The organism is Rhizobium leguminosarum, assembly GCF_001679785.1.
Classification (GTDB): Bacteria; Pseudomonadota; Alphaproteobacteria; order Rhizobiales; family Rhizobiaceae; genus Rhizobium; species Rhizobium leguminosarum_R.
In genome coordinates, this window is sequence record NZ_CP016289.1 from 229045 (window position 1) to 344387 (window position 115343).

92 protein-coding genes and 18 pseudogenes (2 of these 110 only partly in view) are annotated in these 115343 nt (G+C 60.4%); 63 read left to right on the forward strand and 47 right to left on the reverse strand.

Going from position 1 to position 115343, the window contains the following annotated elements; genetic code table 11:
• A protein-coding gene (locus BA011_RS32640) for an ABC transporter transmembrane domain-containing protein (RefSeq protein ID WP_065283922.1) crosses the window boundary here: on the forward strand, positions 1-2540 show its 3' portion. The gene continues 175 nt to the left of window position 1, outside the view; the window shows 2540 of its 2715 coding nt (coding positions 176-2715); the start codon falls outside the window, past its left edge; it ends in the stop codon at positions 2538-2540.
• 101 nt (positions 2541-2641) lie between these two features.
• A complete protein-coding gene (locus tag BA011_RS32645) occupies positions 2642-3109 on the forward strand; it encodes a cyclic nucleotide-binding domain-containing protein (protein WP_065283923.1) in 468 nt (155 codons plus the stop codon).
• Positions 3110-3116: 7 nt separating this feature from the next.
• Here BA011_RS32645 and BA011_RS32650 read toward each other — a convergent pair whose 3' ends face one another.
• The 3 genes from BA011_RS32650 to BA011_RS32660 all read right to left on the reverse strand — a co-directional run bounded on the left by BA011_RS32650 (position 3117) and on the right by BA011_RS32660 (position 5324).
• Entirely contained in the window at positions 3117-3407 is a 291-nt protein-coding gene (locus BA011_RS32650) for a type II toxin-antitoxin system RelE/ParE family toxin (protein WP_065283924.1), read from the reverse strand.
• Positions 3404-3862 (reverse strand): hypothetical protein, encoded by a 459-nt coding sequence (locus tag BA011_RS32655; RefSeq protein WP_065283925.1) that lies wholly within the window; start codon positions 3860-3862, stop codon positions 3404-3406. The genes BA011_RS32650 and BA011_RS32655 overlap by 4 nt, the downstream gene beginning before the upstream one ends.
• 130 nt (positions 3863-3992) lie before the next feature.
• Complete coding sequence (locus BA011_RS32660; protein WP_065283926.1) at positions 3993-5324, reverse strand: MFS transporter; 1332 nt, start codon at positions 5322-5324, stop codon at positions 3993-3995.
• Between the two features lie 377 nt (positions 5325-5701).
• On the opposite strand from BA011_RS32660, the gene cyoA reads away from it, so the two are divergent.
• The 5 genes from cyoA to BA011_RS32685 are packed head-to-tail and all read left to right on the forward strand — an operon-like array spanning position 5702 to position 10732.
• Entirely contained in the window at positions 5702-6886 is a 1185-nt protein-coding gene (cyoA, locus tag BA011_RS32665; RefSeq protein ID WP_151343699.1) for a ubiquinol oxidase subunit II, read from the forward strand.
• A gap of 42 nt (positions 6887-6928) precedes the next feature.
• On the forward strand, positions 6929-8932 hold the full coding sequence (gene cyoB / locus BA011_RS32670; protein WP_065283927.1) for a cytochrome o ubiquinol oxidase subunit I: 2004 nt from the start codon (positions 6929-6931) through the stop codon (positions 8930-8932).
• Between the two features lie 5 nt (positions 8933-8937).
• The gene (cyoC, locus tag BA011_RS32675) at positions 8938-9558 is read left to right on the forward strand and encodes a cytochrome o ubiquinol oxidase subunit III (RefSeq protein ID WP_003548370.1); all 621 of its coding nucleotides are present in this window, start codon (positions 8938-8940) and stop codon (positions 9556-9558) included.
• The gene (gene cyoD, locus BA011_RS32680; RefSeq protein ID WP_065283928.1) at positions 9555-9956 is read left to right on the forward strand and encodes a cytochrome o ubiquinol oxidase subunit IV; all 402 of its coding nucleotides are present in this window, start codon (positions 9555-9557) and stop codon (positions 9954-9956) included. The genes cyoC and cyoD overlap by 4 nt, the downstream gene beginning before the upstream one ends.
• On the forward strand, positions 9953-10732 hold the full coding sequence (locus BA011_RS32685; RefSeq protein ID WP_065283929.1) for an SURF1 family protein: 780 nt from the start codon (positions 9953-9955) through the stop codon (positions 10730-10732). Before cyoD ends, BA011_RS32685 begins: the two co-directional genes overlap by 4 nt.
• A 16-nt stretch (positions 10733-10748) precedes the next feature.
• Here the strand turns inward: BA011_RS32685 and BA011_RS32690 are convergent, their stop codons facing one another.
• The 3 genes from BA011_RS32690 to BA011_RS32700 all read right to left on the reverse strand — a co-directional run bounded on the left by BA011_RS32690 (position 10749) and on the right by BA011_RS32700 (position 15125).
• Complete coding sequence (locus BA011_RS32690; protein ID WP_065283930.1) at positions 10749-12677, reverse strand: hybrid sensor histidine kinase/response regulator; 1929 nt, start codon at positions 12675-12677, stop codon at positions 10749-10751.
• A 72-nt stretch (positions 12678-12749) separates the two neighbouring features.
• The gene (locus BA011_RS32695) at positions 12750-14156 is read right to left on the reverse strand and encodes an FAD/NAD(P)-binding protein (protein ID WP_065283931.1); all 1407 of its coding nucleotides are present in this window, start codon (positions 14154-14156) and stop codon (positions 12750-12752) included.
• A gap of 351 nt (positions 14157-14507) precedes the next feature.
• Positions 14508-15125, reverse strand: a complete 618-nt coding sequence (locus BA011_RS32700) for a flavodoxin family protein (RefSeq protein ID WP_065283932.1) — start codon at positions 15123-15125, stop codon at positions 14508-14510.
• A 122-nt stretch (positions 15126-15247) separates the two neighbouring features.
• Between BA011_RS32700 and BA011_RS32705 the strand changes: the two genes are divergently transcribed.
• The 5 genes from BA011_RS32705 (at position 15248) to BA011_RS32725 (ending at position 21939) form a co-directional block, all read left to right on the forward strand.
• The gene (locus BA011_RS32705) at positions 15248-17209 is read left to right on the forward strand and encodes an ABC transporter ATP-binding protein (protein WP_186806619.1); all 1962 of its coding nucleotides are present in this window, start codon (positions 15248-15250) and stop codon (positions 17207-17209) included.
• Between the two features lie 92 nt (positions 17210-17301).
• On the forward strand, positions 17302-19200 hold the full coding sequence (locus tag BA011_RS32710) for an ABC transporter ATP-binding protein (RefSeq protein ID WP_065283934.1): 1899 nt from the start codon (positions 17302-17304) through the stop codon (positions 19198-19200).
• A 105-nt stretch (positions 19201-19305) separates the two neighbouring features.
• Positions 19306-19620: a hypothetical protein gene (locus BA011_RS32715; RefSeq protein WP_065283935.1), complete on the forward strand. Its 315-nt coding sequence runs from the start codon at positions 19306-19308 to the stop codon at positions 19618-19620.
• A 161-nt stretch (positions 19621-19781) separates the two neighbouring features.
• Complete coding sequence (locus tag BA011_RS32720) at positions 19782-20822, forward strand: LacI family DNA-binding transcriptional regulator (protein WP_065283936.1); 1041 nt, start codon at positions 19782-19784, stop codon at positions 20820-20822.
• Positions 20823-20901: 79 nt separating this feature from the next.
• Positions 20902-21939, forward strand: a complete 1038-nt coding sequence (locus BA011_RS32725; RefSeq protein ID WP_065283937.1) for a LacI family DNA-binding transcriptional regulator — start codon at positions 20902-20904, stop codon at positions 21937-21939.
• A 33-nt stretch (positions 21940-21972) separates the two neighbouring features.
• Here BA011_RS32725 and BA011_RS32730 read toward each other — a convergent pair.
• Together BA011_RS32730 and BA011_RS32735 are read right to left on the reverse strand one after the other, a co-directional pair.
• A pseudogene (locus BA011_RS32730) lies at positions 21973-23263 on the reverse strand (MFS transporter).
• A gap of 135 nt (positions 23264-23398) precedes the next feature.
• The gene (locus tag BA011_RS32735) at positions 23399-24598 is read right to left on the reverse strand and encodes a multidrug effflux MFS transporter (protein WP_065283938.1); all 1200 of its coding nucleotides are present in this window, start codon (positions 24596-24598) and stop codon (positions 23399-23401) included.
• A 271-nt stretch (positions 24599-24869) separates the two neighbouring features.
• Between BA011_RS32735 and BA011_RS32740 the strand changes: the two genes are divergently transcribed.
• Entirely contained in the window at positions 24870-25610 is a 741-nt protein-coding gene (locus BA011_RS32740) for a TetR/AcrR family transcriptional regulator (protein WP_065283939.1), read from the forward strand.
• A 28-nt stretch (positions 25611-25638) separates the two neighbouring features.
• On the opposite strand, the gene BA011_RS32745 is transcribed toward BA011_RS32740, so the two are convergent.
• Positions 25639-26079, reverse strand: coding sequence for a response regulator (locus BA011_RS32745; protein WP_065283940.1), 441 nt, complete (start codon positions 26077-26079; stop codon positions 25639-25641).
• 283 nt (positions 26080-26362) lie between these two features.
• On the opposite strand from BA011_RS32745, the gene BA011_RS32750 reads away from it, so the two are divergent.
• On the forward strand, positions 26363-26902 hold the full coding sequence (locus BA011_RS32750; RefSeq protein ID WP_065283941.1) for a L,D-transpeptidase family protein: 540 nt from the start codon (positions 26363-26365) through the stop codon (positions 26900-26902).
• A gap of 66 nt (positions 26903-26968) precedes the next feature.
• Here BA011_RS32750 and msrA read toward each other — a convergent pair whose 3' ends face one another.
• Positions 26969-27673, reverse strand: a complete 705-nt coding sequence (gene msrA / locus BA011_RS32755; RefSeq protein WP_065283942.1) for a peptide-methionine (S)-S-oxide reductase MsrA — start codon at positions 27671-27673, stop codon at positions 26969-26971.
• Positions 27674-27870: 197 nt separating this feature from the next.
• Here msrA and BA011_RS32760 point away from each other — a divergent pair, with 197 nt between their 5' ends.
• The 5 genes from BA011_RS32760 (at position 27871) to cueR (ending at position 41157) form a co-directional block, all read left to right on the forward strand.
• Positions 27871-33339, forward strand: a complete 5469-nt coding sequence (locus tag BA011_RS32760) for an alpha-2-macroglobulin family protein (protein WP_065283943.1) — start codon at positions 27871-27873, stop codon at positions 33337-33339.
• The gene (gene pbpC / locus BA011_RS32765) at positions 33336-35414 is read left to right on the forward strand and encodes a penicillin-binding protein 1C (protein WP_065283944.1); all 2079 of its coding nucleotides are present in this window, start codon (positions 33336-33338) and stop codon (positions 35412-35414) included. Before BA011_RS32760 ends, pbpC begins: the two co-directional genes overlap by 4 nt.
• Before the next feature lie 101 nt (positions 35415-35515).
• Positions 35516-38125, forward strand: coding sequence for a malto-oligosyltrehalose synthase (gene treY, locus BA011_RS32770; protein ID WP_065283945.1), 2610 nt, complete (start codon positions 35516-35518; stop codon positions 38123-38125).
• Positions 38126-38232: 107 nt separating this feature from the next.
• Positions 38233-40758 carry a heavy metal translocating P-type ATPase gene (locus tag BA011_RS32775; protein ID WP_065283946.1) on the forward strand — a complete coding sequence of 842 codons (2526 nt, stop codon included), beginning with the start codon at positions 38233-38235 and terminating at the stop codon, positions 40756-40758.
• 9 nt (positions 40759-40767) lie between these two features.
• Entirely contained in the window at positions 40768-41157 is a 390-nt protein-coding gene (gene cueR, locus BA011_RS32780; RefSeq protein ID WP_065283947.1) for a Cu(I)-responsive transcriptional regulator, read from the forward strand.
• Positions 41158-41200: 43 nt separating this feature from the next.
• Here the strand turns inward: cueR and BA011_RS32785 are convergent, their stop codons facing one another.
• Positions 41201-41509, reverse strand: coding sequence for a hypothetical protein (locus BA011_RS32785; protein WP_065283948.1), 309 nt, complete (start codon positions 41507-41509; stop codon positions 41201-41203).
• 186 nt (positions 41510-41695) lie between these two features.
• Here BA011_RS32785 and BA011_RS32790 point away from each other — a divergent pair, with 186 nt between their 5' ends.
• From BA011_RS32790 to BA011_RS32800, 3 genes are read left to right on the forward strand one after another with little or no spacing between them, the layout of a single operon-like run.
• Positions 41696-42235, forward strand: coding sequence for a sigma-70 family RNA polymerase sigma factor (locus BA011_RS32790; RefSeq protein WP_020052884.1), 540 nt, complete (start codon positions 41696-41698; stop codon positions 42233-42235).
• Positions 42222-42989, forward strand: coding sequence for an anti-sigma factor family protein (locus BA011_RS32795; protein ID WP_065283949.1), 768 nt, complete (start codon positions 42222-42224; stop codon positions 42987-42989). The genes BA011_RS32790 and BA011_RS32795 overlap by 14 nt, the downstream gene beginning before the upstream one ends.
• A gap of 20 nt (positions 42990-43009) precedes the next feature.
• Positions 43010-43720, forward strand: a complete 711-nt coding sequence (locus BA011_RS32800; protein ID WP_065283950.1) for a Bax inhibitor-1/YccA family protein — start codon at positions 43010-43012, stop codon at positions 43718-43720.
• A gap of 120 nt (positions 43721-43840) precedes the next feature.
• Here BA011_RS32800 and BA011_RS32805 read toward each other — a convergent pair whose 3' ends face one another.
• From BA011_RS32805 to repA, 4 genes are all read right to left on the reverse strand, one after another.
• Positions 43841-44971 carry an RHE_PE00001 family protein gene (locus tag BA011_RS32805; RefSeq protein WP_065283951.1) on the reverse strand — a complete coding sequence of 377 codons (1131 nt, stop codon included), beginning with the start codon at positions 44969-44971 and terminating at the stop codon, positions 43841-43843.
• A 180-nt stretch (positions 44972-45151) separates the two neighbouring features.
• On the reverse strand, positions 45152-46366 hold the full coding sequence (repC, locus tag BA011_RS32810) for a plasmid replication protein RepC (protein WP_065283952.1): 1215 nt from the start codon (positions 46364-46366) through the stop codon (positions 45152-45154).
• A gap of 154 nt (positions 46367-46520) precedes the next feature.
• On the reverse strand, positions 46521-47516 hold the full coding sequence (gene repB, locus BA011_RS32815) for a plasmid partitioning protein RepB (RefSeq protein WP_065283953.1): 996 nt from the start codon (positions 47514-47516) through the stop codon (positions 46521-46523).
• Positions 47513-48709 carry a plasmid partitioning protein RepA gene (repA, locus tag BA011_RS32820; RefSeq protein ID WP_065283954.1) on the reverse strand — a complete coding sequence of 399 codons (1197 nt, stop codon included), beginning with the start codon at positions 48707-48709 and terminating at the stop codon, positions 47513-47515. Before repA ends, repB begins: the two co-directional genes overlap by 4 nt.
• A gap of 204 nt (positions 48710-48913) precedes the next feature.
• On the opposite strand from repA, the gene cobF reads away from it, so the two are divergent.
• The 5 genes from cobF to BA011_RS32845 all read left to right on the forward strand — a co-directional run bounded on the left by cobF (position 48914) and on the right by BA011_RS32845 (position 53258).
• Positions 48914-49678: a precorrin-6A synthase (deacetylating) gene (cobF, locus tag BA011_RS32825; protein WP_065283955.1), complete on the forward strand. Its 765-nt coding sequence runs from the start codon at positions 48914-48916 to the stop codon at positions 49676-49678.
• A 73-nt stretch (positions 49679-49751) separates the two neighbouring features.
• A complete protein-coding gene (gene cobG / locus BA011_RS32830; RefSeq protein ID WP_065283956.1) occupies positions 49752-51134 on the forward strand; it encodes a precorrin-3B synthase in 1383 nt (460 codons plus the stop codon).
• Positions 51135-51136: 2 nt separating this feature from the next.
• Entirely contained in the window at positions 51137-51769 is a 633-nt protein-coding gene (locus BA011_RS32835) for a precorrin-8X methylmutase (protein ID WP_065283957.1), read from the forward strand.
• Positions 51766-52497 carry a precorrin-2 C(20)-methyltransferase gene (locus BA011_RS32840; RefSeq protein WP_065283958.1) on the forward strand — a complete coding sequence of 244 codons (732 nt, stop codon included), beginning with the start codon at positions 51766-51768 and terminating at the stop codon, positions 52495-52497. Before BA011_RS32835 ends, BA011_RS32840 begins: the two co-directional genes overlap by 4 nt.
• A complete protein-coding gene (locus BA011_RS32845) occupies positions 52494-53258 on the forward strand; it encodes a precorrin-3B C(17)-methyltransferase (RefSeq protein ID WP_065283959.1) in 765 nt (254 codons plus the stop codon). The genes BA011_RS32840 and BA011_RS32845 overlap by 4 nt, the downstream gene beginning before the upstream one ends.
• Here the strand turns inward: BA011_RS32845 and BA011_RS32850 are convergent.
• Positions 53222-53992 (reverse strand): cobalt-precorrin-6A reductase, encoded by a 771-nt coding sequence (locus BA011_RS32850; RefSeq protein ID WP_065283960.1) that lies wholly within the window; start codon positions 53990-53992, stop codon positions 53222-53224. The genes BA011_RS32845 and BA011_RS32850 overlap by 37 nt on opposite strands.
• Between BA011_RS32850 and BA011_RS32855 the strand changes: the two genes are divergently transcribed.
• Together BA011_RS32855 and cobM are read left to right on the forward strand one after the other, a co-directional pair.
• Positions 53991-55223 (forward strand): bifunctional cobalt-precorrin-7 (C(5))-methyltransferase/cobalt-precorrin-6B (C(15))-methyltransferase, encoded by a 1233-nt coding sequence (locus BA011_RS32855; RefSeq protein WP_065283961.1) that lies wholly within the window; start codon positions 53991-53993, stop codon positions 55221-55223. The genes BA011_RS32850 and BA011_RS32855 overlap by 2 nt on opposite strands.
• Positions 55224-55227: 4 nt before the next feature.
• A complete protein-coding gene (cobM, locus tag BA011_RS32860) occupies positions 55228-55986 on the forward strand; it encodes a precorrin-4 C(11)-methyltransferase (RefSeq protein WP_065283962.1) in 759 nt (252 codons plus the stop codon).
• Positions 55987-56007: 21 nt separating this feature from the next.
• On the opposite strand, the gene BA011_RS32865 is transcribed toward cobM, so the two are convergent.
• Together BA011_RS32865 and BA011_RS32870 are read right to left on the reverse strand one after the other, a co-directional pair.
• Positions 56008-56820, reverse strand: coding sequence for a TIM barrel protein (locus BA011_RS32865; RefSeq protein WP_065283963.1), 813 nt, complete (start codon positions 56818-56820; stop codon positions 56008-56010).
• A gap of 161 nt (positions 56821-56981) precedes the next feature.
• On the reverse strand, positions 56982-58010 hold the full coding sequence (locus BA011_RS32870) for a LacI family DNA-binding transcriptional regulator (RefSeq protein WP_065283964.1): 1029 nt from the start codon (positions 58008-58010) through the stop codon (positions 56982-56984).
• Between the two features lie 131 nt (positions 58011-58141).
• Here BA011_RS32870 and BA011_RS32875 point away from each other — a divergent pair, with 131 nt between their 5' ends.
• From BA011_RS32875 to nadC, 8 genes and pseudogenes are all read left to right on the forward strand, one after another.
• Positions 58142-59230 carry a fatty acid desaturase family protein gene (locus BA011_RS32875; RefSeq protein WP_065283965.1) on the forward strand — a complete coding sequence of 363 codons (1089 nt, stop codon included), beginning with the start codon at positions 58142-58144 and terminating at the stop codon, positions 59228-59230.
• Positions 59231-59251: 21 nt separating this feature from the next.
• On the forward strand, positions 59252-59566 hold the full coding sequence (locus BA011_RS32880; protein WP_003548266.1) for a MocE family 2Fe-2S type ferredoxin: 315 nt from the start codon (positions 59252-59254) through the stop codon (positions 59564-59566).
• Positions 59567-59576: 10 nt separating this feature from the next.
• Complete coding sequence (locus BA011_RS32885; RefSeq protein WP_065283966.1) at positions 59577-60803, forward strand: NAD(P)/FAD-dependent oxidoreductase; 1227 nt, start codon at positions 59577-59579, stop codon at positions 60801-60803.
• A gap of 26 nt (positions 60804-60829) precedes the next feature.
• Positions 60830-61644 (forward strand): annotated as a pseudogene (locus BA011_RS32890) (3-methyl-2-oxobutanoate hydroxymethyltransferase).
• A gap of 29 nt (positions 61645-61673) precedes the next feature.
• Positions 61674-62672 (forward strand): NUDIX hydrolase, encoded by a 999-nt coding sequence (locus BA011_RS32895; protein ID WP_186806620.1) that lies wholly within the window; start codon positions 61674-61676, stop codon positions 62670-62672.
• Between the two features lie 70 nt (positions 62673-62742).
• Complete coding sequence (gene nadA, locus BA011_RS32900; RefSeq protein WP_065283968.1) at positions 62743-63714, forward strand: quinolinate synthase NadA; 972 nt, start codon at positions 62743-62745, stop codon at positions 63712-63714.
• The gene (locus BA011_RS32905; protein WP_065283969.1) at positions 63711-65252 is read left to right on the forward strand and encodes an L-aspartate oxidase; all 1542 of its coding nucleotides are present in this window, start codon (positions 63711-63713) and stop codon (positions 65250-65252) included. The genes nadA and BA011_RS32905 overlap by 4 nt, the downstream gene beginning before the upstream one ends.
• On the forward strand, positions 65230-66153 hold the full coding sequence (gene nadC, locus BA011_RS32910; RefSeq protein WP_186806621.1) for a carboxylating nicotinate-nucleotide diphosphorylase: 924 nt from the start codon (positions 65230-65232) through the stop codon (positions 66151-66153). Before BA011_RS32905 ends, nadC begins: the two co-directional genes overlap by 23 nt.
• A 4-nt stretch (positions 66154-66157) precedes the next feature.
• Here the strand turns inward: nadC and BA011_RS45480 are convergent, their stop codons facing one another.
• Complete coding sequence (locus BA011_RS45480; RefSeq protein ID WP_237352805.1) at positions 66158-66523, reverse strand: VOC family protein; 366 nt, start codon at positions 66521-66523, stop codon at positions 66158-66160.
• A gap of 138 nt (positions 66524-66661) precedes the next feature.
• Between BA011_RS45480 and BA011_RS42930 the strand changes: the two are divergent.
• Positions 66662-67057, forward strand: a pseudogene (locus tag BA011_RS42930) (toxin); the annotation flags it as partial.
• Positions 67058-67107: 50 nt separating this feature from the next.
• On the opposite strand, the gene BA011_RS32925 reads toward BA011_RS42930, so the two are convergent.
• The 4 genes and pseudogenes from BA011_RS32925 to BA011_RS32930 form a co-directional block, all read right to left on the reverse strand.
• Entirely contained in the window at positions 67108-68088 is a 981-nt protein-coding gene (locus tag BA011_RS32925; RefSeq protein WP_065284169.1) for an IS5 family transposase, read from the reverse strand.
• A 72-nt stretch (positions 68089-68160) separates the two neighbouring features.
• Positions 68161-68310, reverse strand: a pseudogene (locus BA011_RS42935) (IS6 family transposase); the annotation flags it as partial.
• 135 nt (positions 68311-68445) lie between these two features.
• Positions 68446-68571 carry a hypothetical protein gene (locus BA011_RS46165; RefSeq protein ID WP_257785327.1) on the reverse strand — a complete coding sequence of 42 codons (126 nt, stop codon included), beginning with the start codon at positions 68569-68571 and terminating at the stop codon, positions 68446-68448.
• 42 nt (positions 68572-68613) lie between these two features.
• Positions 68614-68976: pseudogene (locus BA011_RS32930) on the reverse strand (DDE-type integrase/transposase/recombinase); the annotation flags it as partial.
• A 76-nt stretch (positions 68977-69052) separates the two neighbouring features.
• On the opposite strand from BA011_RS32930, the pseudogene BA011_RS32935 reads away from it, so the two are divergent.
• A pseudogene (locus BA011_RS32935) lies at positions 69053-70001 on the forward strand (IS5 family transposase).
• 18 nt (positions 70002-70019) lie between these two features.
• Here the strand turns inward: BA011_RS32935 and BA011_RS32940 are convergent.
• On the reverse strand, positions 70020-71000 hold the full coding sequence (locus BA011_RS32940) for an IS5 family transposase (RefSeq protein ID WP_065284169.1): 981 nt from the start codon (positions 70998-71000) through the stop codon (positions 70020-70022).
• 87 nt (positions 71001-71087) lie between these two features.
• On the opposite strand from BA011_RS32940, the pseudogene BA011_RS32945 reads away from it, so the two are divergent.
• A pseudogene (locus BA011_RS32945) lies at positions 71088-71743 on the forward strand (IS6 family transposase).
• A gap of 248 nt (positions 71744-71991) precedes the next feature.
• Here the strand turns inward: BA011_RS32945 and BA011_RS32950 are convergent.
• The 4 genes from BA011_RS32950 to BA011_RS44590 form a co-directional block, all read right to left on the reverse strand.
• Positions 71992-74982 (reverse strand): hypothetical protein, encoded by a 2991-nt coding sequence (locus BA011_RS32950; RefSeq protein WP_237352806.1) that lies wholly within the window; start codon positions 74980-74982, stop codon positions 71992-71994.
• Positions 74983-75045: 63 nt separating this feature from the next.
• The gene (locus BA011_RS32955; protein WP_065283972.1) at positions 75046-76980 is read right to left on the reverse strand and encodes a flagellar biosynthesis protein FlhA; all 1935 of its coding nucleotides are present in this window, start codon (positions 76978-76980) and stop codon (positions 75046-75048) included.
• A gap of 3 nt (positions 76981-76983) precedes the next feature.
• Complete coding sequence (locus tag BA011_RS32960) at positions 76984-77694, reverse strand: hypothetical protein (RefSeq protein WP_237352807.1); 711 nt, start codon at positions 77692-77694, stop codon at positions 76984-76986.
• 403 nt (positions 77695-78097) lie between these two features.
• Positions 78098-78271 carry a hypothetical protein gene (locus tag BA011_RS44590; RefSeq protein WP_167377043.1) on the reverse strand — a complete coding sequence of 58 codons (174 nt, stop codon included), beginning with the start codon at positions 78269-78271 and terminating at the stop codon, positions 78098-78100.
• 272 nt (positions 78272-78543) lie between these two features.
• Between BA011_RS44590 and BA011_RS32965 the strand changes: the two genes are divergently transcribed.
• The 3 genes and pseudogenes from BA011_RS32965 to BA011_RS32975 all read left to right on the forward strand — a co-directional run.
• Entirely contained in the window at positions 78544-79095 is a 552-nt protein-coding gene (locus tag BA011_RS32965; RefSeq protein ID WP_065284170.1) for a hypothetical protein, read from the forward strand.
• Between the two features lie 25 nt (positions 79096-79120).
• Positions 79121-79549 (forward strand): hypothetical protein, encoded by a 429-nt coding sequence (locus tag BA011_RS32970; RefSeq protein WP_065283973.1) that lies wholly within the window; start codon positions 79121-79123, stop codon positions 79547-79549.
• A gap of 230 nt (positions 79550-79779) precedes the next feature.
• Positions 79780-80170: pseudogene (locus tag BA011_RS32975) on the forward strand (IS6 family transposase); the annotation flags it as partial.
• A 120-nt stretch (positions 80171-80290) separates the two neighbouring features.
• Here BA011_RS32975 and BA011_RS45485 read toward each other — a convergent pair.
• The 12 genes and pseudogenes from BA011_RS45485 to BA011_RS33030 form a co-directional block, all read right to left on the reverse strand.
• Positions 80291-80422, reverse strand: a pseudogene (locus BA011_RS45485) (helix-turn-helix domain-containing protein); the annotation flags it as partial.
• 42 nt (positions 80423-80464) lie between these two features.
• Positions 80465-81316 carry an EscU/YscU/HrcU family type III secretion system export apparatus switch protein gene (locus tag BA011_RS32980; RefSeq protein ID WP_065283974.1) on the reverse strand — a complete coding sequence of 284 codons (852 nt, stop codon included), beginning with the start codon at positions 81314-81316 and terminating at the stop codon, positions 80465-80467.
• Positions 81303-82118, reverse strand: coding sequence for an EscT/YscT/HrcT family type III secretion system export apparatus protein (locus tag BA011_RS32985; protein ID WP_065283975.1), 816 nt, complete (start codon positions 82116-82118; stop codon positions 81303-81305). Before BA011_RS32985 ends, BA011_RS32980 begins: the two co-directional genes overlap by 14 nt.
• A gap of 5 nt (positions 82119-82123) precedes the next feature.
• Positions 82124-82393, reverse strand: a complete 270-nt coding sequence (locus tag BA011_RS32990) for a flagellar biosynthetic protein FliQ (protein WP_065283976.1) — start codon at positions 82391-82393, stop codon at positions 82124-82126.
• A gap of 3 nt (positions 82394-82396) precedes the next feature.
• Positions 82397-83050: a type III secretion system export apparatus subunit SctR gene (sctR, locus tag BA011_RS32995; protein ID WP_064245289.1), complete on the reverse strand. Its 654-nt coding sequence runs from the start codon at positions 83048-83050 to the stop codon at positions 82397-82399.
• Positions 83050-84060, reverse strand: coding sequence for a type III secretion system cytoplasmic ring protein SctQ (gene sctQ, locus BA011_RS33000; protein WP_064245288.1), 1011 nt, complete (start codon positions 84058-84060; stop codon positions 83050-83052). Before sctQ ends, sctR begins: the two co-directional genes overlap by 1 nt.
• The gene (locus tag BA011_RS33005; RefSeq protein WP_064245287.1) at positions 84057-85376 is read right to left on the reverse strand and encodes a FliI/YscN family ATPase; all 1320 of its coding nucleotides are present in this window, start codon (positions 85374-85376) and stop codon (positions 84057-84059) included. The genes sctQ and BA011_RS33005 overlap by 4 nt, the downstream gene beginning before the upstream one ends.
• Positions 85369-85932: a type III secretion system stator protein SctL gene (gene sctL, locus BA011_RS33010; protein ID WP_064245294.1), complete on the reverse strand. Its 564-nt coding sequence runs from the start codon at positions 85930-85932 to the stop codon at positions 85369-85371. Before sctL ends, BA011_RS33005 begins: the two co-directional genes overlap by 8 nt.
• A complete protein-coding gene (locus tag BA011_RS33015; RefSeq protein WP_064245286.1) occupies positions 85929-86546 on the reverse strand; it encodes a hypothetical protein in 618 nt (205 codons plus the stop codon). Before BA011_RS33015 ends, sctL begins: the two co-directional genes overlap by 4 nt.
• Positions 86546-87367: a type III secretion system inner membrane ring lipoprotein SctJ gene (sctJ, locus tag BA011_RS33020; protein ID WP_081374278.1), complete on the reverse strand. Its 822-nt coding sequence runs from the start codon at positions 87365-87367 to the stop codon at positions 86546-86548. Before sctJ ends, BA011_RS33015 begins: the two co-directional genes overlap by 1 nt.
• Positions 87364-87831: a hypothetical protein gene (locus BA011_RS33025; protein ID WP_064245285.1), complete on the reverse strand. Its 468-nt coding sequence runs from the start codon at positions 87829-87831 to the stop codon at positions 87364-87366. The genes sctJ and BA011_RS33025 overlap by 4 nt, the downstream gene beginning before the upstream one ends.
• Positions 87832-87888: 57 nt before the next feature.
• Positions 87889-88137, reverse strand: coding sequence for a hypothetical protein (locus BA011_RS33030; RefSeq protein WP_065283977.1), 249 nt, complete (start codon positions 88135-88137; stop codon positions 87889-87891).
• 575 nt (positions 88138-88712) lie between these two features.
• Here BA011_RS33030 and BA011_RS33035 point away from each other — a divergent pair.
• A complete protein-coding gene (locus BA011_RS33035) occupies positions 88713-89630 on the forward strand; it encodes a transposase DNA-binding-containing protein (protein ID WP_237352790.1) in 918 nt (305 codons plus the stop codon).
• A gap of 18 nt (positions 89631-89648) precedes the next feature.
• Here BA011_RS33035 and BA011_RS33040 read toward each other — a convergent pair whose 3' ends face one another.
• From BA011_RS33040 to BA011_RS33050, 3 genes and pseudogenes are all read right to left on the reverse strand, one after another.
• The gene (locus BA011_RS33040; RefSeq protein WP_065284172.1) at positions 89649-90629 is read right to left on the reverse strand and encodes an IS5 family transposase; all 981 of its coding nucleotides are present in this window, start codon (positions 90627-90629) and stop codon (positions 89649-89651) included.
• Positions 90630-90702: 73 nt separating this feature from the next.
• Positions 90703-91347 (reverse strand): annotated as a pseudogene (locus BA011_RS33045) (IS5 family transposase); the annotation flags it as partial.
• A 492-nt stretch (positions 91348-91839) separates the two neighbouring features.
• On the reverse strand, positions 91840-93681 hold the full coding sequence (locus tag BA011_RS33050; RefSeq protein ID WP_065283978.1) for a HipA domain-containing protein: 1842 nt from the start codon (positions 93679-93681) through the stop codon (positions 91840-91842).
• A gap of 444 nt (positions 93682-94125) precedes the next feature.
• Here BA011_RS33050 and BA011_RS42950 point away from each other — a divergent pair.
• The 3 genes and pseudogenes from BA011_RS42950 to BA011_RS46170 all read left to right on the forward strand — a co-directional run bounded on the left by BA011_RS42950 (position 94126) and on the right by BA011_RS46170 (position 96535).
• Positions 94126-95115: pseudogene (locus tag BA011_RS42950) on the forward strand (IS5 family transposase).
• A gap of 132 nt (positions 95116-95247) precedes the next feature.
• The gene (locus BA011_RS33060) at positions 95248-96009 is read left to right on the forward strand and encodes a hypothetical protein (protein WP_065283979.1); all 762 of its coding nucleotides are present in this window, start codon (positions 95248-95250) and stop codon (positions 96007-96009) included.
• 400 nt (positions 96010-96409) lie between these two features.
• Positions 96410-96535 (forward strand): hypothetical protein, encoded by a 126-nt coding sequence (locus tag BA011_RS46170; RefSeq protein WP_257785328.1) that lies wholly within the window; start codon positions 96410-96412, stop codon positions 96533-96535.
• 178 nt (positions 96536-96713) lie between these two features.
• On the opposite strand, the gene BA011_RS33070 is transcribed toward BA011_RS46170, so the two are convergent.
• Positions 96714-97430 (reverse strand): IS6 family transposase, encoded by a 717-nt coding sequence (locus BA011_RS33070; protein ID WP_151343700.1) that lies wholly within the window; start codon positions 97428-97430, stop codon positions 96714-96716.
• Between the two features lie 60 nt (positions 97431-97490).
• Here BA011_RS33070 and BA011_RS33075 point away from each other — a divergent pair.
• Positions 97491-97706: pseudogene (locus BA011_RS33075) on the forward strand (IS6 family transposase); the annotation flags it as partial.
• Position 97707: 1 nt separating this feature from the next.
• Here the strand turns inward: BA011_RS33075 and BA011_RS45490 are convergent.
• Positions 97708-97991 (reverse strand): annotated as a pseudogene (locus tag BA011_RS45490) (IS6 family transposase); the annotation flags it as partial.
• 368 nt (positions 97992-98359) lie between these two features.
• Between BA011_RS45490 and BA011_RS33080 the strand changes: the two are divergent.
• Positions 98360-99340, forward strand: a complete 981-nt coding sequence (locus BA011_RS33080; protein ID WP_065284172.1) for an IS5 family transposase — start codon at positions 98360-98362, stop codon at positions 99338-99340.
• 560 nt (positions 99341-99900) lie between these two features.
• Positions 99901-100491 carry a hypothetical protein gene (locus BA011_RS42965; protein WP_151343701.1) on the forward strand — a complete coding sequence of 197 codons (591 nt, stop codon included), beginning with the start codon at positions 99901-99903 and terminating at the stop codon, positions 100489-100491.
• An 18-nt stretch (positions 100492-100509) separates the two neighbouring features.
• On the opposite strand, the gene BA011_RS33090 is transcribed toward BA011_RS42965, so the two are convergent.
• Positions 100510-101490 (reverse strand): IS5 family transposase, encoded by a 981-nt coding sequence (locus BA011_RS33090; RefSeq protein ID WP_065284172.1) that lies wholly within the window; start codon positions 101488-101490, stop codon positions 100510-100512.
• Positions 101491-101615: 125 nt separating this feature from the next.
• Here BA011_RS33090 and BA011_RS42970 point away from each other — a divergent pair.
• The 4 genes and pseudogenes from BA011_RS42970 to BA011_RS33110 all read left to right on the forward strand — a co-directional run.
• Positions 101616-101989 (forward strand): annotated as a pseudogene (locus tag BA011_RS42970) (ISL3 family transposase); the annotation flags it as partial.
• Between the two features lie 49 nt (positions 101990-102038).
• Positions 102039-102254 (forward strand): annotated as a pseudogene (locus BA011_RS45495) (IS6 family transposase); the annotation flags it as partial.
• Positions 102255-102354: 100 nt separating this feature from the next.
• Entirely contained in the window at positions 102355-103398 is a 1044-nt protein-coding gene (locus BA011_RS33105; protein ID WP_065283984.1) for an IS110 family transposase, read from the forward strand.
• Between the two features lie 282 nt (positions 103399-103680).
• Positions 103681-104160: pseudogene (locus BA011_RS33110) on the forward strand (IS6 family transposase); the annotation flags it as partial.
• An 83-nt stretch (positions 104161-104243) separates the two neighbouring features.
• On the opposite strand, the pseudogene BA011_RS33115 reads toward BA011_RS33110, so the two are convergent.
• Positions 104244-104411: pseudogene (locus tag BA011_RS33115) on the reverse strand (helix-turn-helix domain-containing protein); the annotation flags it as partial.
• Positions 104412-105266: 855 nt separating this feature from the next.
• On the opposite strand from BA011_RS33115, the gene BA011_RS33120 reads away from it, so the two are divergent.
• The 9 genes and pseudogenes from BA011_RS33120 to BA011_RS33155 form a co-directional block, all read left to right on the forward strand.
• Positions 105267-106358, forward strand: a complete 1092-nt coding sequence (locus tag BA011_RS33120) for a 2-aminoethylphosphonate--pyruvate transaminase (protein WP_335727685.1) — start codon at positions 105267-105269, stop codon at positions 106356-106358.
• Complete coding sequence (locus tag BA011_RS33125) at positions 106351-107688, forward strand: O-acetylhomoserine aminocarboxypropyltransferase/cysteine synthase family protein (protein WP_064244959.1); 1338 nt, start codon at positions 106351-106353, stop codon at positions 107686-107688. The genes BA011_RS33120 and BA011_RS33125 overlap by 8 nt, the downstream gene beginning before the upstream one ends.
• 21 nt (positions 107689-107709) lie before the next feature.
• Positions 107710-108789 carry a fatty acid desaturase family protein gene (locus BA011_RS33130; protein WP_064244960.1) on the forward strand — a complete coding sequence of 360 codons (1080 nt, stop codon included), beginning with the start codon at positions 107710-107712 and terminating at the stop codon, positions 108787-108789.
• Positions 108790-108818: 29 nt separating this feature from the next.
• A complete protein-coding gene (locus BA011_RS42985; RefSeq protein WP_151343627.1) occupies positions 108819-109649 on the forward strand; it encodes a gamma-glutamyl-gamma-aminobutyrate hydrolase family protein in 831 nt (276 codons plus the stop codon).
• Positions 109650-109714: 65 nt separating this feature from the next.
• Entirely contained in the window at positions 109715-110320 is a 606-nt protein-coding gene (locus BA011_RS33140) for a LysE family translocator (protein ID WP_065283471.1), read from the forward strand.
• Positions 110321-110352: 32 nt separating this feature from the next.
• Positions 110353-111921 (forward strand): GMC family oxidoreductase, encoded by a 1569-nt coding sequence (locus BA011_RS33145; protein WP_065283470.1) that lies wholly within the window; start codon positions 110353-110355, stop codon positions 111919-111921.
• A pseudogene (locus BA011_RS42990) lies at positions 111918-113078 on the forward strand (cystathionine beta-lyase); the annotation flags it as partial. The gene BA011_RS33145 and the pseudogene BA011_RS42990, both read left to right, overlap by 4 nt.
• A gap of 543 nt (positions 113079-113621) precedes the next feature.
• Complete coding sequence (locus BA011_RS33150) at positions 113622-114596, forward strand: glutamine synthetase family protein (RefSeq protein WP_237352747.1); 975 nt, start codon at positions 113622-113624, stop codon at positions 114594-114596.
• Positions 114597-114604: 8 nt separating this feature from the next.
• On the forward strand, positions 114605-115343 hold the 5' portion of the coding sequence (locus BA011_RS33155) for an aldehyde dehydrogenase family protein (protein WP_064244966.1). It continues 656 nt past the right edge of the window; 739 of the gene's 1395 nt are visible here — the first part of the coding sequence; it begins with the start codon at positions 114605-114607; its stop codon lies off the right edge, out of view.

Sequence of the window (115343 nt, forward strand, 5' to 3'; positions counted from 1 at the left end):
CCTTCATGCATATTGCCTACGACCTGCCGCTGATCGGCCATGTCGAATTCTTTCAAGGGTTGCAGCTCAACCGCTTCCAGATGCTGATGGCCCTCAGCCTGGTGTTTCTGGCGCTGGTGGTGCTGAACGGCCTCTTCAAGTTCTACATCAACACCTATAAGGGCCGGCTCGGCGAGCGCATGCTGCGTCGTATCCGCTTCGAGCTGATCGACCGGGTGCTGCGCTTCCCGCCCATTCACTTCAAGCGGGTGAAATCGGCCGAAATCGCCACCATGATCAAGGACGAGGTGGAGCCGATGGGCGGCTTCACCGGCGACGCCTTCGTCTCCCCTGCCCTTCTCGGCGGCCAGGCGATCACGGCGCTCGTCTTCATCATCGTCCAGAATTTCTGGCTTGGCATGATCGCTGCCGGCATCGTCGGCGTTCAGGCGGTCGTCATTCCCCGCATGCGCAAGCGCCTGCTGGAACTCGGCCGCCAGCGGCAGCTGACGGCGCGCGAACTCTCCGGCCGCGTCGGCGAAATCGTCGAGGGCATCGGCACGATCCACGGCAACGACACGTCGAACCTCGAACGCGCCGACATCGCCTCGCGGCTCGGCCGGATTTTCTCGATCCGCTACGACCTTTACCAGTGGAAATTCCTGGTGAAGTTCATCAACAACTTCCTCGCTCAGGTCACGCCGTTCCTGTTTTACGCGATCGGCGGCTACCTGGCGCTGCAGGGCCGGCTCGACATCGGCCAGCTCGTCGCCGTCATATCAGCCTACAAGGACTTGCCCGGCCCGCTGAAGGAACTGATCGACTGGGACCAGATGCGCCAGGACGTGCAGGTGAAATACCAGCAGGTCTATGAGCAGTTCAACGTCGAGCCGCTGATCGACAGCCGCATCCAGGAACTCGCAACCGCCCCGGTCGGCGCGCTGACGGGCGCGTTCGTCGTCACCAACCTGTCGCTCTCCGACGACAGCGGCGCCCGCCTCGTCGACCATGTCTCCGTCGAGATCAAGCCGAACGAGACGGTGGCGATCGTCGGGCCGAACGGCAGCGGCGCGGAAGCCTTCGCCGAAGCGCTCGGCCGCATGGTCTGGCCAGACTCCGGCCGCATCACCATCGACGGCCGCGATCTCCTCGACATGCCGGAATCGATCACCGGCCGGCGGATCTCCTATGCCTCGTCCGACACCTTCTTCTTCCACGGCACGCTCGCCAGCAATCTGCTCTACGGCCTGAAACATGCGCCGATGACCGATCCGGTTTACGACGAGCGCGAAGCGCTGGAGTATAAATGGCATTCCGCCGAGGCGGAGAAGGCCGGCAATCCGACGCTCGACCTCAACAGCGACTGGGTGGACTACAAGGCCGCCGGCGCCAGCGGGCCCGAGGACATTCTGAAAGCGATCCGCCCAGTGCTCGACGCCGTCCTGATCTCGCAGGACATCCTCGATCTGGCGCTGCGCTCGACCGTCAACACCGACGTGCATGTGGCGCTCGGCGACCACGTCGTGGCGCTACGCGCCTCGCTCAGGGACCGGCTGCGTGACGAGGGGCTCGACACGATCGTCGTGCCTTTCGATTTCGATGCCTATAACGCCCAGGCGACGGTCGGCGAGAACCTGCTCTTCGGCACGATGAAGCGGCCGTTGATGACCAACCGCAGGCTTGCCGCGCATCCCTATTTCCAGCAGCTCTTCCGTGAGACCGGCCTCAGCAGCGATCTCTACGCCATGGGCCTCGAGATCGCCGAAAACGCGGTGGAACTCTTCCACGACCTGCCGCCGGACCATCCATTCTTCCAGCAGCTGACCTTCATGACGGCCGACGACATTCCGACCTACCAGGCGCTGCTGCAGAAGCTGCAAAGCCGCCGCTTCGAGGACGCCACGCCGGAAGAACGTTCGGCCATCATCCGGCTGAGTTTTGCCTATATCGAGCCGCGCCATCGCTTCGGCCTGCTGCCGAACGAGCTCATGGACAAGATCGTCAGCGCCCGCAAGCAGTTCCACGAGCATATTCCAGCCGATCTCGCCGAGCTGATCGAGCGCTACGACGCCGAGCGTTTCACTCCGTCGGCAAGCCTGATGGACAATGTGCTCTTCGGCCGTATCGCCTATCAGCAGGCCGACGCTTCCGACCGCATCCGCGGCATCATGGGCGAACTCTTCGATGCGCTCGACCTTTATGACGACGTGCTGTCGATCGGCCTCGAATTCGATGTCGGCTCCGGTGGCAAGCGCCTGACCATGGTGCAGCGCCAGAAGCTGAACCTGGCCCGCGCGCTGTTGAAGCGCTCGGACTATTTCATCTTCAACCGGCCGCTGTCGGCGCTCGACCAGCGCGTTCAAGATCAAATCACCCGCAACATCATCGAGGGCCTGCACGAAGAAGGCCATCGGCCGGCGATCATCTGGGTGCTCTCCAACGCCCGGCAGGCCGAGATGTTCGACCGCATCCTGCTCTTTGACCGCGGCGGATTGGCGGAAGCCGGGAACTATCCGGAACTTTCCGAGAAAAACGGGATGTTCAAGGAACTGTTATCGTAATATTCTATAGGGGCGGCGATAATGGGCGTTCCCGACGGGGCGCCTCAGAGTTTTGAAGACGCTTGGTCCCGCGGACCCTGCGTCAGGGGATTGAAACGCTCATGCTGTTGAGAGACGAAGTTGAAATGCTGCGAAGGGTGCCGATCTTTTCAAGGATCGCGCCAGCAAAGCTCAAGCTTTTGGCCTTTACCTCCGATCGTATGACCTACAAGGCAGGACAGGACCTCTTCCATCAGGGCGACGTCGGTGATGCTGCCTATGTCATCCTCTCTGGCACCGCCGATATCGTCGTCGCTTCGCCGGCCGGCGAGATCAAGGTCGCCGACGTCGAACCCAATTCCATCGTCGGCGAAATCGCCATCCTCTGCGATGTCTCGCGCACGGCAACGGTGCGCGCCACCTCGCCGCTCGAAGTGCTACGCATCAGCAAGGAGCACTTCCTGAAGCTGCTCAGCGATTTCCCCGAAATGGCCGTGGAAATCATGCGGGTGCTGGCCGACCGCCTGAACCACACCACGGCGGAGCTGACCGCGGCCCGCGCGGCGAAGCAGCCGCAAATGGCGCAGTAAAACGCATTCAGCGTTTCGGCGGCCATTGCTGGGCACCATGTAGGAAATGCAGTATTTCGATCGTCTCGCTCTTCGGCAGATAGCGATAGACGACAAGGAACGGCGTTCGAGAGATGATGAATTCGCGCGTTCCCTGCCTTCGCCCTTTTCGTCCCATTTCCGGATGATCCCGCAACAGGATCGTTTGTCGCGAAACTTCGTCCAGAACATCCAGGGCAGCCACACGGTTTTGCGCTGCAATATATGCGGTCGCCTGCTGCCTGGCCCTACGGGCCGTCTCAGTCCAGATGATCCTCACTTGCCCTCATTCTTAAGCAAGGCAAGCAATTCGGCACGCTCGCGCGCCATCTCCTCCTCAACGACCTCGTGAGGAATCCAGACGGTATTGGGATCATCGGCCTCCCGGATCGCTTCCTCGACCTGTTCGCGGAACCACTTGTCGTATCCCGCCGCCTCATGGGTACGACGCAGAGCTGCGGCTCGATCCGGCCGCGATGCCGTCTCGGAAACGTAATCGGCCGCATCGACATCGAACTGCGAGATGCCGACATCCTTGAGATAAGAAACCAAGGTATCCATGCGCTTGAACACACGCACCTGCCGGCTGCGTTGGGCCACAAGCGGGCGCTCGGCCTTGCCGTATCGGATGACGACGGACCAGCCGCCGGTCTTGCCGACGACGAGGGCACCATGTACGGCGCCCGCCTCGACCAGACGGGAAAGGGTCGCGTGATCGATGGTTTCTGCGGTCATGGCGTATCCTCGTTCAGGCCGACCAGGATATGCATTTAATTATAGATTGCAACGCATTCAATAATTGGAACTGCGCAGCTACAAACGAAAGCCTGCATGGTTCCCATGCAGGCCATTTGTTCGACTGCGTCTATTCGCGCTGCTCCAGCGCCCTGCTGAAGGCGAGTGCTGCAAGGGTGCAGATGGCGCCGGAAAGCAGGTAGTAACCGACGAAGGTCAGGCCGAAGCGGCTGGAGAGGCTGAGCGCCACCAGCGGCGCAAAACCCGCGCCGATCAACCAGGCCAGATCCGAGGTGAAGGCCGCACCCGTGTAGCGGTAGCCGCGGCCGAAGCGGGACGAGATCGATCCCGTCGCCTGGCCGAAGGAAAGGCCGAGCACGCCGAAGCCGATGATGACGAAAGCGTCATGGCCGCTGTTGCCGGATGCGATCAGGCTCGGCCCGATGAAGCTGAAGACGGCGATGATGACGGCGCAGATGGCAAGCTGGGCGCGCCGGCCGATGCGGTCGGCAATCAGGCCCGACGCGATGATGGTGATGATGCCGACCATGGCGCCGACCACCTGCACCACCATGAAGGTGCCGATCGGCTGGTTGCCGTAAAGGCTCATCCAGCCGAGCGGGAAAATGGTGACGAGGTGGAACATGGCGAAGCTTGCGAGCGGCACGAAAGCGCCGATCAGAATGTCGCGGCCGTGAACGCGCAGCACGTCGAGAATGGGAGCTGCTTCCAGCTCATGCTGCTCCAGCAGCGTGCCGAATTCCTTGGTCATCACGAGCCGCAAACGCGCAAACAGCGCTACGACGTTGATCGCGAAGGCGACGAAGAAGGGATAACGCCAACCCCAGGAGAGGAAATCCTCACTGGAAAGATTGGCGACAAAATAACCGAACAGGGTGCTGGCCAGCGCAAAACCGATTGGCGCACCGAGCTGCGGGATCATCGCATACCAGCCGCGGTGCTTGGCCGGCGCGTTGAGCGCGAGCAGCGAGGCAAGGCCGTCCCAGGCGCCGCCGAGCGCGAAGCCCTGGCCGAGGCGGAAGAGCGCCAGCAACGCGATCGACCAGACGCCGATCTCGTTGTAACCCGGCAGGAAGGCGATCGAGGCCGTGGAGCCGCCAAGCAGGAAGAGCGCGATCGTCAGCTTGGTGCCACGGCCGTACAGCCGATCGATCGTCATGAAGACGACGGAGCCGACGGGGCGAGCCAGGAAGGCAAGCGAGAAGATGGCGAAGGAATAGAGCGTGCCCGTCAGCCTGTCCGGAGCGAAAGGAAAAATCAGCTGTGGAAAGACCAGAACCGAGGCGAGGCCATAGACGAAGAAATCGAAAAATTCCGACATGCGGCCGATCACCACGCCGATGGCGATGCTGCCCGGCGAAACCGGCTTGTCGTCGTGAATGCGCCGCGCGTCGCGTTCCAGCGACGACGATGACGGCCCGTAATGCGATGTTGTAGCCATGAAACGCCTCCCTCGTTGAGGCGCTTTCGGCAAGGCGCCTCAACCTGATCTTGATCAAACCTGCAGGCTTATCAAGTCCGTAAGACGTAAATAGTTCATCATGGCGGCTCAAAATGAGGCGTGGACGAAAAAACAGCGCGACCGGACCGCGATTTTTCCCGGGGACGCTGGCTTGGCCGGCTCTTGCGGATATATTGATTTGAAACATGCGCTGGCGAAAGAATCCTTCTTGATTGCATCAGGATTCCAAAGCTGTAGTGCACCATGATTTGTGCCGCAGTGCGGCATCATTGCTGCACTGCGACCAAACACCTCATGTCGCTATCAGGTTCAGTGCGTTAGTCGCGGAACGAACGAAACAACAAGAGCTTAGAGACGTGCTAAAACTCGTGAAGTTTTCCCGCCTTCTATCCGTCTTGCCGCTGCTTTTCCTGGCAGGATGCAACATGGTGGTCATGGCGCCCTCCGGCGACATCGCCGCGCAACAGCGCGATCTCATCGTCATCTCGACGGTGCTGATGCTTTTGATCATCATCCCGGTGATCTTCCTGACGCTGTTCTTCGCCTGGCGCTACCGCCGCTCCAATACGGCTGCAACTTACGCGCCGGAATGGCACCATTCGACCCGCCTCGAAATCGTGATCTGGGCAGCGCCGCTTGCGATCATCATCGCGCTCGGCGCCGTGACCTGGATTTCCACCCATAAGCTCGATCCCTACCGCCCGCTCGACCGCCTCGATGCGGAGCGCGCCATTCCGGCCGATACCAAGCCGCTGATCGTTGAGGTCGTGGCGCTCGACTGGAAGTGGCTGTTCTTCTATCCCGAACTCGGCATTGCCACCGTCAACGAACTCGCTGCCCCGGTCGACATGCCGATCAATTTCAAGATCACTGCCTCTTCGGTGATGAACTCGTTCTACATCCCCGCCCTGGCCGGCCAGATCTATGCGATGCCCGGCATGGAGACGAAGCTGCACGCCGTCATCAACAGGCAAGGCGAATATGAGGGCTTCTCCGCCAATTACAGCGGAAGCGGCTTCTCGCACATGCGCTTCAAGTTCCACGGCCTCGACCAAGTGGGCTTTGACGCCTGGGTGGCGCAGGTCAAGCAGCAGGGCACGATGCTCAGCCGCGACGCCTATCTGAAGCTCGAGAAGCCGAGCGAGAAGGAACCGGTGCGTTATTATGCCGGAGCCGATGCTGACCTTTACAACGCCATCCTCAACATGTGCGCCGCTCCGGGCAAGATGTGCATGAACGAGATGATGCACATCGACATGATGGGCGGCGGCGGCAAGGAAAGTGCCGAGAACCGCGAGAAGCTGCAATACGACAACCGTCATGCCGACGAAGGCATCGTGGCGCCCGCCGCCACCGTGCCGGCGACCGGGGCTCCGGCACGCAGCGAGCCTGCCGAGCGGACCGACGGCAACAACATGCAGCACGACATGCCCGGCATGCCTAGCACGCCCGGAATGGACATGCAGCATGAGGGTCATTCCATGCCCGGCACGGACAACGGCGCCGATCCGGCGCCGGCGCAGCTCAACAACAACAATTAACCTGGCGCTTTGCGTCGCAAGACATAATGAACGGGTTGTTCCATGTTTTCCAATCCTGACCTCCTGAAGTTCGTCTTCGGCCGGTTGACCCTCGATGCCATCCCCTATCACGAGCCGATCCTGGTCGTGACCTTCATCGGCGTCGTCATCGGCGGTCTCGCTGTGCTCGGCATCATCACCTATTTCAAATTCTGGGGTCCGCTCTGGCGCGACTGGATCTGCAGCGTCGATCACAAGAAGATCGGCATCATGTATGTGATCCTCGCCGTCATCATGCTGCTGCGCGGCTTCTCCGACGCGATCATGATGCGCGTCCAGCAGGCGATCGCCTTCAACGGCTCGGAGGGCTATCTGCCGCCGCACCATTACGACCAGGTCTTCACCGCCCACGGCGTCATCATGATCTTCTTCGTGGCGATGCCCTTCGTCACCGGTCTGATGAACTTCGTGGTGCCGCTGCAGATCGGCGCGCGTGACGTCTCCTTCCCCTTCCTCAACAATTTCTCTTTCTGGATGACCACCGCCGGCGCGATCATCATCATGCTGTCGCTGTTCATCGGCGAATTCGCCCAGACCGGCTGGCTCGCCTACCCGCCGCTGTCGGGCGCAGCCTACAGTCCGGGCGTCGGCGTCGATTATTATATCTGGGGCCTGCAGGTGGCCGGTGTCGGAACGACGCTTTCGGGCATCAACCTGATCGCCACCATCGTCAAGATGCGTGCGCCGGGCATGACCTTCATGAAGATGCCGGTCTTCACCTGGACGGCGCTTTGCACCAACGTGCTAATCGTCGCCTCCTTCCCGATCCTGACGGCAACGCTCGCCCTATTGTCGCTCGACCGCTATGCGGGCACGAACTTCTTTACCAACGACCTCGGCGGCAATCCGATGATGTACATCAACCTCATCTGGATCTGGGGTCATCCGGAGGTCTACATCCTCGTGCTGCCGGCCTTCGGCATCTTCTCGGAAGTCGTCGCCACCTTCTCCGGCAAACGCCTCTTCGGCTACGCCTCCATGGTCTACGCGACCTGCGTGATCATGATTCTCTCCTACATCGTCTGGCTGCACCACTTCTTCACGATGGGCTCGGGCGCCAGCGTCAATTCCTTCTTCGGCATCACCACGATGATCATCTCGATCCCGACCGGGGCAAAGATTTTCAACTGGCTCTTCACCATGTATCGCGGCCGCATCCGCTTTGAGGTGCCGATGCTGTGGACGGTTGGCTTCATGGTGACCTTCGTCATCGGCGGCATGACCGGCGTCATGCTTGCCGTGCCGCCGGCCGACTTCGTGCTGCATAATTCGCTGTTCCTCATCGCCCACTTCCACAACGTCATCATCGGCGGCGTTCTCTTCGGCATGTTCGCCGGCGTGAACTACTGGTTCCCGAAAGCCTTCGGCTTCAAGCTCGATGCCTTCTGGGGCAAGATGAGCTTCTGGTTCTGGCAAATCGGCTTCTGGTTCGCCTTCATGCCGCTCTACGTGCTCGGCCTGATGGGTGTCACCCGCCGTATGAGCCAGTTCGAGGATCCGTCACTGCAGATCTGGTTCATCATCGCCGCCTTTGGCGTCGGCCTGATCGCGCTTGGCATTGCCGCCTTCCTGATCCAGATCGTCGTCAGCTTCATGAAACGCGAGGAATTGCGCGACGATAGCGGCGATCCCTGGGACGGCCGCACGCTGGAATGGTCGACCTCTTCGCCGCCGCCGGAGTACAACTTCGCCTTCACGCCGGTGGTGCACGATCATGACAGCTGGTACGACATGAAGAACCGCGGTTATGCACGTCCGCTGGAAGGTTTCCGGCCGATTCATATGCCGAAGAACACCGGCACCGGCGCAATCCTGTCGGCCATCAGCGTCGCCCTCGCCTTCGGCCTGATCTGGTACATGTGGTGGCTGGTGGTCGTCTCCTTCGTCGCCATGCTGGTCGTCGCGATCGGCCATACCTTCAACTACAGACGTGATTTCCACATCCCCGCCGAAGAGGTGACCGAAACGGAAGGCAAGCGCACCGCGTTGCTTGCCGAGCAGGTGTGATGACCATGAGCGATCAGACTATCGATACGGCCGAAAAGCCTGAATTCTACCTGACGGAAGACCATCATCCTGAGAACAGCACCAATCTCGGCTTCTGGCTCTACCTGATGAGCGACTGCCTGATCTTCGCGGTGCTGTTTGCGACGCACGGCGTGCTCGGCCGCAATTATGCCGCAGGCCCCTCGCCCGCCGATCTCTTCGATCTGCCGATCGTTGCCCTCAACACCTCGATGCTGCTGTTCTCCTCGATCACCTACGGCTTCGCGATGCTGCAGATGGAGCGGAACGCAAAGGCGGAAACGCTGTTCTGGCTTGGTGTGACCGGCTTGTTCGGCGCAGCCTTCATCGGGCTCGAACTCTACGAGTTCGTCCACCTGATCCACGAAGGCGCCGGGCCGACGCGCAGCGCCTTCCTCTCCTCCTTCTTCACCCTGGTCGGCACCCACGGCCTGCACGTCACCTTCGGCATCATCTGGCTGATCACCCTGATGGTGCAGGTGTCGATGCACGGGCTGATCGAGGCCAACCGCCGCCGCCTGATGTGCCTTTCGATGTTCTGGCACTTCCTCGACGTCGTCTGGATCGGCGTCTTTTCCTTCGTCTATCTGTTGGGAGTTCTCGGATGAGTTCGCAAGCACCTGCCCATGAGGATGCCCACGAGGCTCATCACGGCCACAGCCACGGCCATCAGGCCGGCCATGGCACGTTCCGCAGCTACATGACGGGCTTCGTGCTTTCCGTCATCCTGACTGCCATTCCCTTCTGGCTTGTCATGGCCGGCGTCTTCGCCAGCCCGGCGCTGACGGCGGTGCTGGTGATGGGCCTCGGGGCGATCCAGATCGTCGTCCATATGGTGTTCTTCCTGCACATGAATACCAGGAGCGAGGGCGGCTGGACGATCATGGCGCTGATCTTCACCCTCATCATCGTCGCCATCGCGCTCTCCGGTTCGCTCTGGGTCATGCATCATCTCAACACCAACATGATGCCGATGAGCCCCGAGATGATGAAGAACATGCCGTGACGGTCACGAAGAGGCGGCGGCAGCGTCACCCGCAGGCTCCCTCGGAAAAATCGGAAAGACGGCGTCATCGGGTAAAACGCGCGATCTTCGCCATTTGCCTGATGCTGCTTGCCGCGGCACTCGCGGCACTCGGCACCTGGCAGGTGCAGCGTCTGACCTGGAAACGCGACCTCATTGCCCGCGTCGACCAGCGTGTGCACGCGGCACCCATGCCGGCCCCGACACTCGCCGACTGGAACAAGGTCAATGCCACCGATGACGAATATCGGCGGGTAACCGCAGTGGGGGTGCTGGCGAACGACAAGGAAACGCTGGTCTATGCCTCGACCGCACTCGGTCCGGGTTACTGGGTGATGGCGCCGCTGACTCTTGCCGACGGTACATCAATCCTCATCAATCGCGGCTTCGTGCCGACCGACAGGCGCGATCCGGCCTCGCGCCGCGAGGAGCAACGATCCGGCCCGGTCGCGATCACCGGGCTGATGCGGATGACGGAGCCGAAGGGATCGCTGCTGCAATCCAATGACGTCGCGGCCGACCGCTGGTATTCGCGCGATGTCGCAGCAATCACGCAAAAGCGCGGCGTCAGTGCGGCCGCGCCCTATTTCATCGATGCCGATGCCACTGCCAACCCCGGAGGCCTGCCTGTCGGCGGCCTGACCGTCATCGATTTCCCCAACAACCATCTCCTCTACGCAATCACCTGGTACGGGCTGGCGGCGATGGTGCTGGCATTGCTGGTCTTCGTTCTTCGCGGTGAGAAGGCTGCTGCATAATGCAGCAGTGATCCGCTTATGACGCGACGCGGCTGATCGCCTCGGCGAGCTGCGCCTGCGAGAACGGCTTGCCGAGACGGGGCAGATTGGCGATGCCGGTGCCTTCGGGGATCTCGGCGTAACCGGTTGCGAGGATGATCGGCATCTCAGGCCATTCGCTGCGGATCGCCTCGGCGAGCTGCGCGCCCGTCATGCGCGGCATGGCATGGTCGCAGATTACCAGGTCGACCTGTTGTTTGCGCAGGATGTCGAGCGCCTCGGGACCCGCCATCGCCTCGAACACGGTATGGCCGAGATCCTCCAGCATCAGCGTCGTATTCATCAGGACCAGACCATCGTCATCGACAGCGACGATGCGCAGCCGGCGCGGCGCATTTTCCTCCTGCTGCGGTCGGTCGGCAGTCGCGCCGGTCACCTGTTCCATCATCGCGACCGGAAACCACAATTCGGCCGTCGTGCCTTCGCCGAGGCTGCTCTTCATCATAAGGCGGCCGCCGGACTGGGACGCAAGGCCCTGCACCATGGAAAGGCCGAGACCGGTGCCCTTGCCGACACCCTTGGTGGTGAAGAACGGCGTGACTGCCTGCTCCAGCGTCTTGGCATCCATGCCCTCGCCTTCGTCGATCACCGCGATGCGGACATAGCGGCCGGGCGACAGCGGACCCTTGCCTGATGGCAGCGACTCTTCGGATGCGCGAAGCATGATCCGGCCGCCTGATGGCATGGCGTCGCGGGCGTTGACGACGAGGTTCAGGATTGCCATCTCCAGCTGGTTCGGATCGGTCAGGATCGTCGGCAGCCTGATGGGGAAAGAGGTCTCGATCACGGTGAGCGGGCCGAGCGAACGGCTCAGCATATCCATCATGCCGCGGACCAGGCCGGAGACGTCGATCGGCTCCATATGCAGTTCTTGCCGGCGGGAAAACGCTAGCATGCGCTGCGTCAAGGCGGCGCCACGCTGGGCGCCCTGCATGGCATTATCGACCAGTGATGTCAGCGAGAGATCCTGCGGCATGCGTTTCTTGAGAATTTCGAGACTGCCGAGCACAGCCATCAGCAGATTGTTGAAATCATGGGCGATGCCACCGGTCAATTGACCGATCGCCTCCATCTTCTGCGACTGGAAGAGTTCTTCGCGAGCCTGCTCCAGTGCCCGCTGGGTCTCCATCTTCTCGGTGATATCGCGGGTGATCTTCGCGAAACCGAGCACATCGCCTTCGTCGTCGCGGATGACGTCGATGACGACGCTGGCCCAGAAACGGGTGCCGTCCTTGCGGACGCGCCAGCCTTCCCTCTCGAACCGGCCCTCGGCGCGCGCAATGCCGAGCGCCATCTGCGGCACGCCGGCTTCGCGGTCCTCGGGGGTATAGAAGGTCGAGAAATGCCTGCCGATGATTTCTTGCGGCCGATAGCCCTTGATACGCTCGGCGCCAAAATTCCAACTGCTGACATTGCCTTCGGGATCGAGCATGTAGATCGCATAATCCGAGACGCCCTGGACGAGCCGGCGGAACTGTTCCTCGCTCTGGCGGATCGCCTTTTCGGCCGCCCTGCGTTCGGTCAGGTCGCGGGTGATCTTGGCATAGCCGATAAGCTCGCCGGAGGGTCGGCGGATCGGATCGATGATCACATGCGCCCAGAAGCGGCTGCCATCCTTGCGGCGGCGCCAGCCTTCTCCCTCAAACCGGCCATGCTTCTCCGCCGTGGCCAGCGCGCGCACCGGCACTCCCGCGGCGCGATCCTCTTCCAGATAGAAACGGGAAAAATGCTCGCCAAGAATTTCGGAAGGCTTGTAACCCTTGAAGCGCTGGGCGCCGGTATTCCAGCTGGTGACGATGCCTTCGGGGCTCAGCATATAGATGGCGTAGTCGGTGATGGCATCGACCAGAAGGCGAAAGCGTCCCTCTTCGTCAAGAGACGTATCATGTCGATTCAACGCTTCCATCGGCCCCTCTGAGTCACCAGCGCTTTATAACGCCGCGGCGGATGGATGGTTCCGAGAAACAGCCTCAAATTTTCAGACGGCCTTGACCTGCGGGTAGAACCTCTCGCCGACACGCTCAGCAGCGGCATAGGCCTGCGAGACGATCTCCGGCACGAGATCGATATCGGGCAGGCTGCCGAGGCCGAGCGGGCCAACGGCAAAGAGCCCGGCGACCGTCGAACCGTCCTCTAGGAAGGGCTCGCCGCGCGCATTGACCGCCAGGCCAAGCGAGAGCTCGTCCGGCATGGCAAGCCCGGCGGAAAGCAGGCTCTGCATCAGCGGCGCTGAAAGATCAGGCGCCTGACAGCGGCAATCGATGATGCGCTCGGCATGGATGATCTCCTCGGCAGCGGAACCGGCCGGCGTGAAGAACAGGCCGCTCAAGCCCCGGCGGCCAGCCCGACCACGGCGCAGCACCGTACGGCCTTCGGCGAGCTCGCGTTTCAGCCGCAGGTGCATGGCCTCCGGCAGGCGGTTGCGATGGCTGTCGTAGATTGCTCTGAGGTGGCGGTTGAACTGATGCTTGTCGCGGGCCGGCAGCGAGCGCCAAAGCGAGCGGGCATGTTTTCTGAGGCCGTTCATCACCGATTGCCAGCTTCGCCCTGCTTCCTCCGCCTCGCGGCAGGCTTCACGGATAAAGCGCACGATCTCCGGCAGGCTCTGCGGCAGCGTTTCGGCCGGGAACACCGGATCGGCGGAATTCGGCGTATGACTCTGGGGCAGGAAGCCGCGCCTTGAAATGATCGTCACCTGGCCCGCGTAACCGGAATCGCGTAGCTGCAGCAGCTGGTCGACGACGCGGATGCCGCTGCCGAGCAGCACCGCATGCGGCCGCGCGACGAGGCGCTGGGCCCTGACCGGGGAAGCCTCCTCACCGCCGGCATCCGGCACCGTCAGGCCGTAGCCAGTGGCGAGGATGACGGTATCGAACAGCGGATTGGCGGGATTGGCGCTTTCGAGCAGGAAGCGGTTGCCGTGGCTCCTGCGGATCGCCACAACAGGATCGTTGCAGACCTGGACCGTGATGTCCCTGCGCGCGGCGAGTGCTTCCGAAAAGCGCTGGTAGACATAATCGCTGAAGATCTCCTTCGGCACGAAGATCTGCCGGAATCCGGGAATGGCGGCCGGTACGGCGGCGCGGAAGGCGGCGTTGCTGCAGAGCCAATCGTTGAAATCGTCGTTGTCGCCGACCGAGACCGAGAGATCGCGGACGCGGGTGTTGAGGATCGTCGAGGAGTGGGCCGAGGCCAGCGCCTGCCCGCCACTGACCGACGAATTCGGATCGAACAGCTGCAGGTGGAAGGGCGTGCGCACCGTCTTCATCAGCGCGATGGCCGTCATCATGCCGGAAAAACCGCGCCCGACGATCGCAATGCGCGGCACGGCTGATATCTGCGCCGCGGCATTGGCTCTCGCGGAAAAAAGTCCCTGAACCGTCATCGCAACTCCTTTGCGGCTTCATCCGCACCATGGGTCGATCGAGGTTTCAACGCATAAAACAGCGGTTCACGCGTTGATGAGGGTCATGCGGCCATTCAAAACACCTGCCGCGGCATCGGGTCCGAACCAGCGGTCCCGCAAGAGAACTAAGGGAGCAATCACGCTCGTCCATAGTCTATCAAACTGGTAGTGTATGAAAGCGCTAAATGGCGCAGGTGGCAAGAGGTTTGTTGCCACATCTTTTCAAGTTATTGAAATATAATACAATTTAGAAGTGTTCTCTGGAAATGTGGCCGGGTTTTGGATCCCGAACTGCGAATTGATCTCAAAAATGTCAGGTCGGCAGCGACCTCAGCTGCCCTCGCCCGGATATTGTTTTGCCTTCAGCAGACCTGCCAGATGCACCGTGTTGCGCGCCAGCATGTCGACGGCTTTGGTCACAATCTTCGGCACCTTGTCGAGATCGACGAAATTGGTGGAACCCATTGCCTCGCCGACCCAATAGGCGACCGCATTGGCCGGAATGGTGAAGCCGACGTCGTTCAGTGCCTGGAAGAGCTCGGCCGACACATGGTGGGCGCCGTCCTCATTGCCGACGACGGCAACGGCAGCGACCCTGCCATAGGAGACCATGCGGCCCTCATCGTCGGTCTCCTCAAGGAAGGCGTCCATGCGCTCCAGCGCCCGCTTGCAGACACTGGATGGCTGACCGAGCCAGATCGGCGTCGCCATCAGCAGGATATCGGCGTCCAGCACCTTGGCGCGAATATCGGGCCAGTCATCGTCGGCGCCTTCGTCGGAGGTGACGCCGGGCTTGACGTTGAAATCGGCCAGCCGGACCACCTCGGTCACGACGCCGTGTGCGGACATCGCCTTGTCGATCAGTCCGATCATCCGGTCGGTTGAGGACGCGTCCTTGGCGTCGCTGGTCTTCAGCGTGGCGTTGAGGGCGAGAGCTTTCAGAGGCATGGGTCTCTCCGGCACCGGTCGGCAGTTGGCATTTGCCTGCTGCAACCTGTTCGCGCCCAGATTGTTCCCGCCCGGACGCGAGGAGACCTCACGTAAAAATAACCAACTGGTGAATTCTTTACTTGAACCCCCAAATGGAATCGGCAAAAGTGAAGGTGCTATCAATCCCTTCATGGATTTGCCGTCTTTTCGGGCCAGCGTCCGACCACACATCTATTGGAAAAAATACCGTGAGCAGCGATGCGTTAATACGCGGGACGAAGCCTTCGGCTTCGATGGCGCTTGCAACTGCGGCAGGCTGGGGCCGAGGTCTCTTCACCTTGGTGCGTATCACCATGATGGCCTTCCGCCACCCCTGGCAATCCGGCTTTGCGATGGGCGCCACGCTTGTGGCCTCCACCTTCCAGCTGATGATCCCGCGCCTTCTCGGCCAGGCGGTCGACCACACGCAAATGGCGATGAGCGGCGGTGCGGCGGGACAGGCGGCGCAGAACGCGCTTCTGACCACAGCGTTGCTGCTGCTCGGCGCCAGCGTGCTGCGCGGCCTCTTTACCATGGTTCAGAACTATTACAGCGAAGCCGTCGGCCATCACATCGGCTACGAATTGCGGCTGGCCTGCTACGAAAAGATCCAGCGGCTCTCTTTCAGCTTTCATGACACCGTGCATTCCGGCGACCTGATCACCGTCGGCCTGCTCGATCTCGAAGGCGTGCGCATGTATTTTTCCACAGCACTGGTCCGGATGATCCTGCTGTCGATCCTGATCGGCATCGGCGCCTATATGCTGCTGTCGACCGATATCGTGCTCGGTCTCCTGGCGCTGAGTTTCGTGCCCTTCGTCGGCTGGCGCTCGTCGGTGACGCAGCTCAGGCTGCGCGCCACCTGGCTCGACCTGCAGGAGCGGCTTTCGGTGCTGACCCGCATCATGGAGGAAAATCTCGGCGGTATCCGCGTCGTGCGCGCCTTTGCCGCCCACGAACACGAGATTTCGAAATTCGAGGCGGCGTCGAAGAGCGCGCTCGCGCTCGCCCATCAGCGCGTCGGCATCCGTGTTACCAACACCAGCGCCATGACCTTCTCCTTCTTCGCGGCGATGGGCCTGGTGCTCTGGGTCGGCGGCGGCAAGGTGATGTCGGGCGAAATCACCGTCGGCACGCTGGCCTCGTTCCTGACCTTCATGACCATCCTGCAGATGCCGGTGCGCCAGCTCGGCCTCATGGTCAATGCCTTTGCCCGCGCCTCCACCTGCGGCTCGCGCCTCTTCGCCCTTCTCGACCTCGACATCGCGATCAAGGATGCGCCGGATGCCAAGCAATTGGCGGTGACGGACGGCGTGCTGCGCTTCGAAAATGTCAGCTTCGCCTATCCGGGTTCCGAAAAGCGCACCGTGCTCGACAATGTATCCTTCGAAGCCAGGCGCGGCCAGACGATCGGCATCGTCGGGCCTCCCGGCAGCGGCAAGTCGACGATTGCCCACCTCATTCCGCGCTTCTACGACGTCAGCGGCGGCAAGATCACGATCGACGGCCAGGACATCCGCAAGGCGACGCTGCAATCGCTGCGCCGGGCGGTTGCCGTCGTGCAGCAGGATTCGTTCCTGTTCACGACGACGATCGAGAACAATATCGCCTATGGCGACCCGTGGGCGAAGGAAGGCCGGATCGAACGCGCCAGCGAAAGCGCCCAGCTGCACAATTACGTGCTCGGCCTGCCCACAGGTTACGGCACCGTCGTCGGCGAGCGCGGCGTTTCGCTGTCCGGCGGCCAGCGCCAGCGTCTTTCGATCGCCCGTGCGCTGATGCTGAAACCGGCGGTGATGGTGTTCGACGATTCGACGGCGGCAATCGACGCCGCCACCGAACAGCGCATCCGCGGCGCCATGCGCCGCTATGCCGCCGACCGCGTGACGATCATCGTCGCCCACCGCCTGAGCTCGCTGATGCATGCCGACCAGATCCTGTTCGTCGAAGACGGCCGGATCGTCGAGCGCGGAACGCATGAGGCGCTGCTATCGCTCGGCGGGCGCTACAAGGCGCTCTACGACCTGCAGGTGCGACCGGGCGACGAGGTCTTGAGCGCCTAGCAATGAATTCCCTTCTTCTGCCCACCGGGGAGGAGAGCGGACAAGCAATGACTATGCAGGCCACCGGACGTGATGGCCGCGGGAGGAATGGCATGGCCGAGGAACTGGAAACCGAGCGTCCCGACGTTCGCGAGGATGGACGCCGCCCGCCGCGGGCGGTGGTCGGTTCGCACCGCGTCGAGGAGGAGATGTTCGGCAAGGCCTTCGACGGCAACATTGTCAAGCGCATCTGGGTTTTCGTTCACCCCTATCGCCGCCAGGTCCTGTGGTCCGTCGTCGCCGTTTTGACCTTCACGATGATGCAGCTCACCATCCCGCTGATCATCCGCTATGCCATCGACCACGGTATGTCGCCGGGTGGCAACCATTCGGCCCTGGTCTGGTCGATCGTCGCCTTCACCATCGCCATATCAATCAACTATGCGGCCAGCTATGCGCAGGAGACGCTGGTCGGCGGCGTGGCGGAAGACGTGCTCTTCGATATCCGCAAGGCGATGTTTTCGCATCTCCAGCGCGTCTCGCTCTCCTTCATGGACAAGACCGAAGTCGGCCGGCTGATGTCGCGCCTGCAGGGCGACGTCAACTCGATGCAGGAATTCCTCGAAACCTCGGTGCTGTCAGTCGGCGACATCGTGCTGCTCTTCGGCATCGTCTTCGTGATGCTCTATCTCGATTTCAAATTGGGGCTGCTGACGCTCTCGGTGCTGCCGGTGCTGTTCATCGTCCGGCTGTTCTGGCTGCCGCTGGCACGCAAATCCTTCATGGCCGCGCACGAGACCAATTCGGTTGCGAATGGTGCGCTTGCCGAAGCGATCCACGGGGTGCGTGCCGTCCAGAGCATGGATAGGCAGGGCGTCAACTTCACGCTTTACGACGACAAGGCGCATGCCAACCTCAAGACGCATCTGACGGCGGCGCGCTACGCGCAGGTGATGGTGCCGATCGTCGACAGCCTGACCGGCGTGGCGATGGCGCTCGTCATCGTCGTCGGCGGCGCCCGCGTTCTCAATCAGGCGCTCGATGTCGGCGTGCTCGTCGCCTTCCTGTTCTACATCCAGCGCTTCTTCGACCCCATCCGTTCGCTGACCCTGCAATATTCGGTGATGCAGCGCGCCATGGCGTCGGGCCAGCGGCTGACCGAAGTGCTCGATGTGCCTGTCGACATCAAGGACGCGCCCAATGCCAAGGCCTTGTCGCGCGACATGGACGGATCGGTGGAATTCAAGGATGTCGTCTTCGGCTACAATCCGAAACATCCGGTGCTGAAGCACGTCAGCTTCAAGGTCAATCCCGGCGAGACGGTGGCGCTGGTCGGGCCGACGGGGTCCGGCAAATCGAGCTGCATGTCGCTGATCCATCGCTTCTACGACGTGCAGCAGGGCCAGGTGCTGGTCGGCGGCGACGATGTGCGTGATCTAACGCAGGATTCGCTCGGAGCGCAGATCGCCATGGTGCTGCAGGAACCCTTCCTCTTTACCGGCACCGTCTTCGAAAACATTCGCTACCACAAGCTGGAGGCGACGCGCGAACAGGTGATCGAGGCCGCCAAAGCGGTCGGCGCGCATGACTTCGTGATGCGCCTGCCCGATGGTTACGACAGCGTTCTCGGCGAGCGCGGCGGCAACCTTTCGCTTGGCCAGCGCCAGCTTTTGAGCTTTGCCCGCGCATTGGTGGCGGACGCGAAGATTCTCGTGCTCGACGAGGCGACGGCCAATATCGACAGCTATACCGAGATGCTGATCCAGAAAGCGCTGGTAAAGCTGCTCGAAAACCGCACCGGCCTTGTCATCGCCCATCGCCTCGCAACGATCCGCGAGGCGGATCGCATCATCGTGCTGCAGAACGGCGAAATCATCGAAAGCGGCGACCACCGCCAGCTGATGAAGAACGGCAAGCTCTATTCCAAGCTCTACAATCTGAACTACTCCTCCTTCGATGATATTCCCGAAGACGTGCTGGAAGAGACGACGGCAGCGGAGTCGGCGACGTGATCTCAGGCGACATGCATTAATGCCTGTCGCAAAGTTTGAACGAACAAACGCCTTGCTGCCGCATTTATTTCCTATCGGGTGACGAGTGCCACTGAGGAGAATGTTATGAAGAGAGTTATTAGCAGCTTGTTGATCGCAACGGCCCTTGTTGGATCGGCCATTCAGCCCGCTGCGGCGCGTGATCGCCATCACGACAATACTGGCCGAATCATCGCCGGCGGCGTTGCCGCAGGCGTCGTCGGCGGCCTGATCGGCGGCGCAATCGCCAATGGCGGCCCCCGCTACGTTGATGAAGGCCCTCGTTATGTGGAGAGCCCCCGCTATGTCGAACCCGAGCCGAGATGCTGGTATGAGGACCGCGACGTCCGCAACCGCTATGACGGCGGCTACCACGCCGAAACCGTGCGGGTCTGCGAGTAAACACTGAACCTTTCGCAGCGGCGTTGATCCCATCGCCGCTGCTTTTGTCTCTCGGCCGAGGTTGCCTCCCGTGCAGCCTCGGCTTTTCTCTGCAAAAAATTACGGTTGCCATGCGGCCGGCTGTCATCCTGATGTCAGAGACAAGCAATAGCTGAGAGCCGATGAATGATGGTCCAGTGAACGGCGGCAAGACGCCAAAGAAAGAACGCATGCGCTTCGTCAGCGCCGAGCAGGTGGCGCAATTGGCGGGCGTTTCGCGCTCAGCCGTGTCGCGTACCTTCACGCCGGGCACCAGCGTGGCGCCTGCAACGCGCGAAAAGGTGCTGCGGGCGGCGCAAGAACTCGGCTACCATGTCAACGACCTGGCGCGCGGCGTGCTTGCCAATCAGAGCCGCCTGGTCGGCATCGTCGCGACCCGGCCGGAAGTGGGTTTTCGCGCACATCTGGCCGCAGCGCTTGCCAAATGCCTGATCAAACGCGGCAGCATCCCGATTCTCATCAATACCGGCCAGACGGAAGACGAGCTGCTTGCCGCCCAGAAGATGCTGATCGGCCACCGTGCCGAGGCAATCATCATCCTGTCCGGCTCGCCGCCGGCGAGTTTCTTCGAACTCGCACAGCGAAATGGCCAGCCGCTCGTGGTGATCGGCCGTTCGGAACCCGACGCCGACCATGTGCGCGCAGGCAACTCCGAGGCCTCCCGCAAGGCGGCGACGGCCTTTTACGAAAGCGGCAGACGGCGGCTGGCGGTCATCGGCTCCAACACCGGAACGCCTTCCATCATCGAGCGCGAAAGCGCCTTCCTGTCGACAGCCGAATCGCTCGGTGTATCCGTCGTCATCGGACGCGGCGGCGATTCCGACTATGACGGCGGCGTCACCGCTGCACGCGCGCTCTTCTCGCAGACAATAAAGCCCGACGCCGTTTTCTGCGCCAACGACCAGATCGCTTTCGGACTGATGGATGTCGTGCGACTGGAAATGCGGCTGCGCATCCCCGAGGATGTCGCCGTCATCGGCTTCGACGATGTGCCGGAATCCTCCTGGCTGAGCTACCGGCTGACCACCTTCCGCCAGGATCCGTTGACCATGGCGCAGCGCGCCGTCGAGCTGATGGAGCGGCGGCTTGAAAACCCGGGCTTGCCCGCGGGTTACGAACGCGTCATTCCGGAGCTCGTCATCCGCCAGAGCTTCAGACCCTGACCCTCTCCCACGGCTTTTCGCAGGCGCCATCCTGTGGCAAGAAGGGCTGACGCGTGACCTGGGAGGAAGATCGACGCAGATGAGGGGAATCCGCCAGCTCGCCGAGCATCTCGACATTTCGATCGGAACGGTGTCCCGTGCTCTGAACGGCAAGCCCGACGTCAACGACGAAACGCGCCGGCGCGTGCTCGCCGCCGCCGAAGAGCTCGGTTACGTCGCCAATCAATCGGGCCGCAGCCTTCGCCAGGGTATGACCAACGTCATCGGGCTGATGCTCGAGGTGAGCCGCGAGACGGTCGAAAACAGCGACGACTTCTTTCTTGGCGTCACCGACGGGCTGCAGAGCGTCTTTTCCCGCCACAAGCTCGATCTCGTCATGCTGCCCTGCCCCGATGACGAGGACCCGCATGAATATCTGAAGCGCATGGTGGCGCGCCGGCTTGTCGACGCGCTGATCATCTCGGCGACACGGCGCACCGATAGGCGCATCGAGCTTCTGGAAAAGGCCCGCATCCCCTTCGTGGCGCTAGGCCGTAGCGCGTCGGGCGGCAGCTACACCTGGATGGACCTCGATTTCGAGGGCGTGGCGGCGCGCGGCGTCGACCGGCTGGTCGCCAAAGGCCACCGGCGGATCGCGGTGGCCGCCCCCTCCTCCGACATCAATCTCGGCTATCTCTTTCTCGACGCCTACCGCCAGGCGCTGCAACGGCACGGTATTGCCTTCGACCCGGCCCTCGTCATCCGGGTCAAGTCGAGCGAACAGGGCGGTTATCAGGCCGGCCACGAATTGTTGATGATTGAAGAGCGGCCGACGGCGATCATCCTGATCCACGAGCTGATGGCGATCGGGCTTTACCGCCGGCTTGCCGAGGCCGGCATCGTGCCAGGCCGCGACCTCGCCGTTGTCGGTTTCCGCGAGGAGCCGCGCACGCATTTCCTGCAGCCGACGCTGACCTCCTTCCGCATGTCGCTGCGCGATCTCGGCGCCCAGCTCGGCGAAACCCTGCTCGCCACCATGCCGGCCTATGCCGATCACTATCCGCAGGGCGCCCGCAACAGGATATGGCCGCTGGAACTCGTTCCCGGCGAAAGCGACGCCTTCACGCTGACGGGCTGAAGCCCGCCGCGTAGATAGTCTTGGCGGCTTTGATCAGACCCGGCTCGGAGCCGCTGAATGCTCCCTGTGCGACAGCTGACGCGTGACGACGAAGACCAACAGGGCTCCGGCAGCAAGGCAGGCGGCCAGGAAGAACATCGGCGCGATCGTGCTGCCGCTCGCTTCCTTGATCCAGGGCACGACGTTCTGGGCGACGAAGCCGCCGAGATTTCCGACCGAATTGATGGCGGCAAGGCCCGCCGCAGCCCCCGCGCCCTTGAGGAAACGGGAGGGCAGGCTCCAGAACACCGGCTGGGGGGCGAAGATCCCGGCAGCGGCGACGCAGAGGAAGGCGAATTGCAAAGTGTGGTTCGGGATCAGCGCCGAGAGCAGCAGGCAGGCGGCGCCGATGAAAGCCGGAATGACGATATAGGGCGTCTTCGATTGCGCCTTGTCAGCCATGGCGGGAACGGCATAGAGCGCGATCGCGACCAGCACCCAGGGAATGATGTTGAGGAAACCGTTCACCGTGTTGCTGACGCCGAAAGCCTTGACGATGGTCGGCAGCCAATAGCTGAGGCCGTAGGCCGAAAGCGGAAAGGCGATATAGCAGACCGCCATCAACAGGACACGCGGGTCGATGAGCGCCTTGAAGCCGTTTCCGGCATGCTCGCCCATGCCGGCATTTTCGGAAGTGAGCCTCCGTTCCAGCCACTGCTTCTCCCCGTCATTCAGGAAGCTTGCCTTTTCAGGCCGGCCGGGGAGATAGAAGAAGGTGACGATGCCGGCGATCACAGCCGGAACGCCCGTCGCCAGGAACACCCACTCCCAGCCTGCAAAGCCGTAGAGACGTCGAGATCGAGCAGCACACCGCCGAGTGGCGCCCCGACGGCATTGGCGATCGCGCTGAAGATCATGAACAGCCCGACCATCCTGCCGCGATAGGTCGAGGGAAACCACAGCGTCAGCAGATAGAGCACGCCGGGAAAGAAGCCGGCTTCGCAGACACCGAGCAGAAAGCGCAGGATATAGAACATCGTCGCGTTCTGCGTGAAGGCGAGCGCGACGGTGACGATGCCCCAGGAGACCAGGATGCGCGCGAACCAGACACGGGCGCCGAGCTTGTCGAGGAAGAGTTGCTCGGCACCTCGAAGAGAAAATAGCCGATGAAGAAGAGCGATGCGCCGAGACCATAGGCATATTCGCTCATTCCAAGGGCATCGACCATCTGCAGCTTGGCGAAACTGACGTTCTGCCGATCGATATAGGCGATGAGATAGAGGATGCCGAGAAACGGCATCAGCTTCCAGGTGATTTTCGAGATCAGCCGCTTCTCGTCGACCATAAGTATTCTCCGGTATGACCATGCTTGGGGATCGGGTAAATAGCGCGGCCAGCCGATATTCAATCGGGCGCGGCATTTTCTCGCAGCCGCAACCCTGATGATGTGACCGTACCCGAAGACGGGTACGGTCTTTAATCATTCAGCGGCGGCGACGGCGGCGCGGCGGCCGATCGTTGCCTGAGTCAGCACGAAGGCCAAGAAGGCGCAAAGTGCGATGCCGGCGGCCATTGGAACGGCCGTGCCGTCGAAGAAGACGCTCGATATGACCATGGCGACGGCGGCGATCACGAAATGCAGCGTGCCCATCAGCGACGAGGCGGTGCCGGCGATCTCGCCGTGATCCTCGAGCGCGAGCACCGCGCTCGTCGGGATGACGAGGCCGAGGAAGCCGTAGCCGATGAACAGGAAAGTCGCCAGGACAGGCAGCTGGTTGAAGCCGGCGGCCATCACCACCGCCATGACGACCATGGCAAGGGCAAAAGCGCTGACCGCAATCCGCATGACGCGCACGAGGCCGAAACGCGCGCCAAGCCAACCCGTCGCCTGCGATACCGCGAAGAAGGACACGGCATTGATCGAGAAGGCGAAACTGTATTGCGTCGGCGTCAGCCCGTAATGCTGGATCAGCACGAAGGGCGAGTTGGCGAGATAGACGAGGAAGCTGGAAATGCCGAGGCCGCCGATGAAGGTCAGCGTGAGGAAGTTGCGGTCGGCAAGCAGCAGGCGGTAGGCTGCCATGGCGCTCTTCAGACCGCTGCCGCTGCGTTCGGCCGGTGAACGGGTTTCGTCAAGCTGGGTGGCGAGCAGGACGAGGCCGATGAAGGCTGCGATCGTCACGGCCCAGAATACGCCGCGCCAGCCGTAGAACTCGATGACGGCGCTGCCCGTCAGCGGCGCCAGGATCGGCGAGATCGAGAAGACCAGCATCAGCAGCGACATCAGGCGGGCGGCCTGCACGCCGGTATGCATGTCGCGGACGATGGCGCGCGGAATGACCATGCCGGCGGCACCGCCGATACCCTGAACGAAACGGAAGGCGATCAGCGTTTCGATATCGGTCGCCAGCGCACAGCCGATCGAGGCAACGGAAAAGAGGCCGATGCCGAGATAGAGCGGCAGCTTGCGGCCCCACATATCCGACAGCGGACCATAGACCAGCTGGGCGAGTGCAAAGGAGATGAAGAAGGCGAGAAGGGTGAGCTGGGTGACATTGTTATCGGCATGCAGGTCCTGGCCGATGGACGGCAGCGCAGGCAGATACATGTCGATGGCAAAGGGCCCGATGGCCGACAGAAGGCCGAGAATGAGGGCAATGCGAAAGAAGGGAGCCGTCATAATGGTGATCTTTCATAAAAGCGCAGCGGAAATACCGGATCGTCGCTCCGCGGCATTGCTCTGAGAGCGCCGTGCGTCCTCTCGGACGCACAAAAGACGCTCTAACTTTAAATCTACGCATCGTGCTTTCCGAAAAGCGGTTCCGATTTTCGGGCCGATGCGCGGGTTCAATGATGACCGTTCGCGCGAAGACGAAGTTGGGAGCTCATTATCTCAGCGGCGGAACCAGGAGTGTCAACAAATTTGGACACGGATGTAAAAATAGACGCCATTGTCTAAAACGTCAAGACGTCTTATCTTCGCTCTCATGAAAGATCGCATGACACCGGCAGTCCGGATGACGGGGCATACGCAGCGCGGACAATGCGCCAAGCGCATGTCGATCCTCGATGCCGCGGCCGACGTATTCTGCCGCCAGGGTTTTGCCGGCGCCAGCATCGACGAGATCGCCGCCGTCGCCTGTGTCTCCCGCCAGACGATCTACAATCACTACCGCGAGAAGGAAACGCTGTTCGTCGCCGTCGTCGAAGACGTCATGAACCGCGCCAACGCCATGCTCTTCTCGGTGCTGTCGACCTTCCCGGATCGTGCCGACAATCTGGAAGACGAGCTGACGGCCTTCGCCGTGCGCCTCAACAAGAACTGCATCTGCAACCACGACGGAAAATTCCTGCGCAAGCTGGTGCAGACCGAGGGCGAGCGATATCCGCACCTCTTCGAAAGCTGGCGCCAACAGGGGCCGGGCAAGCTGACCACTGCACTGTCAGCTCTTTTCGCGCGGCTTGCTCATAAGCAAGCACTCGTCATCGACGATTTCGACGTCGCCGCCCGGCAGTTCGTGGCGCTCGGCAATGCTGACCTGCAGATGATGATCCTGCTCGGCGGCACGCCCACCGACGAAGAATTGGACAAGGCGGCGCGCAACGCCGTCCGTACCTTCCTCAAGGCCTATGGCAGGCCGGCGGCGGAAAAGGCCGGCCATCCGCCGCAGCTCGCAGCCATATCCGGCTGATCAGGCGCTTCCGGTCAGGCCCATCCGATCAGGCAAAGACCGTCATTTGTGAGGGTACGACCGCGAACATGCCGACACGGCGCGCGGCAAGATATTTCACCAGCTGCTCGACAACCGAAGGCATGACCGGCTTCTGGACCACGCCGACCGCGCCCTTGACGCCGTCAGCCACCACTTCGGGATTGCCGGTCATGAACACGACCGCAATGCCATGCTCCTGCGCCAGCCGCCGGCCGATCTCAGGCCCGGTCGCGCCGTCGGCGAGATTGACGTCGACGAAAGCGATATCGGCAAGCGGCGCCAGCCGCAGCGCCTGTTCGCAGTCATTGGCAAGGCCGGCAACCTGCATGCCCATGCCTTCCACTGTCGCCTCGAGATCCAAGGCGATCAGGAATTCATCCTCGACAATCAGCACTCTCTGTTTCATGAGATCATCTCGTTGCCAGCGCCGCACGACATTGGTGGCCATGATACGTCCCCTTGGTTACGCCTGTACTTCTAAAGAGGGATCCGCTCCGCCAGCCTGTCCTCAAGCGAAACTCATGGCGGTAACGGGCAACTCGACGATATGTTCCGCGGTGGAACGCGATTTTCCGTATTTAAGATATTGTTAACGTTGACAAATTCTTAATAACAAGGAGAGTGGAGAAAAAGACGGCGCCGGATCGTGCTCAATATCGAGGGTACATCTTATGGCTGAGGGCGCGATAAGACGGTATAACCCTTCCGTTACCTAAAGACGAGAAATCATATTGAGAAACACATTTATCGTTTTGGCCGCCGTGATCATCAGCTTGTTCGTCTATACGAAATTGATGGGCAGGGTCGGCTCAGGCTCGCCGCCTCCGGATGTGCCTTTGGAGCAACAGGCTGACCTCATTCGCGTTTATAAAGCCGAACGCCGCATGGTCCTTCTCAAAGGGGATACCCCCATCTCGACATACCGGATTTCTCTTGGGCGAGCTGCCGATGAGGGTCCCAAGCAGCGAGAAGGTGACGAGAAAACACCTGAAGGGCGTTATGAAATAGACTGGCGCAATCCGAAGTCCATGGCGCATCTGAGCTTGCACATTTCCTATCCAAATCCTGATGACCAGCGTAACGCTGAAGCCGGTGGCTTTCCTCCCGGTGGCGCTATCATGATCCACGGGCTTCCCAATGGCTGGGGCCTATTCGGAAACGCCCATCAACTGTGGGATTGGACGGATGGGTGTATTGCGGTCACCAACGCGGAGATGCGCGATATTTGGGCCCGCGTCCCCAACCATACGCCCATAGACATCATGCCCTGAACTGTTGCGACGAACGCATTGCATCCCTGCGTTCAAAGCCGATAATCCCGGGACCGACAGGATCGATCAGCCCTTGACCTTCATCACTAGGACCGGTTTGCCGCGGTAGTCGGCGGGAAACAGCGACTTCAGGTTCTCGATTTTCGGCAGGTCGTTGTAGACGATATAGGGATAGGTCGGATTGAGCGTCAGGAAATCCTGGTGATAGGCTTCGGCCGGATAGAAGCCCGTGGTTTCAGACACTTTGGTGACGATCGGCTGCGGGAAGACATGCGCCTTGTCGAGCTGGCTGATATAATTCTCGGCGACCTTGCGCTGCTCGGGATCGGCAACAAACAGCGCCGACCGGTACTGCGTTCCCCGGTCCGGACCCTGAAAATTCAGCTGCGTCGGGTTGTGCGCCACCGAGAAGAAGATCTGCAGCAACTTGCCGTAGGTCACCTGTTTCGGATCGAACCTCACCTGGACGGCTTCGGCATGACCCGTCGAGCCGGTGCTGACGGTTTCATACTGCGCCGTTTTGGCGTCGCCGCCGGCATAACCGGAGACGGCGCTCTCGACACCCTTCACGTGCTGAAAGACGCCCTGGACACCCCAGAAACAGCCGCCGGCGAAAATGGCCGTCTCGGTGCCCGGGCCGGCCGCCTCGTCGACGGCTGGCGGCGGGATGACGACAGCATCCTCGGCCGCGCCTGCGCCACTCGCACCGAGCGAGAAAACAACGGCAGCAAAGAGCCCGGCAAGGCTCCTGCGGTGGAACGACGTGGACATCGCGTTACCTCCTGTGATCGCCCAAATCCTTGCTCATCCTTGCAAAACTCGCAAATCACAAGCCGGTCACTCACGTCGATGTGACAGCCAGACGAAAGCGCCTATGTGAAGATGAAACAGCGCTCAACTTGAGTTGACAATCTCGCGAGGAGTGAGGACAGTGCCCGCCGGTCAGAGCCAGCATTCCGGGGGAACCTATGTCCGTGCGCTCGTTCTTTGCTTTCGCGACAATCGCATTTTCCATGATCGCCGTCAGTTTTCCTGCAGCCGCTGCGGATACGAAGCGCGACATCCAGACGATCAAGGACGCCGATTTCTTCGGATTCGATCTTCGCACCGAACAGAACGTCTCGCTCGATCAGTGCAAGACCTCCTGCATCGGCGACAAGAGCTGCAAGGCCTTCACCTACAATCCCAAGGTGAAGTGGTGCTTCCTCAAATCCGATTTCAAGACAATGAACGCCTTCCCCGGCGCCATCGCCGGCAAGATTGTCGAAACGGCCGGCCAGCAGGAGCGGGATATAGGTGCTGCGCCGCGCCTGACCTTCCTGAGCAACGATCTCATCCAGCAGGCCCACGACTTCAAGGACAATCTTACCCTCGCCGACGGCCAGCAGGGGCAGGGCGTCGACAGCCTAACGGCCAACGCCCGCCTCGACCTCACCGCCAACAACCTGGCCGACGCGCTGAAGTCCTTCCATGGGGCGCTGTCGATCACACCTGACGACGCCGATCTCTGGCTCGAAACCGCCCGCGCAGCAGCCTCGCTCGGCAGCGCCGAGAGCAGCACGGCGGGACAAGCGGTGGTCGACGCGCTGAACGGTTACGAGCTGACACGCACCACCGCCAAGCGTGCCGAGGCGCTCGCCGTACTCGCCAATGCACTGGAACGAAACGCCAATTACCGCCCGGCGCTCGACGCCTACAAGGCGAGCCTGGCGCTTGTCGGTGCCAAGGATGTGCAGGCGGCCTACCTGCAGCTGAAATCGACGCAGGGCTTCCGCGTCACCGAACACACGGTCGATGCCGACAGCGCCACGCCGCGTGCCTGCGTCACCTTCTCCGAGGCGCTCGTCAAGACCACCGACTACGCGCCCTTCGTGACGCTGAACGGTGAAGCGCCGAAGGCGCTGGAAACCAAGAACAAGCAGATCTGCGTCGAGGGGCTGACGCATGGCCAGACCTACAAGATCGCCTTCCGCACCGGCCTGCCGTCATCAGTCGACGAGGTGCTCGAAGCACCTGTCAGCATCGACGTCTATATCAAAGACCGCAGCCAGATGGTGCGTTTCACCGGCGACAGCTTCGTGCTGCCCTCGACGGCGCGCCGCGGCATCCCGATCGTTTCGGTCAACATAACCTCGGCCAACTTGAAACTCTACCGCATCGGCGATCGCGCCATTGCACCACTGCTGACCAATTCGCAGTTCCTGAGCCAGCTCGACGGCTACAGCGCCCAGAACATCCAGGATCAGAGCGGCGAACTCGTCTGGCAGGGCTCGATCGATATCGCCAACGAACTCAACAAGGACATCGTCACCGGCTTCCCGGTCGACGAGGCGCTGCCCGAGCGCAAGCCCGGCATCTATGTGATGACCGCAACGGCGGCAAACGGCCCGGCGCAGGAGTGGAATTCGCAGGCGACGCAATGGTTCCTGGTCTCCGATATCGGCGTCACCACCTATGCCGGCACGGATGGGCTCAACGTCTTTACCCGCTCGCTCGCCTCGGCCAAGCCGATATCAGGCGTCGAGCTGCAGCTGCTTGCCAAGAACAACGAAGTGCTCGGCACCGCGACGACCGACGAAAACGGCCGCGCCACCTTCACCGCCGGCCTGATCCGCGGCACGGCGGCGCTGACGCCCGCCGTCATTGCCGCCAGGAACGGGACCTCGGACTACGTCTTCCTCGACATGACGCGGGCCGGCTTCGACCTTTCCGACCGCGGCGTGACGGGTCGCGCGGCACCCGGCGCGATCGACGTGCTGACGTTTACCGAACGCGGCATCTACCGCGCCGGCGAGACGGTGCATGCGCAGTCGCTCGCCCGCGACACCGATGGCAACGCCATCGAGAACCTGCCGCTCACCTTCATCTTCAGCCGCCCCGACGGTGTCGAAGACCGGCGCATCGTCAGTCAGACCAGCAATCTCGGCGGCTATACCGTCGATTTCCCGACCCAGGAAAACGCCATGCGCGGCACCTGGACGATGAACATCTATACCGATCCCAAGGGCAGCGCGATCGCCACAAAGAGTTTCCTCGTCGACGATTTCGTGCCCGATCGCACCGAGATGGAGATCAAGACCGAGGCCAAGGAAGTCGGTCCGGATACACCGGCGACGATCACCGTCTCGGGCAAATATCTCTACGGCGCCCCGGCCGCCGGCCTGACGCTCGAAGGCGACGTCGTCGTCAAGCCGACGCGCGAGAGTGCGGCCTATAAGGGCTTCCTCTTCGGGCTTGCCGACGAAGAGGCGAGCGAGGATTCGCGTCAGCCGATCGACGGCCTGCCGGAACTCGACGAGAACGGCGAAGCCTCGACGGATCTCACCATCAGCGAACTGCCGGCAACGACGCAACTGCTCAACGCCACGGTCTACATGCGCATGCAGGAGGCGGGCGGGCGCGCCATCGAGCGCACTCTGACCATTCCGGTGAAGAACGAGCGCGCGTCGATCGGCATTAAGCCGGAATTTTCCGATGATCTGCCGGAGAACTCGATCGCCAACTTCACGGTGATCGGCGTGAATGCCGATGGACAGAAGCAGGAGGCGAAGGGCCTGCGTTGGAAATTCTACAGCCTCAACCGTGAGTACCAATGGTATCGCGAGGGAACGGCATGGAAATACGAGCCGGTCTACACCGCCGAGCAGGTCTCCAATGGCAGCGTCGACGCGACCATGGACGGCGGCAAGATCTCCGTGCCGGTGGGCTGGGGCCGCTATCGCCTCGAAGTGGAAAGCCCCGATGCCGACGGTCCGACCTCCAGCGTCGAATTCGACGCCGGCTGGTTCGTGAGCTCGACCTCGACCGAAACGCCCGACGGGCTGGAAATAGCCCTCGACAAGGACAGTTACAAGATCGGTGAAACGGCCAAGCTGAAAGTCACCTCGCGTTATGGCGGCGAGCTGATGGTGACGGCGGGAACCGAAAAGCTGGTTGCCGTACAGAACGCCACGATCGGCGAGACCGGCGGCGAGATCGACATCCCCGTCACGGCTGATTGGGGTGCCGGCGCTTATGTCACAGCCACCCTCTTCCGCCCCGGCGACGCCCAGGACAGCCATATGCCGATGCGCTCGATCGGCATCAAATGGCTGAAAGTCGACCCCGAACAGCGCGCCCTGCAGGTAACGCTCGACACGCCCGAAAAGATGTTGCCGCGCGGTCCACTGAATATTGGCCTGCAGGTGGCGGGCGCCGGCGCCAACGAGGATGCCTATGTGACGGTTGCCGCCGTCGATGTCGGCATTCTCAACCTGACGCGCTACGAACCGCCGAACCCGGAGGACTGGTATTTCGGCCAGCGCCAGCTCGGCCTTGAAATCCGCGACCTCTATGGCCGCCTGATCGACGGCTCGCTGGGTACGACCGGCAAGCTCCGGACCGGCGGCGATGGCGGTGCCATCGCGCTGCAGGCCAGCCCGCCGACGCAGAAACTCGTCGCCTTCTTCTCCGGGCCGGTGAAGCTCGACGCTGAAGGCAAGGCCAATGTCTCCTTCGATATCCCGCAGTTCAACGGCACGGCGCGCGTCATGGCGGTCGCCTGGTCGAAATCAGGCGTCGGCCACGGCGTCAAGGATGTCATCATCCGCGATCCTGTCGTGGTGACCGCAAGCCTGCCGAAGTTCCTCTCCCCCGGCGACAAGGCCAATCTGCGCCTCGACATCGCCAACACCGATGCACCGGCTGGCGATTACAAGCTGCAGCTGACCGGCAATGGCGCGGTCGGCATTGAGCAGGCATCCGCCTCGCAGACGATCCGCCTTGAGGCCGGCGCGAAATCCGAGCTGACGCTTTCGCTCATCGGCAAACAGCCGGGCGCCGGCAGCGTCTCGATCAACCTCTCCGACGCCTCCGGCCTTTCGCTCGACCAGACTGTCGACCTGCCGGTGCGCCCGGCCTCCTTGCCGATCACCGAACGGCGGGTGCTGGCGCTGAAGCCGGGGGCAAAGCTCACCGTCGACAAGAACCTGCTTGCCGACAGCGTGCTGCCCGGCGCCTCGATCAGCGTCAATGTCACCCGTTCGGCCGCCTTCGACATCCCGGCCCTGCTGATGACGCTCGACCGCTATCCCCTCGGCTGCGCCGAGCAGACCACCAGTCGGGCGCTGCCGCTGCTCTACCTCGCCGAGGTGGCGAAGCAGGCCGGCATGGCAAACGATGATGATGTGAAGAAGCGCGTGCAGGATGCGATCTACCGCGTGCTCTCCTATCAGGCCTCAGCCGGCAGCTTCGGCCTCTGGGGGCCGGATTCAGGCGATGTCTGGCTCGATTCCTACGTCACCGATTTCCTGACGCGGGCCCGCGAAATGAAATATGAGGTGCCGGAAAGGGCTTTCGTGCAGGCGCTCGAAAACCTTCAGAACACCCTGTCCTACACCACCGACATCAAGGGCCAGGGCGACCAGATCGCCTATGCCATCTACGTCCTTGCCCGCAACAAGAAGGCCGCGATCAGCGATCTGCGCTATTATGCCGATACGATGATCAACGACTTCCCGACACCGCTCGCCAAGGCGCATATCGCCGCCGCACTGGCGCTCTACGGCGACGCGCAGCGTTCGAAGACCATTTTCCTCGACGCGCTGCAGATGTCGGAGCAGTCGATGGTGTCACGCGTGAACCTGTCGCGCACCGACTACGGCACGATCCTGCGCGACGGCGCGGCGATCCTGGCGCTCGCCGCCGAAAGCCGGCCGGTGCCGCCCGTCATCCCGGAACTCGCCAGGGCGGTCGGCAAGGAATGGCAGCGCAGCAAATACAAGAGCACGCAGGAAGAAACCTGGATGCTGCTTGCCGCGCGCGCCATCCAGGGCGGTGACGATGGCCTGAAGGTCGATGTCAATGGCGCCGCGCACACCGGTGCCTACATGGCACGCATGACCGGCGATGCCCTGGCTGACCATCCGTTGACGCTGACCAACCAGACCAACGACACGGTCTCGGCTGTGGTCACCACCGTTGCCTCCCCGACAGTGCCGCTGCCGGCCGGCGGCGACGGCTTCATCATCGAGCGGACCTATTACACGCTCGACGGCGAGCAGGCGAATGTCAGCGAGGCGAAGCAGAACGAACGCTACGTCGTCGTCATCCATGTGCGCGAAACCAATGACTGGCCGTCGCGCATCGTCATCACCGACCTTCTGCCCGCCGGCTTCGAGATCGACAATCCTAACCTCGTCGACAGCGCCCAGATGACGAATTTCGACTGGATCGGCGAGATTTCCGCTGCCCATACCGAATTCCGCTACGATCGCTTCGTCGCCGCCTTCAACCGCGCGGCAGGCGACAACCGCGAATTCAACGTCGCCTATGTCGTGCGCGCCGTCACCCCCGGCACCTACGACCATCCGGCCGCAAACGTCGAGGATATGTACCGGCCGGAGCTTTCGGCCCGCACGGCAACCGGCAAGATGGAGGTCCTGACGGCTCAACCATGAGGCGGCGGCACAAGTTCGCGATCGGGTCCGCAGCCGGCATCATTCTTGCCGGCGCGGCTCTCTTTGCGCTCGATGCCGCCGACAGGGCCTTTCCGCCGCCTCTGGACAGGGCAAATGCCGTCTCCGCCGAGGTGCTGGATGCCGATGGGCAATTGTTGCGCGCCTTTGCGACGTCGGAAGGCCGCTGGCGGCTGAAGACGACGGTCTCCGACGTCGACCCGCAATTCCTGCGCATGCTGATCGCCTATGAGGACCGGCGTTTCTACGATCACGGCGGCATCGACCCCTGGGCGCTCGGGCGCGCTGCCGTGCAATTAGTCAGCAACGGCCGCATCGTCTCCGGCGCCTCGACGCTATCGATGCAGGTGGCGCGGTTGATCGAGCCGCGCGAAGGGCGCTCCCTTTCGGCGAAGCTCTTGCAATTGGTGCGCGCCGTGCAGATCGAGCGGCGGCTGTCGAAGGAAGAGATCCTCGACCTTTATCTGACGCATGCGCCCTATGGCGGCAATCTGGAAGGCGTGCGCGCCGCAAGCCTTGCCTATTTCGGCAAGGAACCGCGGCGCCTGACGGTCGCCGAGGCGGCGCTGCTCGTCGCCCTGCCGCAATTGCCTGAACGGCGCCGGCCGGACCGCAATCTTAAGGCAGCCGAGGCCGCACGCAAGCGTGTGCTCGACCGCGTCGCGGTCGCCGAAGCCATTGGCGACGGCGAAGCCGAGCGGGCTGAAGGTGTTGCGGCCCCACCGCGGCGCATGCAATTGCCTGCACTTGCCGCCCATGTGGCCGAAGCCGCACTTCGCAACGAGCCGACGGTTCTCAAGCATCAGACGACGCTGAAGAAACAGGTGCAGCAGGGGCTGGAGGCGGTTGCGAGGGCAGCGGCCATGAAACTCGGGCCGAAGCTTTCGCTCGCCATGATAATGGCGGATGCGCAAACCGGCGCGATCGTCGGCGAGGTCGGCTCGGCCGATTATTTCGATGCCAGCCGTTCCGGCTGGATCGACATGACGCGCGTCAACCGCTCGCCGGGCTCGACCCTGAAGCCCTTCATCTACGGGCTCGCCTTCGAGCAGGGGCTGGTGTCCCAGGAGACGATGATCGAAGACCGGCCCGCCGATTTCTTCGGCTATCGGCCGCGCAATTTCGACATGAGCTATCAGGGCGACGTCACCGTGCGCGAGGCGCTGCAGCTTTCGCTGAACGTGCCGGCCGTCAAGCTGCTCGATGCCGTCGGCCCTTCGCGTCTGATGGTGCGCTTCCGCCGCGCCGAGGTCCGTCCAGTGTTGCCGCCGAACGAGACGCCGGGGCTTGCGATCGGTCTTGGCGGCGTCGGCATAACCCTGAAGGATCTGGTGCAGCTCTATACGGCGCTCGCCAATCGGGGTCAGCCGGTTAGGCTCGGCGACGGCGTCACCGGCGAACCGGCCAAGCTCGACGGTGAACCGCTGCTCGAACCTGTTGCGGTCTGGAACGTCGCCGATATTCTGTCCGGCGTCATTCCGCCTGCCGGCGCGCCGCAGCGAGGTATCGCCTATAAAACCGGCACGAGCTACGGCTATCGCGATGCCTGGTCGGTCGGCTATGACGGGCGTTATGTGCTCGGCGTCTGGGTTGGACGGCCTGACAATAGCGCCGTGCCGGGGCTGACCGGCTATGGCACTGCCGCGCCGATCCTGTTCGAAGGTTTCGCTAAATCCGGCATCGCTACGACGCCGCTGCCACGCCCGCCTGCGGGCGCCGTGCGCATCGCCCAGTCCGAGCTGCCGATCAGCCAGCGGCGTTTCGCCCTCAATGCCAGCGGCCTGCTCGCCTCCGGCCGCGAGGCCGCGCCCCAGATCATCTATCCGCCCGAGGGGGCGCATGTCGATCTCGGCGCCGGAGAAGGCGAGCTGTCGCCGCTGATGCTGAAGCTGCAGGGCGGCCGTGCGCCGTTCCGCTGGCTTGCCAACGGCAAGCCGCTGCCCGATCTCTCCCGCCGGCGCACCCAGCAATGGCTGCCGGATGGCGGCGGCTACTCGAAACTGACCGTCATCGACTCGGCCGGACGCGCCGCAAGCGTCGGCGTTTTCATCGACTGAAGCATCGTTCTTTGCGCGTCTGAAAAGACACCCGCGCGGTAAGGAACAAAAGCCGCGCTGCAACCGTTGGGGACAATCTCCTTCCAACGTCAGACGGCCCCATGACACTTCCGACAGCGACCTACCGGATACAATTCCGCAACGGCATGACCTTTGATCGCGCCTGCGACCTCGTCCCCTACCTCAAGACGCTCGGCATCAGCCACCTCTACGCCTCGCCGATCTTCACCGCCGTCAGCGGCTCGACCCACGGCTATGACGTCACCGACGCCAACGAGATCGATCCGGCGCTTGGCGGCCGGGCAGGATTCGAACGGCTGACGGAACGCCTGGCCTCGGCAGGCATGGGGCTGGTCCTCGACATCGTCCCGAACCACATGGCGGCCTCGCCGGAAAACGGCTGGTGGCGCGACGTGCTGACATTTGGCCGGCAAAGCGCCTATTTCAACCACTTCGACATCGACTGGAGCGAGCCGCTCACCCTGTCGCAGCTCGGCCAGGATTTCGATGGGGCGCTCGCCGGCGGCGAACTGCGCATAACGCTCGACGAAACGCATGGCAACTTCGCCTTCGGTTATTTCGAGACGCTGTTGCCGCTGAACCCCGGGAGTTACGGGGCGATCGCAAACCGGCTCGACGATCCGGTCGCCATCAGAATGGCGGAGGCCGCGGCCGCCACCTCCGGCGAGGACTTCAACCGCGCGATACGTGACATCCTCTTCGAAGGCGGCGATCGGGCAGTCCTCCGGCAAAAACTCGAAGAGGTCTCCTCGGATCGCGAATTCGTGAGAAACCTGCATGAGGCACAGCATTGGCGGCTGACCCACTGGAAGGACGCGGCACGACATCTGAGCTATCGCCGCTTTTTCGAGGTGACCGGACTGGTCGGCACCCGCGTCGAAGATCCCGTCGTGTTCCAGGACATGCACCGGCTGGTGCTCGAGCTGGTGCGCCATGGCAAGGTCCAGGGCCTGCGCATCGATCATGTCGACGGGCTCGCCGAACCCACCGCCTATCTCGAAAGGTTGCGGGAGGCGGTGGGACCGGACACCTATGTCGTCGTGGAAAAGATCCTGGGAACCGGTGAGGTCCTGCCGGAGAGCTGGCCGGTCGCCGGCACCACGGGATATGAATTCATCGCCGCGCTGAGCGAGCTGTTCATCGACGGCGGCGGTCTGCGCATATTGGACGATGCCTACCGCGGCGTCGCCGGTGAGACGGGCGATCTCGAGGAGGGTCGGCGAATTGCCAAGCGACTGATGGTCGAACGCAATTTCGCCGGCGAGACCGGCAGGCTGGTGTCGATCGCGGCCGGCATCTTTCCCGAGCTAAAAAGAGACGAGATCGCCACCGCCCTCAGCGAGTTGCTGATCGCCTTTCCCGTCTACCGCACTTATGGCGACGGCGGCCCTCTTTCCTGGCAGGATTCAGCGGTGCTTGCGGCGACCGCCTCGCAAGCCATGGCGCAGCTCGACGACCGGCGTGCATGCGACCATGTGCTGAAGCTTCTCGAAGGCAAGGTGGAAGGTGACGCGGCCCACGAATTCCGTATCCGCTTCCAGCAATTGAGCGGGCCGGTGATGGCGAAGGCGACGGAAGATACGCTGTTCTACCGCTATAACAGGCTGCTTGCCGCAAACGAAGTCGGCGGCGAACCGGGTAAGGCGCCTGGCGGCCCGGAGGAATTCCACCGCCGCATGGCCGAACGGGCGCGGCTGCAGCCGCATGGGCTTTCGGCAAGCGCCACCCACGACACCAAACGCGGCGAGGATGCGCGCGCAAGGCTTTATGCGTTGAGCGAGGGCGCCGATGTTTTTGCACAGGCGGTCGAGCGTTGGCGCGACATGAACCGGCCGTGGCTGAATGACCTGCCGGAGGGTGCCGCGCCGGAACCAAATGTCGAATGGATGCTCTATCAGGCTCTCGCCGGCATTTGGCCGGAGGATTTCGACCGGGGACAGACCGAAGAGCTCCACGAACGCTTCACCGATTACGCGGTCAAGGCGGTGCGCGAGGCGAAACTGCGCAGCGGCTGGACGGAACAGGATGCCGCCTACGAGGAAGCGGTCACCACCTATGTCGCGGCACTGGTCTCGCCTGACAATGACGTCTTCCTCGAGGATTTCGAAAGGGCGCTGCAGCCTTTCATCGCGGCGGGTTACCTCAACAGCCTGTCGCAGACGCTGCTCAAGCTGACGGCCCCCGGCATTCCCGATATCTACCAGGGTGCGGAGGGCTTCGATTTCAGCCTCGTCGATCCCGACAACCGCCGGCCGGTCGATCATCAGCGGCTGACGGCCTGGCTTGATGAATCCAGACCGATCGCCAAACTGCAGGCCGCAGCGTTGAAGCAGCGCCTCGTCGGGATCGGCCTGCAGCTGCGCCAGCGGCACGTGGACCTCTTTACTGGAGGCGACTATCTGCCGCTGAAGGTGACGGGCAACCGGCGCGACCATGTGCTTGCTTTTGCCCGGGTGCATAAGGGTGATTTCGCCATCATCGCGGCGCCGCGGCTGATGTTCGGCTGGCTCGACCCCGGCGTGCTCTTCGCCGGCCCGGAATTCTGGGAGGATACGGCGATCGCCATCCCCTCCCCGCTTCACGGACTGAAGGCCGATCTGGTGACCGCAAAGACGATCGAGCCCGGTGGCAGCATTTCGGTCGCCACCCTGCTCGGGAGCCAGCCGGTCGGGCTGATCACCCCGATCTGAGGATCAGCCGCCGCAAAAATCGAGCCCATGAAAATAGTGCTTGACCTTCCAGTCGCTGGAAGGTTGATAAGCCTATCCAAGTGCCCCTCCGGGCACAGGAGATAGTCATGCATATCAAGCACGAACACGATCACCATCACAGTCACACCGATGGCGACGATCATTGCCATTGCGGCCATGAACAGGAGAAGGCTGTAAGCGCCGTGACCCGTGATCCTGTCTGCGGCATGACCGTCGATCCACAGGCCGGCAAGCCCTCGCTCGACCGTGACGGCCGCATCTATCATTTCTGCTCCGACGGCTGCCGGACGAAATTTGCGGCTGCGCCTGAGGATTACATGACCGCGAAGGACCCCGTCTGCGGCATGACCGTCGATCGCTCGACGGCGAAACACTTTCTGAAAGCCGACGGCGAGAAATTCTATTTCTGCTCGGCCGCCTGCCAAGCGAAGTTCGAAGCCGACCCCGCAGCCTATCGCAACGGCAACCGCCCAGCGGCACAGCCGGCACCCAAGGGTACGCTTTATACCTGCCCGATGCATCCTGAAGTCGTCAGTGATCGTCCCGGCGACTGCCCGAAATGCGGCATGGCGCTGGAGCCGATGGGCATTCCGCCTGAGGACGAAGGCCCGAACCCGGAACTCGTCGATTTCATCAGGCGGCTTTGGGTGAGCGCCATTCTTGCCATACCTTTGTTGGCGCTCGGCATGGGGCCGATGCTCGGCCTGCCGCTCCGGGAAACGATCGGCGAGCCGCAGGCGACCATCATCGAACTCTTACTGGCAACGCCGGTGGTGCTCTGGGCGGCCCTGCCCTTCTTCCGCCGCGCATTGGCGTCCCTTGCCAACCGCAGCCCGAATATGTGGACACTGATCGGTCTCGGCGTCGGCACCGCCTATGTCTACAGCGTCGTCGCCACGCTTGCGCCCGGCATCTTCCCGATGAGCTTTCATGGCCATGGCGCGGCCGTGCCTGTCTATTTCGAGGCGGCCGCCGTCATCGTCGCGCTCGTCTTCGTCGGCCAGGTGCTGGAATTGAAAGCACGCGAACGCACCGGCTCGGCAATTCGCGCCTTGCTCGACCTTGCGCCGAAGACGGCGCGGCGCCTCGATGACGAGGGTAGCGAGAGTGACGTGCCGGTGGACAATATCCAGACTGGTGACCGGCTGCGTGTGCGCCCTGGCGAGCGGGTGCCGGTGGATGGCTCCGTCCTCGAAGGCCAGTCGACCGTCGACGAATCGATGATATCAGGTGAGCCCCTGCCCCTGGAAAAGTCGAAGGGCGACTCGCTGACCGGCGGCACGATCAACAAGAACGGCACCTTCGTCATGACCGCCGAGAAGGTCGGCGCCGACATGGTGCTGTCGCGCATCGTCGACATGGTCGCCAAGGCACAACGCTCGCGGGCTCCGATCCAGGGCGCGGTCGACCGGGTGTCGGCCGTCTTCGTGCCGGCGGTGGTCGCCGCCGCCGTGCTTGCCTTCCTCGTCTGGGCCGCGATCGGCCCGGAGCCGAGCATGGCCAATGGGCTGCTTGCCGCCGTTGCCGTTCTCATCATCGCCTGCCCCTGTGCGCTTGGCCTTGCGACGCCGATGTCAATCATGATCGCGACCGGGCGGGGCGCGCAGGAAGGCGTGCTGATCAAGGACGCCGAAGCACTGGAGCGTTTTTCCAAGGTCGACACGCTGATCGTCGACAAGACCGGCACGCTGACTGAAGGCAAGCCGAAGCTTACCGATATCGTCGCCTTCGGCGGGGTTAGCGAAAACAGGCTGCTGTCGCTGGCGGCAAGCCTGGAGCGCGGCTCGGAACATCCGCTGGCCGAAGCGATCGTTTCCGGTGCCGAGGAGCGTGGTGTCACCTTCGTCGAGGTCACCGGTTTCGAAGCCAAGACCGGCAAGGGCGTTCAGGGCCGTGCCGACGGCACGTCGGTGGCGCTTGGCAATGCGGCGATGCTTACCGATCTCGGCATTGATCCGGCGGTACTCGCCGAGAAAACCGAAGCCCTGCGCGGTGACGGCAAGACAGTGATGTTCGTGGTGTTCGACGGTGCGCTTGCCGGTCTTGTCGCCGTCGCCGACCGAATCAAGCCGACGACAGCAGCCGCCATCAAGGCGCTGCACGACAGCGGGTTGAAGATCATCATGGCGACAGGCGACAACGAGCGCACGGCACGCGCGGTGGCAAAGAGCCTCGGCATCGACGAGGTGCGCGCCGATGTGCTTCCGGAAGGCAAGAAGGCGCTGATCGACGAGTTGCGGGCCAACGGCGCCATCATCGCCATGGCCGGTGACGGCGTCAACGACGCGCCGGCGCTTGCCGCCGCCGATGTCGGCATCGCCATGGGTACCGGCGCCGACGTCGCGATGGAAAGCGCCGGCATCACATTGGTAAAGGGCGATCTGAACGGCATCGTCAGGGCGCGGCGGCTGGCGGAGGCGACGATGCGAAACATCCGCCAGAACCTCGGCTTCGCCTTCGGCTACAACGCGCTCGGCGTACCGGTCGCGGCCGGCATGCTCTATCCGATCTTCGGGCTGCTGCTTTCGCCGATGATCGCCGCCGCGGCGATGAGCCTGTCGTCCGTTTCGGTCATATCAAATGCGCTGAGACTGCGCTTTGCAAAACTATAGGAGATGGCGATGAATATCGGCGAAGCATCGGAACGGTCCGGCCTGCCTTCCAAGACCATCCGCTACTACGAGGATATCGGCCTCATCCGCCCCGAAAAGGGCGGAAACGGCTATCGCGACTATGCCGCGACCGACATCCACAAGCTGCGCTTCCTGCAGCGCGCGCGCGGCCTCGGCTTTTCCGTCGAGGAATGCCGGCAATTGCTGGCGCTCTACGAGGACAAGGACCGGGCGAGCGCCGACGTCAAGGATATTGCTGAGACCAAACTTGCCGAGATCGACCGCAAGATCCGCGAACTGACGGAACTGCGCCGGACGCTGGAGCATCTCGTGCATGCCTGCCACGGCAACGACAGGCCGGACTGTCCGATCCTCGAAGAGCTTTCGGACGGCAGCTGACTATTCCGGGAGAGCAGGCGTCGCGTTTCAGGCGAGACCTGCCTCAGGAAAGCTGAGGCATGTTCTGGTTGGCGGCCTTCGAGGATTGAGGTTGCTCGTCAGGCCCCTCATCTTCGCTGTCGTCCAGTACGCCGTCATCCAACCGATGCTTGATCGCGAGCGCATAGATCACGTCGAGAATATTGCGGTCCTTCAGGTGAGAATCGGTCAGGGCGAGAAGCGAGGCCCGAACGATCTTCCTGCTGGTGGCCTTCGGACAACGCGCCTTGACGAAATCGTAGAGCGCCTGATCGGTCAGCCCTTCCATGGCGCCGTCCACGAGAGCTTCGTAGACCCGCTTCTTTTCCTTCATTCTTTCTATTCCCCTCCAAATCAGCGGCGCCATGATCTGTCATGTAATTGTCATAAACAATCGCGGATTTAAGGCGCCCGTCCGCTGGAGAGGGATATTTGAGATGATCCGGCGACGGTTTGGGCCCGGCATGATTTTTTTACGCCCGCTGGGAATAATATCCGCCGGATTTTCGTATACTCAATCATGGAACGCAAAGATCGCCCCTTTGATGTCATTGGACAGCTTGCAGCGCTGCGGCGCTACGCTCGCTCGCTGGTGCGCAATTCGGACGAGGCGGAGGATCTGGTGCATGATGCGCTGGTGCGCGCCTTCGAGAAGCGGAAAAGCTTCCGCAGCGGCGGCAACCTGCGCACCTGGCTGCTCTCCATCCTGCACAATGCCCATATCGATCGTCTTCGCCAGAACCGGTCGCTGACGCGCCGCCACGACGAGGCGGCTGTCGAAGCCGAGCAGTCGCTGCCGGCCGGCCAGGAGCATGCCGTGCGCCTTCAGCAGGTGCGCGACGCCTTCTTCGACCTGCCGGAGGAACAGCGCGAAGCGCTGCACCTCGTCGCGATCGAAGACCTTTCCTACCAGGAGGCCGCCCAGGCGCTTGGCATTCCTGTGGGGACGCTGATGTCGCGCATCTCCCGCGCCCGCGCTCAACTGCGCGAATTCGAGGAGAAGACGCCGCGGGTTTCGCATCTAAGAATAATCGGAGGGAACGGCAATGAAAGCAGTTGATCCGATCATCGATGCCGATCTCGACGCCTATGTGGATGGCGAGTTGGATGTCGCCCGTCGCATCCAGGTGGAATCCTATCTTTCCGAGAATCCGGCGATCGCCGCCAAGGTCATGGCCGACCTCAGCATCAAGGGTGAACTGCGTCTGGCGCTTGCCGGCGAAAGTGCCTTCGGCCGCCCCGAGACCCGCGATGCCGCTCGCCGGCTGGAACGTGGCCTTTCCTATGGCCGCATCTTCCATTCCTTGCAGCGCGTTGCCGCCGTCGGCATTCTGATCGCCGCCGGCTGGGTCGCGCACAACTCCTTCGGCGCCTTCTCGGCGACCGAGGTGGTGGCATCGGTTCCGGCACCCGCCTATGTCGAGGATGCCGTCCGCGCCTATCAGACCGCGGCCTTGCGCCAATCGATGCCTCCGCAGACGCCGGCCACCTATAGCCCCGACGATATTCGCGCCGCCACGGCGATCGTGATGCCCGAACTGCCCAGGGATTGGAAGGTCGCCGACGTGCAGATCTTCCCGTCCGAATTCGGCCCCAGCGTCGAGATGGCGATCGAACAACCGGATGGAAAGCAACTGTCGCTTTTCGCCGTCCGTCCGGGCGCCTTCGAGGTCAAGCCGGTCAGTCATCTCACGCTGGAAAAAGCGGAAGCCGCCTATTGGCAGATCGGCGAGGTCGCTTATGCGCTGATCGCCGACGATAGCGGTCTCAATCTCGACCAGGCGGCCGAAAGGCTCGCCCGCTCGCTCTATTAATTCAAACCGAGGAGATCAGCATGAACCCGATCAATTCCCGCTACGGCGCCGTCGCCGGCTCCCAAGCCCTCTTCGACGAGGGCCTGCGCCAGCACATGCTGCGCGTCTACAACTATATGGCTCTCGGCCTCGTCATCACGGGCCTAGTGGCCTTTGTCGTCGGCTCGACGCCGGCACTTTACGTCCCGATCTTCGGCTCGCCGCTGAAGTGGGTGGTGATGCTTGCCCCGCTCGCCTTCGTCTTCTTCTTCTCGTTCAAGATCCAGACGATGTCGGCCGGCACCGCTCAGATCACCTTCTGGGCCTTCTGCGCTGTGATGGGCCTGTCGCTCGCTTCCGTCTTCCTGGTCTTCACCGGGGCGAGCATCGCGCGGACCTTCTTCATCACCGCGACGATGTTCGGCGCTACCAGCCTCTACGGCTATGCGACGAAGCGTGATCTCTCGCGCATGGGCTCGTTCCTGATGATGGGCCTCTTCGGCGTCATCATCGCCGCTGTCGTCAACATCTTCCTGGGTTCGAGCGCCCTGCAGTTCGCGATCTCGGTGATCGGCATCGTCGTCTTCGTCGGTCTCACCGCCTACGACACGCAGAACATCAAGGAACAGTATTCGGAAAACTACGATCAGGAATCGAACCAGAAGCTCGCCGTCTTCGGTGCGCTCTCGCTCTACCTGAACTTCGTCAACATCTTCCAGCTTCTGCTCAACTTCACCGGCGAGCGGGAATAGGACTGCGCTTCTGGGGGCAAAGGAAGCGCAAGAGCGCCTGGTCTGCAGTCTGTGACAGGATGGCGGACTGGGTGCTCACCTAAAAGGAAACGGCCGGGCCAACGCCCGGCCGTTTTCGTTTCAGATGATACCCCAGGCGCGGTAGCGACCCCGGCCGGTGATCTCACGAATGCCGATCTCATTGACGAGGTTCAGCGCACCGCGCGGTGTGATGCGCAGATGACGGGCGATCATCGCCGCCGAGACCATTGGCCGCGACAGGACGAAATCGGCAAGTTCCGGCAGGCTGCTGTTCGAACGGCGGCCACGGAAGCGCAGCTCCATTTGCGTGCGCGCCAAGGTCAAGCGGTCGATTTCCTTGAGGCCGGCCACAGCGCCCAGGTGCATCGCCTCCAGAAAGGCTTGTAGCCGCGTGACGCGATCGCGTGCTCGACGACGCTCATGGCGCACCAGCTTCAGCCCGCCGTAAAAAGAAAACAGATGCGAGGCGACCTTGCCGCGGGCGCGTAGATGGCTTGCGACCAGAAGACCGCCCAGCCAGTGCTGCCGCCGCAACGGCTCGATCCTTTCCCAGGCTTCGAAGAGGATGATGGCGCCGAGAACCGGCGGCAAGCTATCGGCCAATGGCTGGACGCTTCGCCACTCCGCAAGCCGCTGTTCCTCGTCCCACTCGTCGTCACCGAGCAATCCGAGAGGATCCTCGTTGCGCCTTGCCAGGCTAAGGGCAGCCGTCTCGCTTGGCGGCGTTTTCCCCGTATGGATATCGAGCAGCTTCTGCGAGCGGGCAAGAAGCGCATCGATCTCCGCCATCTCGGCAGCGAGCGGGCCGCTCTCATCCTCGCCTTCCTCGTCGGTCTCGACCGGAACTGCGGGGCTCTTCGCGTCCGGCACCCCCTCCCCTTCCCCGGTGGTCGCAGTCAGCGTCGCAAGACCCGAGACGCCGAGTGCCCAGGAGGGTTCGCCTGTCCAGATGCGCCGACGTGCCCGCAGCACCGAATGGGCGATCGTCAGTTCGTGGGTGGGAGCGCGGCTATCCATATGCGCATCATGCAAAACGAGATCCTCGACATGCACGAGTTCGCCGGCCACCCAGAGCGCGCCGGCGGCGTCGAAGAAATGGCTGCGTTCGGCAAATCCCTCGCCGACCGGCGAGCGCAATACCCGCTCGTCCAGCCGCGCCACCGCATCCTCCGCCGCGGCAAGGGCTGGAAGCAGGGTTTGAAGCATCGTGCCGTCAATATCGTAGCGCATTGTTAAGCTTTACGGTTTTCCACAAATGGAAGCAAAAGACGTGTTTCCTTCCGCCATGTATGACATGGTTAACAGCGTTTTTCAACAAAACTAGGGAAATGGAAGCCGTTAACCTGGCTGATCGATCGGCCGCATATGCTTCTACCCGTCGCAGCTGGCGCGAAGCTTTTTCATAGCCGCTCATCCGGTTTTCCTCGCCGTCGGACCATTTGCCCGCATCAGCGCCATCAGCATCGGTCCGAGCGAGAATTCGCCGCGCTCCGCCCGCCGCGTCAGGTCACGCAGGTAGCCGCCGGCCGAGTTGATATGTCCGCCCCTTTCCAGGATACAGGCGATCACCGTGGCGGCGTTTTCCGGCCCCATGACATCGCAGGCCAGCTGATAGGCGCTGGGGCTGACGCCAAGAGTGGAACGGACGATGACGGCCGCGGCCATCAGATCGCGCCAGCTGCCAATGCCGCCACCCGGGCCGTAAGCGATGATCTCAGGGCAGGCCTGCAGCACCATGGCGAGCGGGAAGGATTTCGGCGGCTCGCGCCAAGGCCGCGGCTCTTCGTCCGGCTTTGCGCCCTGCTTCGTTTCGAAGCTTGGTTCAAATTCAGATATAGGGTGTGGGTTTGAATTATGTATGTGCCGACCGTTTTGGTTATCATTGGCGTCTGTTTTTTCTGTTTTCGACTTCGATTCCAGCGTTTTGACGATCAATTCCCGGAACGCTTCGAGATCGCCCAGCAGGCTTTCCATCTCCGCGGCCGACGGGCGGCGCGGCAGGCTTGTGGAAAGCAGATTGAAATGCTTCTGCATCTCGATCCATTCGCCGGCAATTTCCTCTTCCAGCGCGATCTCGATGAGCTTGGTGATGTCACGCCGGCAAAGTGTCAGGCGCTCTCTCAGGCGCTTCCATTCGAGCTTGGCGGCCATCACCTGAGCCGCCTGCGCCTCGATCTCGTGGGCGCGCACCAGGAGCGGCGCCAGGCTGAAGCCAAATGCCTCTCCAAGCCCGCCCTCGCCGTTGCGCCGGGCAAAACGCTTCCCGTTCGGGCTATCCCGGCGGATGATCAGACCGGCTTCCACCAGCATCGCCAGGTTCCGCCGCAACGTCGTGCCGGCCATGCCATGCGTGCGCAACGACAGCTGCTCGTTCGAGGGAAAGACGACGAAACCGTTGGCCTCGGCAATCTCGTTCTTCGGATAGAAGGTCAACAGCGCGTTGAGAACAGCCAGGGCACGGTCGGATACGCCGACCATGTCCTTTGCCTCGCAGAGCGCGCGAAATATCTTCCACTTATCGACCGATGCGTCCGGATCGACCTTGCTGGCGCTTTCCTGGCTTGCCAGCATGCCAAGCGTCATCGATCGCCGCCCAAAGGGCGTCGATACATATTGAGGCTCCATGTCCCTCACCTTTTCTCAAGGCAAAAGAAAGCTACCACCCAAAAGGATGCCGAAGACGCTTGACAGTGATTCGAGGAAGTGCGATTCTCAGATTGTCCAGATATGAGAAAGGCTTCCGCGACGGCAACGTTCGGAGGCTTTTTTCTTTTGCGGCCTACTCTCCTGCTTGCAACTTGCCGGCCCGATAGGCTTCGTAAAGCTCATCGAGACGGCGTGAAATATAAGCGCCGAAGTCCGGCGCATCGCCGGTCTTCAACGCGATCGTGAAGGAATTGCCGGCGCTCTTGATTCGGCCGGCAATCTTACCGCCGCTCTTCGGCTTCCAGTCAAATTCCGTGGTTTCGGGCTTTGCCTCTTTCTTGGCGAGCTCAGCGACCAAAAGCTCGAAACGGCGGTCGCTCTCTTCCGCCATGAAACTTCCCGAGGCAATGAGCTTCGCAAGCCGGGCGGCCGTCATCCCATTCCAGTCCTGGGCAAGCGCCATCCAACGGCGCCGCCCGATGCCGGGTGCGGCTCCGACCGAGCTGACGATCTCGGCGGGAATAGCTTTTGCGACGGATATCAGCTTCGATAGCTCCGTCTTATCCGTCGAAAGCGCCTTCATGATGACCGGGCGCTCAAAACCCTTGAGCTCAAGATTAAGGGCAAAGACCGCGCGCTCTATATAGGAAAGGTTGCGGCGCGCCGAATTCTCGATGCCCTGCGCGATAACGACATCGGTATCGTCGAGCTTACGGACGATCGCCTGCACTTTGAGGCCGAGCAGCTTGACCGCCTGCAGGCGGCGATGGCCGTAGGCGATCTGGTAGCGGTTCTCATCATTCGGATGGCGGCGAACGAGGATCGGCACTTCCTGGCCGTTCTCGGCGATCGACCGCACCAGCTCGTCTTCGATATCGAGGGGCTGGTCGGCAAGGCGGTCGCGGACGAAGGAGGAATCGACCAGATCAGGATCGAGCTCGACGATGCGTTCGCCGGAGAGCAAGGCCTCCTGCATCGCCCTGCTCTCTTCCTCCATACGGCCAAGGGTCAGCGCCATCGTGCGAACCGGCCCGGCCGATCCGCGCGATGATGACTCCTCGTAGTTGGCCGCGGCCAACTCCTGGGCCGTATCGTCGAAAAGACCTTTCAGGCGATCGCGTCTGCTCATGCTCGACCCCAGGCTTTGTGAATACCGGCGAGAACCTCGCTGTTGGCGGCATTGACCGATTCCAGCGCCCGGTCATAGGTCGAGCGGCGCACCTGCCCCTTCTCGATCTCGTAGAGCGTCTGTTTGGTCAGGCCGACATCGGCGATCGCCGTCGATTTGAGAATGGTCGCCGTCAACACGTCATCACTGAAGAGGCCGCGCAGCAGCGCGACGATCTGCGACTGCGGCGCATCGAAGGGTTCGTGACGGGTGACGACATATTTGATGAAGTCATGCTGCAGATCGCCGCCGGCCTTGCGCACGACAGAAAGCAGATCCGAAGTCATCAGCAGGAACTGCGACATGGAAGCGACGTCGACCATTTGCGGATGGATGGTGATGAGCAGCGATGTTGCCGCGCAGACGGCGCCAAGCGTGAGGTAACCAAGCTGCGGCGGGCAGTCGATCACCACGATGTCGTAATCCGCCTCGACCTCGGCAATGGCGATGCCAACGCGACGGAAGAACAGCTCGCCGGGTCGCTGCCGGTCGTTCAGTGCCCGTGGCGTCTCATGCTCGAACTCCATCAGTTCGAGATTGCCCGGCACCAGATCCAGCCCATCGAAATAGGTCTTGCGGACGATCTCCTTCAGCGGCTTGCGGCCCTCATCATAGCGAATTGCGCCATAGAGCGTATCGCCCTCGGAAAGATCGAATTCGGGCTGAACGCCGAGCATGGAGGAGAGCGAAGCCTGCGGATCGAGATCGATCGCAAGCACCCGGTAGCCCGCCAGCGCCAGATACTGCGCCAGATAGAGCGTCGTCGTTGTTTTGGCCGAGCCGCCCTTGAAATTGGTGACGGCAACCGTCTGCAGCTTTTCGCCAGGGCGACGCCACGGCTGATAGGAAAGCGCGTCCTTCGGCTTAAGCTTCGCCATATACTGGCGCAATTCGTTGATCTGGCCGAGTGTGTAGGAACGCCGGCCATTCTGGGCAAGATCCGGCTGCGGTCCCTTGCCGTCCAGTGAAAGCTGGCGAAGATAGCCGTCAGAGACGCCGATCATCTGGGCCGCCTCGCCGGAGGAGAATGTTCGTAGCGTCTTTTGCGAGAGCGGCGGAAACAACTTGTCGCGGAGGAGCTTCAGTTGCCGCGAAAGCTGGTTCGCATGCCGCTCGATCCGTACATCTGTCGTCGATACGCTAATGTTGTCCAAAACACCCAATCCTTTTCGATGCGCTTTTCTGTCAACATAGCGTCAAAAAGCGTATCGAAAGTGACACGATTCGGGATTTGCAGCAACAACAGGGCTTAGATGCCACCCACAGGCCCGGTTGGCCGCGGCCAACTCCCTCTTCGGCCCTTGCGACGACCGGGCTTTTTCGGCAAGACCGCCGGGACTCAACGGGGGAGTATCCGCTTGAAGCATATCAATATCATCGGCATCGGCACGGGCAACCCGGAGCACCTGACCATACAGGCAATCAACGCGATGAACGCGGCCGACGTGGTCTTCCTGCCGGTCAAGGGCGCCGGCAAGGAAGAGCTCGCCGAAATCCGGCGGGATATCTGCCAACGCTACATCACACGGCCGGCCGGCAGGATTTCAGAATTCGCCGTGCCGCAAAGGCAGACGGCTGACAAGACCTATGCGCAGAGCGTCGACGCTTGGCACGGCGAGATCGCCCGCATCTATGGAGAGCTGATCACCGGTCTCCCGGATGATGGCAGCGGCGCCTTTCTCGTCTGGGGTGATCCCAGTCTCTACGACAGCACGATCCGCATCATCGAACGCGTCCGCCAGGAAACTAGCCTGGATTTCGATTACAGCGTCATTCCCGGCATCACCAGCATCCAGGCGCTGGCGGCCAGCCACAAAATCCCGGTCAACCTCGTCGGCAAACCGATCGAGATCACCACAGGGCGCCGACTGGCGCAGGCGGGGCTTCTGACCGACAGCACCATCGTCATGCTTGACGGCGAACAGGCTTTTGCGAAGATCGACGATCCCGATGCCGAGATCTTCTGGGGCGCCTATCTCGGCACCAAGGACGAGATCGTCAGATCAGGACGACTTGGCGATATCGCCACCGACATTCTAAGGCTCAGGGCCGAAGCCAGGCAACGGCACGGCTGGATCATGGACATCTATCTCCTGCGCAAGGGACGGGATTTCGAGGAATAGCCGGTCCAAGGCCTTTCCATCATGCTTTGCCGGGTCGGCTGCGATCATGTAAGAAATGGTCAGAGGATCGAGAATGAGCATGCAGACAGCAAAGGCGAGCGACAGGACAGGCGAGGCGGATCTGCACGGTCGCTCGGCGGCGGAGATACGTAGGCGCGGCGCCTGCCCCGCCCTTGCCGCGCCCATGCCGACCGGCGACGGTTTGCTGGTCCGGCTGCGGCCGGCCGGCGGCGCTTTGACGCCGTCGCAATTCGCAAGCCTTGCTCGCTCAGCCGCGGCCCAAGGAAACGGCATTCTGGAAATCACCGCGCGCGGCAATCTGCAGATCCGCGGGCTGCGCGCCGAGACCGTCGGACAGCTCGCTGCCGACGTCGATGCGGCCGGGATCACCGTGTCGGACGGGCCGGCGATCGAAACATCACCGCTGCACGGCATCGACCCGGAAGAGATAAGCGATCCGGCCGCAATGGAAATGGCCTTGCGCAGCACGCTCCGCGATCAACTTGCCTCACCGCAGCTCGCGCCAAAACTCTCGCTCGTCGTCGACGGTGGCGGATCCTTCGGCTTGTCAGCACTGTCCGCCGATATTCGTGTCGTCGCGCAATCCCACACAGATTGGCTTGTCGCGATCAATGGCGACGGTGAAACTGCAATGCCGATCGCGATCGGTCCTGCGGAGGTGGCGATATCGGCCGTCGGCGAAATTCTGAGCCTGATGGCGATCCTCGGGCAGGGCAGGCGGGCGAGAGATATCGATCCGGCGCTTCTGCGGGCGCGTTTTCCCGCGATGGATGGTATGCAGTTCATTCCGTCACGCGCGGCAGCGATGCCGCTTGCCGGCTCGCACAGGCTTGAGGACGGCAAAACCATAATCGGCGTCAGTCCGGAATTCGGGCAGATGAGAGCCTCCGATCTCATCGCTTTGCTCGATCTGGCAAAGGCCCGTGGCGCAACAGCCATCCGGCTCGCGCCCGGTCGCGGTTTTTTCCTCATCGGGCTTTCCGCCGATACAGTGCCGGCTATGCAGATCGCCGCAGCCAGACATGGCTTCAGCATCCAGCCTGGCGACAATACCGAGCATATCGCCGCCTGCGCCGGCGCCGGCGCCTGCGGCTCCGCTTTCTACGAGACGCGAACTCTGGCGCGCCAGCTCATTGCCGCAGCACCTGCCCTTTTCGACGGTTCGCTGACGCTGCATCTATCCGGCTGTGCAAAGGGCTGCGCTCATGCGCGGCCGGCGCTGACCCTGACGGGCTCGGCGGAGGGTTATGGCCTCATCCTCAATGGGCTTGCTGCGGATCTGCCGGACGAACGGGTCTCTGGCGGTCGGATCGATTTCGCTATAGAGAGGCTCGCCCGGGCCATCGAAGATAACAAAGACGCTGGCGAATCGACCGCCGCCTGCCTTAAACGGCTTGGCGCAACCGGCGTTTCGAAGGCGCTGCGACAGGAATAGGAATGCCAGACTACGATTATATCCGCAGCGGCGATGCGATCTACGAGCGTTCCTTTGCGATCATCCGTGCCGAGGCCGATCTTTCGCGCTTCACCGACGATCAAGCCGAAATTGCCGTGCGCATGATCCATGCCTGCGGGCTGGTCGAGGCGGCGGCGCATTTCCTGTTCTCGGCCGATTTCGTCAGTGCAGCGCGCGATGCACTGAACGGCGGCGCGCCGATCTTCTGCGACGCGGAAATGGTATCCCAGGGCGTCACTCGGGCGCGGCTGCCGGCGCTGAACGAGGTAATCTGCACGCTGCGCGATCCGGCAACACCGGAGCTTGCGCGCGAGACCGGCAATACGCGCTCGGCGGCCGCCATGCATCTCTGGCTCGATCGGCTCGGCGGAAGCGTTGTCGCGATCGGCAATGCACCGACCGCCCTCTTCCATCTGCTCGAACTCCTGCGCGACGGCGCCCCGAAACCCGCGGCGATCCTCGGCATGCCCGTGGGCTTCGTCGGCGCGGCGGAATCGAAGGATGCATTGGCGGAAAATTCCTACGGCGTACCCTTTGCCATTGTCCGCGGCCGGCTCGGCGGCAGCGCCATGACGGCAGCCGCCATCAATGCATTGGCGAGGCCAGGCCTATGACCAGAAGCGGCCGTCTCATCGGCGTCGGCACGGGTCCCGGCGATCCGGAGCTCCTGACCCTCAAGGCCGTCCGCGCCATCGAAGGCGCTGATGTGATCGCCTATTTCGCCAAAGAGGGCAGGGGCGGCAACGGCAAGGCGATCGTTGAGCCGCTGCTGAAATCCGGGGTGACGCTGCTGCCGCTCTATTATCCTGTGACAACCGAGATCGACAAGAACGACGAACGCTATCAGAGGCTGATCACCCAATTCTACGATCTGTCTGCCAAAGCGGTCGCCGGGCATCTCGATGCCGGCCTGACCGTCGCCGTTCTCAGCGAAGGCGATCCGCTCTTCTACGGCTCCTATATGCACCTGCATGTCAGGCTTTCCACGCGCTACCCGACGGAAGTGATCCCAGGCATCAGCGCCATGTCGGGCTGCTGGTCGCTGGCGGGCATGCCGATCGTCCAGGGCGACGACGTGCTTTCCGTACTGCCCGGTACGATGGCCGAGACCGAGCTGACGCGCCGCCTTGCCGATACGCAAGCCGCCGTCATCATGAAGGTCGGCCGCAATCTGCCGAAGATCCGCCGGGCGCTGGCGGCAGCCGGCCGGCTTACGGAAGCCGTCTATGTCGAGCGCGGCACCATGGCGAATGCGGCGATGGAAAAGCTTGCCGACAGGACCGACGGCGACGCACCGTATTTTTCGCTCGTGCTGGTGCCGGGCTGGGAGGGCAGCCGATGAGCGGCAGGCTTTTCGTGATCGGCACCGGTCCAGGCAACCCCGAGCAGATGACGCCGGAAGCTTTGGCTGCTGTCGATGCGGCGACGGATTTCTTCGGCTACGGACCTTATCTCGACAGGCTGCAGCTCCGCCACGATCAGCTGCGGCATGCCTCGGACAATCGCGAGGAGCTCGGCAGGGCAGGGGCCGCACTCGCCATGGCGGCCGATGGCGCGAAGGCCTGCGTCGTCTCCGGCGGCGACCCCGGCGTCTTCGCCATGGCCGCCGCGGTCTGCGAAGCGATCGAGAACGGGCCGGCCGCATGGCGCGCGGTCGATCTCATCATCCTGCCTGGCATCACGGCGATGCTGGCGGTGGCGGCAAGAGCAGGCGCTCCGCTTGGCCATGATTTCTGCGCCATATCGCTGTCTGACAATCTAAAGCCTTGGAATATAATAGAAAACCGTCTTGTATTGGCGGCAAAGGCGGGCTTTGTCATCGCGCTCTATAATCCGATCAGCCGGGCGCGGCCCTGGCAGCTCGGCGAAGCCTTTAAGCTGTTGCGTGACCATCTGCCTGCAGCAACACCGGTTATTTTCGGGCGGGCGGCCGGGCGGCCGGACGAACGCATCGCCGTCCAGCAGCTGTCGCAGGCAGATGCGTCGATTGCCGATATGGCGACCTGCATCATCATCGGCTCCGCTGAGACACGCATCGTCACGCGGCCAGGCCGGCTGGACCTCGTCTATACGCCGCGCTTCATGGCGGGGGGGAACAGGTGATCGATCGCCGCCAGCGCCGCCTCGACAGTTTCGACCGCCTTGACGATCGAGTCCGGCGCGCGCGCGACCATCATCACCTCGATACCGAGCAGTCGGGCTGCCTCGATCTTCGCATAGGTAGCGGCACCACCGCTGTTCTTGGCGACGATGGCGTCGATGTGGTGCTGTCTCAGAAGATCGCTTTCGCCTTCCAGCGTGAACGGACCCCGATCGAGGACATAGTCTACATTATCAAGCGCAAGCGGTGGTTCGACGGGATCGACGCTGCGGACGAGATAGTGATGTTGTGGTGCCGCTTCCGTATGATGCGCACCTTGCCGGCCCGTCGCCAGAAAGACATGGCGGGGGGAGGGGCCGAGCGCTTCAATGGCAGCCGGAATGCTCCGCACGTCCCGCCAGCGATCGCCGGCCACGCGTTGCCATTCGGGACGGCGCAGAGCGATGGCAGCGATGCCGGTGGTCTCGGCCGCAAAAGCGGCATTGGCCGAAATGCGCTCGGCGAATGGGTGCGTGGCGTCGATCAACAGGTCATATCCGCCGGCCTTCAGGAAATCGGCAAGTGCGGCGCCGCCGCCGAAACCGCCGATGCGAACCGGAACAGGCTGCGCGGCCGGTTTTTCGGTACGGCCGGCAAGCGACAGCAGAACATCGCATTCATCCCGCGCCGCGAGTCCCTCGGCCAGCAGCCGCGCCTCGCTGGTACCGCCAAGGATCAGGATGCGGAGTCTTCCCATGTCTGATGTCTCTCCTGCGTCCGGCCAGCGCTGGCTGACTATTATCGGCATCGGCGAAGATGGTCCAGAAGGGCTGGGCGATGAGGCGAAGAGGCTGATCGCGACCGCACCTGCCGTCTTCGGCGGCGTGCGGCACCACGCGCTTGCTGCATCGCTGATCACAGGCGAAAGGCTTTCCTGGCAGAGCCCTTTCGAGCGCTCGGTCGGGGCTATCCTCGAAAGGCGCGGCACGCCTATTGTCGTGCTCGCCTCCGGCGACCCGTTTCTCTATGGCGTCGGCGCAACACTTTCCCGCCATGTGGCGGGCGAAGAAATGCGCACCATCCCCGCACCCTCGGCCTTCAGCCTTGCTGCCTCCCGCCTTGGCTGGCCGCTGCAGGACGTCGCGACGATCTCTCTGCATGGAAGGCCGATCGATCTGGTCCGGCCGCATCTGCACCCCGGACGGCGCATCGTCGCGCTGACCTCGGACGAAAAGGGGCCCCGCGATCTGGCTGCGCTGCTGACCGCTGCTGGCTTCGGTCAGTCGCGACTTACTGTGCTCGAGGCACTGGGCGGCATTCGGGAGCGGCAGCGAAGTGTTGTGGCGGTGGATTTCGACCTTCTGGACATCGATCCGCTGAATGTCTGCGCACTCGATGTTGCGGCAGGGGAGGGGGCTCGCATTCTGCCTTTTGCCGCCGGGCTCGAGGACGAGCTGTTCGAGCATGATGGGCAGATCACCAAACGCGAAATCCGGGCGATGACGCTTTCGGCACTCGCGCCGCGCCATGGCGAACTGCTCTGGGATATCGGCGCGGGATCGGGATCGATCGGCATCGAATGGATGCTGGCCGATCCCAGCCTGAAGGCAATCGCCGTCGAACAATCGCCGGAGCGGGCCGCACGTGTCGCCCGCAATGCATCCGACTTCGGGGTGCCGCATCTCGCCGTCGTAGAAGGTGCAGCACCCCTCGCGCTGAAGGGCCTGCCGGAACCGGATGTGATCTTCCTCGGCGGCGGCGGCAGCGAACCGGGTGTTGTCGACACGGCGATTGCCGCGCTGAAGCCGGGAGGGCGGCTCGTTGCCAACGCCGTGACGCTGGAGATGGAAGCGGTGCTGCTCGCCGAACATGGCAAACACGGCGGCTTCCTCACGCGGATCGAAATATCGCGCGCAAAGCCCGTCGGCGGCATGAGCGGCTGGCGGCCGGCCATGCCGGTAACGCAGTGGCGCTGGACGAAAGGATGACGAGATGACGGTGCATTTCATCGGCGCGGGGCCAGGTGCTGCGGATCTGATCACGGTGCGTGGCCGCGATCTCATCGCCCGATGCCCGGTCTGCCTTTATGCCGGCTCGATCGTCTCGCCCGAACTGCTGCAATATTGTCCGCCGGGTGCGCGCATCGTCGATACGGCGCCGATGTCGCTCGACGAGATCGAGGCAGAATATCTTCGCGCCGCCGCGGCCGGCCAGGATGTCGCCCGGCTGCATTCCGGCGATCTCTCGGTCTGGAGTGCGGTCGCCGAGCAGGTGCGCCGGCTTCAAAGGCATGGCATCGACTTTACGATGACACCTGGTGTTCCGGCCTTTGCCGCCGCAGCCGCAGCGCTCGGCCGAGAGCTGACGATCCCGGCCGTGGCGCAAAGCCTGGTGCTGACCCGCGTTTCCGGCCGCGCGTCACCGATGCCGAACGACGAAACACTGGCGAAGTTCGGCGCGACGGGCGCCACGCTGGCGATCCATCTGGCAATCCACGCGCTGAAGCAAGTGGTCGAAGAGTTGACGCCGCTTTACGGCGTCGACTGCCCTGTCGCGATCGTCGTGAAGGCCTCCTGGCCGGACGAGCGCATCCTGCGCGGCACGCTCGCCGATATCGAAGCAAAGGTTGCGGCCGAACCGATCGAACGCACAGCGATCATCTTCGTTGGCCCATCGCTGGCAGTGGAGGATTTCCGCGAAAGCTCGCTCTACGATCCGGCCTATCAGCGCCGGTTCAGAGGTAGAGAATAGCGTCAAGCGACCGCGCGGCCTTTAGACCCGCGCGCTGAGATACTCCATGCTGGCGCGCAGCGCGCCGGCCGGATCCTTCAGCGCATGCACCTCCGCCGCGAAGGGCTCGAAGGAGAAGGGGCCGGTATAGCCCGCCTGCAGCAGCGCCCTGACCTGCCCGGCATTGTCGAGCAGGTCGTCGGCATTGACCAGAACACGGTGGGAATCGCGCATATCGGCAACGGGAACAGCCGGATCTTCGACGCCGGAAATGTGTACGAGGCCGGTCAGCTGCGGAAAGGTTAGCGCTTCGCCGGCAAGATGATGGTGGAAGGTATCGTGGACAAGCCTGAAGGTCGACTGCGTGCCGAGTTCCTCGATCGCGTCGGCCGCCTCTGTCTTCGAGCGCAGCGAGCAGATCTCGAAGCCCAGCGGCTCGACGAGACCGATAATGCCGGCTTCCTCGAGTATCGGCTTCAGCGCGGCCAGAGACTGACGCAGATTGGCCTGCCGTTCGCCATCGGCGCAGCCGGTGCCGTCGTTCTTCGGAACGAGGACGAGCGCCTTGGCGCCTGACGCGCCGGCATAATCGATCAGCTCCTGCGCTTCGGCGGCCCGGGTCGCGTTCCACTCATTGAAGCGCTGCAGGGCGTTGATCGAGATGATCGTCACGCCATGGCGGGCAGCCGCTTGCCTGATCGTTTCGGGTTTGGTGCCGTCAAGGATGGCATTGCCGGAAAGGTCGTTGCGGATCTCGACGGCATCGATACCGAGCGATCTGGCCAGCGCGAAAAAATCATCGATGGCAAGCGATGGTGCGGCCATATGGTTGAGCGCAAAACGGATCGAAGTCATGACTGCTATCTCCTCCTCATCTCCGCGACAGGGCGGAGCGGTCCTCGTGAATGGGTCCGCGAATCTCTATCGGAATTCGCGTCGCAATCCATCCGCCATCGCCGGTGCTCGCTTTCATTGCTGAGAGAATTTCGAGCGGAATGATGGAATTCCATCATTGCTTAGATGTTCTCCGAAATATGGATATCGAAAGGCAGGAAGAGTTGCCCGGGAACAGCCGTTTCGCCGTTTTCGATGGCGCCCGTCATCAGCACCATCAACTCCTTGCAGAGGGCGGGCAGCGGGGTTCCGATCGCCATGGCGACGATATCGTCGGCAAGGCCGGCTTTGCTGTCGGGCGTCAGCTCGTTAACCACGAGGACGATCTTGCCGCCGACGCCTTCTTCGCGGAATGCCGAGATCGCCCCCTCCATGCCGCCACCGCAGACATAGAGGCCGACGAGATCGGGATGTTTCTGCAGAAGTGTCAACGTCGCCTCATGGGTGATTTCGGCAGTCTCGAGATTGATCAGCGTGTCGACGACATCGAATTCCGGCGCATTCTCGCGAAAATAGGAGCGGAAGCCGATTTCTCTGAGCTCATGGCCGTGAAAACGGTGGCTGCCGACGAAGCAGGCGACCTTGCCGGGCCTGCCTGCCGTGCGCGCAATCGTCCAGGCTGCAGTGCGCCCGACCTTGCGGTTGTTGACGCCGACATAGGCGTCGCGCACGCCCGTTGCGAGGTCGGAGAGCAGCGAGAACACCGGAATGCCGCGCTCCTTCAGCTCCTCGACCGCCGTCGTCACCGCCGGATAATCCGGTCCAACCAGAGCAACGGCCTGGTTGCGGGCGCCGAGCGTCTTGATCTTTTCGACGATCGCAGCCGGTGTCGCGGCTGACGGAAAGTCGATCTGCGTCTGGATGCGCGCGGACGTCAGCGCCCGCGCTGCGGTTTCGATCTCACGCACGAAGCTCTGATAGAAGGGCTGCATCGGCTTCTGCAGCAGGAAGGCGAGCTTGTATTGCGGCAGATCTTCGAAGACGCGCTGCTTGATCAGCCCGACAGCGTGATAGCCGATCGACTGCGCCGCATCATAGACCTGTCGCGCTGTTTCCTCGCGCACCCGGTGGCGCGCGTTGAGAACGCGGTCGACGGTGGCGACGCTAACGCCAGAGGCGCGGGCAAGATCGGATATGGTGGGACGGCGCATGGGCGTTCCTGATGGATTCAATCATGAATGCAAGTCATTCGTGATGGCTTTTGATAGATTATATCAAGCCTGCATTGAGCGCTTTCCAAAGTCAACCTATTCTCCCGGGCAAGGGCAACGGGAGGCGGATAATGGCGACCCAGACGAAGAAACGTGACTACGACCTTCTCGGCGAAAGCGGCCGCACCGCCGTCGAGACGGGGCTGGCGGCAGCCGAATGGTATCACACCGACATTCCCCGCAAGGAGATGAAGGCGCTGATGCAGCGCTCCGATGCGCCGGCGATCCGCGACACGGCCCTCTGGCTCGGCAGCATGGTGGTCCTTGCCGGGCTCGGCTTCTATTTCTGGGGCTCGTGGGCCGCGCTGCCCTTCTTCCTCGCTTATGGCGTGCTCTACGGCTCTGCCTCCGACAGCCGCTGGCACGAATGCGGCCATGGCACCGCCTTCAAGACGCGTTGGATGAATGACGTCGTCTATCAGATTGCCTGCTTCATGATCATGCGCAATCCGGTGACCTGGCGCTGGAGCCATGCCCGCCATCACACCGATACGGTGATCGTCGGCCGCGATCCCGAGATCGCCGTGATGCGGCCGCCCGATCTGTTGCGGCTGGTGCTTAATTTCTTCGGCATCCTCGACGTCTGGTATGCGGTCGTCGACATGCTGCGCAATGCCTTTGGCGGCGTCAGCGCGGCGGAAAAGACTTTCATCCCGGAGATGGAGCAGCCGAAGGCGATCCGCATCGCCCGCATCTGGTTGGCAATCTATCTGGCCACGATCGCAGCCGCGATCGCCATGGGTTCGATCCTGCCGCTGATGCTGATCGGCCTGCCGCGGCTCTACGGCGCCTGGCACCATGTGCTGACCGGCCTGCTGCAGCATGGCGGCCTTGCCGACAACGTCATCGATCACCGGCTGAACAGCCGCACGGTCTATATGAATCCGATCAGCCGCTTCATCTACTGGAACATGAACTACCACGTCGAACATCACATGTTTCCGATGGTGCCCTACCACGCGCTGCCCCAACTGCACGCGATGATCAAGCACGACCTGCCGGCGCCGAACCCGTCGATCTGGTCCGGCTATCGCGAGATGATACCGGCCTTCCTGCGCCAGCTGCGCAACGAGGATTATTTCCTGAAGCGCGAACTGCCGGCCACCGCGCGGCCCTATCGCGAGGAATTCCACAACGAGCTGGCCCCGGCCGCGCAATAAAGACAATCAAGGGAGGACAAGATGAGCGGAAATTGGATCCAGGTCTGCGACAAGGACGAGATCGACGAAGAGGATGTCATCCGCTTCGATCACGACGGGCGCACCTTCGCGGTCTATCGCAGCCCGGATGACGAATTCTTCGCGACTGACGGGCTCTGCACCCATGAGCATATCCATCTCGCCGATGGGCTTGTCATGGATGAGATCATCGAATGTCCGAAGCATAACGGCCGCTTCAACTACAAGACGGGCGAAGCCAAGGGCGCACCGGTCTGCGTCAATCTCAAGACCTATCCGGTCAAAATCGAAGACGGTGCCGTCTTCATCTCACTCTGAGGGGGCCGGCATGGTTCATTTCGTCATCCTGGGAGCCGGCGAATGCGGTGCGCGCGCTGCCTTCGCCTTGCGGGAAAAGGGCTTTGCCGGCGAGATAACGCTGGTTGGAGCCGAGCCCCTTGCCCCTTACGAGCGGCCGCCGCTTTCGAAGGCCGGTTCCGTCGATGCACGCGATCCGAAATTCATTGCGGCCTTGGAAAAATACGCCGAAAACGGCATCCGGCTGCTCACCGGCCTGGCGGCCAGGGAGTTCGATCCCGTATCCAGGATCGTCACGCTTTCGGACGGCACGGCGCTGTCCTACGACAAGCTTCTGCTTGCGACGGGTGCGGCCGCGCGTTCATTCCCCGGTGGACCGGAAGGCAGCCGACATATTCGTTCGCTGAGGACGCATCACGATGCGGCGGCATTGCGTGACGCAATGAAGCCGGGCCGGCATATCGCCATCATCGGCGGTGGCTTCATCGGCCTGGAACTTGCGGCAACGGCGCGGCTGCTCGGTGCCGACGTCACCGTCATCGAGGGGCTGGAACGCGTTTTGAAGCGTGGCGTGCCGGAGGAGATCGCCCATCTGCTCACCGAGCGCCATCGCGCCGAGGGCGTCGACATCCGCTGCGGCGTCTCCATCGAGGCGCTGACCGAGGAAAGTGAAAAAGCCTTGATCCAATTGTCGTCCGGCGAGGTGATCGCAGCCGATCTCGTTCTCGTCGGCATCGGCGCCCGGCCGAATGTCGAGATCGCCGAAAGGGCCGGGCTGGCGATCGACAATGGCATTGCCGTCGACACTTATCTCCAGACCTCCGCACCTGATGTCTTTGCGGCCGGAGACTGCTGCTCCTTTCCGCTGTCGATCTATGGCGGCCGCCGGGTGCGGCTCGAATCCTGGCGCAATGCCCAGGAGCAGGGCACATTGGCCGCGGCCAACATGCTCGGCCTCAACCAAGCCGTTTCAGCGGTGCCGTGGTTCTGGTCGGATCAATACGACATGACGCTGCAGATATCAGGCCTTGCCGAAGGGGCCGCCACGCATCAGCGCCGCGATCTCGGCCCAAGCGCCTTCATTCTCTTCCATCTCGACGCCGACGGTCGATTGATCGCCGCAAGCGGCATCGGACCGGGCAATGCGGTGGCGCGTGACATCAGGCTCGCCGAAATGCTGATCGCAGCACGCGCCCATCCGAACCCGGCAGCACTCGCAGCCAGTGACATCAAGCTGAAATCCCTGCTGGCTGCCTGAGCCGCCCGTTATTTTCAAAGGAATTGATGATGAAGAAACATAGACGCGCAACCGTCGCCGATCTGCTTGCGGAAAAGGCAAGCGCCAGCTCACCATGCTGCGCGTCACCTCGCTGGAGGAGGCGGACGCCGCGGAAAAGGCGGGGATCGATATCGTCTCCGTACCGCCCTCGCTGCTCGGGCCGGTCTTTCGCGAAGCCGCGCCCACTCCCTTTGCCATTCCGGGGCTCGAATATGGCGACCATGTCTCGGCTGAGGACTATCTGCGTGCGGCCTTCGCGGCACTGAAGGCCGGCGGCGACGCCGTCTATTGCGCCGCAAGCCTGCAGACGATCCGGCGCATGCGCGATGAGGGCATCCCTGTCTGCGGCCATCTCGGGCTGATCCCTTCGAAGGCGACCTGGACCGGCGGTTTCCGCGCGGTCGGCAAAACGGCGGCAAGTGCCGTCGAGATCTGGCGGCAAACCAAGGCGCTGGAAGAGGCCGGCGCCTTCGCCGCCGAAATCGAAGTCGTGCCGGGAGATGTGGCTGCCGCGATCAGCAGCAACACCTCGATGCTGATGATCTCCATGGGAGCGGGCAGCGGCTGCGACGCCCAATATCTCTTCGCCGACGACGTGCTCGGCGCCAATCGCGGCCACTATCCGCGCCACGCCAAGATCTATCGCAACTTTGCCGCCGAACACGATCGACTGCAGCGCGAGCGCATCGCCGCCTTCACGGAATTTGCCGAGGATGTCAGGACCGGCACCTATCCGGAGAAGCGCCATCTCGTCGGTATCGACGACGCCGAACTCGAGATCTTCCTGCAGCGGCTGAAAAGCGAGACGGGCAATAGCTGAGCGCAAACGAGTTCTCTTGCCTCGATGATGTGGGAAGCGCCGCAAAGGCGCTTCCTCTCCATTGGCTTCCGTCCCGGCCTGTGTCAGGAATTATCCGTTCGATTCATTCGGAACGGAGTATTCGGTCCCCTGTGACGATCGGCTTTGCGCATGCGGAATTGATTGCGGTGCTCGTCGCGGTGACGGGGGACGAACCGCGCGTCATGACCATCCGCTCCGGCAATGCGCTGCCGTCAGGCCCCTTCGAGATGGGGCATCGCACCCTGCAATCGGGCCTGCGCGAATGGGTTCAAGAGCAGACGGAACATCCTGTCGGCTATCTCGAACAGCTCTATACCTTCGCCGACCGCGACCGGAACAACGACATCCCAGGCGGACGGACGATCTCGATCAGCTATCTCGGCCTCGTCAACGAGCAGTCGGGCGCCGGCCGGCCGGGATGGCACGGCTGGTACGAATATTTCCCCTGGGAAGACCATCGACAGGGCCGGCCGGCCGTGCTTGACGAGATCATGGCGCGTCTGAGGAGTTGGGCCGATGCCGATCCGGCAAGGCGTGACCATCGCCATCGCCGGGCGGATTTCACCTTCGGCCTCGACGGCGGCGGCTGGAACGAGGATCTGGCCCTGCAGCGCTACGAACTGCTTTACGAAGCAAGGCTCGTCTCGGAAGCCGGATGCGGGGCGGAGGCCAATCTCGGCCGCGCAATGTTTGCCGATCACCGCCGTATTCTCGCAACCGGAATCGCCCGGCTGCGCGCCAAGATCAAATACCGCCCCGTCGTCTTTGAGCTGATGCCGGAGAGTTTTACCCTGTTGAGGCTCCAGCGCACCATCGAAGCCTTGGCGGGGCTGACGCTGCACAAGCAGAACTTCCGCCGCCTCATCGAACAGCAGGAACTGGTCGAGGAAACCGGCGGCACCGAAAGCGAAACCGGCGGCCGGCCGGCCAAGCTTTTCCGCTTTCGCCACACCGTGCTCGAAGAACGGGCGCTGGCAGGAACGAAATTACCGCTCTCCCGCAATTGACATATGCTCATCGTGAGAATATCTCTCTTGCCTATGATATGCTCACAATGAGCATAATTAGGAGCCGGTCATGAATTATCCTGTTTCCGCATCCTCGCTCTACGAGCGCGTCAGTCGCGTCATTCCCAAAGCCGAATGGATGACGTTCGAAAATGACGTCGACGCGATCCTCGAGCTCAAGCGCCGCCGCAACGCCGTCATTCTCGCGCATAACTATCAGACACCGGAGATCTTCCACGGCGTGGCCGATATTGTCGGCGACAGCCTGGCGCTCGCCCGCAAGGCGATCGAGGTCGACGCCGATGTCATCGTGCTTGCCGGCGTGCATTTCATGGCCGAGACCGCCAAGCTGCTGAATCCCGAGAAAACCGTGCTGATCCCGGATCTTGGCGCCGGCTGTTCGCTGGCGGATTCGATCACGCCTGAGGATATCGCGCTGCTACGCCAGGCCCATCCCGGCGTGCCCATCGTCACCTATGTCAATACCTCGGCCGCGGTGAAGGCTGCCTCCGACATCTGCTGCACCTCGGGCAATGCCAAGCAGGTCGTGGAATCGCTCGGCGTGCCGAAGGTGCTGATGATTCCGGACGAATATCTGGCGCGCAACGTCGCCCGCGAGACTGATGTCGAGATCATCGCCTGGCATGGCCATTGCGAGGTGCACGAACTCTTCACCGCCGAGGACGTGCGCCAGCTGCGCGAAAACCATCCCGGCGTAACCGTGCTCGCCCATCCGGAATGCCCGCCAGAGGTGGTGGCCGAAGCCGATTTCGCCGGCTCCACCGCTGTCATGTCGGACTATGTCGGCAGGCAGAAGCCGGCGCGCGTCGTGTTGCTCACCGAATGCTCGATGAGCGACAATGTCGCCGTGCACCATCCCGATGTCGAATTCATTCGCCCCTGCAATCTCTGCCAGCATATGAAGCGGATCACGCTGGCCAATATCCGCGCGGCACTCGAGGAAAACCGCCATGAGGTCACCATCGATCCTGCAATTGCGGTGGCCGCGCGCCGCGCCGTCGAGAGGATGCTGGCGATATGACCGAAATTCTCGAGCAGCTATCAGGACGCACGGTGATCGTCGGCAGCGGGCTAGCCGGATTGATGACCGCGCTGACACTGGCGCCTGAACCTTCCGTGATCGTCACTCGCGCGGCCCTTGGCGCGGAGACGTCAAGCGCCTGGGCGCAGGGCGGCATCGCCGCCAGCATGGGCGCCGACGATAGCGTAGCGCTGCATCTTGCCGATACGCTTGAGGCCGGCGACGGTCTTTGCGATCCGGCTATTGCCGCCGGCATCATCGTCGAGGCGCCGGCAGCGATCGCCGCGCTGGAGCGGGCCGGCGTGCGTTTCGACCGGAATGCCGCCGGCGAATTCTCGCTCGGGCTGGAGGCGGCCCATAACCGCCGCCGCATCGTCCACGCCGAAGGCGACGGCTCGGGTGCTGCGATCATCGCCGCGCTGATCGAGGCGGTAATGAAGACCCCAGCTATATCCGTGTTCGAAGGCTTCGAGGCGCGACGAATTCTTATGGACGGCGAGCAGGTCGCCGGCCTGCTCTGCGCTACCGCGAGAGGGGCCGTCATCCTGCCGACATCGAAGGTGGTGCTCGCCACCGGCGGCATTGGCGGACTTTACGACGCGACCACCAATCCGATGGGCAATTTCGGCCAGGGGATCGCGCTGGCTGCAAGGGCCGGTGCCGCGCTCGCCGATATGGAATTCGTCCAGTTCCATCCGACCGCACTCGATTCACGCCGCAAGCCGCTGGCGCTCATCAGCGAGGCGGTGCGCGGGGAGGGGGCTTTGCTCGTCAACGAACGAGGCGAACGGTTCATGGCCCGCATATCCGGCGCCGAACTTGCACCGCGCGACGTGGTGGCGCGTGCCATCAGCGCCGAAATCGCCCGCGGCGGACGAGTCTTCCTCGATGCCCGCGACGCTCTCGGCAGCCGCTTTGTCGCCCGTTTTCCTGTCATTTCCGCTCTTTGCGGCGAGGCCGGCATCGATCCGGCGAAAGACCTCATTCCTGTTCGCCCGGCCGTTCACTATCACATGGGCGGCGTGGCCACGGAGGCAAATGGCCGCAGTTCGGTTCCCGGTCTCTGGGTTGCCGGTGAGGCGGCCTCGACCGGTCTGCACGGCGCAAACCGGCTTGCCAGCAATTCGCTGCTGGAGGCTGCTGTCATGGGCATGCGGGCGGCGCGCGACATTTCAGGCATGCCGGCGAGTGGTGCCGGCACCATCTCCGCCGGGAGTCTCCCGGCGCCGGCCGATGCGTCATTCGTCCGGCCGATCGTCTCGCGCCATCTCGGCGTGTTGCGCAATGCCGGCGCCATTCATGGCGCGATCGCCGCACTGCTGCCGCTTGCCGAAGGCAACGGCCCTGCCGCCGATCCGGCTATCGTCGCGCTGCTGATCGCCGTCTTTGCCAGCCTGCGGATGGAATCGCGCGGCGCCCATGCCCGCACCGACTTTCCGCTGAAGCTCGCCAACGCCAACCGGCGCCATATGTGCCTTTCGGATGCTCTGGAGATCGCCCGCGCGACGCCGCCCTATGCCCTTGCAAGGAGTGCCTGAGATGAGCCTCGTTCCCCTTCCGCGCCTGATCGTCGAGCCGCTGGTGCGGGCGGCCCTTCTCGAAGATCTGGGTCTTGCCGGTGATATCACCTCGGCCTCCGTCATCCCTCGCGATCACCGTTCGACGGTGGTGATGGCGGCCCGTCAGTCGGGCGTGATCGCCGGTCTCGATGCCGCCGAACTCGCTTTCTCTCTCGTCGATCCTGAGATCGTCTTGCGCCGCCATCTTCAGGATGGCGACGCGGTCAAGCCTGGCGACGTGATCGCCACCATCGAAGGCCGGTCGCGCGGCCTGCTGAGCGCCGAGCGCACCGCGCTGAATTTCCTCGGCCATCTCTCAGGTATTGCGACTGTGACGGCTCAGATCGCCGCCGCCATTCGCGGCACCAAGGCATCAGTTGCCTGCACGCGCAAGACGACGCCGGGGCTGAGGGCGCTGGAGAAATATGCCGTGCGGGCCGGCGGCGGCATGAACCACCGTTTCGCGCTTTATGACGCGGTGCTGATCAAGGATAATCACGTCGCCATCGCCGGCGGCGTCGCTGAAGCGATCCGCCGGGCAAGGGCCGGCGTCGGCCATATGGTGAAGATCGAGGTCGAGGTGGATACCCTCGATCAGCTGCGCGAAGCGATGGAGACCGGCGTCGACGCCATTCTGCTCGACAATATGACACCGGATCAGCTGCGCGAGGCCGTCGCCATCGTCGCCGGCCGAGCGATCACCGAGGCATCCGGCCGCGTCACGCCGATAACAGCTGCCGAAATCGCGGCTTCCGGTGTCGACCTCATTTCCGTCGGCTGGTTGACGCACAGCGCGCCGGTGCTCGATATCGGGCTCGATTTCGTCGAGGCCGTGACCGCGACGGAGGTTAGCCCGAAACGGATTGCACAGGTGCTGTAATCCCTCATGCCTGCTTCGGCTGAACTTCCTTGTCGCTGTCGAATTCGCCACGCTGGAGCAGGCGGTGGCCCTTGTCTTCCAGATAGCGGGTTCGCTCGGTGAGATTCTTCGTCCTGAAGGCGATGTGGTGGCAGCCGGGGCCTTTCTCCTCCAGCAGATCGCGCCAGGCGCTCTTTTCCGGGCCGGGCTGCAGGAACTCGACGTCGATATTGCCGGACGTGAACATGACAATCCGGACGACTGGCGCCGCTTTGCCCAGCGTTCGATCGAGCCCATCAAGGTACTCGGACTGTAACGCGATCACGATCGGACCCATCAGCCGGCGAGGAAGGGCGGCCAATAACCTGCCGCCGCAGAAGGCAACCCGCATCCTCACGAAAGTGTTGGCAAAGCATTGCCTCCCCGTGTGGCGCGAGAATATGCAAATATTCGATGAAACTTCTTCTTTTTAAAGCAAAACCGCTATGCGCCGGCCTCTTATGGCTCTAACATGTTTCTTGATTGGCCGGTGCGCTTGCGCGCCTTGGCTTTCAGGGGTGAGAACCGAGATGCAACGGACATCCGGCAGATGCTGACGAACAGGCTGTGCCTGCTCGGAAGACCGCGATTGCTGGCGGCGGGGAAGGAACTCCCCTTGCCGGAGAAGTCGTATTTTCTCCTCGCCATGCTCGCCGCCGAACCCAATTTCGAACTCGACCGCGAAACCGTCAGGCGGCAGCTCTGGCAATCGGAGCTGCCGGAAAAGCGGGCTGGCAGCCTGCGCCAGCTGCTGGCACGCATCGAACAGAGCATTCCCGCCGGCCTTCCACCGCTGCTTGCCGCGACCCGAACCCATATCGGCCTTGCCGATGGCTGGGAGGTCGACGTTCATATCCTGAAACAGAAAGGGCCGCTCGTACCGGACGTGTTGCAGGGATCAGATTCTGTACGAGATAACCCCACCCTTGGGATTTTTCATACAACACGCCGCAATTCTGGACGGCCAAGTTCAGTCATCCGGTTGAGAACGTGGACGCCGATCTTGGCTTCTGTTTTCTGATTGTCGAAGTTCCTCGCTTTGAGTTTTGGCCCAATGACCGTCTTCCATCTACCCATCTGGGTCTCCACCCGGCTGCGCTGGTTATAGCCGGTGGATTTCTGCCAAGCCATCCGGCCCTTGTTTTCGATTTCGGCGATATGGCGGTCCCGTACCGTTGGATTGAACGCCGATTGCGGACTTTCAACTGCTGTCTTGGGAGGCGGGATAATGATCTCCACGATCTCGCCGAAGCGTGTCTCCAGAAGATCACGGGTCGGCGCTCCGTCATAGGCGCCATCAGCGATAAACTTGGCAACTGGGCCATCAATCTGATCCAGAAGACCTGGCAAAGCGGTCGGATCGCCAACATCATCCGTGGTTAGATCCGCGCAGACAATCTCACCACTAGCAAGATCAAGACCAATGTGAAGCTTGCGCCATCTTTTACGTTTCACCTTGATTGTGTGCTTGTTTTCCAGCCACTCGCCCTCACCGAAGACTTTTAACCCCGTGCTATCGACCACCAGATAAACAGGACCGGACGCTCTGGCTCCGGACTTTGTCGACGGCAACGCCAGCCCTTTGCTCCGGCGCGACAGGGTGGAGAAGTCAGGCACGGCAATATCGAACTCCATCAGCGCCGCAACGCTGCGCATCAGACCTTGGGTCTGGCGTAGCGCCAGCCCGTAGACGACGCGTAGGGTCAAGCACAATGTGATCGCCAGATCCGAGTATTTCGGCTGACCGCCCCGCGATCTCCGCCTCGGCGCCGTCCATAAAGCAAGGGCCTCATCACTCACCCACACGGTCAAATCACCACGTTGACGCAGGCTTTCATTATAGGCCGCCCAATTCGTCACCTTAAACTTCTGCTTGGCTATCTTGTCCCGTCGGTCGGCATTGAACTTATGCGGCATCATCAAAACCCCGATCAGGAGACTGAAAACCAAAGCCCAATATCAGTCGCCGGGTGATCCGCGCAACAACGCCGTCTCGTATGACACGTCGATTCCACGCTCGAGCAGCATTTCCTCAACTTCACGCAGACTAAGGTTGAACCGCAAATAAAGCCAGACCGCGTGAGAAACGATCCGTGGCGGAAAACGGTGACGTTTGAAGCTGATGTCTCGTGTCTGCATCGCCGAAATCTACGCCCAACCCGTCAGACAGGCAACCGCAGCCCAGTTAACGTGACAATACCTTGCAGTTACCATCTGCGGCACAGCCGAGAACGCGCAAGGCATGAGAGCGGCATAGTTCGTCAGCCGCGCCATCTACTTCTTTTCCGATTTGCCCATGCCGACCTCATCGGCATTGGTCGCGTGTTGCACGACGCGATGGAGGTCGAGCAGCATTTGCCGGAAAATTACGGCGATGAATAAGAGCAGCGGTGTTGTCACGTTAAGTTTCTCTGGCTGGAAAGGTCAGCGGCTCGTGGATATTCAGGCGACACAGGCCGCAATTTTCCATGCATCGAAAGCTTCGAGCCGATGGTAGCGAATTGTTTGCGCGGCGCGGCGACGGGACGGAACTGAAAAGCAATTGCGGGTCGCTGAGTGCATGGAGACGAACCGTTGCAACGTGCCTGGGGATCGGTGGCCTTGCATGGTTCGTTCCCGTTTTCGAAACGGCAGATGGCTGTTCTCGGCCCGATTATTGAGGCCCTTGTGCGACCAATGGGCAAGGCCGGGTGCCACTTCCGCCTTTGCTGCACCGTAGGAGCGGAGCTTATCGGTGATGATCCGTTTGGGAGCAAAGCCATAGCGCTTCATTAACGCCACCAGCACGCGCTTCGCTGCCCTTTTAGCGTTGGTGCATGGATCCTTTGTCAACGGTTTGGCGATAGGCAGGCAGGATCGAAATCAGTTTGATCCGAGTGCCATGCCGTACAAACACAACGCCGATCGTCGTCATCACGTCGGAAAGATGAAATTCAGGGTGACGAAGTGACTACGAAGCAGGTCTGCGCCGGCGTGGTAGCCTGACCTTATGGGTAACGCCGGAGGCACTGGCAGGATGGCGCTCTCCGCGACGCAAGACCCGCGGCGGCCAAGCCCAGTATTCCGATCTCGCCATTGAGACTGCGCTGACGCTGGGTTGCGTCTTCGCAATGCGGCTGCGCCAGACCGAGGGATTGCTCCACTCGCTGCTGGATCTCATGGGGCTGAAAGTCCCAGTTCCAGATCATACGACGCTGAGCCGTCGGGCACAGAAGTGGGAGCCATCAGCCCGACGAAACCCGCCGCTGCCGGACGGCCCGCTGCATGTGCTTGTCGATAGCACGGGATTGAAAGTCTACGGCGCCGGGCAGTGGCTGGAGCAAAAACATGGCGCCAGATCACGTCGCACCTGGCGCAAGCTGCATCTGGCAGTGGATGCCAAAAGTGGCGCGATCATTGCCCATGGGCTGACAGACCAGAAAACGGATGATCCTTCCCAGGTGGCACCGCTGCTCGATCAGATCGACGGCGAGATCGACCAGTTCACGGCCGACGGAGCCTATGACGGCAAACCAACCTATCGGTCTATCCTGCAGCACAGCGCAACCGCGAACATCGTCATTCCACCGCGTTCCACGGCGGTGGAAAGCGGTGATACCGGACCGCCTGGTCAAAGGGACAAGCACATTGCCGCAATCGCAAGCGACGGTCGGCTGAAATGGCAGGCAGCCGCCGGCTACGGCAAGCGTGCGCTGATCGAAACCGCCATCGGACGATACAAGGGGCTGATCGGATTGCGCCTGCGGGCCCGCTCCTTTCCGGCTCAACAGACCGAGGTTGCCATCGGTTGCATCGGACGTGTTGCAGGGATCAGATTCTGTACGAGATAACCCCACCCTTGGGATTTTTCATACAACACGCCGCAATTCTGGACGGCCAAGTTCAGTCATCCGGTTGAGAACGTGGACGCCGATCTTGGCTTCTGTTTTCTGATTGTCGAAGTTCCTCGCTTTGAGTTTTGGCCCAATGACCGTCTTCCATCTACCCATCTGGGTCTCCACCCGGCTGCGCTGGTTATAGCCGGTGGATTTCTGCCAAGCCATCCGGCCCTTGTTTTCGATTTCGGCGATATGGCGGTCCCGTACCGTTGGATTGAACGCCGATTGCGGACTTTCAACTGCTGTCTTGGGAGGCGGGATAATGATCTCCACGATCTCGCCGAAGCGTGTCTCCAGAAGATCACGGGTCGGCGCTCCGTCATAGGCGCCATCAGCGATAAACTTGGCAACTGGGCCATCAATCTGATCCAGAAGACCTGGCAAAGCGGTCGGATCGCCAACATCATCCGTGGTTAGATCCGCGCAGACAATCTCACCACTAGCAAGATCAAGACCAATGTGAAGCTTGCGCCATCTTTTACGTTTCACCTTGATTGTGTGCTTGTTTTCCAGCCACTCGCCCTCACCGAAGACTTTTAACCCCGTGCTATCGACCACCAGATAAACAGGACCGGACGCTCTGGCTCCGGACTTTGTCGACGGCAACGCCAGCCCTTTGCTCCGGCGCGACAGGGTGGAGAAGTCAGGCACGGCAATATCGAACTCCATCAGCGCCGCAACGCTGCGCATCAGACCTTGGGTCTGGCGTAGCGCCAGCCCGTAGACGACGCGTAGGGTCAAGCACAATGTGATCGCCAGATCCGAGTATTTCGGCTGACCGCCCCGCGATCTCCGCCTCGGCGCCGTCCATAAAGCAAGGGCCTCATCACTCACCCACACGGTCAAATCACCACGTTGACGCAGGCTTTCATTATAGGCCGCCCAATTCGTCACCTTAAACTTCTGCTTGGCTATCTTGTCCCGTCGGTCGGCATTGAACTTATGCGGCATCATCAAAACCCCGATCAGGAGACTGAAAACCAAAGCCCAATATCAGTCGCCGGGTGATCCGCGCAACAACGCCGCTTTCCACCACAGATTATCGCCCGTGCGGTGTGGCTGTATTTCCGGTTCCCGTTGAGCCTGCGGCTGGTCGAGGAAATGTTGCTGGAGCGCGGTATCGTCGTCTCTTACGAAACGATACGGCGATGGGGCCGCAAATTCGGGGCAGCCTACGTCAAGCAGCTGCCTAGAAAGAAGCCGTCGCGGAAAATATCTGGCATCTGGACGAGGTCGTGATTTCCATAGGCGGCCGAAAACATTGGCTGTGGCGTGCTGTCGACCAAGACGGCTACGTTCTCGACGAGATCGTCCAGACCCGCCGCGATACCAAGGCTGCCAAGCGATTGCTGGTCAGGCTGCTGAAGAAGCAAGGTCTGTCGCCGAAGCGCATCGTCACCGACAAACTGCGCTCATACGGCGCGGCAAAACGGGATGTAATGCCCGGCGTCGAACATCGATCGCACAAGGGCCTTAACAATCGCGCAGAGAATTCTCACGTGCCGCTTCGAAAACGAGAGCGGATGATGCAGGGCTTTCGATCCGTCGGAGGTTTGCAACGTTTCATCTCGGTCTTTTCAGCAGTCCGAAATCTTTTCGTCGCGCCGCACCAGAGACACTCAGCCCTAGCCACCCATATTCATCGGATCCGCGCCATGGCGCAGTGGAAAGCCGTGACCGCTGCAATTGCCTGAGTTTACCGACAAGCGACTTTTCGGCCGTTGATCAAACAACGTGACATCGCCTGAGGGAGAGCTTCAGCCGTCATGTCCTCGATAATGCGGCAGGTCTCCTCACCAGGGAGACCAGTCCGGCCAACCGCCCACCGGAATACGCGGGCCGTTGAAGAGGATCGGATCGTCGAGAAGCTTTTCCGTTTCGTCGTTCATGTGGTTTGTCAGCTTGTCGAATTCACGGGATTCCTTGATGTCGGCATAGGCGGTTATCGCGAGCCAGATCGCGTTGGAAATGAAGCCGGCCCCCCCATGACAGTGCTGAACGTCCTCGTGAAGGACAGAGCGCTGGCAAGTTCGGGAATACCGTATTGAAGCCCCTTGGACACCGCGCCGATGACCGAGCCGAAACCGACAATGCTGTCGGCGATGGTCGCGATCGAATACATCGAGGGTTCGAGCGCGTCGGGATCGCTTCTTTTGGCGCCAGTCGTCCAAAATATGTCGAGGCCGATCCAGCTCAGGCCAATCAAGGCGCCCAAGGCGCTGGACGCCATCTTGAGCGTATCGGCGGCGAACATGGTGGACGCCTTTGCGTTCCAGGAGGCTCCATTGCCGAACAGTTTGCCGACGTCTCCCACCGTGGACAGGAAGTGGCCGGTTCCACTGAGAATCTTTGAGGCGAAGGAGGTGCCATAGAGAACCGTCGCGGCGATCGCATCCGGCGTGGTATTGCGCCCGGTTGTCGAGCGATAGGCGACCACGGTACCGTTGATGAGGGCGTTGGCGCCGTCCATCAGGGCGTTGAAGTATTTATTCTTCTCCACGCCCGGCGGAGGCGTGACATCGACCTCCAGCTTTTCCCGCAACTCCTTCATGAGTGTGGAGACGTCTCCCCCCGGCTTGGCCATGCCCCAGACAGAGGTGACGATCGACATGATGTTGATGGAGAACTGTTGCTGCGCCGGCAGATTGTTCGCAAACAACTCCTGGGCCATCGTCGAAATGGTCGGCTGTAGCACGGTGGCGAGGTTTTCGGCCCGCTGTGTCGAATCCAGGGCGGTCACCACCTTCGGCCGCGTCACTTCATACTCTCCCGAATAATTCTCGACGAAATCGGAGAGTTTTGTCGATGCCGTTTCCACATCCTTGGTCGCGAAAGCTCCCAGCATGGCCTTGTCCCAGGCCTTATCCTTACTGCCGAACATATTGTTGTCGATCGTAGCCGTATTGGCCCGATCGGCGCGCGATCGGCCAGCGAGGCCGGTCGCGGCCGCGATCATCGCCGAAATCTCGTCCTTGCTATAGGTGTTGAGGCCGGACTGGCGGATGAAATTACCATCGGCATCCCGAACCACCAGCGGCTGTGCGATGTCTGTCGGCTGGGCCTGGGAGACGAGCGCGCCGCCCTGAATAAGGGCACCAACCGCTTCCCGGATGCCGGTCTTGTAGTCCGTTGCATTGACGCCGGCGGGAACCTCGATTTTCTGGAGAAGCCGGTCAGAAAGTCCATAAAAACCGAGCGTCGACATGCCGTTGGCCATTTGGTCCCATCCTGCGGGGAGAAGCTCCATCACCTTTGCGGTGAAGGCGTCCGCTGCCACCTTGTTGTCGCCGTACATCTGATTGGCGAGCAGCTCTACCGTTGGTCTGAACAGCTCGGTTTGGCCCGATAATGCCTGCATCAAGTTCTTGTCATAAAGGCCGTCGCCGAAGACTGTGGTGGCAAGCCCGTTATCGGCCATGGTCGGCAAAACGCTGTCGAAACCATAGCCACTTCTGACCGGCGTCGGGGCGGTGACGGTCAGATCCGGGGCGCGGGCGTTGACAAGGTCCGTCAACTTGGAGGCGGCGGTCTCGACGTCCTTGAAGGCAAAAGCACCGCTCACCGCGCTATCCCACGCGTGGTTTTCCGTGCCGAACATATTGTTGTCGATCGTAGCCGTATTGGCCGGATCGGAATCATATCGGCTCTCGTCGCTACGAGAGCTGGTATCGGCGCGCGATCGGCCAGCGAGGCCGGTCGCGGCCGCGATCATCGCCGAAATCTCGTCCTTGCTATAGGTGTTGAGGCCGGACTGGCGGATGAAATTACCATCGGCATCCCGAACCACCAGCGGCTGTGCGATGTCTGTCGGCTGGGCCTGGGAGACGAGCGCGCCGCCCTGAATAAGGGCACCAACCGCTTCCCGGATGCCGGTCTTGTAGTCCGTTGCATTGACGCCGGCGGGAACCTCGATTTTCTGGAGAAGCCGGTCAGAAAGTCCATAAAAACCGAGCGTCGACATGCCGTTGGCCATTTGGTCCCATCCTGCGGGGAGAAGCTCCATCACCTTTGCGGTGAAGGCGTCCGCTGCCACCTTGTTGTCGCCGTACATCTGATTGGCGAGCAGCTCTACCGTTGGTCTGAACAGCTCGGTTTGGCCCGATAATGCCTGCATCAAGTTCTTGTCATAAAGGCCGTCGCCGAAGACTGTGGTGGCAAGCCCGCTATCGGCAACCACCGGGAGGATGCTGCCGAAGCCGGGGAGCTTATCAAGCGCGCCGGTATTCCCTCCGGTGTTTGCCGCCAGGCCATCAAGCGCGCCCGTCGGGTCGGAACCGTCCAGGAGATTTGTTTGAAGGAAATCAGAGTAGTTCTTGTCGGCTTCAGAAGCCATGCTCTTGAAGTCCGCATCGGACAGAACCTGGGTATAGAAATAGAGGGCTGACGAGTAGTTGTTGAGGACCTCCTGCAGCGGTTCGCCAGCAGCCAGCCCAACCGTCAGCATTTTTCCGCTGACGACATTCGCCGCGAAATGATCCTTGAAGGCGGCATAGGCCTCGGGATTCTTGCCTTCCGCGAACATCTCCCTGATTTCCTGGAACAAGCGCTTGTTGAGAAGCGCTTGAACATCGGTATCGGCTTCCAGCGAGGAAATCGCCCGGTCGTAATCGGCTTTAATTTCCTTGTGCGTGCGAAGCATGACGCCGGCCGTCGTGTTGGCATCGGCTCCATACCAGGAATAGTACTGGCCGACCGCATCGGTGTAACCGTTGTAGTTGGCCTTCGACTGCAGGAGATCGAGGAACATGATCAGCTTCTGCTCGGCCGTATATTTCGATGGGTTCTTCGCTACATCGATGCTTTCGAAGCTGCGGTCCGCATTCTTGTATTCGTCGACAAGGCGCTTCGTTGCGTCGTTCTGGAGCTCGCCGGTTTTCGACATGTCGTGTTGCAGGAAGTCCGGATAGGTCGAGTTATTGACGGAATCCACCATATGTCTGTTCCCCTCTGGTACATGTCGCGACTGTGTTCAGTTTCAGCCTGATTGGGCTTGTTACTACGCAGCGTTTTCTTGCTGCACTCCGACCATGCCCACGACATCGGAGGTGATGTCGTGGTCTATTTCTTCGATTGCGACGACCGGCACGCGGCAATTGTGCCGGATCATCAATGCTTGCGTCAGGAAGCGCAGTTCGCCCGGCATGACGACGACCGGATCGAAGCCGCGCTCATTGGCATCCACCAGGGCGTCCTTGGTTTCGTTCGCCAATCGGCGCAGCTTTTCGCTGATCTCTTCCTTTTCCGTCTTGTCCGAGGCGTCGCCGTAAGATCGGACGAAGCGTTCCCATTCCGGTGAAAGCGACAGCACGGGCAGCAGTCCCCGCTGATCGAGAAGACCGAAGGCGATCTGCCGCGACAGAGCCCATCGCGCCTTCTCGGCCAATTTGTCCGGATCCTGCTCGTGCGGCTCGATCTTGAGCATTGTCTCCAGAAGGCCGCGCGGCTGCGATAACGTGACGCCGGAATCGAGCAGGCGCCGAATGACCGCAACCAGCAGCATCGGTGAAACCTGGGTACGAACGTCGATGGCGAGCTTGCCCAGTCTTGGCTCAAGGCCCGCAAGCCACTGCGTTGCATCATCGACGCTGAAAATCGAGCCGGTATGGCGCCGGACAATGCGAACGATATCCTGGGCGATCAGCTCCGCCGGACGATCAGCCTTGCAGGATATGAGCCCAGCCGGCACATTCTCGACCTGGATATGGATCATGTCCTCCCCTATGCGGGGGTCGGCGTTGAAGGTCGGCACGGTGATGGCGACGCCCACCGCGCGGGCCGCAACGCGGATGCGCGCATCGAGATGGCCGCCGAGATTATCGGTCTCGAGCCGGGACATCGTGGCCGCCGAGAGCGTCGCGACGATGGGGTCGCCATATTTGGCGCGATCGAGGGCGGCTGTCGCTGTGCCGTTCTGCTGATGAGCCAAACCATTTGCGGCGTCGATTGCGGGGGATTGGGGTCTGCGCTTGCGGACGAGGACAAGCGCCAGTGTCGCCAGACCGATGCCGATCGGCCAGAGGATGGTGGTCGGAAAGCCAGGGATGAGGCCGGCTGCCAGCGTGATTGCAGCGGCAATGCCGAGGGCGCGGGGCTCCTTCACCAACTGGCGGCCAATTTCGCTGCCGAGATTGCTGCTTTCGTCGGCGCTGACGCGGGTGACCACCGTGCCGGCGGCAACCGCCATCAGCATTGACGGGATCTGGGACACGAGACCGTCGCCGATGGACAGCAGCGAATAGAGGTGGGCGGCCTCGGAAAAGCTCAATCCACGCTGGAAGATACCGATCGTCAGGCCGCCGAGGAGATTGACGGCGACGATCACCAGTCCGGCAATGGCGTCGCCCTTGACGAACCGCATGGCGCCGTCCATGGCGCCGAAGAACTGGCTTTCCCGTTCCAGCTGCGAGCGCCGCTTCTGGGCGGCTTCGCCGGTGATATGGCCGCTGCGCAGGTCGCTGTCGATGGCAAGCTGCTTGCCGGGCATGGCGTCGAGCGTGAAGCGGGCGCCGACTTCGGCAATTCTTTCAGCGCCCTTGGTCACGACGATGAACTGAACCAAGGCGATGATTAGAAACATGATGAGGCCGACGACGACATTGCCGGCAACGACGAAGGAACCGAATGCGGAAATGATCTCGCCGGCATCGCCCTCGGCAAGCACCAGCCGGGTTGTGGAAATCGTTAAGGCGAGACGAACCAGGGTTCCGATCAGGATGACGGCCGGAAAGGTCGAAATGTCGAGCACGGTGCGCAGGTAGATGGTCGTTACCAGGACAACGAAGGCAAAGGCGAGATTCAAGGCAATCATCGCATCGATCAGCGCCGTCGGCATCGGCAGCACCATCATGGCGACGATGACGGCGAAAAATCCCGCAAACAGGATGTCGGTCCGTTTGGCGATGGCTGCGAATGGCGGCAGGAGGCGGATCATGGATTACGCTCCTCCGTCGCCTGCTGTGCGCGCCAGCCGCAATTTCTTGTCCGGCGCGGGATCGAAGCTGATCGTGTCCGTTTCCTTGCCACGGGCGACCACCATTTCCCCAGGACGTATCTCCTTGATACGCCAGTCGCCGGATACCGTTTCCCCCTCACGGTAACGTCGACCGTCATTGCCAACGACGAATTTGACAGGTGCATAGCCGGCGGCGGCGACGAAGCCGGCCAGGCCAGACGAGAGCGTCGTCATGTCGACGACAGGAACGGGGCTGCGGCGCGAGATGGCGGCGAGAATGCCGTCCAATTGTGTCTTGCTGGCAATGTCGAGCGGCTTGGAGCCTTCGCCGATACGGATCTCATTCCCGTTGTTCGCGAGTTTCGCACCGAGCTTTAGGCCGGCCAGTCGCATAGCCTCGCCCAGCTCTTCCGTGATCGAACTGGCGGTTGGCTGCGGGGCAACCGTTTTGATTTGTGCCGTCTGGATGTCGCGCGCCGGCTCCCGGTCCGGACCGAAGCCGATGTACAGGAGGGGAGCGGCGAGTATCAGAAGGCAGGCGGCCGCCATTCTGCGGAAGGTCAAGGGCTGTCGGACAGGCGGATACGCAGAGAGGTTCTCGATGTGGCACTCGACGTCCGCAAAGTGGATGGTTTCGCTGGAGCCGATGGAAACGCGCTCGCCGCGATGCAGGATAGAATCGCCGATGGCCACGCCGTCGCGTAGTGCTTCGATAGTTGCAGCCATCCGCTTTGCCTCATCGGAAACATGCAGGCGAAGCGCCGGTTCCGGATCGCAGCCCAGAATGACGAAGTCACAGGTCGGGCCACCGCCGACGGTGTATGTCCCCGGGCCAAGGTTATGGACGGATGCTCGCCCGGCACGCGCAATGCGCAAGGTCGGCGGGTTGTTGCCGCCCGTTGTCTGGCGTGAAGTGACGGATGATGGAGATGGAACCGTGCGCATGATCTTCAACGGCGGTTTCTGTTTCCGACGCCTTTCCGGCCAATCCGAGCCGTCAGACTATCACTGTGATGAGGGAAAGGCGTGGTGCCGTGAACTGCCCGGCAACCAGAAAGAGAGGCGAAGCCGACAATGGCCGGCTTCGCCGAAAGCATCAGGCCGGGCCGATTTTCTTGATGGCGTTGGCAACGCCGTTGATCTTGGTGATCTCGGTCGCGACCTGCAAGCTCTGAGCCGTTGCTTCGTTCTGAGCGGACTTGAAGCTCGCGATAGCGGAGTTGATGCCAGCACCCAGAGTGGAGCTGCTGCTGGTAGTGGTAGTAGCCATTGCTGGTCTCCTTTGCGGTTAAGCGAGTGCAGAATTGCCGAAAATAATGTAATAATCAAGATATAGTTGTTAAAATTCCGTTAGATCGCATTGTGGATATGATTATCGTAATACGGATATTCAGATATTGTTGAATAAACTGAGTATTATTTGGATATGTCGATTATGCCGCAGAATTATGCCAACTGTATATTAAAAATAGGCAATCGCGAGCTGTGATGTTATGGAGAGGATGCTAGGGGATAAGCCGAAAAAGATTGGAGATTATGGAGATGAAGTTGCGCGTGTCATCGATTACCCTTCTCATCCTGCTGGCGCCTTTGACTGTGCAGGCAGCCGCCAGCGGGAAAGACGTCCGCCTTAATGTCGTGTCCCAGCCGGTGGCTGACGTTGTGGATACCTTGTCCTTCATGTCCGGAATACCGGTTACGACTACAGGCAAATTAACCGGCCAGGTAGAAAACTGGTCGGTGAAGGAAGAGGGCGTGGCCGCATTTGAGGCGCTCGGCCGTGTCAGCAATCTGTTCGTCGCTTTTGATGGGATCCGGGTCATCATCGCCCCCAAGAACGACATCACGACTGTGATCCTGGAGCAGAAAAGGCGAGGCTGGAGAGTGACACGGAGCGCCATAGACGCGCTCTTTCCGCTCTACCCCGAAGACGCCATCCGATATGATCCGGCCAGCGACCTTGTCATCGTGCGCGGCCCCACCGCTTTCGTCTCCGCGGTGGAAATGGTGGTGAACCGATCAACCGTCGAAACGGTGGAGGTGATCAAAAGCGGCCATGTGGAAATGATCACGCCTCCTGCCGCGGCGAACTGATCTAACTTGGCCAATGGTAACCCGAATGGACGACGCGAGCTTATTTGAGAAGCTCTTGCAGATCAGAAATATCCGCGCTGATGGTCTTGCCCGACAGCTTGCGGCGTTGCGTCATCGATTGGTTGATATGGAAGCGGAGGCAGAGGCCCTTGCGCTGGATCTTCACTCCACAGGCGAGCGAGCGGATGCTGCCTCGCCGACGCGGTTGCTGCAGCTAGGCCAGCGGGTCAACGGGCAGGATCTGCACAAATCACTACGGCAAGCAGCTATGGTGAAAGCGGAGCTCGAGCAGCTTCGTCACCGTTCCGTGGAGGGGGAGCGCCTCAATGTGAAGGAGGCTGCCGCCCAATATGCGGTAGGACTTGCGCGCGCTGTTCGCATCGTTCGCCGCACGGAATGCGTCTTGGAAAGCCTCAAGGAAGACGCGCCTGGCGCCGATGATGGCTCAGGATAGGCGGCGCTTGAACCCACCCCCGCGCCAGGGCATCTCAACGCTAACCGAGCATCGCGAACATGCTGCGGGCGAGAACACGCGCTCAATATCAGCAATGCAGTATTCGTGCAACAACGCGAGCTGACGCCACCCACGCGAACGACAACTGGCTTGTCGCAAATTTTTGGCGCTTAACGGTATGTTGACCATGGGAAGAGAGATTGCCGCTCCGAAAATTGTGGAACGAGCCGATGATTCTGAATGCTATTGCCGAAAAGCTGAAGCGGCAATCGAAGGATGATTTCAAGGGCCGGCATTTCGAGGCATGGCTGATCGTGCAGGCGGTTGCCTGGTATTTGGGTTATCCACTCAGCTATCGGGATCTTGAGGAGATGTTCCGGGAACGTGGCTTCGAGGTCGATCATAGCACCGTCAACCGTAGGGTTCTGGCCTACGCGCGGATGATCGAAAAGCGGCTTCGCCAGTTCCGGCGCCGCATTACGGCTCTGTCCGGATTGACGAGACCTACGTCAAGATTCGCGGCAACTGGCGATATTTGTCTCGAGCCGTCGACAAACACGGAAATCCGGTAGATTTCCTGCTGACAGCGAACGGGATCTCGATGCCGCTAACGGCGGTTTTGTCGGGGAAGATATCGGTAAAGGCGATGCGGGAGGCATCGTCGATGCAGATGTGGACGTATGGCCGGGACGATCGGTCCGCCATCCCGGCGCGTCCTTGTGCCCTGAACCGTTCGACTCAGCGCGAAACGATCTTTGACGAGACACCATAAAGGCGGGCAGCCTGGGCTTTGGACACTTGGCCTTTGGCAACGGCCAAAGGCATTTCCTCTCGCCGCAACGGTGTCAGTCGGGCATTCTTATGGATGTTCATTCGGAGTGATCCTGGAAAACTGAGGTGTGGTACTCCAGTCTCCTAAATCCGCTCCGAATGGACAACCTCCGGAAAGCTCACATCTAGCCTCTTTTCCGGCTTTTCCTTGCGTGGCGGAGCGTTTCGCATTTCAGCGCCGACGCGGCGGCGTGCCGATTTCAGATGCGGATCCCCTTGCGTGTCCTTGTGTTCCCGCCGGGCTTCTGTCTTGGTCATGCGATGTTCGCGGCGGAACAACAGGCGCGAGATGGAAAGGTCGAAGAATGCTGCGGCAAGCATGATCGCGGCCGCTATGACGACAACGGTGCCGATCAGGTAGGCCGCGACGGATAGCGAGCAGGCCTCGCCGCAAAGCGGTGCCCAGAAAATGCCGTTCAGAAAATAAAGGATGGCACCACCGCCCGCGAAGGAAAGGATAATGACCTTGACGATGCCTTTGAGGAACTCCACCAGGTTCGTCACGGAAAAGAGCTTCTTAATCCCACTTACCGGATTGAGCCGGTTGAGATCGAAATTCATATGCTTCGTCGTCACCGGAAAACCTTGGCCGTCGAGGATCGAAACGGCAATGACGATCGCAAGACCGAGCAGCATGGGCATCCACAATATGCCGAACAGTATCTCGGCCATGTCCTTGACAGCCGTCAAAGGAAAACCCGGTTGGGTTCGCTGGCTTCCGGTAAGGCCCGCGGCATCAAAGCCTATGCCGAATATCCTGGCAAAATCCCGCAGGATATTGCCGAGCGCCCAGGCGAGATAGGCGGCGATCGCCAGCAACGACATGGCGACCGGAATTTCCTTGGAGCGGGCAACCTGCCCCTCCCGTCGCAACCGGTCGAGCTTGACGCGGCTGGGCGGCAAGCTTTTTTCCTCTGTATCGTCATTTTTGGACATCGGCAGCCTCGAAGATCGATTTCACCTCGGCAAAACCCCGCGTCCAGATCTCGTTGAAATAACTGCCGGCGAACATGGCGTAGAGCACCAGCACGCCGGCCACCGCCAGGTTCTTGAACGTCGCCACGCTGTCGTTCAGCGGAAACTGCTTGGCCGAACGGCCGACAAAGCCGAGCGATAGTTCGATCGCCCCGATGACGATGACGAAGGGCGCCGCCAGCAGCGTACCCATCCGGAAAAGCTCTGTGAAAATATCCAGAATGATCCTGAACGCGTCCCCGTCGAAGGCGGGTTTCAACGCGAACAGCGGCCAGAATTCGAAAGACTTGTAGAAGATAGCGACGAGGTCGGTAATGCCGCCGGTTGCGACAAAGATAGCCAGCGCGATCGACATCAGCACTGAGCCGAGCGTCGTCGTCTCAAGCGCATTGACCTGATCGAAGAGATTGGCCGCATTGGCCCCACGATAGACGTCCGTCATGTCGCCCGCCGATTGCGCTGCCCAGAAGGGAATGCCGAGCCCCATGCCGATCACTCCGCCGAAGACGAATTCCTTCAGGAACAGGACACCGAGGATGAGATAGCTCGTGTGGCCCTCCGCTAGCACCGTATGAGCAAAGGCGACGGCCGGCGCGGAGAGACCGATGGCAAGACCGATCCGCAGCAGCCCGGTGATGCTGAACAACGAGAACAGCGGAAAGATGGAGAGAATGCCGAGCGCCCTCGCCGCCCCGAGCGCCATCGCCGCCGGGATCGCGGTCTGCAAATTGACGACGGGGAACTGGGCAAGGCTCGTGTCCATCCGGCCTATTGCACGATGGTCGGAAAATCGTTGAAGATGTGGATCGAGTGCTCCAGCAAGGGCGTTGCCAGCGCACGCCCGAAAACAAGCAGCACGAAGGACAGGACGAATATCTTGACGATCTGCGCGATTGTCTGCTCTTGGATCTGCGTTGCTGCCTGGAATATGGCGATCACCAGCCCAAGGATCGCCGCAAGGCCGAGCACTGGGCCGGCGAGCGCGAATGTCGCGAGGATTGATGCGCCGATTTCGGCCGAGATCTGCTCCTGTCCCATCACTCAGCTCGCATAGGAAAGCACGAGCCCTTCGAGCAGCCGGCGCCAGCCGTCGACGCCGACGAAGAGAAGCAGCTTGAAAGGTGTGGAAACGACGGTCGGCGACATCATCTGCATGCCCAAGGCCACGAGAATGGCCGAGACCGCAAAATCGATCATCAGGAAGGGCAGATACAGCAAAAAGCCGATTTCGAAAGCGCGGGTCAGCTCAGAGACGAGAAAGCTCGGCGTCAAGACGGTGATATCGTCGGGGCTGGCAGGCAGGGTTGCGGTATCGCCCCAGATGCGTTGCGACGAGTTGACGAAAAACTGACGAACCTCCTCATCGGAGAATTTCATCATGAAGGCCTTCAACGGCGCGCCGACCTCCGAAAGACCGGCCGCCAGGCCATTGATCGTGTCAAAGTGGACATCGGCGCGCAGAAGGACCTGCCAGCACTGCTGAAGGATGGGGTTCATCACAAAGGCCGACAGCACGATCGCGATGGCGAAGACCAGCAGGTTCGGCGGCGTCTGCTGGATGCCTATAGCATTGCGGACGATCAGAAGCACGACGGCGATCTTGGTAAAGGAGGTGGCCACGACCGCGATGACGGGCAAGATCGAGATGGCGGCCATCGCCGCCAGCCCCTGGGTCAAGGGAAAGGCACTTTCCATCAGGCGTGCAACGCGGTTACACGGACGGCCGTGAGGCCGTCGAGTGTGACGATCTCGCCCCGGCCGATGATCCGTCCCTGGGCGACGATCTCGACAGCATCCTGTTTCGGGCGGTCGAGCGGGAAGACATGGCCTTCGGCAATGCTCTCCAGTTCCGATAGCGGCAGCTCGATCCGGGCTATATCGAAGACAAGCTTGACGGGAATATCGCCGATAGACGCGATTGTCGGCGCCTCCCGCAAATCCTGGTCGATTGTTTCATTGCTCATGAAATGCCTCATTGGTCCATTTGGCCGTGTCAGCAACGGTCCGGAAAGCGTCGCGCCCTCGTTCGACAGCGTGCAGGCCGCCAGAAAATGCTCGCCGGTGACGGCTATTGCGTTCTCGTCCGCCATAGGGTCGATCAGGATCCCGTCGCCGACCGAAAGCTGCTTGAGCTCGCTCGCGGAAAGAACCGCATAGCCGCGCCGGATGGCAATCTCAGCGGTCAGCGCGGCAAGCTGGCGGCGCGGAAGGCGATTGGCCCATCGCCTCAGACCCATCAGCATCGGCTCGGGAAAATGACCGTATAGCGGCAAGGAAAGCCCTTGCCATGTGAGTTCAAAACCGAAATTGCCAGGCAGTTCGCGGGGTGCCGCTGGGCCGACGTCCGTCAAGGCAATCTGCCCGCCGATCTGTGTTTCGACCCTCTCCAGAACATCCGACAGCAGATATTCCAGCACCGCTGCGCAGGCCGGCGGCGAAAGACGGTCCCATTGCGCCAGCGGCTCCAGCCGGTCGACGATCAATTTGAGGGTGGCGCCAGGCGCCAGGAGTTCGACCGGCTCTCCGGCCATGGTCAGACCGAGACGCGCCGGATTCTCCATCCTGTCCGTCGCGATATCAGGAGCAAGCGGCCGGATCGCCAACATGCCGCCGCCGAAGGGGATCCGCCAGGCTTCGAGCGCCTGCGGGATTCCATGTCCAGAATGCAGGCCCATTGGCGAGAGGTGATCAAAAGCTGCGTTCATCGGGCCAGTTCCAGCAGCCTGGCGACGGTTTCTTCGAAGGACAGCGCTTTCGCGTGCCCGCCGAAAAGAAAATTCCCGATCTGAGCTCGCTTGCGTACAGCTTCATCGATCACCGCATCGCGCCCCTCCTGATATTCGCCGACACGAATGAGAAGCTCGACCTCCTTGTAGAGCGCCAGCATCGAGCGCAACCGGTCGGACGCCCGCCGATGTGTTTCCGTCACCACGGCATTCATCGTCCGGCTTCTGCTTGCCAATATGTCGATTGCCGGAAATTGCCCCGCCTGGGCGATCCTGTCGGAAAGAACGATATGGCCGTCGAGAAGGGCACGGGTTTCCTCGGCGATAGGATCCGTCCTCTCCTCGCCCTCGACGAGAACCGTGTAGAAAGCCGTCATCGTACCCTCGGTGCTATTGCCGGCGCGCTCGAAGATCTGCGGCAGGAGCGCAAAGACCGAGGGTGGAAAACCGCGCCGCACCGGTGGCTCGCCCGCCGCCAGTCCAATCTCACGCAGTGCCCGCGCCAGGCGTGTGACACTATCGACCACGAGGACGACGCGCTTGCCCCGGTCCCGAAAATGCTCGGCAATCGCCGTGGCGGTCAGCACGGCTTTGAAGCGTTCAAGCGCCGGTCGCTCGGACGTCGCCGTGACCAGCACGGCGTTTGATCGCGCCCCGGCAGGCATGACGAGCTCGACGAACTCCCCGATTTCGCGGCCACGCTCGCCGACCAGCGCACAGACGACGACATCGGCGTCCACATTCTTGACGATGTCGGAAACCAGCGTCGATTTTCCGGCGCCCGGCGGGCCGAAAATGCCGATCCGCTGGCCCTCGCCGCAGGTCAGAAGCCCATCTATGGCCGGGATCCCGACGGGCAGATGCCGAGCGACCGGGCGGCGCGTGAGAGGCGCTGGCGGTGGCGCGTAGAGTGGTTGGTTGGTTTTATCCGCCCGGCCCGCCACGCCCTCGGCCTTGCGGATGATATTGCCATGGGCGTCGATGACGGCACCGAGCAGGAAGTCTCCGACCACGATCACCGGTTCGCGCCCTGTCGGGATGACTTCGGTGCGGACCGATATGCCGCGTGTCGTCCCATGCAGCGACAACAGCGCCGTTTCCCCCTCAATACCGACGACATCGGCAAAGCGGACTTCATCCGTTCCCGGCTCGCGGAGCTCGCAGAGTTCGCCGATACGCACGGCTGGAACATTCGCGCGCACCAGCAGACCGGAGACGCCTGTGACCCGGCCACTCGCGCGTCGCGTCCGCGTCTGGTCGATCGCCTTTTCCAGTCTCGCCAGCGCTTCAACCACGGCCCGCGGCCTCCACGAGCGCGGCGATCTGTTCGCGCATGCCAATATGGGCACGGCTTGTCGATGTCTCCATCACCATCTCCTGTCCGGACAACAGGGGGTCGACGAGGATATCGAACGAATGGTTCAGCCCTTCGGCGGCACGGCGCACCAACCCTTCGTCTTCCGGCGGCACGTAAAGACTGACCGTCTGCGTCGCGGCCGTGTCGGCAATCGCCCGGGTGATGATCCGGCGAATGCGATCATCCATATCCATGGAGCCGACGATCTGCGCTACAGCCTTCAGCACGACCTGGCCAATCCAGTGGTTCAGGTCACCCAGCTCCCTCTCGGCCTTGCCGGTAGCTTCGGTAAGAGCCTCGGAAGCCTTGCGCAAACCGTCTGCAAATCCGTCCTGATAGCCGGATCGCCGCGCTTCCTGCCGCTCGTCTTCCGCCTTTACATGCATGTCCGCCGCGGACTGAAGGGCGGCAGCGACGAGATCGGCGGCATCGCTGATCTGCCCGAACTCGGCCGCTGGTATGATCCGCCGTTGACTAAAGGGGGCTGATGTCACCGCCGGCTCTCCCATTGAGCAATCGCAACGGCCTTGCCGATGGCAAGTGCGGCGGAGCGGATCAGCGATATCGAGCCACCGTCCCGCCGGCTTTCCCATTCACTAAGCCAGATCGGCGCCAACCCGTTGTCGGCGAGCCAGAAACCGAGAATGGCCCAGCCATCCGCTTCGGCAAGCCGCCGGACCTCCTCGTCCTCGAAACCGGGCAAGGTGGGTGCCGACGGGGACAGATGAGCGTGGCCGCAGGCGAATACCAGAGCATCCTCCCCGAAGATGGCGGTCAGCGCCGCCACTTTGTCCTTGCTCAGCACAGGACCGGCGGCGGCGAGGTGATAGGTCAGGCCTACTGACAACGCTGCCTCTCGCTGCATTCGCGGCGAAAGCGTCAGTAGATGACCGGCTTCGACCGGCAGACAGGCGGGATCGCCACCGGTCTCGGCGCGTGCATGAAATAGGCGTGACTGCAGCCGCGGTGTCGCATCCAGATGGCGCAGAAGGTCGGCATCGATTTCGCTCAACCACCCTGCTCCACAGCCAGCTCCGGCGAGTGCGGCCCGGCGAACCGCCACATCCTCAAGCGCTGCCTGTTCGCCATGGCTGCCCGCCCGCGTCATCAGCTTTCCTTCCGTCGCGGGAGGAGAAGAATGAGACTGGCGGCAATCGCCAGCAAGGCTGAGCCTGCGATCGAAAGAGTGCGATAATCCAGAAAGGAGGCCAGCCCGTGCGTTGCAGTTGCGATCGCGACCTGCGCGGCGGGCAGTTGCTTGGGTTCGGCTGCGCCGGCGGGCGCGGCTCCAGCGAGAGAGCCGATCTCCGACCAGGGGCTGACCACCACCGATACATCTTCGTAGGCGAGACCCGGAACGCTGTTGAGCAGCAAGGACCGGCTCTTCATCTCGATATCAACCAGATTGGCACCCGGACGATATTGTAGCAGCGCCGAGGCACGCGCCTTTTCCTTGATGAGACCCCGCCCATTGTCTTCCGGAAGCACGATATGCACGCGGGCGGCGGCGACACCATCCAATGCCGATAGCGTCTCGCCAAGCTGCTGCTCGACCGCATAGGTCATCCTGGCCTTCTGCTCGAGCGGCGTGACCAGAAATCCGTCCCCGGGAAACAGGTCCGCCATCGTGCGATGCGGCAGGCGCGGCAAACCGGCGTCGGAGAGCAGCTCGATTGCCCGAGCGTGATCGGTTTCATCAACGGCGATCTTGAAGACGTCACCCTTCTCGCCCGTTACCGTGGCGCGGATGCCGTCACGCTCCAGGAGCACTTGCGCATCGCGCGCGTCCCGCTGATCAAGGCCGCTCAGGACATCCTCACTGCAGGCCGACAGGAAGGCAGCACAGACGAGAACGGAGAGGATTCCCGCCGCGCGACGCAGCAATAACGATGAAAGCGAAAAGGGCATCACCACGGTCAAATCACTCATTGGCCTTGCGTCAGCCGCTTGGACGACGACATGACAGATTGCGTGAGAGAGGAGATGAGCGTCGTACCAGTAGCGAATTGCTGAGACTTTTCCAGCCTGTCGATGGCGCTCTCCAGCTTCTCCGTCTTCGCCGGGTGGTCACTGGTCTGGCCCGGTTTCTCGACAAACCGCACCAATGGCGTTTCGGGCGCTGTACCCTTCGGCATGATGAAAGAGGTAATGCGATCGAGGAAACTCGAAGTCTTCGTCTCGATCGGCGCGGGATCGAATGCCGGGGCGGCCTCGCTGCCCGGCATGATCTTGCGCAACTGTATACCAGGCGAGACCGGCTGCTCGACTTGAAGGCTCTCCCGATCCGTACCGATCCGGAGGGAAACGGTCTCCACCGTCTGCAAGGGCGCTCCGGACCCGACCACATCGGTAGGAGGAACAAAGGCACCTCTGGGAAGGGCATCACCACTCATCGGAAATTCCTTGTACGCGACACAATCCGCTTGGTCAGTGAAAGCGAGGCCCGAGGACTATTCCTGATCGCCCTCGTCGATGGCGTCCTTCGCAAAGTTGAAAAGCGTGTTGTTGAGCATCAGCGTGTTGGAAACCATGCTCGGCAAGAACGCTTCGACCGCAGCATTCAGGACCTCTTTCTCGCTATTGGGATCAACCTTCTTCGTCGCGTCGCTGGCGCTGGTGTTTGACGACGTGGAGCTGGGCGCATCCGCAGGTGCGGTTGGAACCGTGGCCGGATTTGGTGTTACCGCTTCAATCGCCATGCACATTCTCCGTCTGGAAGAGCTGATCAATGCTGATCCAGGTAATATTTCGCCAAAATCATGGTGTCAATTCACTAATTATAACAGATAACTGAAACACACGGAAAATCACGCAGTACTTATGAGGAATCTTCTCATTCTATCTGTATAAAAAAATGGATTCCTGCTTGAAGATTACAGCAATAAGATACTTTTAATCCAAAAAGCGAAACTTATATCCGCAAAGCGCGCCAAGATTGTCTTTGCGGTTGCTTTCAGAAGACATCAATTTCTTGTTTCGGAGTTCCGGGCGCGCTTCGCCAGCCTGAGCGAGGGCTTTCCCGTCAAGAACGACGGAGGCATCCGCCTTTTCAAGAGTGAAGCGCCGGACTGGCGCTTTCGAACAATCCGTTTACCCATATTCGAATGAATATGAGTCCGCAGGCGCCATTTACGCACTTGCAATTACCCATAAGTAGCTGACTCGTTTACGAAAAGCTTTCGCTGAAATCTTGAATCGAAAGAATCACTTGTGATTCTGTGTCGAGCACCTGATTCTCTTAAGGTGGTGCTTTATGTCGGTTCGAGACGATGTGATGGCTGATAATGACGGCCATTGGAGCAAGCAGGAAATAGACGCGGGGTCTTTCAAGGATGCTCGCCTTGGCCGACGCTGCACAGAACTTTTACGACAGCTTGGAGAGCATATGGGCGGCTCCATTCCTTTCGCCTGCCAGGACTGGGCCAACACAAAAGCCGCTTATCGGTTTTTCTCCAACCCGAATGTTGAGGAAGGCGATATCCTTAACGGCCATTTCGCCGCGACCGCTCAACGCTACGATGCTTCCAATGGTCCGATCTTGGTGCTGCAGGACACGACCGAGTTTACCTATCAGCGCCGCAATCCGCATGCCGTTGGCTTTACGAAGAGCGTCAACAGTGGCCGTGACAAACAGGAGCGGCTGCGCCACCATACGGTCTGCGGGATATTGATGCATTCGAGCCTTGCGGTGACCTTGGATGGGCTACCCTTAGGGTTGGCAGCCGTCAAGTTCTGGAGCCGCGACAAGTTCAAGGGCACGGCTCAGCTCAAACGCAAGATCAATCCGACACGTGTTCCGATCGAAACCAAGGAAAGCATCCGTTGGCTTGAAAATCTGTGCCAATCCGTCGCGCTTCTCGGTCAGCCAGACCGATGCATTCATGTAGGCGATCGCGAAAGTGATATCTACGAACTCTACTGCCTGACCAAGGAGCTTGGCACGCACTTCGTCGTGCGCACCGTCGTCGACCGGCTGGCTGGCAACGGGGATCACACGATATCGGCTGAAATGCGCGATGTTGAAACTGTCGGCCGGCATCTCATCGAAGTTCGCGCCGACACCGATGAGGTCACCAAAGTCCACCTGGACATCCGATTCAAACGGATCCGGGTGCTGCCGCCCATCGGCAAGAAGAAGCGATACCCTGCTTTGGACGGACGTGTTGCAGGGATCAGATTCTGTACGAGATAACCCCACCCTTGGGATTTTTCATACAACACGCCGGAATTCTGGACGGCCAAGTTCAGTCATCCGGTTGAGAACGTGGACGCCGATCTTGGCTTCTGTTTTCTGATTGTCGAAGTTCCTCGCTTTGAGTTTTGGCCCAATGACCGTCTTCCATCTACCCATCTGGGTCTCCACCCGGCTGCGCTGGTTATAGCCGGTGGATTTCTGCCAAGCCATCCGGCCCTTGTTTTCGATTTCGGCGATATGGCGGTCCCGTACCGTTGGATTGAACGCCGATTGCGGACTTTCAACTGCTGTCTTGGGAGGCGGGATAATGATCTCCACGATCTCGCCGAAGCGTGTCTCCAGAAGATCACGGGTCGGCGCTCCGTCATAGGCGCCATCAGCGATAAACTTGGCAACTGGGCCATCAATCTGATCCAGAAGACCTGGCAAAGCGGTCGGATCGCCAACATCATCCGTGGTTAGATCCGCGCAGACAATCTCACCACTAGCAAGATCAAGACCAATGTGAAGCTTGCGCCATCTTTTACGTTTCACCTTGATTGTGTGCTTGTTTTCCAGCCACTCGCCCTCACCGAAGACTTTTAACCCCGTGCTATCGACCACCAGATAAACAGGACCGGACGCTCTGGCTCCGGACTTTGTCGACGGCAACGCCAGCCCTTTGCTCCGGCGCGACAGGGTGGAGAAGTCAGGCACGGCAATATCGAACTCCATCAGCGCCGCAACGCTGCGCATCAGACCTTGGGTCTGGCGTAGCGCCAGCCCGTAGACGACGCGTAGGGTCAAGCACAATGTGATCGCCAGATCCGAGTATTTCGGCTGACCGCCCCGCGATCTCCGCCTCGGCGCCGTCCATAAAGCAAGGGCCTCATCACTCACCCACACGGTCAAATCACCACGTTGACGCAGGCTTTCATTATAGGCCGCCCAATTCGTCACCTTAAACTTCTGCTTGGCTATCTTGTCCCGTCGGTCGGCATTGAACTTATGCGGCATCATCAAAACCCCGATCAGGAGACTGAAAACCAAAGCCCAATATCAGTCGCCGGGTGATCCGCGCAACAACGCCGGTCGGCGCTCCGTCATAGGCGCCATCAGCGATAAACTTGGCAACTGGGCCATCAATCTGATCCAGAAGACCTGGCAAAGCGGTCGGATCGCCAACATCATCCGTGGTTAGATCCGCGCAGACAATCTCACCGCTAGCAAGATCAAGACCAATGTGAAGCTTGCGCCATCTTTTACGTTTCACCTTGATTGTGTGCTTGTTTTCCAGCCACTCGCCCTCACCGAAGACTTTTAACCCCGTGCTATCGACCACCAGATAAACAGGACCGGACGCTCTGGCTCCGGACTTTGTCGACGGCAACGCCAGCCCTTTGCTCCGGCGAGACAGGGTGGAGAAGTCAGGCACGGCAATATCGAACCCCATCAGCGCCGCGACACTGCGCATCAAGCCTTGGGTCTGGCGTAGCGCCAGCCCGTAGACGACGCGTAGGGTCAAGCACAATGTGATCGCCAGATCCGAGTATTTCGGCTGACCGCCCCGCGATCTCCGCCTCGGCGCCGTCCATAAAGACAGGGCCTCATCCTTCACCCAGATGGTCAAATCACCACGTTGACGTAGGCTTTCATTATATGCCGCCCAATTCGTCACCTTAAACTTCTGCTTGGCTATCTTGTCCCGTCGGTCGGCATTGAACTTATGCGACATCATCAAAACCCCGATCAGGAGACTGAAAACCAAAGCCCAATATCAGTCGCCGGGTGATCCGCGCAACAACGCCGGCCAGGAAGGCCTTTCGCTGCAGTTCGGCGCACCGTGCTTCGTGCGTGCGCTTCATTTCCCTGAGGTCATCCGCCGTGAACGTCACACCGTCCCGATCAATCAGCGTTGCATGAGTGCCTCAGATGGCATTCGCAATATCTATGCGCTCCTCGGGTGTCATCGAAGATGAGGTAGCGTCTGCTACCTGGTCCTGGTGCCGCCCCGTGTATGTGCGCGGCCTGACGGACCATGGCTACAGCATCCGGAGACTCGTCGCTCGGACCCGCCGTGATCTGGGGGCAACCGAGAAACGAGCAGCGATGACTGGCCCGCAGCGCGACGGCCATTTTGGTCTTCGGTGAGAATTCGTCTCGTTTGTTCATAGGTCGCCATGGCAAGGTACAATGCAAATTATAGCCGAGTCGCAATAGATCGAGGCTATGCAAAAGTTTCCAGCCGCTCGCGGACAATCGCACGCATCTGGGCCGCCCGATCGGCAGCTGCGGAACCATCGGTCAGCGGCGGCGGCAGGGCGAGATCGTCCAGGCCGCGCGCAAGTGCTGCGACCAGTTCATCCATGGCCGTATCCGCCGCCGTCACCGAAATGCCCACCGTCGCCGCGAAACGCTTGAAATCCGCTCTCTTCAGCCGTTCGTCCTTGCCGGTGATTTTGAGCGCCAGGTGATCGTGCTGCATGTTCGGAAACACCCGTGTTGTCACCGCATCGTAGAGCGGCGCCATACGCACTGAGTTGAAATGTCTGCTGCCGGGTTCTGCGATTTTCAGCACCGCCATGTTCTTCAGGTGCATGTCGCCATCGGCGATCAGCCAGGCGAACAGCGCCCGCTTCAAGAGCAGCAGCAGATCCGCGTCGGCGTCGGTCGAAAGTGGACGCAGAGCGCCCGCGATCCGCTCCATGGTGCCTGTGTATTTATCTTCGGCCCGCACGCCGAGAAGGGACGCCATATCCTCAAGCGCCAGCCGTCGCATGTCGTCATGACTGGTGCGGATATCGAACCGCTCGACCGCAAGGGCCGCCGGCATGCTATCCGGCATGACAACAAGCGCAATCGCCGGAACCGTGAATCCGGCCGCGCGGCCCAGCTCCATGGATTGCCATTCGATCGCGGGTAGCGCCTCGAATCCCGACGTGCCGGCAGGCTTCAGAATATGCGTGAACGGCTTGTCCGTGCTCGGCATCAGGGTGCCGCCCGCATCAAGGAACATCGGCGCCTTGATCTGGACGCCCGACAGGCGCGGCGTCGCGCCGGTCGCAAAGATCCGCGCCAGATTCTGTTCGAATGTATCCTGGATGCTGCCGCGGCCGGGACCGGCATAGGTTCCCGTGAACATACGATCCGCCGTATAATGGCTCAACCTCGTCAGCAGAATATCGGCCGGCAGGGTATCCAGCTCATTCGCCCGTTCCACGATCGTGATATTCGACATATAGCGCTTGCCCGTGCGCAGCTCTGCCCGTTCGTCAGGATTGTTGAGCACTTTGCCAAGCCAGCCCTCCGGCAGCAGCGATTCAATGAAAGGCGGCAGTTTGCCAGGCGTGGTCGGACGGACGAGCGGCGGGCCTTTCGGATCGGACCCATGCCATCGCCATTCAAAGCCGTCATGCACCAGGTTGCCGATCGGCGCGCCGTGCCACGCGACAACCAGATCCAGAGCGGCCTGATTGGCGACGGCGGCGACGGCGCCGGGTTTGCGTTTCAGGAAGCGCTCGGCCTGGCTGCCTTCATCAAGCCAGTCATTGTCACGGGCGAGCTTGAACACCGCATCGGCGGCATTGTCCGGGCTGCCATATTCTTCGATCAGGCGGGCGGCTATTGCCTCTCTCATCGCTTCGTCGAAGGATGCGGCATGTTCGCTGCGAATGCGGAAGGCTTCAAGAAAACGCTGCCGCAGCGAGGACACATCGACGCGGAATTCGCCCATATCGTCGCCAACTGTGGCTTGCGCGACGGACGGGTGGTCCGGCGCTTTGTTCTGGATGATTTCGAGCGCCCTGATGCGCTGTCGCTGCACGCGGCGGCCGGTCAGGAACAGGCGGCCATCGCGCATCGGACCGAGGAGTACAGCGCTGGCGGCCGACAAGTAGGCGTTCGGATAGAGATATTTGGCGATGCGTACCGCGTGGGTCAGCAGTGTCTGGTCTATATCGTCGTCAGCATTTACATAGATGCCGCGCATTAACTGGATGAGCTTGCCTGCCTCCGCCTGCCGATGGGCGCGGGTTTTATCGATGTTTTCGCCGACGAGATGAAGGGGCATAGATGTAACTTTCGTGCATTTCAGATACGCGGAAGCTACATCACCTTCTCTCAGATTTCAAGATTATTGTCACTATTACGTATGCCAAACACGCGATAGTTACAGCTTTCGGTATTCCAAGCGTCGGCGTCTAGTGGCTAAACCACTGATTTATAAATGGACTCCCTACTCTAATTCCATAATTAGTCTCACGCTACTTTCGTTATCATGTTGAAAATTAACGGTTAAAAGGAATATTTCCCGATGTGGCGTGTTGCCGCGTTTGGGTCTCTTGGCCCGCGGAAAAAAGCTTCCGCCCGGTCGCCGATCGTCATGTGCCTAGCCTCTGCGACAACGAAAGCAACCAATCCCGCTCTCTTGTGATGGCGTCCGGCGTTGGTGCACGGACCGTTTAGCGTTCTGAGTTAGGCAGGAGGGAACCGCAACAGCTCTTGTCGTTTAGTCATGCCTTTCAAACACAATGCCAGCCGTCGTCATCACATTGAGAAGACGAAGTTCAGGGTGACGAACTGGCCGGAGTATGAAGCAGGACTTCGTCGGCGTGGCAGCCTGACCTTGTGGCTGACACCGGAAGCCCTGTCCAAATGGTATGCTCCAAGACGCAAGACCCGCGGCGGCCAGCACCGTTATTCAGATCTGGCAATCGAGACCACCTTGACGCTGGGCCTGGTGTTTGGCTTGCGGCATCGCCAGGCAGAAGGCTTGTTGGAATCGGTGCTGCAATTGATGGGCTTAGCGCTTGCCGTCCCCGATCACACCACGCTGAGCCGTCGGGCGCGCGCATGGCGATCTGCCGGGAAGCGGCCCGAAAATCAGGTTCCACCTGCCGGACCGTTGCATGTTCTGGTGGACAGCACCGGCCGACAGGTTTACGGCGCGGGCCAGTGGCTGGAGGAGAAGCATGGCGCCAGATCCCGCCGAGGTTGGCGAAAGCTGCATCTGGCACTGGATGCCGATAGCGGCGAGATCGTTGCCCATACCCTGACGGATCAGGATGCTGGCGATGTCTCTCAAGTTGCGCCACTCCTCGACCAGATTGGCGGTCCGATCGTACAGTTCACAGCCGACGGTGCCTATGATGGAAAACCTACATAGGACGCAGTCATCGATCATAGCGCGGCGGCGGCTGTCGTCATTCCGCCTCGCGCCAACGCGGTCGAGCCAAGCGACGATAGACCTCCCGGCCAACGGAACCGGCATATCGCCGCAATCAACAGTGACGGCCGGATGAAATGGCAGGTCTCTACCGGCTACGGCAAACGCTCGCTGGTTGAGACGGCAATCGGGCGATACAAGTCCATCATCGGGCGGCGTCTGCGGGCCAGGTCGCTGCCTGGTCAGCAGACCGAAGTCGCCATCGGCTGCGCCGTCCTCAACCGCATGCTTGCTTGCGCACGCCCGAAAGCCGTCCGCCGCAAGGCAGCCACCCCATAGTCAGCCGTTTCAAAGATCCACATCCGTGCACCAACGCCATGCAACAGTGCTCCAATTTGTTAACAAAAATTAGACATTGACCAATGACTAATATCCGATATTTGCCCGCCAAGAAAAGGCAATGGAGTTTGCATGGCCCCGATCTTCCTCGTCGACCTCGACGACACGCTGTTCCGTTCGCGTCGCAAGCTTCCCGGCTTCACCGACGGACAACTTACTCTGGGCGCGCGCGTCCTCGACCCCGACGCTCCTGCTAGCAAGCACTCGTATATGACGCCGACGCAAAAGGCGCTGGTGGACTGGTTGCTACGCACGACACAAGTCATCCCGGTGACTGCACGCGGGACGGACTCCTACGCCAATGTGCAGATACCCTTCTCCAGCTATGCTATCGTCGCTAACGGTGCGGTCATCCTCGATCCCGACGGCAAGCCCGACGCCGAATGGCGCGACATGGTCGAGGCGCAGCTTCTTCCCTTTGCGGACTATTTTTCGGAGCTTCTCGACGCGGCCAGAGCAAAAAGCGCCGACCTCGGAGTTTCCATGCGCTGCTGGCCCGTGCTCGAGGATGGCGTGGCGACCTACCTTGTTTTCAAGGAGAACGACAGCGGCGACGGATCGCGTCTCCAGGAAATCGTGCCTGTCGTCGACAGGGAAGGCTGGATCCGCCACCACAACGGCAACAACCTGGCGCTCATTCCACCAGTCATCTCAAAGCGTCTCGCGACAAACTTCCTGCTTGACAGATTTCGTGCTGACGAACCCGATCGCCCGGTCTTCGGCCTCGGCGACAGCACCAGCGACATGTCATACATGTCTGTATGCGACTGGTGGGGGGCTCCGCGCGAATCGCAGCTGACAGATCTCGTCACAGCGGCACTATCGGCTCGTTGAGCAGTAGACATCGTCGCCTCGAAAGGTCCCGCGATCCACGGGAACACAGGGCTTTCCACGGTTGGACCGTTTACGGAATTTCAGATGCGCGTTTTTTTGAAGATAGCGGCTATGAGCTTCTTCAATCTTTGGCACCATCTTCCCGCGCGATGGTAACCGGCGTTGTTGCGCGGATCACCCGTCGACTGATATTGAGCGGTGGTTTTCAGTCTCAAGTTTTCAGTCTCCTGATCCGGATTTCGACGATGCCGCACAAGTTCAATGCCGAGGTTCTGTCGCAAAACTTTTCACCGGGTTTTGCAACCAGTATGTTAGGCGTAGATCCGGGTTGAAGATGAGCAGGCAGATTGAGTTTCCCGATGATCGGGGCCGGAACCGCTTCGGCTCGAAAGGAAGAGATATGACCAAGCCCACAACCAATCCTCGCCAGACCGCCCGGGTCGTTCAGCTCCGCAAGGGCGCTACCGTCGAAATGGTCCGCCTCACCTGTGATCTGAACCCTTCAAACTGGACCAGTTTTGGTTAGAGTTTTCCGGTGCATTTTCCTGGCTGGGAAAGGAACGGAAGACGATGAAGGCATCGCAATTTTCGGACGCGCAGAAGGCGTTCATTCTGAAGCAAGGTGATGAAGGTGTCTCGCTTGCTGAGATGGCACTGTAAAGTTATCAGCGGATTGATGCAGCGATAGCTGGCCGGGACGGCTGTCAGGCTGCGGCGACACACGCGATTTTGTTCCAGATTTGCATGGCGGCGTTACGCAGGTCTCGATGTTGAGCCGATGACAGCGTATTGCGGGGAAAGTGGAACAGGTTGGCAATCGGATCATGGATGGAAACGAACCGCTGGAGCTGGCGTGCCGACTTGAAGCGTTTCATGGTCCTTTCGCGTCGTCGGGTCGGCTGGTGCGAATTTTCCGCTCGATTATTGAGGCCTTTGTGCGACCGGTGTTCGACACCGGGCATGAGGTCGCGCCTGGCGGCATCATAGGACCGGAGCTTGTCGGTGATCATGACCCGTGGTGTCCGCCCTTGAGCCTTCAGCAACTTACGCATCAGACGCTTTGCCGCCTTGCCATTTCGGCGGCTTTGCACCAGTACTTCGAGGACGAAGCCGTCCTGATCGACCGCACGCCAGAGCCACTGCTTCTTGCCATTGATGGCCACCACACATTCGTCGAGATGCCATTTGTCGCCCAGGCAGCCGGCCGACCGTCGCTTGATCTCCCGGGCGAAATGCCGTCCGAATTTCTCCGCCCAGCTTCGAACGGTCTGATGCGTGACGATGATGCCGCGGGACGCCAGCATGTCCTCAACCATGCGCAGGCTGAGCGGAAAGCGAAGGTAGAGCCATACCGCGTGCGCAATGATCTCAGCGGGATAGCGGTGGCGACGATAAAGCGGATCACGAGCAACTTCTGACATGGCCCATGTACGCACATCTTCATCAGCCGTCGGTTAACTTTACGGTGCCAGCTCGGCGCCATGAACCTGAATCCTGTCAGCTACAAACGGCATCGCTTTCCGCCCACTTTGATCGCCCATGCGGTCTGGCTCTACACCAGATTTCCGCTGAGCCTGCGACTGGTCGAAGAAATGCTGCTGGAGCGCGGCATCGTGGTTTCCTATGAGACGATCCGGTGTTGGGCGAGGAAGTTCGGCCCGGATTATGCGCGCCGCTTGCGGCGGAAGGCGCCAAGCCCAGATGCCAGATATCCTTCCGCGACGGCTTCTTTCTAGGCAACTGCTTGGCGTAGGCTGCCCCGAATTTGCGGCCCCATCGCCGTATCGTTTCGTAAGAGACGACGATACCGCGCTCCAGCAACATTTCCTCGACCAGCCGCAGGCTCAACGGGAACCGGAAATACAGCCAGACCGCACGGGCGATAATCTGCGGTGGAAATCGGTGGTTCTTGTAGCTGATGGTCGATGAGGTCATCTCAACCGTATTATCCGCCACCCGTTAAGTTGCCGACAACGTGACATCGCCGGTAAGTGCCTTCATGCTCAAGCACGGGCGCGTCTACTGGCGGTAGATGCGAACGTCGTAAAGCTCCTCCCTTCCTCCATTGTATATAGCCGTGCAGCGCTGCCCTCCGACAGTGAAAGTTGTCATTTCCCGGGAAATGCTCGGGAGTACATTATTCCAGTGCATTTGGCGCAACATGGTTACGTCCGCCCGGATGCCGTCGACCCAATTTGGAGGGAGGTATTGACCGAGTTCGACGGGAAGTGGCTGACTATATGTCGGGCCGAATAGCGATGACCCGAGGCCTTGATCGGCGTTGTTGCGCGGATCACCCGGCGACTGATATTGGGCTTTGGTTTTCAGTCTCCTGATCGGGGTTTTGATGATGCCGCATAAGTTCAATGCCGACCGACGGGACAAGATAGCCAAGCAGAAGTTTAAGGTGACGAATTGGGCGGCCTATAATGAAAGCCTGCGTCAACGTGGTGATTTGACCGTGTGGGTGAGTGATGAGGCCCTTGCTTTATGGACGGCGCCGAGGCGGAGATCGCGGGGCGGTCAGCCGAAATACTCGGATCTGGCGATCACATTGTGCTTGACCCTACGCGTCGTCTACGGGCTGGCGCTACGCCAGACCCAAGGTCTGATGCGCAGCGTTGCGGCGCTGATGGAGTTCGATATTGCCGTGCCTGACTTCTCCACCCTGTCGCGCCGGAGCAAAGGGCTGGCGTTGCCGTCGACAAAGTCCGGAGCCAGAGCGTCCGGTCCTGTTTATCTGGTGGTCGATAGCACGGGGTTAAAAGTCTTCGGTGAGGGCGAGTGGCTGGAAAACAAGCACACAATCAAGGTGAAACGTAAAAGATGGCGCAAGCTTCACATTGGTCTTGATCTTGCTAGTGGTGAGATTGTCTGCGCGGATCTAACCACGGATGATGTTGGCGATCCGACCGCTTTGCCAGGTCTTCTGGATCAGATTGATGGCCCAGTTGCCAAGTTTATCGCTGATGGCGCCTATGACGGAGCGCCGACCCGTGATCTTCTGGAGACACGCTTCGGCGAGATCGTGGAGATCATTATCCCGCCTCCCAAGACAGCAGTTGAAAGTCCGCAATCGGCGTTCAATCCAACGGTACGGGACCGCCATATCGCCGAAATCGAAAACAAGGGCCGGATGGCTTGGCAGAAATCCACCGGCTATAACCAGCGCAGCCGGGTGGAGACCCAGATGGGTAGATGGAAGACGGTCATTGGGCCAAAACTCAAAGCGAGGAACTTCGACAATCAGAAAACAGAAGCCAAGATCGGCGTCCACGTTCTCAACCGGATGACTGAACTTGGCCGTCCAGAATTCCGGCGTGTTGTATGAAAAATCCCAAGGGTGGGGTTATCTCGTACAGAATCTGATCCCTGCAACACGTCCCCGTACAAGTGGGTCAAATCCGCCGACCAAATCCTCGCGTCGGTCAAGCGCTTCTGCCAGAAGACAATGAACCGAACTTCAGATTCAGGTGACTAGGTGATCCGCGCAACAACGCCCTGCTCCAGCAGCAGCAAGCGGGGCAGCAGCAGCAAGCGGGGCAGCCACAGCAAGCCGCAGACGAAAGACCGTGGACCGGCCGGGGCCGTTCACAACCAGGAAGAATTCCTGTCAATGAAGACGACGAGAAGGAGATCCAGGGGGCGGCGGCGGCGGCGTGGGCTAGCGGGAGGCTAACCGAAGGCAGCATCAACCGTTATATTTCGCTCATTCGTAGGTTGGCGCATCTGCTAGAAGCTACCGGGAGGAGACTCGTCGACCTTGATGATCGGTCTTTGCGTGAAGCTGCTCGACAGCTAATCCCGAACGCACCAGAGGCGGTTAGCATGATGTTGAGGTATCCCCAATCGAGGAATCGGGGCGCTGGGGAAAGCAGCTCTCAGGCGCCAATGGATCGTCGCAAAAAGTATATTGCCTCCCGTGAAGATGAGGCGTTGATTAGCAGGGCGGAGGATACGGCTCGGCGCCAAGGAACGGGGACTTCGAACGCCGGAAGCCGTTCTTCTCTTCTCCGCCAGTTGGCGGAAGCGCTCGGGCACTATGGGCAGACTCTGGGTGCACTTGACGATAAATCGCTGCGAAGATGGTCCGGTGAGTTGCTGCCGGAAAACAATAAGGTCCTTGCCGCATTGCGTCAGCTTGAAGAACACCGGGAGGTGGAGCGTGCCAAGAACAATCGTCAGGCTGGAGAAGGCAGCTCTCATCAAGCTGCGCCGTTTTCAATGGAAGGTTTCGATCAAGGCGACGTTTGGGCAGGAGTGGATCAAGGCGGCCAGGCGCCCACCGGGAGTTTCAATCAAGACGAGTTTTGGGCAGGAGTGGATCAAGCCGGCCAGGCGCCCGCCGGGAGTGTCAATTCGGCAAACTTTTGGCAGGGGGCTCCTCTGCCCCCTTCGCCGGCACAAAGTGTAAATCAATCAAGCCCGCCAATGTCGGATCAAGGCGGACGTGTTGCAGGGATCAGATTCTGTACGAGATAACCCCACCCTTGGGATTTTTCATACAACACGCCGGAATTCTGGACGGCCAAGTTCAGTCATCCGGTTGAGAACGTGGACGCCGATCTTGGCTTCTGTTTTCTGATTGTCGAAGTTCCTCGCTTTGAGTTTTGGCCCAATGACCGTCTTCCATCTACCCATCTGGGTCTCCACCCGGCTGCGCTGGTTATAGCCGGTGGATTTCTGCCAAGCCATCCGGCCCTTGTTTTCGATTTCGGCGATATGGCGGTCCCGTACCGTTGGATTGAACGCCGATTGCGGACTTTCAACTGCTGTCTTGGGAGGCGGGATAATGATCTCCACGATCTCGCCGAAGCGTGTCTCCAGAAGATCACGGGTCGGCGCTCCGTCATAGGCGCCATCAGCGATAAACTTGGCAACTGGGCCATCAATCTGATCCAGAAGACCTGGCAAAGCGGTCGGATCGCCAACATCATCCGTGGTTAGATCCGCGCAGACAATCTCACCACTAGCAAGATCAAGACCAATGTGAAGCTTGCGCCATCTTTTACGTTTCACCTTGATTGTGTGCTTGTTTTCCAGCCACTCGCCCTCACCGAAGACTTTTAACCCCGTGCTATCGACCACCAGATAAACAGGACCGGACGCTCTGGCTCCGGACTTTGTCGACGGCAACGCCAGCCCTTTGCTCCGGCGCGACAGGGTGGAGAAGTCAGGCACGGCAATATCGAACTCCATCAGCGCCGCAACGCTGCGCATCAGACCTTGGGTCTGGCGTAGCGCCAGCCCGTAGACGACGCGTAGGGTCAAGCACAATGTGATCGCCAGATCCGAGTATTTCGGCTGACCGCCCCGCGATCTCCGCCTCGGCGCCGTCCATAAAGCAAGGGCCTCATCACTCACCCACACGGTCAAATCACCACGTTGACGCAGGCTTTCATTATAGGCCGCCCAATTCGTCACCTTAAACTTCTGCTTGGCTATCTTGTCCCGTCGGTCGGCATTGAACTTATGCGGCATCATCAAAACCCCGATCAGGAGACTGAAAACCAAAGCCCAATATCAGTCGCCGGGTGATCCGCGCAACAACGCCCGCTTGGAGGACGCCCGGCGGCGCGTTTTGCACAGCGGCTCATGCTTCCCACGGTCATAGCCGCGGCTTAGTCCGCCAGGTCCTCAGAGGGCACCGCAACGATGTCTTTCGGTCAAGAGAAAGTTCGTTGGAGCCCTATCTCGAATGGCTCGACGCGCAATGGGCTGCTGGCAAGCGGAACGGCACCGAGCTATGGCGGCGATTGAGAAGACAGGGCTTTCGTGGCTCGCGTCGGGTCGTGAGTGAATGGGTTACTCGGTGCGGAAGCGGGCCGAAAAGGCCGATGCTGAATCGTTGACCCGCATCCCCTCTGCCCGAACGATTGCCCGCCTTTTGACAACCAGCAGAGACAACCTGACGAAACCCGAGACCGTCACCATCGCTGCAATAGAAGACGGTGTACCCTTGCTGGTTAAAGCTCGCGACGGCACCGTAAAGTTAACCGACGGCTGATGAAGATGTGCGTACATGGGCCATGTCAGAAGTTGCTCGTGATCCGCTTTATCGTCGCCACCGCTTTCCCGCTGAGATCATTGCGCACGCGGTATGGCTCTACTTTCGCTTTCCGCTCAGCCTGCGCATGGTTGAGGACATGCTGGCGGCCCGCGGCATCATCGTCACACATCAGACCATTCGAAGCTGGGCGGAGAAATTCGGACGGCATTTCGCCCGGGAGATCAAGCGACGGTCAGCCGGCTGCCTGGGCGACAAATGTTGGGGTGGACGGCCCCCGAACGGCATCGAAATGTGCCAGAGTGAGCTGTTAACGATCTCAAACGAAGGAGCCGTCCGTGGATCAGATTATCCGTATTGGCATGGATACGTCAAAGCACGTCTTTCAATTGCATGGTGTGAACGCCGCCGAGCGGCCGATCCTGCGCAAGAAGATGCGCCGCAAGGAGATGGTGGATTTCTTTGCGACATGCCCACCGACCGTGATTGCGATCGAAGCCTGTGCCGCTTCGCATCACTGGGCGCGGTTGCTGACAGGGTTCGGACATGAGGTAAAGCTGATCGCGCCACAACTGGCGAAGCCCTACGTCAAGCGCGGCAAGAATGATGCGGCCGATGCCGAAGCGCTATGCGAGGCGATGAGCCGCCCGACGATGCGGTTCGTTCCGGTAAAGAGTGCGGATCAGCAAGCCGCGCTGATGCTGGTGGGCATGCGCGAGCGCGCTGTCGCCGCACAGACGCAGCTTGCCAATACGATTCGTGGCTATGCAGCTGAGTTCGGGCTGACCGCGGCCAAAGGCATGTCTCATCTTCCGCTCCTTCTGGAACGCATCATGATTGATGAAAGCATTCCGGCTGTGGCGCGTGAGCTGTTCGCGTCTCTCGTTGAGGAATTTGCGCAGTTGGGTGAGCGCCTGAAAGAGGTGGAGGCAAAACTGATGGCTTGGTATCGCAACAATGAATGTTGTCGCCGTCTTGCAAAGATCCCTGGTGTCGGACCAATCGGCGCGGTCTTGCTGGTGATGAAAGCGCCGGCACCGGAACAGTTCAGATCTGGAAGGCAGTTTGCCGCCTGGATGGGCCTGACGCCCAAGGATCATTCGACTGCTGGCAAAGTCAGGCTCGGTATCATTACGAGGGCCGGCGATGAGGCATTGCGCAAAACATTGGTCGTGGGTGCGACCTCGTTGCTTCGACAGGTGAGAGCGGGAAGAGGCAGGAACGCTTCGCTCTGGCTCATCGAGTTGCTCAAGCGCAAGGCCCCAAAACTCGCGGCTGTCGCGTTGGCCAACAAGATCGCCAGGATCGCCTGGAAAATGATGGTGACCGGCGAGGCTTACAAGGGCAATGCTGCGCGCCCGGCTCTGGCCTGCGCGGCGTGAAGAGATCAGTCGGTCACGGTGAGCAGGATACAGACGCTACCGTGCTGAGCTGATGCGTGAACTTGCAGGAAACGATTAGATGGTGTGATCGATCGATCCGAGACGCGGTACACTCCGTAGATGCCAGTGGCCCAACGAGGCCGATCAAGTGTTTGGAACCCACGTCGCGGAACCCATCTTGGCCAGCGTTCATGTGTGAACGCAACAAAAGGCCGGACATATGAACGCAAGAGATCCGATCAAATCATCAAAGAGTTCTTGCAAGGAGGGGCCGTCCACATATGGCATCTCGACGAATGCGTGGTGGCCATCAATGGCAAGAAGCAGTGGCTCTGGCGTGCGGTCGATCAGGACGGCTTCGTCCTCGAAGTACTGGTGCAAAGCCGCCGAAATGGCAAGGCGGCAAAGCGTCTGATGCGTAAGTTGCTGAAGGCTCAAGGGCGGACACCACGGGTCATGATCACCGACAAGCTCCGGTCCTATGATGCCGCCAGGCGCGACCTCATGCCCGGTGTCGAACACCGGTCGCACAAAGGCCTCAATAATCGAGCGGAAAATTCGCACCAGCCGACCCGACGACGCGAAAGGACCATGAAACGCTTCAAGTCGGCACGCCAGCTTCAGCGGTTCGTTTCCATCCATGATCCGATTGCCAACCTGTTCCACTTTCCCCGCAATACGCTGTCATCGGCTCAACATCGAGACCTGCGTAACGCCGCCATGCAAATCTGGAACAAAATCGCGTGTGTCGCCGCAGCCTGACAGCCGTCCCGGCCAGCTATCGCTGCATCAATCCGCTGATAACTTTACAGTGCCCTCTGACGCAACACAAAGCCGATCTGAGGGACGCGGCGGCTGGTCCGGTTGAGCAGCCGGGTGCCCAGCCTGTTCTCAAGCTGCATCACATGTTTGCTCGCCATTGCCGGCGAAATGCCGAGGTGGTCGGCGGCAGCAGTGAAGCTCGTCAGTTCTGACACGGTGCAGAACAGCCGCAGGCTCATCAGTGTATCCATGGATCATCAACATTGGAGAAATGGTTCTTCAATATCGAATGTATTGATTAATGAATGAGAAAAGTCAAACTCCTCTCCAGGTGCCCGTCGTGGCAAACTTGCGAAGGACAGACCCGATGACAGATTCTCGACTCCGGACCTACTTGCCATGGCGGCGGGCCCTGGCCTTACATGACCGGGGAGTTACGCCGATTGAACCTACTCTGTACATTATAGACGCCAACAAGGAGACGCACAATGATGACGAGACCATGCGCCGTTCGCAATCTCTTCGTTCCAGATCACACAGAACCTTCTGCCAACCAAATTCGCAATCACCGACTGCCGCAGAAGCCATTCAGAAGACGAGATCACCAGCGTGTATTGTCCGACAGATGGAACACGCGCCGCGTTTTGAAATCGAAGCAACTCGAGCTGATCCTTAACACGCTCATTCCTGGCGCACGAAGCGGGGGAAAACACTGTGGAGAAGAAGAGCATGACCTCTAGTTTGAAGAGCGGCTCTCCAGCCCCGGTGATCGACGTGCGGGACTGGCTGCGTGACCCTAGCGAAAATCAGCTCCGCTTAGCGCTGTGACCAAAGCTATAAATACATCTTAGAATAGCATTAGCTTATGCTGACTAAAGATTGTTTTTATAAAAAGATAGGAGACAAGGTCGCTACGCAAGTCGAATGCCCACGAAAGAAGCAAGCGACGGATCAACGACACAAAGTGTCGCTTTGGTCAGTGTTTTGCCAGTTCTCCAGGGCTGCGCGCCTTATGTTCATTCCTGATCGGAGGATTTTGATTGCAAAATCAAGTACGTCTATTCACACCCGGACCGCTTTGCCTGTCGCCCTTCGTCAAGGAGGGAATGCTGTTCGATATCGGGTCGAGAGATGCGGCCTTCAAGCGTATTACTCAGGAGATTCGCGATCAGATCCTCACCATCGCGCAGGCTCACGGCAGTCATACGGTTATTCCGATACAGGGGAGTGGTACCTTTGCCGTTGAGGCGGCGCTCACCACATTCATCGGTCGCGGGGACAAAGCCCTCGTCTGCATCAACGGCCAGTATGGTGAGCGTATACTCACCATGCTGCGGCGTAATGGTCTGGCCTTCGAAACGCTGGTGACGCCTGTAACGGAGGTGCCTGACGTCGCACTGGTGGCGGATCGGCTGGCAACCGATCCAGAAATTACCCACTTGTGCTTCGTGCATTGTGAAACGACCACGGGCATTCTGAACCCATTCAGCGCCTTGATCAATGTTGCCAGAGCAAATGGCGTCGTCACGATCGTCGATTCCATGAGTGCATTCGGCGGTATCGCGGTAAATGCGCAAACAGACAGGTTCGACGTCCTGATTTCCTCAGGAAACAAGTGTCTGGAGGCGCCGCCGGGACTGGCATTTGCAATCGTTGCAAACACGCTTCTCAACCGTAAGTCGACTCACGCAACCACCTACTCCCTGGATCTCTATGATCAGTGGTTGTCGTTCGAGAGATCGGGGGAGTGGCGTACCACTCCTCCGACGCACATAGCGCAAGCGCTCCACCGTGCGCTTTCGGAGCATTCGATGGAAGGCACAGAGGCTCGATGGGCACGCTATGATCGCGTCAGAGAGCGCCTAACAAAAGGCCTTAGGCCATTCGGCATCACGCCCATTCTCAGACAAGAGCTCCAATCGCCGATTTGCCTCGCTCTTCAAGCCAAGCATTGGATATCCGATCAAGAAAGCTTTGAATATTTCTATAACTTTCTCGCCGCAGATCAGATCTACATCTATGCGAAACTGCACGCGCCATCCCAGACCTTTCGTATTGGCTGCATCGGGCAGATCCAAGATGACTGGCCAGATCGTCTGATCGACCGAGTTGAGCGTTTTGCGCCGACGGTCGCCCGCCGGGATTTTTCCAGAAAATTCGCGTGTAGCAGCCTCTCCAGGGAGCAAATCAATGCTTGATTTCATACCAAATCCCCAAGCGTCCAAATGGGAAAATCCGGAAACTGCAGTTCTCCATGCTGGCTTCAGGCACGATCCGGCGACAAGGGCGGTAAGCGTTCCCATTTACCAGAATACAGCATATGAGCTCGACGGAAATCTCTCCAAGATCGCTGACATCTACAACGTCAAGGCAGATGGATATACGTACACGCGGATTATTAACCCGACGACGCGTGCCTTGGAACGACGTTTCGCGGCGGTTGATAGGGGCCTCGATTCTCTTGCTGTCGCATCTGGGCAGGCAGCCACGTTTCTCGCCCTAGTGAATTTGTGCAGCGGTTACCCTGGCGGAAATATTGTGGCTTCAAAGTTTCTCTATGGCAACTCTTGGAACCTATTGCACAATACTTTTCGACGTTTGGGTATCGAGGCGCGGAGCGCCGATCCCAACGACCCTTCAAGCTTCGAAGCTCAAATCGACGACCGGACGCTTGGTCTTTTCGGCGAGTGCGTCTCGAACCCGAGTCTGGTGCCGCTTCCAATACGCGAGCTGGCGGAAATTGGCCGCCGGCACGGAATTCCGTTAATCGTGGACAATACAACGACACCTCTCGTTTGCAGTCCGGCAAGGTTGGGCGCAGCATTCTCCACCTATTCCGCAACGAAATATATTTGCGGCCACGGGACGACTCTTGGAGGATTGATCGTCGATCATGGCAATTTCGCTTTCGACGAATTTCCTGATCGATTCCCCCTGATGAACGGGCCCGACGATGCGCATGGCGACATCTTGTGGCATGAGGCGATTACAAATCTGGACGATCTGGGTAGCAGCCCGTTTCTTCTTAAGGCCCGCATGACTTGGTTGCGCGATACCGGCGCATGCTCGAGCCCCTTCAATAGCTTTCAGCTCATTCAGGGACTCGAAACTCTTCCCTTGCGTATGCGTCGCCATAGCGAAAATGCTTTGGCCGTAGCCTACATGCTGCGCAGTCACCCCAAGGTCAGGGCAGTCATCTACCCGGCTTTTTTCGAAGGGCGTCAAAGAGAGGTCGCCGCCGAGCTTTTCGATCCCCAGTACGGCCATGGCGCGATGCTGACCTTTGACGTTGGCGATGCCGCAGCCGGACGCAAACTCATCGAAAGCGTCAGCCTCGCCTATCATGTTTCCAATGTCGGGGACGCCAGAACACTTATCACCCATCCCGTTTCCACCACCCATACGACCGTGCCGCGCGAGAAGCGCTTGGCAGCTGGAATCGATGACGGCACCATCCGCCTCTGCGTTGGTATCGAGCATTCTGACGATATCATCCGTGACCTGGCGGGTGCATTGGCCGCGCTGTAAATGAGCTAAAAGGGAAAACACATGGTATCTGATCAGACTTGGCAACTCACGAATGCCCGCTACGAAAGCTTCCGCTTTTCGGCGGAGGTGAAAAAAGCGTTGGCTGAATTGCGTCCAGACAACATCACCGGTGCTCTCTACATCGCAAAAGATTATGCGGTCATTGTTCTTTTCGCCCTTCTTTGCGTCAAGCTTTCCTGGTGGTTCTATCCCCTAGCTTTGCTTTTCATCGGCGCGCACCAGCGGGGCCTGACCACGATAGCCCATGATGCAGCCCATCGAACGCTGGCAAGGAACGGCACGCTTAACTACGCGCTCGGAATTCTATTCGCCGCTTATCCATTGTTTCAGAAGCACTGGGCCTACAGGGTATCTCACGTCTATCTCCACCATCCGCACCTCGGCGATCCAGACAAGGATCCGGACCTGAAATTCTTTCTTGAAAGCGGTGTCTACAAAGTCCGCCATCCCGTTCGATACATAACGGATATCATCCTATTGCCGCTCTTTGGGGCCGCCACGATTGGATACTTGCGATATCTGTTCACTCACCGTTTCAAGGTCACCGGAGTTGAGAAATCCAAGTTGGATAGCAAGGCTCTCTTTATAGACAAGGTCGGCTTCTACGCATTTTGGACCACTATCCTCGTCGGTTCCTATTGGTTGAATTTACTGGATGACGTCGCACTGTTCTGGATCGTGCCGTATCTCACGACATTTCAGGCGCTTGGCTGGTTCATCGAGATCGCGGAACACTCGCCCATGTGTGAGACGGAAAAGACCAATCTTTTCCTGACGCGTAACAGAAAGGGTAATTGCATCGAGCGACTTCTGCTTGGCGTCAATCTCGATGAATACCATCTCGAACATCATCTTTCTCCCGGCATCCCTTTCTGGCTTCTTAAAAAAGCCCAGAAAATACGCATGCGGGACCCGAATTACGCCGAAGTTGCAGCGACCTGGGGAGGCTTGTTCGTTCGAGGACCTCAAGGGCAGCGAAGCGTCATGAGCCAGCTGATGGAGCGAAATGAAAGGCTCTATTGGCAGCATAAATATGGAACCGATGCAGCCAAGATTCCGCTATCCGTGGGCCTAGCCTGATGGACGCACCTTGCCTGAAGGAGTGAACGATGCCCACCGTTGGAATCACGGCAAACCGCATTATCGACGACAATGTCCACCGGGACTGGATACGTCGCCGCTATATTGATGCACTGGTTGGATATGCGGATGTTGAAGTCGTCGTTCTGCCTACCTTAGCGCGAGGTCACAATAGTGACGAATTCGCGTTGGCTCGACTGGACGGACTTGTACTGACCGGGGATGAATCCAATGTGGATTCGTGTGTGCTGCGTAATGGAAGCGAGCCGGCCGATGTGACCGATTTTGTTTTTGCGCAAAGGGATCGCTACCGGGACCGGCTGTCTGGAGCATCCATTGCCACGGCATTGTCGCTGGGGATGCCCATTCTGGCAATATGCCGAGGGTTACAAGAATTAAATGTCTATTTCGACGGCACGTTATACGACAACCTCCGGACCATACCCTCCAACATCAGACACCAGGAAGATCTACGTCTGGAACGGGACCGTCAATACGACCCTGTTCATCGCTTGAACCTGTGGCGAGATGGTGTGCTTCACCGATTGGCGGATCGGACGGAGGTCTGGGTCAATTCTCTCCATGGGCAGGGTATAGATCGGCTCGGCAACAATCTGGTTATCGAAGGCGTCGCCGATGACGGACTTATCGAGGCTATACGGATCAAGGATTCGCCGACCTTCCAGATAGGCGTTCAGTGGCATCCCGAATGGCATATTGCGACCGATACCTTCAGCCAGTCGCTTTTCTCTTCATTTGGCGAGTCTTGTCGCTCTTACCGCAAAAGATCCTGCAGAGGAAGAGCATGCCCCGCATTGTCGGTCCCGCGACGTTCCGACACACTCTTGGACACAGAGTGAGCCAACACTTTTGGTCACGGGATTCTTATCCGGTACCAGGAATGGTTTCAGAAAAAGGGAAGATTATGGATACGGCACTCTGGACGATGTTCTGCATCATGTTTTTCACGACCTTGGCGGTGCCTGGACCGAATGTCGCATTCTCCGTCGCGCAATCGCTACATTATGGCTCCCGCAAAGCTAGCGCCGCTGCAATCGGATTTGCATTGGGAACTGGTCTACATGCGGTCATCGTCTTATCCGGGGTGGGTCTGCTAGCCCAGAAGTATGAGATCATTCTGCATATCATTAAGTGGGGAGGCATTACGCTTATCCTTTATCAGGCGCTCAAGGCTTTCAGCGTCAAGCCAACTGAACTCGTCACAAAACGTGTCACTGCTGCAACCACCAAAGAGCTTATTCTTGGGGCCATTGCTGTATCCTGTACGAATCCCAAGGGTATTATTGCCAGTCTGCTGATCTATCCGGCATTTGTGAGCCCCAAACTGCCTTATCTCCCGCAAGCGATCCTGCTCGGCATCACCGCCATGACAATCTCGCTGCTTGTGTATGGGAGCTATATTCAGATCGCCGGTCAGGCAAAGCGACTCTTCAACAATCAGGTTGCTATCAGTCGAATTGTAGGGGTGGTCTACGTCTGCGTCGCCATCGCCCTAGCCATTTCCATCTGATCGCAAAACCGTTTTCCAAAGGAGACAGGGGCGTGCCGAACTTTAATGACGACCTCACGTTCGATTATGTTATCGTCGGTGGCGGCAGTGCGGGAGCCGTTATAGCCAGACGTCTTGCGGACGCTGGTATTGGCACCATCGCTCTCATAGAGGCTGGTCCGCTGGACGAAGGTGTGCCTTGCTTGATGGATGTTTCGCGTCTATCCGAGCAACCCACAAGTTTGGATTGGGGCTTCCTCGCATCGACCACTGATGCCAAGCCAGCTCGGCTAAACTATTCACGCGCCAAGGTCCTCGGTGGATGTGGTACGCATAATGATTGCGCATGGCTCATTCCGCCGGAATCTGATTTTGCGGAATGGGAGAGGCTTGGTGCGAAAGGATGGGGCCCTCAGGAGATTCGTTCCCATATCAATCGTCTACTCTCCCAGGTAGGAGTCGAAACCCGGCCAGATACTAATCCTGTATCGGCGGCTCTCTTGCGGGCGGGCCAGGAGCTTGGCCTTCGTCGCACAGAATTCCGTCAGGAGATCTCGCCAGGAATTGGCATGTTGCCGCTCAATGCCATTGGCAAGCATCGACAATCTTCCTCCGTGTCGTATCTTCATCCTTTGTCGAAACTGCCCGAGATGCTGGAAGTCTTCAGTGAAACATTCGTGACGCGTGTCATTATTCAGGATGGCCGCGCCATCGGTGTCGAAACCTCGCTTGGCCCTGTTCATGCCCGAAACGAGGTAATCATTACTGCGGGCAGCATCCAATCGCCGCAGCTCTTGATGGTGTCAGGCATTGGCGAGGCCCAGCACCTAGGAGCAATGGGTATACCCGTCGTGGCCGATGTCCCGGGAGTCGGTCGCAACCTAGCGGATCATTATTCCTCCGCAGTGGTTTTCGAACTGAAAGAGTCGGTACCTGCATGGGATGTGACGCCCTACGAATCCATTATGCTACTCAAAGTCGATGCTGATGCTCCGGCACCTGATTGCTTGTGCCAATTTGGGTTGAGGCCAGGCAACCCCAGCGGTCGGCACGGCGAGAAATCGACCTCGTCGTTCAATTCCGAGGGAAGGCTTATCGACATAGCCTCGAACGCGACTCGTCCCCGCAGTCGGGGCGATATCCGCTTGGTCACGTCCGACATGCGCGACAAACCTAGGATCCGCCTCAATTATCTCTCGGATCCGGAGGATTATGATCTGCGCATTATCGGCGAAGGTATGCGATTTGCTCGGCGCTTCATCGAGACCCATTCCTTCGGCGAGATCGCGGTTCGCGAAGTCGCTCCTGGGCCAAGCGTCGTGAAGGATGACGACATTACCGACTATATCCGGTCAAACCTGGAAACCGTCTATCATGCCGCAGGAACATGCCGCATGGGGTCCGACGACGATCCCACCGCAGTCGTCGATACTGCGCTGAGGGTGAGAAACATCGCCAGCTTGCGCGTATGCGATGCTTCGATTTTTCCGTCAATGGTGACCGTGAATATAAACTGTGCCGTCATGACAGTTGCCGAAAAAGCGGCTGCGACAATTATAGCCGCGGCCAAGACGCCCGGGAGCCGTGCGGCGAACGAAGCTTTACTGGCGATTGGATCATGAACGATACTTCCAACACCGTCGCGAAGCACGGCATCAACACCCGGCTGGCCCATTGTGGAAACAATCCGCGGGAATATTTTGGCTTTATAGACCCGCCCCTCGTACGTGCGTCAACAGTGCTTTTCCCTGATGCCGATACCATGGTGATGCATAATCAGCCATACACCTATGGTACACGTGGAACCCCCACGACGAAGGCGCTTTGCGACGCAATCAATGAGCTCGAAGGGTCGTTCGGGACGCTTCTTCTTCCATCCGGCCTGACGGCCGTCACGGTCCCCCTCATGGCATTTCTGTCACCAGGCGATCATCTACTCATCGTCGACAGCGTCTATGGCAATACAAGGCAATTCGCTGATACCGCCCTCACACGCTTGGGGGGCGATGTCGAATATTATGACCCGTTCATAGGCGGTGGCATCGAGCGGCTTCTGCGATCGAATACCCGGGTTGTGTTCACGGAGTCCCCAGGTTCGAACACGTTCGAGATTCAGGATGTTCCCGCTATCGCTGAGAAGGCGCATGCAGTGGGCGCCACCGTCATGATGGAAAATACCTGGGCAACGCCTCTTTATCTGAAGCCATTGGAGTTGGGGGTGGACATTTCGTTGCATGCCACGACCAAATATCCCTCCGGCCACTCCGACATCTTGATGGGAACCGTTTCGTCGAACGAAAGTTGTTTCGCAACCTTAAATGAATTTTACGGGGCTTTGGGCATCTGTGGGAACAATGATGATGCCTATCATATATTGCGCGGGCTTCGTACAATGGGTTTGCGACTTGAGCGTCATGCAAGCAGCGCCCTGCGAATTGCCCGATGGCTTGAGCAACAGCAGGAAGTCCTGGAAGTCCTTCATCCAGCATTGGAGAGTCACGCCGGACATGAGTTGTGGAAGCGCGACTTCTCGGGATCGGCTGGCATATTCTCCTTCGTGCTCGACCCTGACATCCCAGTTCGCGCTTTTCTAAACGGCCTCACGATTTTCGGGCTTGGCTATTCATGGGGTGGTTATGCCAGTCTCGCATTGCAGGTCAATCTGGCCGACCGCACTTTGACGGGAAAGAATTATGCGGGCCCTCTTGTGCGCCTGCAGATAGGCTTGGAGGAAGCCGATGACCTAATCGACGATATCAAGGCTGCATTTAAATCGGTTTTGTCTTTGAAGAGTCGATCAGGATCGGACCATTCCACAATTCGAAACGGTCCCGTCGAGAAGATCGACGGTCGGCTGTCCCATTGGCGCCACCTGAAACAATCTCCGCACCTGTTCTCGACGAACACAGACGATAGATCCATAAGAGAAACGTTTTTGGAATTCCCGGAAATCGGCCTCGACCTCAAGCAGTTCCTTCGTGACGACGCTTATAAGCACGTCAAAATTGGCGCCTTCGATTTGGATGGTGTGCTGCGTGGCAAATACATGGCGCGCGAGAAATTTATTTCCTCACTGGAGGATGGTTTTGGCTTTTGCGATGTCATCTTTGGTTGGGATTCAAATGATCAGCTTTACGATAACACCGATCGCATTGGCTGGAATAGCGGATATGGCGACGCTCAGGTCAGATTGCTGCCCGAAACAGCGCGTAAGCTTCCGTTGGAAAGCGAAACGCATTTCGTCCTTGGCGAATTTGTGGGGCAGCTCGAGGAGCTATGCCCGCGGGGAGTAATGAAACGAGTTTTACGCAAGGCGATGGCGATGGGTCTTCGGCCAAAAGCAGCCTGTGAGTTCGAGTTTCTCGTCGTGGAGGAAAACGCCAGGACACTCGCCGATAAGAACTATAGGAATCTCCGACCGCTCGGTTTCGGCGGTTTCGGCTATTCCGTTATCAGGAATTCGGTGAACAGCGAGTTCTATCATGGCATCCTCGATCTCTTCGAAGCCATGCGTATTCCACTGGAGGGCCTTCACGAAGAAACCGGCCCGGGAGCCATGGAGGCCGCGATTGGCGTGGACGATGCCTTGGCGGCGGCCGACAAGGGAGCGTTGTTCAAAACCTTCGCGAAGGTATTCGCTCAGAAAAATGGGCTCATGGCGAGCTTCATGGCAAAATGGGATAGCTCTCTGCCGGGCCAAGGTGGCCACGTTCACGTCTCATTAGTCGATGAAAATGGCGTTGGGGTGTTTCACGATCACAGCACCGAGCACGGCATTAGTCGGACGATGCGCAATTTCATTGGCGGTCTTCAGAAACTTGCTCCTTCCATTGCGGTTCTCACCGCACCAACGGTTAACTCCTATCGCCGGCTGGTCCCGGGTCATTGGGCCCCAACCGCAGCAACGTGGGGAATCGATAACCGTACCGTTGCTATACGCGCCATCACGGGTAGCTTGAAGTCTCAACGCGTGGAATTTCGCATTCCAGGCGCGGATGCCAATCCATATCTGACATTGGCGGCCACGCTCGGGGCGGGCCTTTGGGGAATTGAAAACAAGGTCGAGCCCGAGGCTGCTTTGTCCGGCAACGCTTATCAGATCACCGCGCCGACACGGCAACAGCTACCCCGTACGCTCTCAGAAGCCGCCGACAACTTTAGAAACAGCGCCATTGCCCACGAAATCTTCGGGAGCGCTTTCGTCGAACATTATGCGGCGACACGTGACTGGGAGCATCGCCAGTTCCAGCACCATGTCTCCGACTGGGAATTGTCCCGCTATTTCGAGATCATTTGAGGCAAACAATGACTGACCTTCAACGCACTATTTCGCCTATCGATGGCAGCATCGTTGCTGAACGAAGCTATGCGTCGGCGCAACAAGTCGATGCTATTTTGGAGCGAGCAGTCGCCGCTCAAAAACTCTGGCGTAAATTCCCATTGAAAGAGCGGCTCCAAATTTGTGAGAAGTTTGCCCAGTATCTTCTAGATAATCAGGAAGATATCGCTCTGGAGATCACGCAACAGATGGGCCGACCGATTTCGCAAACGCCAAGCGAAGTGCGAACCTGTGCCGATCGCGCACTTACGATGGTCGCTTTAGCCCCAGAGGCTCTGGAGGACATTCGTCCAGAACCACGGGTCGGTTTCAAACGGTTTATTCGGAGATCCCCGCTCGGCGTCGTATACGTTATTGCGCCGTGGAACTACCCTTTGCTCGCAGCAGTCAATACGGTTGTCCCAGCGATCATCGCCGGCAACAGTGTGATCTTGAAACATGCCCCACAGACTCCTCTGTCGGGAGAACGATTCGCAAAAGCGTTTGAAACAATCCGACTTCCCAGTGACGTCTTTCAAGTGATCACGGTGACTAACAGCGATGCCGAAAGGATCATTGCCGATCAACGCATTGACTATGTGGCGTTTACCGGTTCAGTGCGAACAGGTCGTCTTGTGCAAAAGGCAGCGGCAAATCGGTTTATTGGGGTCGGCCTTGAACTCGGCGGCAAAGATCCTGCCTACATTAGGGCTGATGCGGATGTAG

What these genes read in the sequence shown, in the direction of transcription:
- BA011_RS32645 (WP_065283923.1), top strand. Translation starts at nt 2,642, where the DNA reads ATGCTGTTGAGAGACGAAGTTGAAATGCTGCGAAGGGTGCCGATCTTT.
- BA011_RS32655 (WP_065283925.1), bottom strand. Translation starts at nt 3,862, where the DNA reads ATGACCGCAGAAACCATCGATCACGCGACCCTTTCCCGTCTGGTCGAG.
- BA011_RS32660 (WP_065283926.1), bottom strand. Translation starts at nt 5,324, where the DNA reads ATGGCTACAACATCGCATTACGGGCCGTCATCGTCGTCGCTGGAACGC.
- cyoB (WP_065283927.1), top strand. Translation starts at nt 6,929, where the DNA reads ATGTTTTCCAATCCTGACCTCCTGAAGTTCGTCTTCGGCCGGTTGACC.
- cyoC (WP_003548370.1), top strand. Translation starts at nt 8,938, where the DNA reads ATGAGCGATCAGACTATCGATACGGCCGAAAAGCCTGAATTCTACCTG.
- cyoD (WP_065283928.1), top strand. Translation starts at nt 9,555, where the DNA reads ATGAGTTCGCAAGCACCTGCCCATGAGGATGCCCACGAGGCTCATCAC.
- BA011_RS32690 (WP_065283930.1), bottom strand. Translation starts at nt 12,677, where the DNA reads ATGGAAGCGTTGAATCGACATGATACGTCTCTTGACGAAGAGGGACGC.
- BA011_RS32695 (WP_065283931.1), bottom strand. Translation starts at nt 14,156, where the DNA reads ATGACGGTTCAGGGACTTTTTTCCGCGAGAGCCAATGCCGCGGCGCAG.
- BA011_RS32700 (WP_065283932.1), bottom strand. Translation starts at nt 15,125, where the DNA reads ATGCCTCTGAAAGCTCTCGCCCTCAACGCCACGCTGAAGACCAGCGAC.
- BA011_RS32710 (WP_065283934.1), top strand. Translation starts at nt 17,302, where the DNA reads ATGGCCGAGGAACTGGAAACCGAGCGTCCCGACGTTCGCGAGGATGGA.
- BA011_RS32715 (WP_065283935.1), top strand. Translation starts at nt 19,306, where the DNA reads ATGAAGAGAGTTATTAGCAGCTTGTTGATCGCAACGGCCCTTGTTGGA.
- BA011_RS32720 (WP_065283936.1), top strand. Translation starts at nt 19,782, where the DNA reads ATGAATGATGGTCCAGTGAACGGCGGCAAGACGCCAAAGAAAGAACGC.
- BA011_RS32725 (WP_065283937.1), top strand. Translation starts at nt 20,902, where the DNA reads ATGAGGGGAATCCGCCAGCTCGCCGAGCATCTCGACATTTCGATCGGA.
- BA011_RS32735 (WP_065283938.1), bottom strand. Translation starts at nt 24,598, where the DNA reads ATGACGGCTCCCTTCTTTCGCATTGCCCTCATTCTCGGCCTTCTGTCG.
- BA011_RS32745 (WP_065283940.1), bottom strand. Translation starts at nt 26,079, where the DNA reads ATGGCCACCAATGTCGTGCGGCGCTGGCAACGAGATGATCTCATGAAA.
- msrA (WP_065283942.1), bottom strand. Translation starts at nt 27,673, where the DNA reads ATGTCCACGTCGTTCCACCGCAGGAGCCTTGCCGGGCTCTTTGCTGCC.
- BA011_RS32760 (WP_065283943.1), top strand. Translation starts at nt 27,871, where the DNA reads ATGTCCGTGCGCTCGTTCTTTGCTTTCGCGACAATCGCATTTTCCATG.
- pbpC (WP_065283944.1), top strand. Translation starts at nt 33,336, where the DNA reads ATGAGGCGGCGGCACAAGTTCGCGATCGGGTCCGCAGCCGGCATCATT.
- treY (WP_065283945.1), top strand. Translation starts at nt 35,516, where the DNA reads ATGACACTTCCGACAGCGACCTACCGGATACAATTCCGCAACGGCATG.
- BA011_RS32775 (WP_065283946.1), top strand. Translation starts at nt 38,233, where the DNA reads ATGCATATCAAGCACGAACACGATCACCATCACAGTCACACCGATGGC.
- cueR (WP_065283947.1), top strand. Translation starts at nt 40,768, where the DNA reads ATGAATATCGGCGAAGCATCGGAACGGTCCGGCCTGCCTTCCAAGACC.
- BA011_RS32785 (WP_065283948.1), bottom strand. Translation starts at nt 41,509, where the DNA reads ATGAAGGAAAAGAAGCGGGTCTACGAAGCTCTCGTGGACGGCGCCATG.
- BA011_RS32790 (WP_020052884.1), top strand. Translation starts at nt 41,696, where the DNA reads ATGGAACGCAAAGATCGCCCCTTTGATGTCATTGGACAGCTTGCAGCG.
- BA011_RS32795 (WP_065283949.1), top strand. Translation starts at nt 42,222, where the DNA reads ATGAAAGCAGTTGATCCGATCATCGATGCCGATCTCGACGCCTATGTG.
- BA011_RS32800 (WP_065283950.1), top strand. Translation starts at nt 43,010, where the DNA reads ATGAACCCGATCAATTCCCGCTACGGCGCCGTCGCCGGCTCCCAAGCC.
- BA011_RS32805 (WP_065283951.1), bottom strand. Translation starts at nt 44,971, where the DNA reads ATGCGCTACGATATTGACGGCACGATGCTTCAAACCCTGCTTCCAGCC.
- repC (WP_065283952.1), bottom strand. Translation starts at nt 46,366, where the DNA reads ATGGAGCCTCAATATGTATCGACGCCCTTTGGGCGGCGATCGATGACG.
- repB (WP_065283953.1), bottom strand. Translation starts at nt 47,516, where the DNA reads ATGAGCAGACGCGATCGCCTGAAAGGTCTTTTCGACGATACGGCCCAG.
- cobG (WP_065283956.1), top strand. Translation starts at nt 49,752, where the DNA reads ATGAGCATGCAGACAGCAAAGGCGAGCGACAGGACAGGCGAGGCGGAT.
- BA011_RS32835 (WP_065283957.1), top strand. Translation starts at nt 51,137, where the DNA reads ATGCCAGACTACGATTATATCCGCAGCGGCGATGCGATCTACGAGCGT.
- BA011_RS32840 (WP_065283958.1), top strand. Translation starts at nt 51,766, where the DNA reads ATGACCAGAAGCGGCCGTCTCATCGGCGTCGGCACGGGTCCCGGCGAT.
- BA011_RS32845 (WP_065283959.1), top strand. Translation starts at nt 52,494, where the DNA reads ATGAGCGGCAGGCTTTTCGTGATCGGCACCGGTCCAGGCAACCCCGAG.
- BA011_RS32855 (WP_065283961.1), top strand. Translation starts at nt 53,991, where the DNA reads ATGTCTGATGTCTCTCCTGCGTCCGGCCAGCGCTGGCTGACTATTATC.
- BA011_RS32850 (WP_065283960.1), bottom strand. Translation starts at nt 53,992, where the DNA reads ATGGGAAGACTCCGCATCCTGATCCTTGGCGGTACCAGCGAGGCGCGG.
- cobM (WP_065283962.1), top strand. Translation starts at nt 55,228, where the DNA reads ATGACGGTGCATTTCATCGGCGCGGGGCCAGGTGCTGCGGATCTGATC.
- BA011_RS32865 (WP_065283963.1), bottom strand. Translation starts at nt 56,820, where the DNA reads ATGACTTCGATCCGTTTTGCGCTCAACCATATGGCCGCACCATCGCTT.
- BA011_RS32870 (WP_065283964.1), bottom strand. Translation starts at nt 58,010, where the DNA reads ATGCGCCGTCCCACCATATCCGATCTTGCCCGCGCCTCTGGCGTTAGC.
- BA011_RS32875 (WP_065283965.1), top strand. Translation starts at nt 58,142, where the DNA reads ATGGCGACCCAGACGAAGAAACGTGACTACGACCTTCTCGGCGAAAGC.
- BA011_RS32880 (WP_003548266.1), top strand. Translation starts at nt 59,252, where the DNA reads ATGAGCGGAAATTGGATCCAGGTCTGCGACAAGGACGAGATCGACGAA.
- BA011_RS32885 (WP_065283966.1), top strand. Translation starts at nt 59,577, where the DNA reads ATGGTTCATTTCGTCATCCTGGGAGCCGGCGAATGCGGTGCGCGCGCT.
- nadA (WP_065283968.1), top strand. Translation starts at nt 62,743, where the DNA reads ATGAATTATCCTGTTTCCGCATCCTCGCTCTACGAGCGCGTCAGTCGC.
- BA011_RS32905 (WP_065283969.1), top strand. Translation starts at nt 63,711, where the DNA reads ATGACCGAAATTCTCGAGCAGCTATCAGGACGCACGGTGATCGTCGGC.
- nadC (WP_186806621.1), top strand. Translation starts at nt 65,230, where the DNA reads ATGCCCTTGCAAGGAGTGCCTGAGATGAGCCTCGTTCCCCTTCCGCGC.
- BA011_RS45480 (WP_237352805.1), bottom strand. Translation starts at nt 66,523, where the DNA reads ATGCGGGTTGCCTTCTGCGGCGGCAGGTTATTGGCCGCCCTTCCTCGC.
- BA011_RS32925 (WP_065284169.1), bottom strand. Translation starts at nt 68,088, where the DNA reads ATGCCGCATAAGTTCAATGCCGACCGACGGGACAAGATAGCCAAGCAG.
- BA011_RS32940 (WP_065284169.1), bottom strand. Translation starts at nt 71,000, where the DNA reads ATGCCGCATAAGTTCAATGCCGACCGACGGGACAAGATAGCCAAGCAG.
- BA011_RS32950 (WP_237352806.1), bottom strand. Translation starts at nt 74,982, where the DNA reads ATGGTGGATTCCGTCAATAACTCGACCTATCCGGACTTCCTGCAACAC.
- BA011_RS32955 (WP_065283972.1), bottom strand. Translation starts at nt 76,980, where the DNA reads ATGATCCGCCTCCTGCCGCCATTCGCAGCCATCGCCAAACGGACCGAC.
- BA011_RS44590 (WP_167377043.1), bottom strand. Translation starts at nt 78,271, where the DNA reads ATGGCTACTACCACTACCAGCAGCAGCTCCACTCTGGGTGCTGGCATC.
- BA011_RS32965 (WP_065284170.1), top strand. Translation starts at nt 78,544, where the DNA reads ATGAAGTTGCGCGTGTCATCGATTACCCTTCTCATCCTGCTGGCGCCT.
- BA011_RS32970 (WP_065283973.1), top strand. Translation starts at nt 79,121, where the DNA reads ATGGACGACGCGAGCTTATTTGAGAAGCTCTTGCAGATCAGAAATATC.
- BA011_RS32980 (WP_065283974.1), bottom strand. Translation starts at nt 81,316, where the DNA reads ATGTCCAAAAATGACGATACAGAGGAAAAAAGCTTGCCGCCCAGCCGC.
- BA011_RS32985 (WP_065283975.1), bottom strand. Translation starts at nt 82,118, where the DNA reads ATGGACACGAGCCTTGCCCAGTTCCCCGTCGTCAATTTGCAGACCGCG.
- BA011_RS32990 (WP_065283976.1), bottom strand. Translation starts at nt 82,393, where the DNA reads ATGGGACAGGAGCAGATCTCGGCCGAAATCGGCGCATCAATCCTCGCG.
- sctR (WP_064245289.1), bottom strand. Translation starts at nt 83,050, where the DNA reads ATGGAAAGTGCCTTTCCCTTGACCCAGGGGCTGGCGGCGATGGCCGCC.
- sctQ (WP_064245288.1), bottom strand. Translation starts at nt 84,060, where the DNA reads ATGAACGCAGCTTTTGATCACCTCTCGCCAATGGGCCTGCATTCTGGA.
- BA011_RS33015 (WP_064245286.1), bottom strand. Translation starts at nt 86,546, where the DNA reads ATGACGCGGGCGGGCAGCCATGGCGAACAGGCAGCGCTTGAGGATGTG.
- sctJ (WP_081374278.1), bottom strand. Translation starts at nt 87,367, where the DNA reads ATGAGTGATTTGACCGTGGTGATGCCCTTTTCGCTTTCATCGTTATTG.
- BA011_RS33025 (WP_064245285.1), bottom strand. Translation starts at nt 87,831, where the DNA reads ATGAGTGGTGATGCCCTTCCCAGAGGTGCCTTTGTTCCTCCTACCGAT.
- BA011_RS33030 (WP_065283977.1), bottom strand. Translation starts at nt 88,137, where the DNA reads ATGGCGATTGAAGCGGTAACACCAAATCCGGCCACGGTTCCAACCGCA.
- BA011_RS33035 (WP_237352790.1), top strand. Translation starts at nt 88,713, where the DNA reads ATGGCTGATAATGACGGCCATTGGAGCAAGCAGGAAATAGACGCGGGG.
- BA011_RS33040 (WP_065284172.1), bottom strand. Translation starts at nt 90,629, where the DNA reads ATGCCGCATAAGTTCAATGCCGACCGACGGGACAAGATAGCCAAGCAG.
- BA011_RS33050 (WP_065283978.1), bottom strand. Translation starts at nt 93,681, where the DNA reads ATGCCCCTTCATCTCGTCGGCGAAAACATCGATAAAACCCGCGCCCAT.
- BA011_RS33060 (WP_065283979.1), top strand. Translation starts at nt 95,248, where the DNA reads ATGGCCCCGATCTTCCTCGTCGACCTCGACGACACGCTGTTCCGTTCG.
- BA011_RS46170 (WP_257785328.1), top strand. Translation starts at nt 96,410, where the DNA reads ATGACCAAGCCCACAACCAATCCTCGCCAGACCGCCCGGGTCGTTCAG.
- BA011_RS33070 (WP_151343700.1), bottom strand. Translation starts at nt 97,430, where the DNA reads ATGTCAGAAGTTGCTCGTGATCCGCTTTATCGTCGCCACCGCTATCCC.
- BA011_RS33080 (WP_065284172.1), top strand. Translation starts at nt 98,360, where the DNA reads ATGCCGCATAAGTTCAATGCCGACCGACGGGACAAGATAGCCAAGCAG.
- BA011_RS42965 (WP_151343701.1), top strand. Translation starts at nt 99,901, where the DNA reads ATGGATCGTCGCAAAAAGTATATTGCCTCCCGTGAAGATGAGGCGTTG.
- BA011_RS33090 (WP_065284172.1), bottom strand. Translation starts at nt 101,490, where the DNA reads ATGCCGCATAAGTTCAATGCCGACCGACGGGACAAGATAGCCAAGCAG.
- BA011_RS33120 (WP_335727685.1), top strand. Translation starts at nt 105,267, where the DNA reads ATGCTGTTCGATATCGGGTCGAGAGATGCGGCCTTCAAGCGTATTACT.
- BA011_RS33125 (WP_064244959.1), top strand. Translation starts at nt 106,351, where the DNA reads ATGCTTGATTTCATACCAAATCCCCAAGCGTCCAAATGGGAAAATCCG.
- BA011_RS33130 (WP_064244960.1), top strand. Translation starts at nt 107,710, where the DNA reads ATGGTATCTGATCAGACTTGGCAACTCACGAATGCCCGCTACGAAAGC.
- BA011_RS42985 (WP_151343627.1), top strand. Translation starts at nt 108,819, where the DNA reads ATGCCCACCGTTGGAATCACGGCAAACCGCATTATCGACGACAATGTC.
- BA011_RS33140 (WP_065283471.1), top strand. Translation starts at nt 109,715, where the DNA reads ATGGATACGGCACTCTGGACGATGTTCTGCATCATGTTTTTCACGACC.
- BA011_RS33150 (WP_237352747.1), top strand. Translation starts at nt 113,622, where the DNA reads ATGGGTCTTCGGCCAAAAGCAGCCTGTGAGTTCGAGTTTCTCGTCGTG.